This window comes from Streptomyces sp. NPDC048278 (assembly GCF_040652195.1).
Classification (GTDB): Bacteria; Actinomycetota; Actinomycetes; order Streptomycetales; family Streptomycetaceae; genus Streptomyces.
The window spans coordinates 55,742-150,781 of record NZ_JBEZLP010000026.1; the positions used below are offsets into that span (position 1 = coordinate 55,742).

Sequence of the window (95,040 nt, forward strand, 5' to 3'; positions counted from 1 at the left end):
ACGCGCACGCCGAGTTCTCGATCGGGGTGACCGTGGGCGGCGCCGAGGTGATCGCCTACCGGGGTGGTCGCATCCACACCGGCCCCGGTGCGATCGTCGTCCTGGCCCCCGGCGAGATACACACGGGCGGCCCGGCCACCCCGACCGAGGGCTACGCCTACCGCGCCCTGTACGCGGACCCGGCCCTGCTGGCGGACGGCACGCTGGACGCCGTACCGCATTTCCGGGACCCGGTCGTCGACGACCCGGAACTGACCGCGGCCATCCGCCAGGCCCACACCGACCTGGCCGCCTGCCCGGACCCGCTGGAGGCCGAGACCCGCCTGCCCTGGCTGCTGACGGCGCTGTCCCGGCGCCACTCCACGGCACGGCCGGTGCGGGACGAGGTCCCCGGAGCCCACGGCATATCCCTCCTCGTCCGGGACCGCCTCGCCGACGAGCTCACCGCCCCGCCGGCCTTGGCCGACCTCGCGGCCGACCTGGGCCTCTCCCGCTACCAGCTCCTGCGGGCCTTCCGTACGACGATGGGCGTCCCGCCGTACGCCTGGCTGGCCCAGTACCGGGTGGACCGCGCCCGCGGCCTCCTGGAGGCGGGCCTGCGCCCGGCCGAGGCGGCCACCCTGGTGGGCTTCGCCGACCAGGCCCACCTGACCCGCTGGTTCCGCAGAGTCATGGGCGTGACCCCGGCGGCCTACCGCAACAGCGTTCAAGACGCGGAACGGTACTGACAGCGAAGCTTGCCGCATGACTGCACGCGGCTGGTTCCTGTTCTCCCTCATGGGAGTGGTCTGGGGCATCCCCTATCTGATGATCAAGGTGGCGGTGGACGAGGTGTCCCCGTCCATGGTGGTGTTCGCGCGGTGCGCGGTGGGCGCCCTGCTCCTCCTCCCGCTGGCGATCCGCCAGGGCGGCCTGCCGGCTGTGCTCCGCGCCCACTGGCGGCCGATGCTGGCCTTCGCGTGCATAGAGATCATGGGCCCCTGGTTCACCCTCACGGACGCCGAACGCCACCTCTCCAGCTCCACGGCGGGTCTGCTGATAGCGGGCGTGCCGATCGTCGGCGTGGTGGCGGCACGCTGCTTCGGCGGCGAACGCGAACACCTGGGCGTACGCCGGATCGCCGGCCTCCTGATCGGCCTCGCCGGCGTCGGCGTCCTGACCGTCCCCCACCTGACCGGCGGCGACGCCCGCTCCCTCGGCGAGGTCCTGCTCACCGTCATCGGCTACGCGACGGCCCCCCTGATAGCGGCCCGCCGCCTGAAGGACATCCCCACCCTGCAACTGATAGCCCCGTGCCTGACCCTGGCGACCCTGGTCTACGCCCCTGCGGCAGCCGCGACCTGGCCCTCCTCCGTCCCCTCCACGAACGCCCTCCTCTCCCTCCTCGCCCTGGGCGTCCTCTGCACGGCGGTGGCCTTCGTCGCCTTCCTGGAACTGATCAAGGAGATCGGCCCGACCCGCTCCACGGTGATCACGTACGTCAACCCGGCGGTCGCGGTGGCGGCGGGCGCCCTCTTCCTGGGCGAGACCTTCACCCCGACCATCGCCGTCTCCTTCGCCCTGATCCTCACAGGCTCGGTGCTGGCGACGATCGCCTCGGGCGGCGGGGGCGCACGGAAGAGGCCGTCCCGCCCGGTAACATGGTCGACACGGCAGACGAGCCGGGCGGACGGCCGCGTGGAGTCCCCTTGACGGGGGCTTCCCGAGGAACGTCCGGGCTCCACAGGGCAGGGTGGTGGCTAACGGCCACCCGAGGCGACTCGCGGGACAGTGCCACAGAAAGCAAACCGCCGGGGATCTCGGTCCCCGGTAAGGGTGAAACGGTGGTGTAAGAGACCACCAGTGCCCAGGGCGACCTGGGCAGCTAGGTAAACCCCACCCGGAGCAAGGTCAAGAGGGGTCGCTGTAAAAGGCGGCCCTGCGGGGACGTTCGAGGGCTGCCCGCCCAAGCCCCCGGGTAGACCGCACGAGGCCGGTGGCAACACCGGCCCTAGATGGATGGCCGTCGCCCGGGGTTCCGTGAGGAACCCCGGGAACAGAACCCGGCGTACAGCCCGACTCGTCTGCTGCTCTGTGTTGTCGCAGGTCAGAGGGAATGTTGCCAGGCTAAATGAGCTCTTGGGGTCGAATCCGGGCCGTAAGTGTCGCCGTTCTTGCCCGCTAGTCATGGAGCGGAGTTGGGCATTTGGGATGTCCAATGCGATCTCACGTGGGTTTGAAGTGCCCTTAAGAGCTTTGGGTTCGCGGGCGGATGGCGGGCGTGGCTGTCACCGTTTTGGTGGTGTCCTGCTTCTTCGAAGAGCCACCTACACGAAGTATGCCTAGGCGGCAGACATGGATGCGTGTACGTTGTCAACGTGCCTTTTTATTGATAGGTCCATAGCACCCGTGTACGGTGACGGGCATGGCAGACCATCCCGCCCCGCCAGTCGGTGGACCGCTTGTCACCGGCTCCGAGATCGCCCGGCTCGCTGGTGTCACGCGTGCCGCAGTCTCCAACTGGAGGCGGCGGTACGAGGACTTCCCTGCGCCCGCAGGCGGCGGTGTGAACAGTCCGCTGTTCGATCTGGCCGCCGTGCAGGCGTGGCTGGACAAGCAGCGCAAGGGCCAGGACGTCTCGGAGGAGGTCCAGCTGTGGCAGGCCCTGCGGGCGGCCTACGGCGACGAGATGATCGGCGGGCTCGCCGATGTCGCGGAGCTGTTCGCCGGTGCCGAGGGCGAGGCTCCGAGAGCTCTGCCGACGGATGCCGTTCGACTGGCGCGGCAGCTCGGCGACAGTGGATCACCCGGTGACGTGGTGAGCACGCTTACCGAGCGCTTCACCGACTCGGTGCGCCGAGCCGGGTCCGACCAGGTCACCTCACCGCGCATCGTCCATGCGGTGCGGCACTTCGCCGCCGAGGTGCCCGCCGATGCGACCCTCTTCGATCCGGCGTGCGGTATCGGAACGCTCCTGTTGGCTGTCGCACCCGAGCTCGGGCCGACGCGCTGCGGTCAGGAGGCCGACGCCCGCAGTGCTCGATTCGCGCAACTGCGAGCCGATCTCAGGGGACGCACCAGCGTCGACATCCGCACTGGAGATTCCCTGCGCGACGACCACTGGCCGGACCTCAAAGCCGATCTGGTCGTCTGCGATCCGCCCGTCGGTGCCACCGACTGGGGACGTGAGGACCTGCTCCTCGACCCAAGGTGGGAGCTCGGCACGCCCTCGCGTGCCGAAGGCGAACTCGCCTGGCTGCAACACGCCTACGCGCACACCGCGCCGGGTGGCCGCGTCCTCATGGTCATGCCCGCCTCGGTCGCATATCGCAAGGCCGGCCGTCGTATCAGGTCCGAGCTCGTGCGGCGAGGCATCCTCACGGACATCATCGCCCTCCCACCGGGGAGCGCTGCGTCGCATGCACTCCCCGTACACCTCTGGCATCTGCGTCGTCCGCAATCCCCGGATGATGCCGTCGTACGCGTACGCATGGTCGACCTCACGGCGAACGATCCGGATGGTCCGCTGGAGCCAGGGCCTGACCAGACGGCGGACGTACCCCTGATCGAATTGCTCGACGACGCCGTGGATCTCACTCCCGGCCGTCACATCGAGGAGTCCCACCGCGACTACGCGACCGAGTATCGAGCTCTGCGGCGGGAGTTGGCCGAGCAGGTGCGGCTGCTGGCCGACCTGCTGCCGACCCTGATGGGGGGTGTCGGCCACAGTGCCTCGGAGGGGCCGTCCGTCAGTGTCGCCGACCTCGCGCGTGCCGGGCTGGTCGAGTACGGCGATCCGGAGCCGGTCTCGGTGAGCGATCAGCTCGACACCGATTATCTCCAGGGTTTTCTGCGCAACGCGGCGAACAACCGGCGGTCCACAAGCGCCAGCGGCACCTACCGGTTCGACGGGAAGGGCGCCCGCATCCCGCAGATGGACATCGCCGAACAGCGTCGATACGGGGCAGCGTTCCGCGCACTGCAGGAGTTCGAGGAGCGGGCGCGGCAGGTGGCGGAACTCAGCAAGCAGGCGTCCGCACTGGCACGGGACGGCCTAGGCAACGGGGCACTTGCGCCAGGAGACTGACGGGCAGCGGTGGTACGTCAGTTCGCCTGCGGAACGAATGGACTGGCTGATCCGCTCCACGACACCGCCAGCGCCTCCCGTGCCCGGGTGCATGCCACGAACAGCAGACACCGTTCCCGGAGCAGGTCCGAGTCGTGCTGGAGCGCGTCCACGGAGGCCGGCGTCACTTCGCGGGCGAAGGGAAGCGCGCTCGCCGTCGCTCCGAGGACGGCGACGCAGCGGAACTCCAGCCCCTTCATGGCGTGCATGGTGGCCAGCCGTACGCCGTCCGTATCCGGCCCCGGATTGTCCCTGACCCGGACCACCGGCACCCCGGCCGCGGCCAGTCTGTCGTGCGCCTTGTCGAGCAGCACGTTGAAACGTGCGCACACTCCGATCTCCGACGGCCGGATGCCCTGTGCGATCCAGCCCTCGACGCGTTCGACGAGCGCCACTGTCTCCGCCTGCTCAGAGGCGTACCCGTCCACGTGCGGTCTGCGGCCGTGCAGGAGCGACCGGTAACCCGCCAGGGTGTCGCTGCCCTCGCCGCCCAGGTCGTCGACCGACACCGGAGTGAGGATCCCCGTCGACCAGGCGAGGATCTCCTCCGTACTGCGGTAGTTGATGCGCAGGCGGTGCGTACGCCCGGCCACCGAGATGCCGAGCGAACCGAGCGAGACCTTCGAGTCGTAGATCCGCTGGTGCGGGTCGCCGGTGATGAACAGGTCGTCGCTGCCGGGTGCCACTGCACTACGCAGGACGCGCCACTGGGCCGGATGCAGGTCCTGCGCCTCGTCGACCACGACGTGGTCGTGCGTGGGTGAGGAGGCGGCCAGGAGCTCTGCCGCACGGACGCACACCTTGAGGTGGGTGGTGACCTTCTGGTCGCGCAGCATGGACTCGAACAACTCGACGGCCGGCCAGAGCTGTTCCCGTCTGGTCGGCGACAGTGCGCTGCCGCGACCGCGCCGGGAGGCCGCGCGGTAGTCGTCCAGGGTGCGCAGGTCCTGGGCGAGGACGACGTGGCGGTACTCCTGAGCCATGAACTGCTCCGTCCATGGCAGGCCGAGCTTCTTGACGGCCCGCTGCCACAACTGTCGCTCCTCCCGGTCGCCGATCGGGGACGGCGCCCGGCCGTCGAGACGGGTCACGATGCCGTGCGCGTAGGCGTTGACCGTGGTCACCTCGACGCGGGTGAGCAGCGACTCGTCGTCGTCCAGGAGGACGGACAGATTCTCCCGCAACGACGTGGCCAGGGCGTTGGTGAATGTGGTGAGGAGCACGCGGGCGTCGGGGGAGCGGGCGAGCAGGTGCTTGACCCTGTGCAGCGCCACGACCGTCTTGCCGGTCCCCGGGCCGCCGGTGACCTGCACCGGGCCGCCGTACGACACCCGGTAGGCGACGCGGCGCTGCGAGGGGTGCAGGAACACCCGCCAGGCCGCGAACGGCTTCTCCAGGATGTCGGCGAGTTCCTCCGGGCCGGTGACCAGGGTGATGCGGCTCGTGGTGTTGGCGATGACGACGGCCAGGCTCTCGTCGGGGTCGGGTCCCGCGTCGACGGGCCGCCGGACGGCGACCACGTCCCGGTACACCTCCTCGGGGGTGAACCCCTCGGCCAGGTACTGCAGCACCTCGCACTGGTCCTCCGGCAGCAGCGTCTCGAAGGCCCGCAGCTGCGCCTTGTCGACGATGGTCCGCACGGCCCTGAGTACCTGGTCGTCGATGCCGAGTTCGCGCAGCACCGTGTCCGAGTACTTCGCGAAGAGCAGCGAGCCGGCGGCCGCGGCAGCCTTCTCCAGGGCCGGAGTCAGCTGCTCGATCGCCGCTACGTTGCGGACCTCCAGCGCCCTTGTCGCGGAGTTGGTCGTGTACAGCCGCTTCGCGGCCCAGGTGTAGGCGTCGTCGTGCGGGACGACGTTGACAAGCAGGAAGACGTCACTGCCGTCGTCCGGGGCGAGGACGACTCCCCGCCAGAAGTCGTTGACGCGGATGGTCCGCATCCGTGGATCCCGCGCGTTCGCCACGGACTCCAGGTGCAGCCCCTTGTCCGCCTGTAGCTCGGGCACGGTGAGCTGCTGGAACTTCTGCATCGCCTTGCGTACACCGGCTTTGACCGGCCGTTCCAGGACGTCGTAGCTCTCCCAGAAACTGTTGGCGAACGCGAGCTGCGGCACGAGGCGCCCTCCCCACCCTGAACGGACACTCCGCAGTGGATCATACGCGGGGGGTGCTCACCAGCCGGGCGGCCACCTTCTCCACGTCCGAGAGCAGCCCGGAGGGTTCCTGGTCGAGGTCGAGGGCGTGCTGGTGGATGACGATGCCCGCGTGCCGCACCGTGTGGGCCGCGTGCGGCGCGTTGCCCTTGGCGTACACCAGGTGGCCTTCGCGCAGGCCCAGGGCGGTGCAGTACGCGAGCATCTGGTAGAGGTCGGCGTCCGGGAAACCGTCCCGCTTCTCGGTCTTGTACTTGGCGTCCACCACGGCGCACGGGGCGCCGCTCGGCCCGTAGAGCACGAAATCGGGCTTCATGCGGATCGCGGACGCCTCGTCGAGGTGATGCGGATCCTGGAGCCGCGCCGAGTGCCCGAGGCTACGACATGCCTCCCGCAGCGCCACGGTCACGAAGTCCTCGAAGAGCTTGTTCATGTCGAACAGGAACCCGTCGACGCGCAGTGCGCCGGGCGCGTGCTCGACGGAGTTGTTCTCCAGGACGGTACGGGCGAGATGCAGGGCGTGCTGGTAGCGCGAGTTGAGTCGACTCGGCTGCCAGACCGGTAGGGGCCGACCGCGCACGATCACGGTGACGTCGGCCAGGCGGGCTCGCTGGTGGAGCAGCCCGCGACGCACATCGTGGGGTACACCGGGCAGCCGTAGGAGGCGCTCGACGGCGGTGCGCAGCAGACGGTTCTCCGCGATGTCGATGGTGAACTCGTCGTACTCCACCTCCACCGGCAGCGTTGCGCCGAACCGCCGACGTATCTGCTCGGCTTCCCGGACGCGACCCCGGACGACCAGGGACGTCTCCTCGGTCGCCAGATATCCCTGGAGGAGTCCCTGCCGCAGAGCGCGGTCGATCTGCCGCTCCACGGTATGGGCGAGCGCGGGCAGCAGATCGCGGTGCCCGGCGATATCGACTTGCCCGTCTCGCCAGCTTCCCTTCGGGTCGAGGCTGTACCCGAGGAGGAAGAACAGGCGGGCGATGGCAACCTTGGGGGTGACGCGTACGGTGACCGGCTCGTCCTTCCCCGGCACCACAACCGCCACGGCGCCGACCTTGCTGCCGGCGCGCAGAGACCAACGTCCCGGGGCGTAGGGATCAGGAGCCGCGTCCACGACGTCCCCGGCTGCCAGCGCTCGTCCGACAGCATCCGGCAGCGGGATGCCCATGGCCGATGTGTGCTCGACGAGTTCGACGACTTGGGTCACCCCGACGACTCCCGCACGGCGGCGAGCCCGTACCGCTTCTCGACGTCCACGCCCTCCCCGTAGTGGTACTCCTCAAGCAGCGGCAAGATCTTGGTCCGCCACGTCCGCTCGAGTCCACCTTCCCGATAGACACCGCTCTTCATCAGGTAGGAGGGCCCGATGCGGAAGTCGGCATCGTCGATGCGCGAGTTGAGCGTGTCGAGCAGATCGGCAGGCTCGGTGTCGCGACCCTCGCGCGTGAGCCAGCGGCGCAGCAGCCCGCTCGTCGGCTCAGTGCGCGGGGACAGTTCGACGAAGGCGAAGCGGCGGCGCATCGCCGCGTCGACGAGGGCGATCGAACGGTCAGCGGTGTTCATGGTGCCGATCACGAAGAGGTTGGGCGGTAGCGCGAAGTCATCGCCGGAGTACGTCAGCCGGACCGACTTGTTGCGGTACTCCAGCAGGAAGTACAACTCGCCGAAGACCTTCGCCAGGTTGGCGCGGTTGATCTCGTCGATGATCAGGAAGTGCGGGATGTGCCGGTTGCCCTCGCGGGAGGCCAGATCGGCGAGTTCACGCAGCGGGCCGGCGGTGAGCCGGAAGGCGACCTCCCGGGTCTGCGGATCCTCCTGCGGCCGGAAACCCTCGAAGAAGTCCTCGTACGCGTAGGAGGGATGGAACTGCACGAGCTTGACCTGCTCGGGCCCGCCGCCGAGGAACTCGGCGAGCTTCAGGGCGAGATACGTCTTGCCGGTTCCGGGCGGGCCGTACAGCACCAACTGCCGTTCGTCCCACAGCAGATCACGTACCTCGCGCAGCCAGGCGGTGTTGTGCACGAGGAGTTCGTCGGCCAACTCGTCCGTAGGCTCGGGCAGCTCCAGCTCACGTCGGGCGGTGAGTGCGGGGATCTCCACGCTCGGGTCCCGATCGGCGGCTTCGGCCTCCTCGATCAGGTCCTCGTCGCTTATCCCCAGGCCGTCGATGAGATCCTTCACCGCGGTCAGATCGACGACGTCATGCTGCGCGGAGAGCTTCTGCTGGAGCGCCTCGGGCAGGTCCTCGTACGCGTGCCCGTCGTCCGCCCACTCCACCGGCCGGCGCAGGTCCGACCGGCCGTCCTCGGAAGCGAGCTGCTCGGCGTCCCCCGTGATCTTGCCGACGTACAGCCGACCGCCCGAGATCGTGCACATAGTGTCCCCGGGCCTCATCCGAGACAGGAACATGTGCAGCTCCTCGACCAGCTGCACCTTCTGGTTGTACGTCGCGGTGGAGGCGTAGTCCTCCTCGACGGCGGCACGCAGCCGGTCCTTGCTGATGCCCTGCTCGACACCTTGCCGGAGGTGACGTGCTCGCAGAGTCACCAGCCGCTCAGGCAGCCACAGACGCCGGACGAGGTCGAGGCCGGAGACATTGGAGCCGCGCACCAGCCAGGCACGGTTGGGTCCCCACCACACCTGGTCGAGGTAGTCGGAGAGAGGATGACCGTCGGCGGTCTTCCACTCCAGCCACCCGTTGGCACTGCGACCGACCAGGATCTCGGCGGCGGCCGACGGCGAGTTGCACTCGACGTCCTCGACGAGCTCCATCCAGCCGGGCCAGGTTTCCGACTCCACGAAGATGTCGTCCTCGATCAGCCGCTGCCTGAGGCGGAACGACGAAGGCATGCGGATAGGGAAGGAGGGCACCACCTCCGGCCGCCCCGGAGACCCGGCCAGGACGACGAACTTCTGGCTTCCGTTCGTCCCCTTTTCGGTCAGCAGCCGTCCCCGGGCCTCGGGGCCGCCGTTGGGCAGCTTCAGCCGGAATTCCGGGTACGGCGTGCCGTCGTCGGCCATGGTCACCAATTCCCCCACTCGCGCATACTGCGTTCACTCAGAACGATAGGGGGCGCCGCTGACAATGGGCGGCTCAGCAGGGCTCATACCTCCGCGAGATCTAAGTCAGCGTGTTGGTCAGGTGCGGACCTATGTACCCGATGTAGATCCCGTGTTCGGCGCGGGCGCCCTCGTGGTAGTGCAGTCGCGGTGCGACCGAGTTGCCGCCGCCGACCCGTACATGTGCGCCCATGAAGATCTTCCGCGCTGCATTAACGTGTTCGGGCACGGGGAACGTACGCTCTCTGCGCCAGCCGGAGTTGCTCTTCACCGACTTGGACTCGTCTCGCACGATCTTCCTCGGTGAGATCGTGCGGACTCCGCTCGGGGCGTCCGAGCACCACTGCTTGAAGTCGCGGTCGGCCTGCCCTGCGGCGGCTGCCTCGGCGAAGTCCAGAAGCGCCAGCACAGCGTCCCAGGTCATGCGAACCCACGAGGATCCGTATGCCTGGGCGTCAAGTTCCAGAGTCACCTTGCGTGAGCCGGTGAAGTGCAGGTGGGGCAGGCCGGCGATGCGGTCGAGAAGGTTCTCGAAGGACTCGGGGCAGTCGTCCGGCGCGGAGGCGGGGGTGTAGGCGGCCGCTGCGGCGCCGACGGCCACCAGGTGCCTCTGGAGGACCTGCACCTGTGCCCGGGCCTTGTGTAGTTCGCGGTACTGCTCGTCGTACTCGGCGATGAGCAGTGTCTCGTTGTCCTCCGCCTTTCGCAGCTCGTGTTTGAGGTCGCGGATTTCGTCCGCCCGTACGCGCTGCTCCCGCCCGGCCTCCTCCAGGATCTCCAACAGTGCCTGGTTCTCGTCGCGCAGCCGATCCAGCTCGGGTGCGTGGGAGCCGCCCCGGGTACGGGTTCGCATGACGGGCACGGAGTCGAGCTCGGCGGGCAGCGGGGTGCGGGCGGCCAACCGCTGGGGCAACTGGGCGAGGATCCGGCGGGCATGGGACGGCCGCTCGTTGATCATCCGGCGGGACATCACCCGGTGGCGCTGACCGTCTGCGGGCCACGCCGGATCGACGCCCGGAAGATAAGTGCGCACACCGCCGCCGTAGACCCGGTGGTACTCCAGCGCCCGGTTGAAGCCGGTCTCCGCTTCTGGGGAGAGAACGTAGAGAATGGCAAGTCCGGCCAGAGGGCGGACCAAGGGGTCCACCGTGTCCTCCAGCCAGGAGTCGAAGTCGATCCCGAACGGTGTGCTGGCCACGACGACTGGCAGGCGCCGCGTCTCGTCGCACAGCTCGTCGATGACGGCGTCGACGTCCGCGGCCTCGACGACCTGAGGCTGCGCGGTGACGTCGGCGAGACCGTCGCGTGCGTCCAGGACGTCCAGGAGGCTGCCCGCGAGCCGGGGCGTCTTGGCCGGCACGGGCAGCGATTCGGGGTCGTCCGGAAGGTGCTCGACGTCCAGCTGGACCCTGGTCGGGCTGTCGCCGCTCTGGCGGATCAGCAAGGTGGTCTGCCAGGTCCCGCCTGGCAGCGTCTCCCGCAGTCGCCAGCGTCCGTACGCCCCGGAGGTTCCGGTCGCCGAGTCGTGGTCGAGGGTGACCCCGCGGGCTATCTCGTTGCGTCCCTCGGCGAAGGCGGCGACGTCGTAGCTCTTCGGGGGCTCCTTGAGCCACAGGCGTAGCCGGTCGTCGACCTGTGCTCCGGTGGTGACGTAGTCGAGTCCGCTGGAGACGACCATGCGGTAGCGGCGGGTGTCCAAGGCAGGGTCCTCGCGTTCCGGGGTGTACTTGATCTGAGCTGTACGCGACGCGGCACGCGCCCTCAGGCGTCTGCCGCCGACGTGGCGGAAGCCGTGCCCGGCCTGCCGTGCAGGGCCGCGAGGAGCGCGGTGACCTCCAGCAGCCGGGTGTGGATCTCAGCGGGGGCCGGAGGCAGTTCGTACGTGCGGTAGTGGCATGCCGCGCTGAGCGCCGACCAGGTGGTGCGGCACCGGCGGGCGGTGTCGTGGCCCGCATACCACTCCAGGCACAGCATCCGGTGTTTGCCGATCCGCGTCATCGACGGAGTGACCCGCTGCCAGTAGGTGTCCAGGGCCTGGTCGAGCGCCATGCGGAGCAGGACCGCGGCGGCACGGGCACGCAGGCCCGGGGCCAGGGTGGTCACGGTGCCGGGTTCGGGAAGCAGGAGACGGCTCGCGGCGGCCACGAGGGTCTCCGGGGACGCGGTCATCGGGCGCCCCCGGTGCTCTGAGTCCCGGCGCTGCTCCGGATCGCCGTCGCGAGCGCCTTGGTCCGGCGGACGAGATCCTTACGGTCGTCTATGGTCGGCAGGGGCGTGTGGGCACCCGAGTTAAAGGCCTCGATGAGCGTCCAGCCTCCGGGGCAGATCCGCTCGACGGCCGCCCGGGCGTACTGCTGCTCGTCCACCAGCAGGGCGAGGGAAACATACGTCTTGGTGCGCTCAAGGGACTCCACGCGCTCCTCGACCGCCCGCAGCCCGAGCCCCTTCTCGTCGCGGAGCCTGCGCCGCGCGGTCTCCAGGCAGGCGGCTTCCACCGCCACCCTGCACATGGCGGGCAGCACGTGATCGGCCACGTCCTGCGGCAGGTTGGGGTCCAGGGAGACGGCCCGCGCCTCCGCGAGAGCCTGTTCCACCGGGTCGGTGAGCGTCTCCACGCCCACCACCGAGTCGGTCTGGCGGCTCACACGCAGGACGGTCGCACTGATGCCGAGGTAGGCGACGGCCTGCTGAAGCCGAGTGTCGTGGGTGAAGACGATCACCTGCCGGTCCCGGGCACACGCGTCGAGCACCCGGGCCAGCCCCTCGACCTTCTCGGGGTCCATGGACTGCACGGGGTCGTCGATGACAAGGAACCCGAACGGACTGTTCGCGTGCGTGGCACGCGGCAGGAAGAGCGAGAGCGCGAGCGAGTGCAGCTCGCCCTGGCTCATCACGCTGTAGGCGGGGGCGGACATGTCGTCCACGGAGACGTCGAGCTCGACCTTGCCGCGACCGGGAGTGCCAGCGAGGGTGACGGATCCAAGGGCGACGCTGCTGTGCTCGCACAGCTTCTGCCACACCTCCTGGGACCGCCGGGCGAACGGCCGCAGTCGCTCGTCACGCAGCTCGTCGATGATCGGCCGCAGCCAGGTCCGCGCCTTACGCGCGTGCTTGCGCCGCTCGCGAGCGGCCTCGGCCGCCTCCTCCGCGCCGAGCCACTCGGCGAGCCGTACGGCGAACGGCTGCCAGGCACCGTCATGCTCGGAGAGCCGCCGAGCGGCCTCCTCCCGCACCTGACGGCAGGCGTCGTCCAGGGCCGCTGCGGCACGCTCGACGCGGTCCGCCAGTTCTATGGGGTGGGCGATGTCCCGGCACTGGGCCCACTCCTGCCACACGGCCGTGAGCGGGGAGGCCGCGCCGCGCAGCCACACCGGAACCGGCTGTGCGAGATCGTGGACGGCCCGCACGGCGACCGCCACCTCCTGCCGAGCGGCCTCGGCACCGGCGGCCTCCGTCTGGAGCCGCTCCACCTCCGCCCGCGCCTGCTCGGCCCACGCCCGGTCCAGCCGGTCCTCAGCGCCGCAGACCGGGCAGTCCGTGCTCCGTGAACGTCGCTGGTGTTCGACCGCCGCCTCCAGCAGCCGGGCCAGGCGGCGGGCCTCCTCGGCACTGCCGTACCGGGTCTCCTCGGCGCCGGCGGCGGCCTCCCGAAGCCGGGCGACAGCCCCGCCGACCTCCGCCAGATCCGGCCCGGCGAGGCTCGCGTGCTGTCGCAACCGGGCCAGCTCGGCCTCGGCGGCCGGGGTACGGCTCTCCAACAGCGCACGTACCAGGTCGAGGTCGCGCTTGGCTCCCGACAACGCCTGGACGGCCTCGCGGGCCCTGGGGTCGTCGAGCGTGCCCAGTGCGTCGAGGAGCTGCGTGGTGAGCGCGTCCGCGCGCTTGATCGCCTGCTCGCACTCGCTCGCGGTGTCCTTGACCCGGCCGTCGAACTCGGCGAGCAGTTCGAGCCCGAGAAGCTTGAAGAAGGCGTCGTGCAGGCCGCCGAGCGTGCCGTTGATCATCGAACCGAGTTCGCTGTACGGCAGGAAGGGCCGGGCGAGGTCCAGCGCCTCGGCGTCGATGACCTCCTCCAACTTCCGCTCCGAGCCGTCCGACCCTTCGACCTTGGTGCGCGCCTCGTCGACCTTGAGACCGTGCCAGGTCCGCCGCAGGGTGACCGCCTCGCCCTGGTCGCCGACGGTCAGCTCAACGTTGACCTCGGGGGTGACGTCGGGACTGTGCAGGTTGCGCCAGCCCTTCTGCCAGTCGGTGGCCCGACGCTCGGCCCACCGGGAGTTGCGCCCCGTCAGCGCGGTCTCGGCGGCCTCGGCGAAGCTCGACTTGCCGGAGCCGTTGGGGCCCGCGACGACGACCAGGCCAGGCCCGGGCGGCAGTTCGAGCGTGGTCCGCGGCCCGATACCGCGCCAGCCGGCCGCGGTGATGGACCGGAGCTGCACGGGTCCGGCCCGCCCTCCACTGCTCCTGGCCGTCTCTTCGGGGACCAGCTCGTGCAGCAGCTCCTGCACCTGGGGTGCGAGGTCGGATTGACGCAGGCGGTCGAGGAGGAGATCGCGCACGGAGGCAGGCGGCTGATCGGTCATGGTCGGTTCCCGTTGTCGGGCGCGGCGGTAGGGGCCACGCGGACTACTGATGCGCCTTGTTGGCACTTCGAGCATGAAGATAGTTTGTTAGCACTGTCAACGTGTTTACAGATTTTCACGCACTCGAATTTGTGTACGCCTTACGGATGGCTGAGCTGGGTGGCCACTGGGCGGCGGATGACGTTTCCGGCAGGCCGGGCCAAGGCGGCGTGCGGTGGGGGAGGGCGACGGTCTTCCTCTGCCGATCGGGCGTGGCTCATGCCCTTGCGTTGATCCGGCCGTCGATCCGGCGCGGTCCGGGTACCGTCTACAACGCAGCCAACGCCCACCATCGAACCGGGAGCATGATCGTGACCGCACTGCACGCGCAGCCGCAGCCCGGTGAGCCGCTCATCCCCATGCCCGCCCTGACCCCCGACGCCCTGCGTGCCGCCGTCGAAGAGCTCACGCCGAGCCGTATGTCAGCATTCGTCCGTGATCTCGTCGACGCGACCACCAGCGCGCAGCGGGCCCAGTCCCTTGCTCCGCTGCGCACCTTCGTCCACACGTGGGGCGTGTTCGTCGCGATCCAGCGCTACCCCTCACGAGCCGCTCGCCTGCGCCACCTGGAAGACGTGGTGAGCGGAGGAGTAGAGGATCCGGCGAATGCCATCACCGAGATAAGGAAGATCCACGCAGAGGCGGAGGCCGAGGCCGGCCTGTGACCGACTGGAAATGGGACTACAACCCGAGCGAGGAGTACCTGACCGCCGGGCTCCCCGTCGGCGTTGTCGCAGAAGTGGAACGCATCGCCACCGAACTCGCCGCGCTGGGCCGCGATGCCGAGACGGCAGGAAGCAGACCCGAGGAAAAACCCGGCGGGCTGAGGAACTTCCCGATTTTCGGCGGACGCGGCTTCATCCAGTTCCTCGCCGTACCCGGGCACGAGTGCGTCTACGTCTGCAACATCGTCTGGAACGGGTGACGGTCGGTCACTGGCCAGGACTCGTCTTCGTCCGCAAGCTCGTTGATGAGTGGGACGAGGGGCGGGTGGACGGCAGCAGTTGCGTGAACATCCGCTGGGCGACGGGGAGCTGGGGCGTGGTTGCCCTCATGGGGACCACGGTGACGGGCGCGCGGGGGCGCGTTTGACGGTACGGGTGTCAGGCACTCAAGCCGGGCGTGAGTCAGTCCGGTAAGTCGAGGGCCTCCTGACCGGGCCCGGGGCTGCGCCGGGACATCCGCGGGGGCTTCGGTTCCTTGGCCGCGTACGCAGGCACGGGCAGGATGCCCTCGGCCCGGAGGTTGTCGGTCGTGATGAGCGGGCCGCTGCTCACGGCGTCCAAGATCTCGGCCTGCCGGGGCTCCAGTGCTACGAGAAGTCCGAGCGCATTGATGAGGTCCAGCAGGTCAACGGTCCACCAGGCAGGCCAGGTCGGAGGCAGAATATCGTTCAACGGGGTCTGCCACTCCACGTCCGGCTTGCGCTTGCGGAAGCCGAACCACTTGCGGATCACCTGCACCCCGCCGATCTGGTAGCCCCAGACTTCCGGCGCCACAGGGCGAATGGAGCCGGTGCCGACCGTGAGGGTTCGCGTCGTGGCGTCGTAGGAGATGCTGTCCGGCAGTTCGCCGTCCTCTCCGATCGCGACGACGCATTCTGGTTGCTCCGCCGGAGGCAGTCTCGGAGTCGGTCCTGGCGGGCCGTCGTGGTGGTGAGGGGCGAAACGCTGGCCGTACGTGTGGATCCACACCGTACGCCTGCCCACCTCCACCGCCTCCGCCCACAAGGCTGAGTCACGCGTCAGGGGGATACGGGCGCCGCGCTCGGCCAGGTTCGCGGCGAAGCGGCGGGTGTAGCCGCTGTGGCCGGCTATCCCCGCGATGTACGCGAAGAGGTCTTCGGCGGTGACCGCCACGCTGTGCGTCTTGGTGAGCAGCTGCAGCAGTCCGGGCGTCACGTTCGGTTCCGCCAGGTGAGGGTGGCGGTAGAGGGGCGCTACGCGGCCGCCTTCGGTGCCTTTGAAGTGATGAATGTCGGGCAGCAGCGCGGTGAAGCTCACCGCCGGGCCCGGGCGCCCCGACTCCGTGTGGAGTTCGGACAGGTAGATCTGACGCCGGTCGTCGTGGGCGAACCACAAGGCCGGCCGCGGCCGGTCGATCACTCTCCGGTCCGCGATGACGTACTGCCGGTCGAAGGTCATCCGCCCGTACCGGACGATGACCGGAACGGTCTCCTTCTCCGCTGCTAGCGTGTCCATCTCCTGCTGGCCGGGCAAGGGTGGTTCGGGCTTGTCCGGACGACGATCTCCGGTGCTCTTCATCAGCGCCGCCTTGGCCTCTGCCGGAGCCTGGACAAGCCTGCGCCAGCGCCTTTCGAGAACCTTCCGGCTGGGTGAGACGGGCCAACTCCGGTTGTTCTTGTTTCCGGAGCTCGTCCAGGGCAGCAAGGCGTCCACTGACGGCATGGCCGACCACTCGGAGTCGGACGTGACGTGAAAAGGCGCGGTCCATCCCGTGGGGCAGAGCTGCCAGGAGGTCCCGTTCCGGTTGCCCTCGACGCCGAGCCCTTCCAGCCAGTCGAACTTCTCCTCGCGCGTGCCCTCCGGGACGTCGAGTCGCCACACCCGCGCCGAGGTCCCCGGGTCCGGAGAACCCCGGCGGACAAAGACGGCGATGCAGATCTCCCGCTTCACGTCTTGGAAGACACGGGTGCGTGTGTCGGAGTAGGGCCCTTCTGGGGAGAGACCGATGACCCAACCCTCGTCGGCGGCCTCGCGCAGATAATGGCGCATTCCGGCCGCGCCCTCACTGTCGAGGTATCCGGAGTTGGTGATAAGGGCGACGATCCCGCTGGGTGCTTTCGGTGTGCCCGTGGCCGTGAGCTGGTCGAAGACCTTCCAGGTGGACCACGCCCAGAAGTAGACGTAGAGGTTGTCGAGTGCGTAGCCGACGCGTCCGTTGTCCTCGGGGTGGAAGCGGGCGAGGATCGGGCCCTGCTCGTTCGGGTTGCCCTCGGTGACCCAGCGTCCGACGCCCGACTGTCTCGCTCCCCGTAGATAGGGCGGATTGCCGATGACGACCATGACCCTCTCGTCCGCCTTGATCTTGTTCGCCATACGGCGGTGGCGGGCGATCGCCTCGTACATCAGGCCCAGGTGGTGTTCGACGGCTGGATCGTCGAGGGTGTCGGCCACGAGAAGCCTCGGCTGGTGACGCGTCACATCGGTTTCATGGGCCCGGAAGGCGTGGTGCACACGGAGTTCGGCCACTGCGTAGGGTCCGGTCTGTTTCTCCAACCCGACGAGCCGCTTCGAGAGTTCCTGCAGGAGCCCGGACTTGAGGTGGCTGCCGTACTTCAGCGCGAAGTTCTTGGCCACATGGTCGATGATGTTGATGAGGAAGGTCCCGGTACCCATAGCGGGGTCGACCACGGTGACGTCATCGCTTCCGTACCCGTCCTCCTGGCCGAGCCGCTGGCGCAGCACCTCGTCGGTGAACCCGACCATGAAGCGGACGACCTCGCCGGGTGTGTAGTACGTACCCGTCCGCTGTCGCAGTTCCGGGTCGTAGGCGCTCAGAAAGCCCTCGTACAGGTGGAGGTAGGCGTCTCCGGTCTCGTCCTTGAACATCTCGGGGTCGACGGCCGATATGACGTCGATCAGCGTGTCGATGATCCCTCGCAGATCGACGAGGGCCTCGTCCGTCAGGACCGCCAGTGCCTTGCCCATCAGGGAGTGCCGTTTGCCTAATCGGATCGCGACCTCGGGGAGGGAGAGTTTGGCCAGGTCGATGCGGTCGAGGCGGGCCAGCAGGACGGCGAACGTCAGCGTCTGGCTGTACTGATCCGCGAACTCCTCCGGACGGGCGTCGGGGAAGAGCAGGTCCTTCCAGTTCCCGGCCAGAATCGAGAACGCCGCGTCGGCCTCTCCATGTTCCTCGCGGGCGAGACGTTCGGTGACCTCGTCTCGCAACAGGTCGCAGATTTTCGCGATGCGCCTGACCAGTTCGTCGATGCTGCCGTGGGTGAGGGGCGCCGGCATGAAGAAGTGCGTGAGGGCACGCTCGAACCCGTCGTCCGCGACGACGGGTTGCCGACCACCGGACTCCAGATCTCCAACGAGGTGTCCGGTGGGGCCGACCTGCACGCCGAAGCGGTAGACCGCCCAGTCATGTCCGTCGGTGTACAGCACGTTGGGGAGGGCCTTGATCTTCTCCCACTGCTTCCGGTCGTGGCTCTTCACCGGCCACTTCTCAGGATCGACCCCCTTGCCCGGCTGCTTCAGCTCGACGTGCCCCAGGGTCCTGCCGCCGCAACTGATGGCGAAGTCAGGCCGAATCCTGAGCCTCTTGACGCGACTCTGACCGTGGACGATGAGTTTGAGGCGCTGCCGTGAGGCCATGCCGCGCAACAGGTGTTCCACTGGTGCGGTGAGGCTCTCTTCCTTGCTGCTGACCGCCCCGGCGGGCCCTTGTAGCTTGGCCCTGACCTCCTGGCCGAACCGGGCGACGAGGTCTGCGACCGATCCGGTGGTGCCTTTTCCCGCCCTGACGTCCCCTCGTGACATCGGCCCCCCAAGGCTGCACCCACGCAGGTGATCAGACCCATACAGAATGCCCATGACATGGCAAGCAGCAAACATCGATACATGTGGGCTGATTGGCGGCATGTAGCGAAACTCCAGCGTACGGAGACGTACCGGGGCGCGGAGCAGGAGCGTGGCCCGTACGGTGCGTCAGCGTACGAACACATTCGGTGGACGGTACGGGGATCCTTCCGTCACGCTGGGTGCTGTCGAGCACGGAGATGTAGCACGGTACGTACGCACCTGGAGGTGACCGCTGATGACCGGCGGCGGTGTGGTGGACGACGATGGCCTGACGGGTGCCGGGGAGGACCGGGAGCCCGATCCCTCGGATAGTCTGCGGACGTTCGGGGCGGTGGCCCAGGCGCTGCGCGAGCACGCGGGGTACAGCAGGGCCGAGTTCGCGGAGCTGGTGCGGTACTCCAAACACACGGTGGCTTCGGTGGAGTTGGGGCGGCGGCTGGCGGACGAGTCGTATGTGGAGCGGTCCGAGGAGCTGCTGGGGAACACGGGGGCGTTACGGAAGTCGTCGAAGTACGTGACGCGGGGGAGGGGGGATGTGGGGCTGGCGGCGTGGTTCCGGCAGTGGGCTCGGCTGGAGCGGGTGGCGGTGAGTCTGTACACGTACGAGTGCCGGTTGGTGCCGGGGTTGTTGCAGTCGGAGGGGTATGCGCGGGCCTTGTTCGAGAACCGGCTACCGCTGCTGACCGAGGAGCAGACGGAGGCCCAGGTCGAGGCGCGACTGGAGCGGCAGCGGATGCTGCTGGACCGGCCGACGGTGCCGTTTCACTTCATCGTGGAGGAGTCCGTCTTCCGACGCAGGCTCGGGGGTGGTGACGTGCTGCGGGGGCAGTTGGACCTCGTGCTGGAGCTGACGGCGCCGCCCAACGTGATGCTTCAAGTCATGCCGACCGAGGCCGAGTTCCATGCCTGCATGGACGGCTCGGTACGGCTGTTGGAGACGCCGGAAGGGCGACAGCTGGCGTACTCCGAAGGGCAGGAGAACGGCCGGCTGATCTCCGACCGTAAAGAGGTGCGCCTCCTCCAACAGCGCTATGACACACTGCGCTCGCAGGCCCTCAACCCCCAAGACTCGCGGGGCCTGTTGGAGCGACTGCGAGGAGAGCTATGAGCATGACGGAACTCGCCTGGTTCAAGTCCAGCTACAGCGGCAGCTCGGGTGACGACTGCATCGAGATCGCCGTCACCGAACAGGCCATACGCGTACGGGACTCCAAGGATGTGACGCGCCCACACTTCGCCGTCGGGCGTGCGGAGTGGTCACGGTTCGTGGGGTTCGCGGCGGAAGCCTGAACGGCTCACGGGGTGGCACTCGGGCCTGAAGCCCCGGTTGGCTACGGAGGATGCCGGCCGGGGCCGTGACGCGACTGTCAGGCGCGGGCCTGGACGATGAGCGTGCCGATGTGCCCGGCTTTCGGGGCATCCACCACCGTCGCCTCGGCGGACGTGAAACCGGCTCGGAGCAGGTGCCGCTCCCACACTGCGGGCTTGTAGCTGTACCGGTAGGTGAACATGGCCTTCCCCGCGAAGCCGCCCTTGTACATGCCCTGCGGCCCGTAGGCGCCCGGGATGGCCGGTGGCTGGGAGAACACGAAGACGCCGCCCGGGACGAGGTGCCTGCGGACGAGGGGGAAGAGGCGGGATGGGTCGGTGAACCAGGCCGCGCCGAAGATGGAGTACACGGCGTCGTACCGCCTCTCGTCGGCGGCGAGCCAGTCGAGGATCTCGCCCGACTCGATCCGCACCCCGAGCGGCGCCCACTTCTCGCCCGCGAGCGCCACCATGCGCGGCGACAGATCGACCCCGGTGGACTTGACGCCTTGTTGCGCGAGGTGGGCGAGAGCGCGGCCGGTGCCGCAGCCGATCTCCAGCACGGTCTCCGGGCTGCCGAGGAGCTCGGGTCCGGGACCGTGGCTGGCGTACTGGGTCCAGCAGAATGACGGCTCGGCGTCGCCCTTGAACGCGGACTCGGCGTAGGCGTCCCACAGTTCGGTCTCGGCGGCGATGTCGTGCGGTACGGGCACAGCTGTTCCTCTGGTCGTATCGGGATGCGGGAGCCCCCGCCCTCGGGGAACCGTGAGGACGGGGGCGACTGTAGCGGGGATCAGTGGCTGTCCGGAACCTTGTCGTCGCACGGCGAGCAGTCCGTGCCGTCGATGGCCCACAGCTCCTCGTCGATCGCCCAGCCCTGGGAGCGGAGGAAGTCACCGGTGCGCAGGCACAGGCCGTCGCGGCGACGCTCGATGAACGGGGCGTGGTGCTTGAACCGGCCGCTGTTGTAGAGGCGGCAGATACCCCACCAGACGGGTGTATCGAGGATGAGCTGGTGGACGCCGAGGTCGACGAGCTTGCCGACACCCAGGTGGACGTCGGGGTTCTCGATGGAGCCCATGACGTACATGACGGCGTTGCCGAGGATCCGTTCGGCCATGTCGCGGACCATGGTGTGGTCGCGCAGGAGCAGGGAGACCTCGCGGTCCCACAGACTCATGCCGGAGTCGAACACGTTGACGGTCAACTCGGTGATGTGCGGAGCTACCGCGTTGAGGAGCTCCTTAGGGTCCCGCGTGAGTGTCCTGATGGGCGGTTCGAGTGTGACGGTCATTGACCTGCCCTTCTGGGGGTGTCGTTGCCGTGCTGTGTGGTGCAACCCGCCCCGGTTGTTCGACCTGTCCAGGATCGGGGAGCCGGGGCGGGAGTTCAGGGGTGTCACGAGGCCGGGAGGGTCACCGCCCGCCGAGGTTCTCGCAGTGGTCGCACAGGGCGACCACGGAGCGAGCCAGCTTCATCGACACGGACATACGCACGGGGCTGTTGCCGCCGATCCCCAGCCGGAGCCGCATGCTTGCTTCACGCGCACCGGCCAGGGCGCACTCGCGCGGGATGTCCCCTTTCGGGAACCCGGCTGCGAGGCCCTGGACGGCGGGGATAAGTAGTTCGAGCTGGCCGCGCATGTCGATCCGGAGCGTCTCCAGGTCCTCGGGGCTGATGGGCTTCGCGTCGAAGGCGAGGATCCGGTCGGCGGTGGAGCGCATGGTGGCGATGTCCGGCGGGTCGTCGCGGTCTGCCGCAGCAGGTTTGCGGGCGGTACGGTTCGGCACGTCGACTCCTTCACAGTCGGCCATGCCCGGGGCTCTTCTCGAAGCCGCCGGATTCCATCGTCTGCCCCGACCGTAGGGAATTCTCCATTGACCTGGCCACGGAGTTGCACCGAATTACATGGCAGTTTGTGGGCGCTGGTCATGAGCGACATGTGCTCTTGACCGCGCGACACGTACACATGATGGTGGTGTAAATCGCTGCAACCGACCAGTGCGGGAGACCAGCCACCATGAACATTCAGTTCGTCGGGATCGACCCCGAGACAGACGAGGACGGATGCCCCACAGTCTGGGTGGACACCAGCACGGACGATCTGCTGATCCAGAGCTACCAGGCCGACGACGAGACGACCGCGACGTGCGACGCGCTGTCCCCGGCGAGGGCGCCGATCCCGTCCGGCGAGACCGTCATCAGGATCCCGGCCCGTATGATCCCGATCATCAGGAAGGCGTGCGATGAGCTCGATCCCGGAGTTCGCTGAACTCCTCGCCGACACCACGCAGTCGGCCGCCCATCTGGAGATGAGGGACGCCTACTTCACCAACCCCCGCTTCGAAGCCTGGCAGAACGGGCAGCGCGTCGACTGGGACGACCGGGGTTCCTGGTGGCGTCCCTACCACCAGAACATCGCGGACGCTGTCGCCCGAGGCGTGCACGTGCGGCGCGTCAGGATCGTGTCCGAGCCGGTCACCGACTACATCGCGTGGGAGCACTACCAGACCCGCGCCAACGTGGAAGCCGGCGAGGAGGTGCGCTGGCTCCCCCGGCACCACGCGTGGGACCTGCTCGTCCCGGGCACTGACCTCTGGATCTTCGACGAGCGGCTGATACGCATCCACCATTTCTCCGGCGACGGCGAATGGGTCAGCAAGGAACTCTGCGACGAGCGCAGCACGGTCTCCCAGCACGCGACCGCATACGAACGGCTCTGGGAACGGGCCACCCCCCACGACCAGTACGAGGTCAAGTAACCGTCCATGTCCGCCTTCCCCATGTCCAGCGTGCAGGATGCACGCGCAGCTCTCGCGGCCCGGCTGCGGGAGCTGCGTCTGGACGCAGGCATCACCGGCAAGGAACTCGCCCGGCTCGCGGGCTGGTCCGTCGCCAAGTCGTCGAGGATCGAGAACGCTGTCACCGCGCCGGCCGACGCCGACATCCGCGTCTGGTGTGCAGCCTGCGGCGCGCACGACCAGGCGGACGACCTCATCGCGGCCAACCGGCAAGCCGACTCCATGTACCTGCAGTGGAAACGGCTCCAGCGAACGGGCATGAAGCAGTTGGCGGAGACCTCGGCCAAGCTGTACGAGCGCACCCGCCACTTCCGCGTGTACGCCTCCCATGTCGTCCCCGGTTATCTGCAGACACCCGGCTACGCGACGGCGCTTATGCGCACGATCGCGGACTTCCGCGGTACCCCGGACGACGTGGCCGACGCGGTCGAGGTCCGCATGCGTCGCGCGCACGTCATCCACGAGGGAGACCATCGGTTCGCGACCCTGGTCGAGGAGAACGTCCTCCATCACCGGGTCGGCGATCAGGACGTGATGGCCGGCCAACTCGGCAACCTGCTGGCCGCGATGTCTCTGCCGTCCATGTCTCTCGGCATCATCCCGGCCGCCGCCACGCGGGAGCAGGTCATGTGGCCGCTGGAGCAGTTCACGGTGTTCGACGACTCGCGGATCCATGTGGAGTTGCTCGCCGCGAAGGTGACCGTCACGGCGCCGAGTGAACTCGACATGTACCTGCGGGCGTTCACCCGGCTCACGGAACTGGCCGTGTACGGGGCTGACGCGCGGGCCCTGATCGTGAAGGCCATCGACGCCTTGAGCTGACCCCTGCCGTGCAGAAGCCCCCAGACGGGCCGTCACGGTGGTGCTGGGGGCATGCGCTGACCGCCGACATCGACGAGTTGACCGCCGCCGGGACCTGATCGAGTCCCGCCGCCATGGTCCGCTACCCGAAGCACCCGGTGAACACAGGACATCCGTTGCCGCACTGAGCGGTCAGACCCCGGCTATCGTGATCGCTATGCCGTCCACGCACCTGCTGATCATCGGAGACCGCGCCGCCCTGAGCTGGGTTCTGACCGAACAGCGCATGGCTTTTCCGGCCGGTCGTTCCAAGGCGGCCCGTGCGCTGGAGGAGGGTGACGAGATCTTCCTCTACACCACACGGGGCTGCCTCGGTAACCCGACGCGTGACCTGGGACGTGTCATCGGCCGGGCCACGGTGGCCAGCTCCGTGCGGGTCCTGGAGGAGCCGGTCGTCTTCGGAGAGCGCTCCTTCACGGAGGGCTGCCGCCTGGCGGTGTCCGGCCTCGCCCGGTTCCGGGACGGACTGGTCCTGCGCGAGCTGGTGCCCAGGCTGTCGGTCTTCCCCGACCCCGCCACATGGAGCGTCCGCTTGCGGCGGGCGTCACTGACCCTGCCGTCGGGCGACGCCGATCTGGTACGTGCGGAACTGGGGCCGCTGTTGCGCCCCTACGCCGAGACGGCCGAGCAGTACCGTTGGCCGCCGGTGTCGACCTGAGCGGGGGACACGCGCCGTACGGGCGGACCGGCTCCTCAGGTCGGTCACGACACACCATGCCCGGACGAGGCTCGGGAGAGCCTGCCGGTCCCTTCGACAGGAGGATATCGGGCGGCGAGGTCATCCGCGGCACGGGGCGTCGCCCGTCCCGGTGGTCCTGCTGGTCGGGAGGGTGGCCCAGACGGTCTTGCTGGCCGGCGGATGCGGTTCGGTGCCCCAGCGGTCGGCCAGTGCGTCGACTATGAGCAGACCGCGGCCCGTCTCGCCGTCTGTCGCCGAGTCGGTTGGTACGACGGGGAGTTGTCCGCCCTTGGCGTCGGTGACCGTGATGCGGAGCAGGCCGGTCGTGGTGTCGAGGGTGAGCCGGAAGTCGCGGCCCTGGACGCGGCCGTGCAGGGCCGCGTTGGCCGCGAGTTCGGCGACGATCTGCTCGGCTCGATCGCTCACGTCGGGTGACAGGTCCCAGGCGCGGAGCTGGGTGGTGGCGAGGAGGTGGGCGAGGCAGGCTCCTCGGCGGGTGGAGGACAGGAGCTGGGCGAACGTGGCCACGGTGCCGGGCGGTTGGGGAAGAGTTGCGCTCATGGGGCCACCGTGGCGGGTGCGCGGGGGAGCGTTCCAAGAGTGACGCCCGTACGGTGCGTCACCGCACGGACACATTCTGTGGACGGTACGGGAGGTTTTCCGTCACGCTGGGTGCCGTCGGCCGTGGGGCGACGGACAGTGCGTGGTCCGTGTACGGAACGGGAGGTGGCCGCGTATGACGGGCGGCATCGACATCATGACCGACGGCGGCGGCGACGGGGAGATGGCTGGCGGTGAGCCGGATCGTGAGCCCGACCCCTCGGACAGTCTGCGGACCTGGGGTGCCGTCTAGCAGGCGCTGCGCGAGCACGCGGGCTACAGCAGGGCCGAGTTCGCGGACCTGGTGCGCTTCTCCAAGCACACCGTGGAGCCGGTGGAGCTGGGACGGAGGATGCCCGACGAGTCGTACGTGGTGCGGTCGGAGGAACTCCTCGGGAACACCGGCGCGTTGCGGAAGTCGTCGCAGTACGTGACGCGGGGGCGGGGGGATGTGGGGCTGGCGGCTTGGTTCCGGCAATGGGCTCGGCTGGAGCGGGTCGCGGTGAGTCTGTGTACGTATGAGTGCAGGCTGGTGCCGGGGTTGTTGCAGTCAGAGGGGTATGCGCGGGCGGTGTTCGAGGGCACCGTGCCGGTTGCACCGGACGACCAGCTGGAGGAGTTCATGGCCAGGCGCATGGAGCGGCAGCGGATGCTGTTTGAGCGGCCGACCATCCCGTTTAGCTTCATTGTCGAGGAGCACGTCTTCCGGCGCCGGTTCGGCGACGCGGACCAGATGAGGGAGATGTTCGATCGAGTGCTGGAGCTGAGCGCGCCGCGCAACGTGACGCTTCAGATCGTGCCGCTTGAGGCCGGGTTGCACGCGTGCCTGGACGGCCCGTTGCAGCGCTTGGAGACCCCGAAGGGGCAGCGGCTCGCGTACTCCGAAGGGCAGCAGAACGGCCGTCTGATCTCCGACCCGAAAGAGGTGAGCCTCCTCTACCAGCGCTATGACACACTGCGCTCGCAGGCCCTCAACTCCAAGGATTCCTGGGGCCCGTTAGAGCGACTCCGAGGAGAACTATGAGCGCGACGGAACTGGCCTGGTTCAAGTCCAGCTACAGCGGCAGCCAGGGTGATAGCTGCGTCGAAGTCGCCCTCACCGAACAGGCCATCTTCGTAGGGGACTCCAAGGACGTGACGCGTCCTCACTTCGCGGTCGGGCGTGCGGAGTGGTCGCGGTTCGTGGGGTTCGTGGCGGACGTCTGAACGAAGTCAGCGGTGCTTCCATAGACCGTAGAGTCGTTGGACATCAAGCTGCCACTGGGCGTGCAGCTCGTCCTGTGACACGGGCAGGTCCCGGCCGAGCGAATAGGCCACGTGCCGGTAAAGCGGGTGCAGTTCACCAATGTTCGTGGTTACCAGAGCGGAGAGAAGCGGCTCGCTCATAGGGGTGTCCGCGTCAGCAAGAACCAGAATCTCCCCCTGGTCGTCCGGGTGCAGGTGCGGAAGTTCGACGCCCGGACGGTGCCGGATGGCTGACCAGGTCGTGGTGGTGCCACCGTGTGCGGCGTCTTCCAGTGCGGCGCGTACAAGGGCCGCGAGTTCGGAGAGCTTCTCCCTGCTCGGCCGGGACTCGTGGTCCGTCTCGTGATCAGGGGCGCTCACTTCATTCCGCGACGCGGTCGGCTCGTCAAGTCCTTCCTCGCTGGCTCGGAGAGCCGCTTGAAGGTCCTCCGGCAACTTGCCGTGATACTTCCTCTTCAGTTCCTTCGCCCTGTTCAGGTCGCCACGAAGGGTGCCGGTGTCTGCGACACCGTCCTTCTGCGCAAGGTTGTGCAGCAAGGGACGAAGCTCTGCCAGGACATTCTCGTTTTCGCGGTCCCGGACCCATTCGCTCATGTCGCGCAAGTGGTTCCGGTACTTTGCCTGGTTCTCAGGCGTCAGCTTCGTACCGTAGACCCTTCCCGCCTCCTGCCAGACGCGCTTGGCTTCGGCGAGGTCGCCGGTCTGACGGGCTCTGTCGAATCTCCAGCGGAGCCCGGTCAGGGTGCCAATGGCAGCGACTTCGGAAACGTGAGATTGGAGTTCGGAGCCTGATCGTGCCTCAGGGGCGGATACGGCATCAGCTGGCGCGGTTCCGGCGGTCTTCCGCTGTCGCTCGGCGTCCGTGTACGCGTTGCGGATTCGGCCCACCTCCAGTTGCCTGGCCCAGTGGACCTCGCTCGGGAGGCCCGGTACCGGACGGCCGTGCCGCTGAAGGATCGACGCGAAGTATGGCAGTGGGTTGCCGTCCTCGGCGACGACGAGGGCCGCGTACATGAGGCCGCCATCCGTGAGTGGCTCATCCACATGGAACAGGAGGTTGGCGCACCGCTCGTCCGAGAGAAGCCGGAAGGCGAAGCCCGTCGCTTCCGACAGCTCGCGCCAGGTCACGTCGGTGGCGCCGTTCTTCGCGCGTGCCCTGAGGTGCTCACGCAGTGCGAGTACCAGCTGAAGAGTGGGAAGGCTCGCGGGTGAGATCGACTCCCGGCCAACCTGGGGTTTCTGAGGCTCCGGTACTTCCTTTGGGCATCCCGCGGACGCGGGCGGGGTCTCCGCCTCCGCTGCCTTCCGGCTCGGCGATGCCTCGGCCTGGCGCGCGCCGAAGAGCTGGTACGCACGCTCCAGCTCTTGCTGATGGATTCGATGAACCTCTTGTGTGGACATGCTTGGTGCCCAGCCCAGCTCGGTGAGCACATCGGCGAAGAAGGATGCTGGTCCGTCGCCGCCGGTAGTGAGCAGTGAGGACAGCACCGGTCTGTCCTGGGCAGGGGGGAAGTCCATTGCCACGAGCAGCTTGAGGCGGTGTTCCGGTGTGATCGACTGTGCGCCGTTCCCCATCGCCCGGACGAGCTTGGGCCAGGTGACTCGGCCACCGGACCGGGCGATGCACTCCAGGTTCTGCCGGAGGGAGGCGACGATCTCGGGGTCGCTGAGGCCTGGTCGTCGTACGTCGTGCGCCGGTGTGGGCCGTGAGGTCTGAGTGTGGCCGGTTGCCGTCGACTCGGGCAGCGCCGGCCTGAGTCCGTTCCAGGCGGCAGCCTCCCGGGCGTCGAGGCGTCGCGCCCGGCTCGCAAGAATGAGCCAGGCAGGGGCGTCTTCCGGGGCGCCGAGAGGGGTCAGCGTCACCCCGTTCCCGAGGAGGTACACCCTGGATGGATTAGGGGCCGGGGTGATCGAGGGAAGGACGATGCGGGCCCGGAGCACTGAAGCTCCCACGGGCTGAATGTCCGCGTCGTAGACCCGCCCGGTTGTTCCCGTTGGTGGGCGTACGTCGTTCCGCGGTATGGCCCCTGTGAAGGCCACGGTGTCATCGGCCAGTTGGAAGAAGACCTGGGCAGCTGTAGCAGCCGCCTCGGTCGAACGGCGCGGCATGATGCCCTTGAGTGTGTGCGCCAGGCTCGGCGTGACGATGCCTTCGCGCGTCATCGAGCACTCGGACAAGGCCGTCCACTCGATGGTGTCGCCGGGAAGCTGGGTACCGACGCGCACCTCACGCGTGGCACCGACGGTCCGGCACTCGATGCGAATTGCGTACCCGTGAGTCTTCACCCGGTCGTAGGCAAGCATGCTGTCCGGGCCGAACAACCACTCGACAGCTTCGGCTCCCTGGGTGAGGCCTTCTGCCTCCTGCTGCCACTGTCGGAGGCCCAGCCGTGCCAGCTGAACGCGTACGAACTGTCGCCCACCGGAAAGCTGGAAGTCCACGGTCCCGCCCGGCCTGTCCCCGACTGTCCGGTACGACGCCTTGGCCTTCCGGTGGTCCTGCTGGGCGAGCCATTGGGCCAGGGCTTGGCCGATGTAGAGGTGGTCGGCGCTAGACTCGCCGTTGGCGGTGCGGCGGCAGTGGACGGGCGGCCGGTGGGCGAAGTGGCACTTCTTCTCGGTGTACCGCTTGGGAGTGAGTTTCTTGCCGCAGCCTCCGAGGAGGGTTCCGCAGTAGAACTCGTCGCGCGAGCGGCCTCGCATGAAGGCGTCGAACTCGTCGTGGTCGTACGGGAGGAACACTGGTACATCGGAACCGGCACGTCCGATGACGGCTGTTTGGACTTTGCGGGTGTCTCCCCCGTCGGGGAACGATGTCATGACACGGCTCCGGGTGGGCGATGAGTCAGGGCTAACGGCAGGAAGCGGTACCGGCCATCGTCACGGCGGCGTGGTCTCCCGCCGGCCTCGCCTGGGAAACCGGAGAACGCCACTGGACTGGCGCATGTGGCTGACGGTCGGTGCTCTCTCAGCCTTCCGCGTCGCGCTTCTCCTCGTCCCCGAGCAGACGGCGCGCTCGCTCGGCGATCCCGCTGGAGAGCTTGCCCGTTACCGAGCTGGCCCGGTCGAGGGTCTCGTTGCCGAGGCTTATGGCGGCATCGACGCTTTTCGCTCCTGTCTCCAGCGCCTTATCCCTCGCTTCCCCGGCCGCGTCCACCCATCGTCTCGCCTCCGATGACTGACGACCGGACTCAATCCCGAGCCGTCCGTGGAAGTCATAGACACGGGTTGCGACATGGTTGCTCGACTGGACTGCAGCCGGCGACTTGGTCGGGTTCAGCAGCACCTTCGCGTTGGCCGTGCTGGCAGCCGCATTCAGCCGGGCCACCAGCCGCTCGGTGCTCCGCGAGATGAGATCCAGCCGGTTCTGTCGGGCGACCCGAAGCCCGAGACGATGCCGGTCCAACTCATCCGGAGCCGCGTCCAGCACTCGGTCGAGTTCGAGCACGGCGATCGCGTCCTGCAGTTGGAAGCAACGAGCCAGAACAGCGAGCCACTCCTGAGTCTTGGACTCGGCTTCCTTGGCCGTCGTGGCGAGATCGCCGATCTTGGTCTTGCGGTCCATCTTCTTCGCGAGTGCGTCGAGTTGGCACAGCGCGTACGCCTGGGTCTCTGCGATCGTCGCCGGCGCGGCCTGCACCTTCGACCACGTGACCTCGGAGACCCGGCCCACCTGCTCTCGGATGGTCATTGCCTCCTCGATGATCAGGTCCACTCCGATCATGCGGGCCAACGCAGCGTCCTTCTGTGCGCGGAGCACGTCGTCGACCTTTTCGTCGATCCTTGCGAGATAGTCGGTGATCTCGTCTATGGTCTGCTGCATCGCAAGCTGTGCCATGATCCCCGCGGCACCAGCCAGACGCGCCGGGTTGGTGAGGAACGAGCCGGCCCCCTTCTCCACCTGAAGCCATTTCTTGATTGAGCCAGGTTTCCCCACCATCGCATGGCTGATGCCTGGCGTCTTGCTTTCCATCAGCCCGAACTCCTTGACACGCTGCGCGGACTCCTTGGTCAGCTTCACCCAGGAAGCGGAGTTGGCGGCAATATCTGAACCTGTCTGCGCGACTGCAGCCCCCGTACCGAAGACGGACTTGAGCCTTTTCGGTTCACGGTCCTTTGATGACAGTCCCTGCGAGACGAGGAAACGTTCGACGTCTGTTGCGTTCCCGATGACCGCCAGTCCGTCACCGTAGCTGATCAGCTGAATCTCGTTGTCCATTGCCCGCTCCTGAAGTGGCTTCTCGCAGTCGAGGGTGGTCGGGATACGCGCGGCGACCGCTGGCGGTCAGGCGGGGTGACGGGGGCCGTGGCCCGGGGGCGGGGTGAGGGGGGAGGTGTAGTTCTCGCCCTCAACGAGCGGGTTCTCCAGGGTGAGGCCAGCGGCGGCCATGCGGTCGTATTCGGCGAGGATCAGTTCCTTGGTGCGGTACGTGCCGTACTTGGCCTCGTCCTTGCGGCGGACGATGGGGAAGGTATCGAGGATGTAGTCGACACCTTCGCGGGATACGCCGTAGAGGTGGAAGAAGAGGGCGTCGAGTTCGGCGCGGAGATGCCTGCGTCGGCTTTCGTTCCACCGGAACGGGGCGCCGGTATCATCGAACTCGGTTGCCAGGCCGTTCATATCGTTCGCGGTGTAGGCAAGTTCTAGGACGCGGGGAACGATGAACGTGGTGTGAGGGGCGAGCTGGGCAGGGGCGGGCACCGGGAGCTGGTAGGCGGTGAAGAACCTGAGGTGGGTACCCCCAACCTTCTGACGCGCGATGAAGTCCAGTGCGAAGGAAGAGAAACTGGCGATCAAGTTTGCCACGGAGCCGCGGGTTGGCAACATGACCAAAGTGCCGTCGGGTGTTGCGGCATAGGGAAAGGCGGAAGCGATCAATGTCCGTTCATCCGTGGCACGGCAGATGTCCCGCCAGCCGAGGAGGAAGTTATGCGACCACGCTTTTTCTGCGAGGCGCTTGCGTACACCCGGTACAGGGATGTCTTGACCGTTCTTGTCGAGTTTCCCAGAGGGCGTGTTCTCCTCCGCCACCCAGTACCGGGGCAGAACAGAGGTGCTGCTATTGTCCTTCTCGTCCAGCGATAGCGGCCGAGTGTCACCTTCGAACTCGTATGTCGCCCAGCGATGGTCGTAGTGATGGAGCATCTTCGCCTCGTAGAGCGGGAGCATCCGCATCCCATCCATGGTGAAGACGTTGCCCTCAGGCGCCCAGCCCGAGGCTTCCAGCTCGTCCCCGGGATGCATGATCGCCGAGTCGTGTCCCATGTCGTACATGCGCAAGAATGACAAACCCCAGGGATTTCCACCAGGCATCCCTTCTTTGCACAGCACAGGCAGCCGCCGGTACACCCGCAGAGTGATCTCGGCGTCCCGGCGAGATCTGAAGATCGGCAGCGTTCCAGTGTTCGGGTTGAGCAGGGTGATCTCTTCTGGCGTCAGCGTGAATGTTTTGTCCGCATCGTCCAGTTCAGTCGGGTCCTGGAGGAAGAAGGCGAATCGAGCCGCCGGTTCGCGCAGGGAACGGCCGACCATGGACAAGACGCTGAACTTCATCCGGGAGTCCACGGCAGGGAATAGGCCGCTGCGGTTCTCGAAGTCGTACAGCGCCGCAATCGCCCCACGCCGCACCAGATCCCCGGAGAAGTGCTGCGTCCGCGCATCCGTCGCGATCCCCGTCGGGACGATCACCCCCGCCCGTCCCTTCGGCCCGAGCAGTATGCGATCCGTCTCCGTGAAGACGGCGTATGTGTTGAGGTTCCCCTGCCCCGTCAGCGGAACCCGGCCTGACCGCCGCAGGAAGTGGCTCTCGGCGTAGACCTTCCGCTTGCCCGCCTCGAACTCCTTGTACAGGGGAAGCGTGTCCGGCGAGTCCTTGAGCGCCTCGATCATCTTCTTCCGTACGGCAGTCCTCGACGCTTCCGCGATCTCGGGCGCACGCTGCGCGAAGAACTCTTGTTCGCGGAAGTCAACGCTGTCCCACGGCGGGTTCCCCACGACACAGTCGAAGCCCCCCGCCCAACCGGTGTCCGGCGACACGCCACGGCCGTCCTCCGGCACGGAGAACACCTCGGGGAATTCCAAGTGCCAGTGGAAGAAGGAAAACTGCTTACGCAGCCGCTTGATCTCGGTCTTGGTCTCCTCAGCCACACCCTGACCGCTCGGATCCTCCAGTGCCTTGAACACCGCATACGTCACCGGCCGAGGCGCCTCCGGTGTCTTCAGCCACACGAACGCCGCACACCACGCGTCGGCGACACGCTTCGCACGCCGGTAGTCCGACGAGCCCGCCCACTCCTCGTACGCGTCCTCCTGCCGGCGTACGTCGGTCAGTTCCTCGGCTTGGGCCAACGTGATGGAGCGCAACCCGCTGGCGAACACGGTATTGGCGACGTTCACCGCCTCCCCGCCCAGGTCGAACAGACTGCCCTGCCCCACCCGCTCCTGCTGGTTGATCTTCTCCAGGGCCTTCGCATGCTTCTTGTCGTCGCCCTCGGTCGCGATGAAAGCCTCATCGGGGATGCCGTCGCGCAGCAGCTTGGGCGTGGCGCCAATCAAGCCGTTGCCGTGCTTCACATGAGCGTCCAGGAAGCTCAGCGGCTTGCCCGGCTCAAGTGCCTCCAGCCACAGGGACACCTTGGCCAGGTCCACGGCCATGGGGTTGAGGTCGACGCCGTAGATGCAGCGGGCGACGACCTCGTGCAGGGCGTGGCGCACCGCATCCAGCGTGGGCTCCGGGTTGCGTTCCCGGACGGCCGCGACCTGCTTGGCGATGCGGCGGGCCGCCGCCACGAGGAAGTGTCCGGAGCCGCAGGCCGGGTCGCAGACCGTCAGGGAGAGCAGCTCGTTGACGATGGCCTTGGCCGGATCGGCGGCTCCTGATCGCGCCGCTGCCTCCTCACCGCGCTGGACGGCATCCTTTATCACGGGGTTCAGCGTGGCGTTCAGCAAGCATTCGATGAGCGAGGACGGCGTGTAGTAACTACCCGTTGTCTTACGGGTGTTGCCCGCCATCTCGACGAGCGCGAACGTGCGCTCGGCCGCGCTGTACTTCGGCTCCAGCTCCAGCAGGGACTCGTAGACCGACCCCAGTTCCTCCGCGTCCAGGTGCCGGTAGTCCACCCCCCGCCAGCGGCCCGAGCTGCCGTCCCGGACCTGGGAGAGGTGCCGTACGGCCGTCAGCAGGGCCTCGTTGGAGAGCTTCAGGTCGCGCAGCGGGGCGTCCGCCTCCGTGTCGTTGAACAGACCGCCGAGGCCGGGCAGGCCCAGCTCGGGGCGGCCCTTCTCGTCGCCCAGTGCAGTGAGGACGATGCGCAGCGCCTCGTACAGGTCGCCGTGAGCCGTACCCCGCCGCTTCCTGGCGTGGGCGCGCAGCCTGGCCGAGGAGAAGTACGCCTCGTAACGCTCTCGCGCCTGCGGGTCCGCCTTCGGCGACAGCAACGCATCACGGTCCTCGGCGACGAAGACGAAGAGCAGGCGGTACACCATGCGCAACAGTGCGGCCTGCAGCGCCTTCGGGCGGACGTCCTTCCTCAGCGCCGTGTTCTCCGGGTGCCGCAGGAAGCCCGTGCCCAGTGCGGTGATCGCCTCCTGAACGCCCTTCCGGAGCTGGTCCAGGGCGCGCGTGCCCGAAGCGATGGCCTCTGTGCGCCATTTCTCCAGCCAGCAGGAGGACGGCGCCGCCCCCTTCGCCACCTCGAACCGCGAGGCGTGCAGCAGCCGGTAGAGCAGCACGAACTCGCTGAACAGCTCGCCGTCGAAGATCGCTTCGAGGTCGAACTCGACGTACGACGCCGTGGCGAGTGCGCTGGAGTCGCGCAGCAGGCGGACCTGGCGGCCGTTGGTCAGGACGCCCCACAGGTGGGCCTCGGTGCGGTTCAGGCACTCCTGGAGCATCGACTGGGGCGGGACCGTGCCGGCGCCGCCCGGTCGCTTGTCCAACTCGGCGTTCCATGCCGTCTGATGGATCAGGGCGTGGTGCCAGCGGTGGGAGACCGGGAACTTCTTCTCCGCGTCGGAGTCGGCGGTGATACCTGCCGTGCCGATGTGCGTCAGGCGGCCGAAGCCCAGTTCTCGCCAGAGTGGGGTCAGCCAGTCGTTCTCCGCGAGTCCCGTGGGGTCGCTCGCCGGTACGCCCGTCTCCCGGTCCTCCGGCAGGCGCTTGCGGACGTCGCGCCACAGCGGCTTCAGGTACTCCCAGCTCCGCTCGGCCTCGTCCCGTACCGAACGGGACGACGGCAGGCCGTAGTCGGCGGGCTTGGACCCCGGGACGTCCTTGCCCTCGGAGATCCGCACCAGCATGTCGGCCGGCAGCAGACCCCCGACCGTGTGGACGGCGGTGAACACCTGGTTGCGGGTGGTGGCGGACATCAGGCGGACACTCCAACCGAAACAGAAGCGGCGGCGGGCAGGTAGACGTAGGCGCCGAGGATGTCGGCGGGCTTCTGAGCGGTGACCGACAGACCCCGGACGATCTCGCCGGAGGCCGCCCGCACCCGGCGGTGGGCCGCGTCCAGTTCGGCGGCGAGTTCGTCGCCGTACGTCTCCAGATAGCCGTTGATATCGGGCAGTTGACCGAGAATTCGCGTCATCGTGCGTTCCCCGAAGTGCGGGTCGGTGTTCTCCGACGCCGTCGCCTCCAGCAGGGCGACCGCCTGCTCCGGCGTCAGCCACGCCCCGTTCTTCGGCGCGCCCTCGAAGGCCAGCAGCCGGGCGTCCTCCGCCACCAGCTGCCGTTCGCCGCTCCGGGACGGCAGGGTGAGGTGGAAGCGGTAGCGGACCAGGAGCAGTGTCGTCCTTGTGTTCACCGCGTCTGTGGTGATCACACCGCAGCGGCGGGCCGGGCGGGCCCCCTCCGCCTGGGTGTCCAGCGCGGCATTGAGCACATGAGACGCGAGCGCGCCCACCACCGGGTCCGTGCGGACCAGCGCCGCCTCCCCGCGAGCCACCGCCGGATCGCTGCGGAACGGGATCTCGCGGTCCTTCTCGACGACCTCCGCGCCCACCACCGGCGCCAGCGCGTCCCGCAGGCCCGCCGGGGTGCCGCCGACCTGGGCGGTGAAGTCCCCGGACTCGCGGCCACCGCCGTCGGCGCCCCGCAGCACCCCTCCCAGCGCACCCAGCGACTCCCGTACGAACGTCCGGATCTCGCCCGCCCCGCCCAGCGCCTCCCGGATCGACGCGACCTCACGGGCCACTTCCTCCGGGTGGATGGAACGCTGGGCGAACCGGGAGCGGGACTGCCGCTCGCGCTCCGCCGCCGAGTTCCAGTCGCTGTCCAGCTTCGCCGTGCTCACCTTGAACGCGTCCGCGCTGAACAGCGCGTCCTCGTTCTCCCGGCCCCGCATCAGCAGCCACTCCACGATCGCGTCCGTCACGCCCGTCGACAGCTCGTCGGGGACCGAGACCGAGATGCCGAGGTCCTTCTTGATCTGGCGGTGCTTCTTGATCAGCACCTCCAGGACCTTGCCGTCGATGCCGTTGTCGTCGCCGTAGAGGGTGATGACGCGGACCTCGTCGCGGCGCTGGCCGTAGCGGTCGACGCGGCCCTCGCGCTGGTCGTGGCGGGTGGGGTTCCAGGCCAGGTCGTAGTGGACGACGGCGTCGAAGTAGTGCTGGAGGTTGACGCCCTCCGAGAGGCAGTCCGTGGCGATCAGGACCCGGCGGGCCGCCGCGTCCTCGCCGGCCTCCGCCGCCAGCGCCTCGATCCGCTCGATACGCTGCTGCGGCGACAACTCGCCGGTGACCGCCTTGACGACCGTCTTCGCGCCCAGGGGGCCGCGCTTCTTCGTCTCCGGGTCGTTCGCGAGCTGCTCCGCCAGGTACTTGGCCGTCGGGATGTAGCGACAGAAGACGATCGGGTTGTAGCCGTCGGCCAGCAGCGCCTTGAGGTGCTTGATGAGCGCCTTCAGCTTGAGGTCCTTCTCCGGTCCCTTCAACTGCTCAGCCAGCTCCGCCAGTTCAGCGAGCTGCGACTTCACCGGCCCTTCGTCCGTCGTCTCCGCTCCCGGCGCGACGTCCATGCCCTCCATGGCGTCACTGTCGGCAGCGTCGCTGTTCAACGGGGCGCCCAGCTTGTCGGCCTCCTCCGCCGACGCCGCGATCGCCGCCGCCGAACGGGTGGTGAGGGTCTGTGCGGCAGCCGCCGGGGACGACACCAGTGAGCGCAGCAGCGCGATCGCCGACCACCAGGCGATACGGGCCTCTCGCTTGCCCTGCCCGCCCGCCTCCTCGACCCGCTCGCTCGCGTATGCGATCGCGTCGTCCAGGAGGGCCCGGTACTCGGGGGACAGCTTGTACGTCTCGTCCTTGAAGAAGCGGTCCGAGGGGAACGCGGTGCGCTCGGCGAGCGAGTCGTCCGCCAGTCCGTCCTCCTTCGTGAGGTACTGGCGTACATCCGCCCGCTTGCGGGCCACGAAGTGCTGGGCGAGCAGCTTCCTGCCCGACTCCGACTCCAGGTTCACCTGCGCCAGGTCCGGCTTGACCAGCCCGAGGAGGTTCCGGAACGCCGACTCCTTGCCGCTGTGCGGGGTCGCCGTCACCAGCAGCAGATGGCGCTCGGCGTCCTCCGCCACCCGGCGCAGCAGCTCGTAGCGGAGCTGGCTCTGGGCGCTCGCCGAGGTGTCGTCGGCCGCCACGCACGTGTGGGCCTCGTCGACGATCACCAGGTCGGGGCAGTGGCGTACGAAGTCGTCGCGGTGGCGGGTGGACTTGATGAAGTCCGTCGACACGATCACGTTCGGGTACCTGTCGAAGAGGGACTGGCCGAGGTCCAGGCCGCGCTCCAACCGTGACACCGTCGAGGACAGGACCAGCTCCGCGTCGATGCCGAACTTGCTGCGCAGTTCCTGCTGCCACTGCTCGGCCAGGGCCGGGGAGCAGAGCACGGCCAGGCCGCTCGCCTCCCCCTGCGCCAGCATCTCGCTCGCGATCAGGCCCGCCTCGATGGTCTTGCCGATACCGACGTCGTCCGAGATCAGCATGCGGACCGTCTTCTGGCGCAGAGCCATCAGCAGCGGTACGAGCTGGTACGCGCGCGGTTCCACCGCGATGCCCGCCAGCGAGCGGAACGGGCCCGCGCCCGAGCGGAAGCCGACCCGCAGGGCCGTACGCAGCAGGCCGGCCGCCCGCTGGTCGCCGAGGTCGGCGGGCTCGGGCGGGGCGAAGCGGGCCTCCTCGACGGGCTCGAACGGGAGCACCGCCGCGATGTCGTCGTCCGAGCCGCCGAGCGGGCGCAGGACGAGGAGGTCGGGCTCGCTCTCGGGGAGTACCACCCACTCGCGGCCACGGGCCTTCACCAAGGATCCGGCGGAGTACGTGAATGCCATAGCGATCTTCAAATCCTCTTGGTGGCGGTCAGCGGGCGGTCGTCGTCGGTCGTCAGTCGGTCATCGGCCGGTCAGTGGGCGGCCGGGGAGCCGAAGTAGCGGGTGTTGGCGGTGGCGATGGCGTCCCAGTCGGCGCCGTGCGGGAAGCGGACCACGTCCCAGGTGGCGTCGAACAGCCGCTCCTCGGCGTCGCCGTCGCGCAGCGCACTCGCCTCGGCGTCGGGGCCGTCGACGAACACCGCGACGTTGGCGCCCGGGAGCCGGTAGACGAAGTCCGGTGCCGCGTTCGCGTCCGTCAGGAAGACGTCCTTCTCGTCGGGGAGCCGCAGGCCGCGTGCCTTCACCCAGCCCAGGAAGTCGCCCTGTGCGGCCAGTTCGGTCAGTGCGGACGCCGACGCCTCGACCGGCGTGGGAGCAGCGGGGGATTCGGCCAGCAGCCGCCGGTACTGTTCCGACCGGGACTCACCCCGCGACTCCCGCTCCGCCGTCGCCGACGCCAGCCGCACCAGCAGCCCGGCTACCGTGTGCCGGTTGATCTGGGCGTGGTCGAGCTGGTTGCCGTACGTGAGGAGGCACTCGTAGCAGCCGAGCGCGCAGGCCCGTCCCGGGCGATGCTCCTCGCCGCCCTCGTCCTTGCCGTCCGCCGAGAAGTGGCAGATCTCCAGTGCGCGGCGGGCCGCCTTGGCGAGGGCGTCGTCCTCGGCCTGGAGACGGCGCAGCACGCCGGCGCCGCCCTCCGCCGCCTCCATGAAGAGGATGCGGCGCCTCGGGCCGTCGTCCGGCGGCAGCAGCTCGCTGGACAGTTCGGCGTCCTCCAGCTCGAAGGCGGCCTCGATGCCGCGCTCCAGCGCGTACATGAGCGTGAGCGCGATCGGCTCCGGCAGCGCCTCGTCGAGGGTGACGACGAGGATGTTGCGGCGGTCCTCCACGAACGGGATGACGCGCTTCTTGCGGCGCCGCTCGTTGCCGTCCTCGTCGACCGGCGGCAGCTCACTGAAGTCGCCGACCGCCTCGGCCGCGTCCTTGTCCTTCATCCAGCGGCCGTCGGCCAGGTCCAGCCAGTAGCCCGGCGGTTCGTCCGTACGGGCGCGTACCCGGCCGGTGTTGGTGATGCGGACCGTCGCGGAGTCGCCGTAGGTGATATCTGCCAACTGCCCACCCGCGTCCGCGATCGTCGCGTTGAGGCGGCCCTTGCGGATGCCGTGGTCGTGGAAGCGGTACGACGTCTCCAGCCGGAAGCCGGCCCGGCGCCGCTCCTCCTCGTCCGAGGAGATCCGCTCCCGGCGCGTGGTGTACACGGTGTGCAGGTGGAGAAGGCCGTACGTCGCCGCGCCCAGCGTCTCGTTGCAGAAACCGCAGCGGTCCTCGCGCTCCTTGGGCTCGTGGTGGTAGCCGCAGTTCGCGCAGCGGCGGGCCTCGCCGGTGGTCAGCTCGCCGGAGGAGTCCGGGGGCAGCTGGATGCGGGTGACCTGGTAGCGGGCGCCCTCGTGGTAGATCAGCGCGCCGGGGCCGAACTCGCGGATGGCGAGGAAGCGGGGGCGCTGGAGGTAGTCGCCGTCGCCGCGGCGGCGGCCGATCGTCGGGATGTACGCGGCCAACGGCAGGCGGGGGAAGCTGTAGCCGGGGAGGAAGCCCTCGGAGGCCAGGTAGCGGTAGGGGGTGAAGTCGGAGAGGACCGACTTGCTGTCGACGCTCTCGTTCATGAGGAGGTTCAGCTGGGTCTCGGCCTCGCGGCGGCGGGCGTTGGCGCGGATGCGGTCGCCCTCGGTGAGGCTGTAGTCCAGGCGGCGCTTGTTCTGGACGTACTGGTCGTCCAGGGCGGCCCGGAACAGGCTGCGCCAGCGGTCGAAGGCGCGGTCGAAGCGCTCGGCGACCGTGCGCACCTTGTCGTCGATCCAGTCGTCGTGCCACCACGTGGTGTCCACGAAGTCCTTGAACAGCGGGCCGAGGACACGCAGTGCCGCGTTCACCGTGCGCCGCTGAGCACCCTCGTCGTGCGCCGCGTCCCGGATGTCCGACAGCAGGTGCAGGGCCGGGTCCGGGCGGTCGCCGGTGTCCGGGTACGACACATCGAGCACCTCGGGCAGGGAACGGCCCAGGCGCAGGCCGGCCTCGGCGATCCAGATGCCCTGGAGGTGGGAGAGGACCAGGTCCTCGTTGGCCAGGTCCAGGCGGGGCGGGGCGACCGCGCCCGCCACCATGCGCCAGGGCTGGCGGAAGTAGTACTGGTCGTGGCTGTTGCCCGTCGCGCAGTACGTCGTCACCAGCGCGGGCTGGCCGCTGCGGCCCGCGCGGCCCGAACGCTGGGCGTAGTTGGCGGGTGTGGGCGGCACATTGCGCATCATCACCGCGTTGAGCTCGGAGATGTCGACGCCCAGCTCCATCGTGGGGGAGCAGTACAGGAGCTTCAACTCGGCCTTACGGAAGGCCTCTTCACGGGCCTCGCGGTCCTCCGGAGACACCTGGGCGGTGTGCTCGCGGGCGTACAGGCCCGACAGCGCGTCGGCCGTCTCCCGGTACAGCTTGAGGAAGAACGTGTTGATGCGCGGACCGTCGCCGCTCTGGTACGTGCGGGTCAGCGGGTCGTGCGCGCCCGACTCGCCCTTGCCGGCGCGCCAGACGAGCGACTGGGCGGCCACCCGGTAGCCGGGCGTGGCGGCGGACGACGTCCTGCGGTAGCGGCCAGCGCGCTGCGGGGCGGCCTCTACCTCCTTCACCAGGCCCGCCTTGGTCAGCACCTTCAGCAGCTCGGCGATGATCAGCTGCAGGTCGTCCTGGTCCAGGTCGAGGAAGGCACGGTCCGCGCGCCGCAGGTACTTGCCGAACTTGCCGCGCGCCGACAGGAACAGGCTCGAACGGTCCGTGCCGGGCCGGGAGGGGTACGGGAAGGCGGTGCCGACCTTGGGCTTGTCGGCGGAGGACAGCACCCACGGGTCGACCAGCCGCTCCTCGCTCGCGCGTTGGAGGGAGTCGAAGGTGTCGTCACGGAAGTACGACACGTCGATGGCCAGGGAGCGGCGCATCTCGTCCAGCAAGGCCTTCGTGACCTCGGCCCGCAGCGCCGGGTCGGCATCCCGCAGCGCCTGGTGCGTGCCCTCCCAGCGGTCCTGCTTGGCGGCGACCCACTCCAGGTCCTCGTAGTCGATCTCCAGCAGGCCGGTCTGCTCCAGGTTGGGCATGGTGATGCGCCAGCCGCGTTCGAGGTCGAGGTAGAGGCGGAATGCGACCACGTCCCGCAGCGTGCGGGCCGCGTTACGGGCCAGCGACGGCGGCAGGTCGGCCTCGCCGGTGTAGTCGACGGGGGAGACGGCGAGCGCGTTGGTCACCGCCGAGGCCAGCTCCTCGTGGTGCAGGCCGTCCTCGCCGGAGTCCAGCGCCGCCCGGTACAGCGCCCCGCGCAACTGGGTGATCTGCACGAAGTCGTTGAAGTGGCCCGCCTGGAGAGAGGCGTCCTGCCGGTTGTCGACGAAGGTGAGGAGCTTGCGTGCCTTCTTGTCGAGGGCCTCCTCCGGTACCGACTTCAGCGAGCGGACGATCGACGCCGAGACCAGCGAGGTCGCGGAGGAGCGGCCCTCCTGGTCCAGCGTGGCCAGTTTGGCGAAGTCCCGGCCGCGCGTCTGCTCGTACGCCACGCCGCAGTGCAGGCAGAACAGGAACGGCGAGGGCACGAACGCGGCCTTCAGCTCGCCCCGGCCTTCGCGGCCGAACGTGTCTACGGTGACGGCCTTCGGCACCCGGTCGCGGTACGTGCGCTTGACGACCTCCTGGCCCTTGTCGTCCAACTCCAGCCAGGATTCCGGCAGTCGGCGGTCGTCCACCGCGTACTGCACGTTGGACGGCCACTCCCGCTCGTGGTCGACGTAGAGGTAGCCGTCACCCTGCCGGCCGCCAGTCGCCGAGGTGTCGCGGCGGGCCTCGTAGCGGACCTCGCCGTCCTTCTCGGTGCGCCACACCGTCAGGTACTCCTGGCCGCACTCCCGACAGAAGGCCAGCGGCATCAGCGACTTGCCGCCGCTGCCCGGCTGTTCCAGCTGGTAGGAGCGGGTGAGGTGGCGGGCGGATTTGTCCTCCAGGGTGACGTAGACGGTGTCACCCTTGGAGAGGAACTGGTGCAGGCGGAACGCGAACAGCGGCCGTTCGTTGCGCGGGTTGAGTGCCTGCGAGCCGGCCTCCAGGGTGGCGCGGATCGCCTTCGTGCACAGCTCCTCGTCGACGCCCGACGTCTTGTGCAACTCGCGTGCCGCGACCTCGATCTGGGCCGGCGGCCGGCGTACGAGGCGGCCTGTGGCATCGTCCTCGACGAGGCCGAAGCGGCCCTCGATCCAGCGGGCCAGCGGGTCCTGCGCCAGGTCGTCGTAGGCGCGCGGGGCGGGAGACATGAGGCGCTCGGCCGGTACGGTGTCGGGCGCCTCGCCGGTCGCCCGGACCAGGGTCTCGCCGATGACGTGCTCGGGGCGGACCGTGGTGCCGAACAGCGTGCTCGCCACACCGGCGACCACCTGCCGCTGGTCCTCCAGCGTGCCCTCCGTCGACATGGTGGCCGACGTTCCGATGCACTGAAGGTTCTCCGCCTGGCAGGCTTCGCGGACCCGGCGGATCAGCAGCGCGACGTCGGCACCCTGGCGGCCGCGGTAGGTGTGCAGTTCGTCGAAGACGAGGAACTCAAGGCCCCGCGCCATCCGGATGAGGCTCGCCCGGTCGGCCGGGCGAGTCAGCATCAGCTCCAGCATCACGTAGTTGGTGAGCAGGATGTCCGGCGGGTTGTCCCGGATCTCCTTGCGCTTCTCGTCGTCCTCCTGGCCCGTGTAACGGGCGAAGGTGACCGGCTCGCGGCCGGCGCCGTAGCCGTCGCGCAGGTACTTCTCCAGCTCACGCAGCTGGCTGTTGGCGAGCGCGTTCATCGGATACACGATGATCGCCCGCACCCGCTTCGGAGCGTCCGGGCCCTCCTCGTCGCGCTCGTGCAGCACCTTGTTGACGATCGGGACGATGTAGGAGAGCGATTTGCCGGAGCCGGTGCCGGTCGTCAGGACGTACGACGCCCCGGAGGATGCGGCGTCGATGGCGTCGCGCTGGTGCCGGTGCAGGAGCAGCGGCCGGCCGTCGCAGACGGTGCCGCCCTCGGTCTTCTTTGCCTGGAAGATGCGGGCGCACTCGGGGTGCAGCACCTTCTGCTGGGCGAGCTCGACCACCGTGCCGCCGCCCTGGAAGAACGGGTTGAGCGACAGCCAGGGGTTCGGCCACTGCGACTTGTCGTCGAGGTCCTTCTCGACGTACGCCTTGATGCGCTCGTCGCGGATGACGGTGCCGCCCTCCGTGAAGGAGCGGTAGTCGCGGATCAGCGCCTGGTGGACACCGAAGACGTCCATGCCGGCGCCGGAGCTGGTCACCGGGACGGGCCGCTGCGGCGGGGCGGTCACCGGGGCAGGGGCGGCCGCGCGCAGGGGGAGCATCGGGTCCCGCTCGCTCCACGAGGGGACCAGGCTGGTGTCGTCTGACTGCACGGCGAGGGGGAGTAGGGCGTTCCGTACGGTCACGGCGTCGGCCGGGCGGTTCGCCGGGTCCTTGGCCAGCAGGCGGTCGACGAGACGGGCGAGCTCGGCGGGGACCTCGCTGCGGATCGCGCGGACCGGACTGGGCTCCTGGTGGACATGCCGCTCGGCGAGTTCGTACGCCGACTCGCTCGTGAACGGAGGGACGCCGACCAGCATCTCGTACAGCACGCAGCCCAGCGCGTACAGGTCGGCGGCCTGGGTCACCTGCTTGGCCTGGCACTGCTCCGGCGCCATGTAGCGGGCCGTGCCCACGCTGACGCCCGTGCTGGTCAGACGGGTCTGGTCCGGGTCGTCGACGATGCTGCCCATGCCGAAGTCGAGCACCTTGACCGTGCCGCCCCGCGTGAGCATGACGTTGGCGGGCTTCAGGTCCCGATGGACCACGCCCTTCGCGTGCGCGGCGGCGAGGCCGGCTGCGATCTGCGCGCCGATGGCGGCGACCCATGCGACGGGGAGCTGCGATTCCTCCTCGATGAGGTCGCGCAGCGACTCGCCGTCCAGGAACTCCATCGCCAGGTAGGGCAGATCGTCGCAGTCCGCGGCGAGGCCGCCCGCGACGAGCCTGGTGAGGTTGGGGTGCTCCAGCAGGCGCATGATGTCCACTTCGCGGGCGAAGCGTTCCACGGCTTTGGTGTCGCTACCGGTGTCGATCCGACTGCCGGTGCGGCGACGCAGGATCGTCTTCACGGCGACGGTGCGTTCGGGCGAGTCCTCGGGAGCGCAGAGGTCCTCGGCCCGGTGGACCTCCCCCATGTTGCCCCTGCCGATGACGCGTCCGATACGGAATCTGCCGTCGACGAGCTCGTGGCTCACTGCCGCTCCTTTGCCTACTGCTCGCGTTCTCGCGGCTTCGAACCGGAACGCGCCCCCTGATCTGCTGCCGCACGGCCCATGGTGTCAGAACGGACAGTGAGGCAGTCGTTACCGTACACGATTAGCCTCGTATGGGATAGGTGTTCAATCCGTTGACATCGTCAACGCGTCACCTCTAATCTCGCTGTGAAGCGAGCGGGGGTGGGTGGCGTGCAGGATCGAACCGTCGGAGAAGCGGCCGTGCCTGGCTTGAGAGCCGCGATGGGGGAGTTGCTGTCTCGCTTGAGGCGTGCCGCCGTGAAGGGTGTCGTGCCGGAGCCGGTCTTCGCGGAGAACGTGCGCACCCTGGGGCTCGGCCAGGCCGAGCGTGACCGGCTGCGGCATGAGTTGGCCCGGTTGGGGCTGCATGTCCAGGACGTGCGTGTACATGTAGATGCGGACTCTCCGGATGTGGAAAAGGTTGCATGGATTCGTGGGGAAACTGTGTTCCCCGGTGTCGATGTGGTGCACGCGCTGCTCCTGCGCTACGCGGACGCCGACGGCTATGTGACCTCTGAGGCGGTGGACGGCGTCGCCCGTCTGGCAGGACTCGGCACCCGGCAGACGGCTGCGCTGCGGGCCTGGGCAAAGCTGCGCGACACCGATGGCGACTCTGCGATGGACGGCCCTCATGCGGAGGAGACTCGGCCTAAAGGTGACGGGGGCGCGCAATTGGCCCCCGATGAGCCCGGGACCGGGGCGGAGAGTCGGGATGTCGCCGCCGCCGTGGTCGCGGCGCTGGCGGTACTGGAGGAGGACCGCTTCCGCAGAGGCCCAGGGGACCGTCTCCTCAAGGCAGAAGCGGAGGTCGGCCTCGCCGTGCTGCTACGTGGCGGCACGGCTCGCGTGGGCCAGGAGCCCGATGCCGAGGAACTGAGCAGCCTGCCGCCCGGTGACCTGAGGATCAGGGCCCGGAACTGCTTGGTCCTGCACAACCAGCGCCTTGTGCACTCGCTCATCCGCCCCTACCTGGAGCAGGGGCTGGATTACGAGGACCTGTTCCAGGTAGGGGTGCTCGGGCTCATGAGAGCGGCGCGCAAGTTCGACCCGGCGAAGGGCTACAAGTTCTCGACGTACGCGACCTGGTGGGTCCGCCAGCAGATCACGCGGGCCATCGCGGACGAGGGTGCGCTCATCCGGATTCCGGTCCACATGCACGAGCAGATGCGCAAGGTCTCGGCTGCGGAACGCGCTCTCGCCGCGCAGGGGCGGCCCGCGTCGGCCGTCGACGTGGCGGTGCAGTGCGACATGACCGTGCAGAGGGTGGAGGAGATACGGAAACTGAGTCGACGCACCGACTCGCTCGACCGCGTCATCGGTGACGGTGCCACTCTCGGAGACTTCGTCGGGGAAAGCCACGCCCTGCCGTCGGTGGAGCACAGTGTGGTGAACGCGCTCCTGATGGAAGACGTCATGGCCGTCATCGACACCTTCTCCGAGCGCGACGCCCGAGTCCTCGTCCGACGCCTGGGCCTCGATGGCGACGAGCCCTCGACACTCGACGAACTGGGGCGGGAGTTCGGCGTGACCCGGGAGCGCATCCGGCAGGTGGAGAGCAAGGCCCTCTCCGCATTCAGGGCGCGCCTGCGGATGGCCGGCATCAGCAGGTACGAGGGCGGGGACGCGCAGGAGGCCGTGGAGTACTGGAAGCAGGCCGGGTTGCCGAAACGGCGTGCTCATGGTGAGGCGATGCCGGAGGTCTTGGTGGACGGGCCGTCATCCCGGGCCGACGACGGGCCGCCGCAGGCCGATGAGCCGTCACACCGGAACGACGAGGAGGAGGCCGCGGCGGTGGAGGAGAGCGAGTGGAATGCGGGGAAGGACACGCTCGACGGCGTCATGGAACCCCCGTCTCCGGCTTCGGCCGCCCAGGTCGCCGAGCGAGAAGGGCCCGACGAAGCAGACGAGCCCGAGTCGCCTGAGTCGCCTGCGGAGCGCAGCCCGGCCGAGCCGGTGCAGCGCACCGCGGACTGGGAGAAGGCCGTGCGCCTGGGGGCGAGGTTCGAGGGCGGCATCGACTGGCTGGCCGAATACGCGCTGCTGGCGCTGGGACAGGCCCAGCTGACGGTGATCCTCGGCCCTCGGGCCACCGCGGACGTCGTACGCGCCGCGCAGGAACGCAGGATGCCGGACCGCCAGGTGCTCACGGCTCTGGAAGTCCTGCAGCGCGTCTTCGACACCTTGAGAAAGGCCCAGCTCCGGCCAGAGGACTTCTTCGAGCGGCCGTCGACGGCACTGGTCGAGCTGACCCCCAGGGCGTACCTCGCCAGAAAGCCACTGGTGAACTCGGAGTCCCGCCTTGCCCTGCGTGACGCGCTACGGGAATTCACTGTGGGCAACCTGACCTCACAGGCACCCGGGGAACGACGCCCCGCGTCCGATGCGCACCTGGGCGGCGCGTCCGCGGGGATCTCGGACGGTGAGGCCACGATGCCGGAGGGCGTGTCCGGCGATGCGCGACCGACCATCCCCGGGACAGGTGATGGGACGAGTCGGACCGAGACGATCCCCCTCCGTGGTGCACCCTCAGGTGAGAGCGGGGAGAGTCACCACCACGTGCCGGGACAGGATGAGGCGGTGGACGGCGAAGAAGGCCCTACCGCAGCGGACACAGAGCTGTCCTCTGAAGACCCGGATGAGAGAACACAGGCCTTCGCTGTTCAGGACGACGAGCAGGGGAGCGCTGACGACGGGCAACTCGTCGCCGGGCTTCGCCGTGAACACGAGGCTGAGCTGGAGCGTGTGCGGCTCGAACACCAGGAGTGCCTCGCCCAGGAGCGCCAGGCGCGGCAGGCCGCCGAGGCTCGTGTCGCTGCCGTGGTGGCGGACACCGAGCGGCAGCTCGACGCCCTTGAGGACGCGTTGCTGCGGCGTATGGACAGGACACTGGCTCGCCGCGAGCAGTTTCTGCGGAGCGAGGCCGAAACGCGGATCGCGCCGCTGAAACAGGAACAGCACACGGTGCGGCAGGGACTCACCCGTCGGGTGGAGCAGGCGGAGGAATCCGCGCAGGCCGCCGCGGAGGACGCGGATTTCCACCGGAAACGGGCGGGGGCGGTGGACCGCCGTCTGCGAGAGTACCGCGACGGAGCCGAGACGCGTATCTCCGACCTCGAGTCGAGACTCCGGCAGGCGAAAGTCGCACTCGCCGGGCGGGACCGAGCCGTCGAGGCTGCCCGTCGGCATGCGGAGACCGTCGAGCAGCAGGCCGCCCAGCGCATCGCCCAGCGCGAGCACAACGCCTGGGCCCGCATCACTGAGCTGGAGCAAGAGCTGGCCGCAGCGCAGTCAGCGGACAGCAACCACACCACTTTCCGGGACCGCTGGCGCCGGATCTGAAGCGCGCGCCGACCGCGTCTCCGTAACTCTCCCAAGGAACAGCATGGACCCCAGACAGGAACTGGTCGCCTACCTGCACAGACAGCTCGTCGGTCCGGCGGGAGGCGACGGCGAGACGCTCGACGCCCCACCGGATCGGCAATACCTGATGGGCACCCTGTATCCCCAGGACGCCGATCTGCAGCGCCAGTTGGACCTGGCCGCAGAGGAACAGGACGGTGTCGGTACGGAGAGGGTGGCCGAGGATGCCGCTCCCGCCGCCGACCCCGTTGCGGAGTCGAACTCGTGGCTGCCCTCCTCGCTCGGCCTCAGCTTCTACACCGACGCCGCCACCGTGGAGATCCGCTGCTCCGGTGCCCGCTACGAGACCCGCTCCGGTACGAGCGAACGGGGCCGGAGCTGGCAGCGCATCCCACTACCGGCGGAGACGCACACTCTCGGCCCCGACCGTGACCAGGTCACCGTCCTCGACGCGCGCGCAGAACTCCGAGTCAAGCGCCGCGCGTTCGGTACCGGACAACTGGTGACCGTGGCTCTGGTCAACGCGGCCCGGCACGGGCCGGCCCTCGGCAAAGCCGCCCAGTGGGACCGCATGCTGTTCCAAGTGGAGCTGGAGACACGGCCCGTCGACGGCAGAGTGCTCCAATACCCGAGCGTCCGCCTCGCTAGCCGCGACCTGGAGGAGCAGGAACTGCGCCTGCAGTACCAGCACGTACGCACCCACGCCGTCGGACACGGCTGCGCGGTCGAGGAACAGTACGACGATGCGGAGGGCCAGGTCACGGCGCTGCGTGCGGCAGTCATGCCGGAGGCCGAGGTCACCGGTGTACGGGCGGCGGGCCTCAGCGGCACTCCGGTGCTGAATCTCGTGCACCTCGCCGACCCCGACGTCCCTGTCGACCAGCTTCGGGAAGAACTGTGGGAGTTCGCCGCCGCCTACCGTGCTTGGTATGTGGGGCAACTGAACGCGGACATCCCCGAGTGGGGGCGAGCCGCCGCGGACCGCGTCCTGAGCCGTATCGCCGCCGTCGTCGCCCGCATCGAGTCAGGGGTGCGCACCCTGTGCGATCCGTCCCGGCCCGAACTGCTGCGTGCCTTCCGTACCGCCAACCATGTCATGGCCCTCCAGATGCGTCACTCCGCCCCGGATCTGGCGGGGACGCGACGGCCTCGCCGCGATGCCGTACCCCCGGCCCCGAAGCCGACTCCCGACGCCGCTTGGCGCCCCTTCCAGCTGGCGTTCTTCCTGCTGGCCTTGGACGGAGTGGCCGACCCCCGGCACCGGGACCGGGCCGTCACCGACCTCATCTGGTTCCCGACCGGCGGCGGCAAGACTGAGGCTTACCTGTTGCTCGCGGCCTTCACCATGACACTGCGCCGACGCGAACCCGACGGGGGCGGCACCGCGGTCCTCAGCCGCTACACACTCAGTCTGCTCACCACCCAGCAGTTCCAGCGCGCGGCCACCACCGTATGCGCCCTCGAAACCCTCCGCCGGGCAGACCCGGCCGGCTACGGCGAGGAGCCCTTCTCCATCGGCCTGTGGGTGGGCGAGACGACCACACCGAACACGTACGAAAAGGCCCGTGCGGCCTTCGACGACGTGCGCGCCGCCGCCCGGCCCGAGGACGTCTTCATCCTCGACCGCTGTCCCTGGTGCGGCACCCGCATCCTGCCCGCCCACAAGTCACCCGACATCGGCGACTACGGCGTGCGCGCCGGAGCGGACTCCTTCGCCTTCTTCTGCCCGCGCGAAGAATGCGTCTTCCACGATGAGTTGCCCGTCGCCGTGGTAGACGAGCACCTCTACGACCGGCCGCCCACGTTCGTCCTGGGCACCGTCGACAAGTTCGCCCGACTGGCATGGGAGCCCCGCGCGGGACGGCTGTTCGCGGCGGGCGGTACGCAGTTGCCACCGTCCCTCGTCATCCAGGACGAACTGCACCTGCTTACCGGCCCCCTCGGCACCACGGTCGGCCTGTACGAGGCCGCAGTACTGGGGTTGTGCACCAGGCCCGACGGCATCGGACCCAAGATCGTGGCGTCGACGGCCACCATCCGCCGTTCGGGCGAACAGATCCGCGCCCTCTACGGCGGTGGCGTCCAGCTCTTCCCGCCCGCCGGGCTCGACGCCCGCCACTCGTACTTCGCGGAACCGGACACCTCCCGGCCCGGCCGCCGCTACATCGGCGTCATGGCCCAGGGACACACGGCAGGCCGCGCCGCAGTCGCCGTGGCCGCCGCCATGCTGCAGGGCGCGTGGGAACTGCCCGAGGAACACCGGGACGCCTACTGGACACTTGTCGCCTACCACCACAGCCTGCGTGAACTCGGCCGGACCGTCACCGCAGCGGCCGACGACATTCCCGCCCAGCTCGCCGGGCTTGAATCCGGTGGCGGAACAAGGCAGTTGACGGATCACCAGGTGCAGGAGCTGACCAGCAACCTGCCGCGTGCGGAACAACCCGTCCTGCTCGACCGGCTGGAAAGGCCGTGGGGGCACCCGGAGTCGGTGTCCTTCCTGCCCTGCACCAACATGTTGTCCGTCGGCGTCGACGTGAAGCGACTGGCACTGATGCTCATGCAGGGGCAGCCCAAGACGACGGCCGAGTACATCCAGGCCACCAGCCGTGTCGGCCGCCACGCCGTGCCCGGCCTCGTCGTCACGTTCTTCAACGCCACCCGGCCGCGGGACCGTTCGCACTACGAGACCTTCGACGTGTACCACCGCTCCCTGTACCGGCACGTCGAACCGACCAGCGTCACCCCCTGGTCCGTACCCTCGCGCCGGCGCGCCCTGCACGCCGCATTCGTCATCCTCGTCCGGCACCGCCTCGGTCTCGCCGCGGAGAACCAGGCGGGGGCGATACTGCACCGCCTGCCCGAAGCGGAGACCCTCGTGGAGGAACTGGCAGCGCACGCCGAGGCCTGCGAACCCACCGCGGGTGACGCCGTACGCAAGGAACTTTCGGACCTCCTCGCCGACTGGGAGGAAGCCGCGCGCGCAGCACGCAAGGACGGCCGGGAGCTGTTCTACCGCAATCAGGGCAAGGGCCAGTCCAACCTCATCAAGAGCTTCGAGCAGAGATACGGCCTGTGGGAGACGCCCAACTCGATGCGCAACGTCGACCGGGAGTGCCAGGTGATGGTGAAGGGAGCCGACCTGTGAGCCGCACACTGCGGGTACGCCAGTCCCAGACGGTGGTGCCCTTCGGGGTCGGAGCCGTCTTCGACATCCAGGGTGAGTCGTTCGTCGCCACCGGCATCGGCGACTGGCCGAGCCGGGGCAGGCAACAGGTCGACTCGCCCCGGCTGGCCTCCCGGCTCGGAGTGACCGGCTTCTACGCCGCTCCGGCGACGGCCAACGACCGGTTCGACACGCCGGACGCACCCGGGGCGCCGTACATCCGTTTCCCGTCCTGGCTCTTCTGCGGTGCCTGCCGTCGCATGACCAGGTGGCGTATCGCGGACGAGAAGCCCGGCCGTCCGCCGCGCTGCCCGTCCTGCTCGCCGGGGCGGGCGTTGGCGCCCATGCGATTCGTGCAGATCTGCCCGGCCGGACACCTCAGCGACGTCGACTGGTGGTTCTGGGCCCATTCCCGGCAGGACGCGGGCGAGCGCCGGCAATGCGGCGACCGCGACAAGCTGCGCTTCCTGGTCTCCGAACGCGCCTCCGGCCTCGAAGCGCTCTCCGTGGTTTGCGCCGCCAAAGACTGCGGAGCGGCTAGGGACCTGCTCGACATCCTCGGCACGCACGGCATGCGCTGCTCGGGACGCAACCCCTGGCAGCGGGCGAGCGAGGCCGTAGAGTGCGTGAAGCCGGTGCAGGTGGTGCAGCGCACCGCGGGAAACCTGTACTACCCGATCGTTCACTCTGCGCTCGACATCCCCGAGAGCGACGCACCGACCGTCACCGACGACGCGCTCGCCGCACGAGTGCGTGGACACGATCTGTGGGTGTCGCTGTGCAGGGGCGCCACCTCACCGCGGGCCGAGGTCTTCCGCTCGATGATTCAGGAGGACACCGGCGCCGACGACCAACTCCTCGACACCCTCCTAGCCGAGGAGACGGGCAGGCCGGTCGCAGCGACCTCCACCGGGACCAGTACTCCTGAACGACCCGATCTGAGCCGGGAGGAATGGGCAGCCTTCACCTCTCCCACACCGCCGGCCACCCGCGACTTCGCGCTGCGCGAGACCACGCTCGGCCTCGCCGGCGAGACCGCCGACCCCTGGGCGGGCCTCGGCCGACGGTTCGGCCGAATCGTCCTCGCCGACCGGCTGCGCGAGGTACGCGCCCTGTCGGGCTTCACCCGGGTGTCCCCGGACGCCACCCTCGTCCCCGCCGACACCGCTCGGCGCCTGAGGTGGCTGCCCGCCGTCGAAGTCTTCGGAGAGGGCATCTTCCTCACTCTGAACAAGAGCGAACTCGCCACCTGGGAAACGGACACCGGAGTCCGACACCGGGTCTCCGGCATGCGAGCCGACCTCGACCGCTCCTTCCAGAAGGACCGTCTGGAGAGCCTGACCGGACCGGAGCTGTCACCGCGATTCGTGCTCCTGCACACCCTCGCGCACCTGCTGATCCGTCAGCTCTCCTACGAATCCGGATACACCACGGCGAGTCTGCGTGAACGCATCTACGCACGCCCTGAGCAGGATCAGTACGGCATCCTCGTCTACACGGCCGCAGGAGACGCGGAGGGAACCCTCGGCGGTCTCGTCCGGCAAGGTGAGCCGCCCCGGCTCGCCGAGACCCTGCTCCGGATGACGGAGGCCGCAGCCTGGTGCTCGGCCGACCCCCTCTGCGCCGAGCACACCGGCCAGGGCTTCGGCAACCTCAACCGCGCGGCCTGCCACGCCTGTGCGCTGCTCCCCGAAACCAGCTGCGAGACCGGAAACGCTCTTCTCGACCGTGCCCTCGTCATCGGCGGTGAACTGGTGCCCGGCTACCTGGAGTCCATCGTCACCGCGGCCCGCGCCGCGGCCGCCGACGCCGTGGAGGAGATGTGACCATCACCTATCTCGGCCTCACCGAGGAACAGCGCTCCTGCCTCGACGATCTGCCCTTCGACGGCAATCACCTCATCAGCGGTCCGCCGGGAAGCGGCAAGAGCCTCCTGGCGGCCCAGCGAGCCGTGATGCTCGCCCTGACGGGAACATCGGTGGTCTTGCTGACCTACTCCAACCTGCTGCACCAGTCACTGGCCGGAGCCGTCCACACCCTGGGACCCGCGGACCGCAGCGTGCGGGTGAGGACCGTGCACGCCTGGCTCACCGAGTGGTACGGCAGCAAGCCGCCCGCCGGTCCGGACGGCTGGTTCGACTGGCCCGCCCTGTACGAGCGGGCCGCGGCGATCGACCCTCCGCCCGGACTCACCCTGGTCGTGGACGAAGGCCAGGACCTGCCGCCGGAGTTCTACCGTCTCTGCCGACTGTTGGGGGCCCGCACGACGGTGTACGCGGACGAGTGCCAGCGTCTGACCGACACCAACTCCACACTCGCCGAGATCGCCGAGCGCCTGGGCCGCTGTGTGCGCCACGAACTCGACGGCAACCACCGCAACACCCGGCAGATCGCCTCCTTCGCGGCCCACTTCCACACGGGAGCCGGCCTGCCCCCGATCCCCGAACGGGACGGCCCGCCTCCGCGGCTGCACCGCCTCCCGCAGCGTGGTGCCGCGGACCTGGTGATGCTGCTGGCCAAGCAGCATCCGCAGCACACGATCGGCGTGATAGCCCACTCCAAGCACACTCAGTTCTCATTGCTCGGCACCCTGCAGAACAAGGCGCCCCGACTCAAACCGCAGCTCTACACCTCCGATGCCTGGAAGGGCGGCCGCTACCACCGCCTGGATCTCGGCCGTCCCGGTGTCGTCCTGGTCCATCGGAGAAGTGCCAAGGGCCTCGGCTTCGACACCGTCATCATCCCCGACACGCACACTGACGCCGCGACTGATCCCACCTCGGCCGGGCTGCGCATGGAGTACTACGTCATGGCCACACGAGCCCGACACGAATTGCATCTCGCTTACGAAGGCGCATCCGAGCCGCCGCTGTTGGCGCAGGTAGGGCCAAGCGAGTTGCTACGTGGCTGACACGGCCAGGAACGGCACGGCGTCCGGAAGCATCCCGGTCGGGGCCAGCGCGAGCAGGCCCGAGCCTCCACCAGAGCCGTTTCACTACTGTGAAGAGATCACGCGTCTGGACGCCTCCGTGAGGCAGCTGGCTGGTAGGAGATTTCTTTCTCTGCCCGTCCTTAGGCCCGGCGGGTAACCCTTGGCGCGCACCAGCTGTCGAGGGCCAGCGCGACAATATCGCCGTGCGGTATGTCACGGTCGGCGTTGTAGCGGCGGACGCGTCGGTGGAGCACGTCGGGAACGGTGTAGTTGAACTGTCTCTGTTTGGTGTGGTGGTTGCCGATGAATTCCATCGTGTCGCGGTGGAGATAGAAGAGGTCGTCGGCGGGCCGGGACTGAGCTTCGAGTGCGCCATCGCACGCAGCCGTCGGACATGATGCGAGAGATCGGGAAGAGCCCTGACCTGTTCGACACCGCCCGTCCTCGGCCAATTCGGAGCCAAACGGAGGGCGATTTGCCTCTGACTGCCTCCGATCGCCTGCGCAACCCGACTCAGCAGGTCACAGCCGATCCAGCCCGCGGAAGCGCAGGTCAGAAAGGTGCTCCAGGAATACCCGGCGTACAGCCCGACTCGTCTGCCGCTCCTTGTTTCCGCAGCCGTGTCGATCGCCGGTCGGGCGGCAGGCCGTGCCTGACGAACATCTCCGGTACGGCCGTGGACCCGCCGGCCCGGAGAGGCGTCGATCAGCAGCGCGTCGCCGGGGGTCGGCGGGAGGTTGGGGCCGAACGTGGCGGTCGCTCGGCCCGGGTCCTCACCTCACCCCACCGTCGGACTCGGCGACACCGTGCTGTTGGCCCGTGGAGTGAGGACGACCTGTGGCTGGCCCGCGACCGCGGGTGGCGGGGTCAGGGACTGGGCCGGGAGGCCGGGTGAGGCGGTTTCCTGGGCGAGGGCTTGAACGAAGTCGACCAGGCCGGTCTTCTCGACGGCCGTGATGTGGTCGAGGACGGTGTCGTTGGCCTGGTCGGCCAGCGCGCGGACCACCGAGTTCCTCGTGGTGGTGCGGACGCTCGCGATCGTGGTGAGGAACTGGCCGTTCGTCGCGCGCACGGTGGTGGCCAGGTCCGTGTCGAACTGCTTGCCCGTTTCCGCGCCGAGCCGGGTCTCGAAGCTCTGCTGTTGCGGCGACGGCTGGTTGGGCAGCGTGATGCCCAGCTGGTCGGCGACCTTGCGGCAGGCGGCGTCCAAGGCGGCGTCCCCGTCGACCAGTTGCTCCCCGGCGTTCCTGACCGCCTTCGTCGTCCCCTTCTTCGAAGCCCGCTGCCCGACGGGGTACTCCCACAGTCCGGCCGCGCGCACTTCGACCACGAAGTCCCGGTCGGCCTCCGTCAGCGGTCCGGTCGCCGGGGTGGCGACGACCCGTTCGGGTGCGCTGCTGACCTTCTGGACTCCGAGCATGGCGGGGTAGAGGAGGGAGCCGAGGGTCATGCCGAGCGCACCACCCACGAAGAGAGTTCCCGCCGCCTTCCGTGAAACGAGCACCGTGTCTCCTGATCCGGTTCTTCGGATCCCGCACGGACTGACATACGGATGCGGGGGCCCCGTAGAACCTTTTGGGCTCGTCATGGGTTTGCAAAGCGTCGGTGGCCGACGGTGTGAAGAAGGGCCGTTCGGCCCTATCGGCAGGGCCAGGTAGGGACTGTCGGCCCCTGTCGGGGCCGGGTGCCTCGCGGTCGATCATGTAGCGACGACCGGGAAGGGCCAGGTCCATTCCCGCACTTCTGGTCTTTTCCGGCTCGTCGACGACAGTCACCGGCTGATGGGGCCGGAGGGCGCCGTTCGGTCATTCGCGCAGGTCATGCGCGGGTCACGCGCAGGTCGCCGGGGACGGCGGCGAGGAGATCCGGGGGCGAATCCGGCCGACGGAAGCCACGGTTCCGCGTACGGGCCCGGGCCGTGCGGTCCCTGTGCTTGTATGCATGGAGAGTCGCGGGCAAGGCAAGGAGTACTCCATGGGCGGCGAAGAGGTCTTACGGACACCGCACGACAGCGGAGCCCTGGACGGGCAGTCGGCGGGGCCCATGGTGCCGAGGCTGGCGCTGGGCGCGCGGTTACGGCGGCTGCGCGAGGAGCGGGGCATCTCCCGCGAGGCCGCGGGGGAGTCCATCCGGGCCTCCCGGTCCAAGATCAGTCGGCTGGAGGCCGGCCGTCATGCGTTCAAACTGCGTGACGTGGCCGATCTGCTCACGCTCTACGGAGTCACGGACGACGCCGAACGTGCCACTCTGCTCGCGCTCGCGGAACAGGCGAACGCGCCCGCCTGGTGGCAGTACTTCAACGACGTGGTGCCCGCCTGGATGCAGCCCTTCCTCGGAGCCGAGCAGGCGGCGAGCGTCATCCGGTGCTTCGAGGTCCAACGCGTTCCCACCCTGCTGCAGACCCCCGACTACGCGCGTGCCGCCGTCCGGCTCGCCCACTCGGACGCCTCCGCGGAGGAGACCGAACGGCGGGTGCTGCTGCGGATGACCCGCCAGCGGATCCTGCACCGGCACCCGGCGGCCCAGCTCTGGGCGGTGATCGACGAGGCGGCGCTGCGGCGCCCGGTGGGGGGTCGCGCGACGATGCGCGCCCAGCTCCGGCATCTCGTCGAGATGTGCCGGCTTCCGCAGGTCACCCTGCAGATCATGCCGTTCGCGACCGGCGGCCACGCCGCGGAGTCCGGGCCGGTCACCATCCTGCGGCTGCCCGGCGGGCAGTTGCCCGACGTGGTCTGCCTCGAACGGCTCGGCACGGCCCTGTATCCCGACCGGCCGGCCGACGTCGAGTGCTACTGGGATGTCATGAACCGCCTGGTGGTCGAGGCAGAATCACCGGACGAGACTCCGACGATCCTGCATCGCGTCCTCCAGGAGACCTGAAGCCCTTGAGCCCTGATCAGTGCTTCAGGGCGACACCGCCGTACTGGTGCACCTCCTCGGGCAGTTCCCAGGCACCGGCGTCGGGCCGCCAGCGTGAGCACGACGCCACGCCCGGCTCCAGCAGTTCCAGGCCGTCGAAGAAGCGCGCGATCTGCTCGGGGCTGCGCAGGATGTACGGGAGTGAACCGCCCTCGTTGTACTGCCGGATGGCCTCGACGTACTCCTTGCTCGTGTCCGTGCTGTCGTACTGCACGAGGTAGCTGCCGGGAGGCAGTGCGTCCACGAGCTGACGTACGATCTCGCGCGCCTGGTCGAGGTCCGCGATGTGGCCGAGGATGCCCATCAGCATCAGGGCGACGGGCTGGTCGAAGTCCAGCGTCTTCCTGGCCTCCCGGACGATCGTGCTCGGATCGCGCAGGTCGGCGTCGACGTAGTTGGTGACGCCCTCCGGCGTGCTGGTGAGCAGCGCACGGGCGTGTGCCAGGACCAACGGGTCGTTGTCGACGTAGACGATGCGGCACTCGGGGGCCACCCGCTGGGCGATCTCGTGGGTGTTGTCCACGTTGGGCAGTCCGGTGCCGATGTCGAGGAACTGGCGGACGCCCTCGTCGGCGGCCAGGTGGCGGACGGCGCGGGCGAGGAAGTACCGGGCGGCACGGGCGCCCGTCTCGATGCCGGGGAAGGTCGCGCGGAACGCGTCGCCGGCCACCCGGTCGACCTCGTAGTTGTCCTTGCCTCCCAGCCAGTAGTTCCAGATCCGGGCCGACTGCGGCACGGAGGTGTCGATCTTGGAGAGTGCCTCCTGCTCGGAGTTGTCTGCCTCGTGCGCCATGGAAGCTCCTGTGTCTGCGTGTGGTGAAGAGGACCGAACCGTCGAACTCCGGTCGTGGCTGCCCACGCTATTGCCCGACGCCCCGACTCAGGAGCATCACTGGCTCCAACTGCCGCTGTTCAGACGTCCGTTGGCTTGATTTCCTTGCGCAGGGGGCGCGGCCGAGCCGTACCGGGTCGGGGTGCCGGTCTCCACGGGCCAGTCCAGCACGGTGAGTTCGGGCCACTGCTGCTGCCACCGTGCCGTCTTGGTCTCGTAGACCGAGCGCGGGGCAAGCACCGGGTTCGGCCGGACGACGAGGTTGAACACGTCCGAGAGGCCGTGCGGCGCGTACACGCGCCACCGGCCGTCGGGCTCCAGCCGTACCCCCAGACAGCACGTCGTCGCGGCGAAGCTGTCGATCGCCGCCTCGGTGGAGTCGTACGGCGGACATGCCACGCCGAACTTCTCCTCGTACCAGAGGTGGACCCGCGCCTCGTTCCGGATCTCTACCTCCGCCGGGAGGCCGGAGAACACCTCCCGGCCGGTCTGGATCACGGCGTCCTCCGCTTCCCAGGACAGCCGGCCGGCATCGAAGTAGAAGACGTCGTAGTCCTTGATGCCGGCGGCCGGCGGTCTGCCCGTGACCACGTTCCACACGGTCTGGAACAGGCATCCCGCCGTCACGTACCAACCGGGCAGGTCCAGCGTCGCAGTCCGCGCCAGCACCTCCGTCAGCACGTCGTTCCGTGACAGCACCGCACGCAGGGATTCGAGTTGCTCGTCGAGAGGGAGTCGGCTGATCACCCTCCCTGCGTACCACAACTCGCCCTGAGCCAGGGCGAGTCCGCCTCTCGCGGGGCCGCGCCCCGGTCAGTCGCCGGGGACGGCCAGGTCGCCCTCGACGTACTGGGCACGGCCGAAGCCGAACGACCAGTCCTGGGGGCCGTTCTCGATGATGCCGACGAAGACGTCCGCGCCGCCGATGCCCAGGGGTTCCAGCTGCTTGGCGACGGCCCGGAAGACCTGTTGCTTCACCTCGGTGGTGCGGCCCGACTGGGTGAAGACCTGGATCATCACGAGTCGGTCGGTCCGCTCGAATCCCAGGCCGGCGTCGAGGGCGATGACGTGGTCCGCGTCGTGCTCGGTGATGACCTGGAAACGGTCCCGCTCGGGGATCTCCAGAACGTCCACGAGCGCCCGGTGTGCCGCATCGGCGATCGCCCGGATCTCCTCGGGGCGGCGTCCGCGGATGAGATCGATTCGTACGAAGGGCATGGCTTTCGTTCCTAACTTGCTTACGGTGTCTCTGGTGTCTCTGGTGTCTCTGGTGTCGTCCGGTGCATTCGGTGGGGTGCACCGGGGAGTGGACGGTGGGGGATCAGGAGGCCAGTGGCACCCATGTGCCATGGGGCGCGACCCGCAGCAGGGCGGACAGGCCGGCCTCGTGGAAGGCCAGTTCGGTCTCGGGCCGTCCTTCGGAGAAGTGGGCCCAGCCGTCGTAGTGGGCCGGGACGACGGTGTGCGCGCCCAGGACGGCTGCCGCCGCGGCGGCTCCGCGGGCGGTCAGGGACAGGGGACGCCCCTCGAACTTCGCCGGGACGCGGGCCGCGCCGGCGTGCAGGACGGCCACGTCGATGGCCTGGATCCGTCGGGAGATCTCGGCGATCGTGCGCAGGGAGGCGTTGTCGCCGCTGATGTACACGGTGGGAAGGCCCTGCCCGGACAGCACGAACCCGGTGACCTCGCAGTTGACGTTGCCGTCGGCATCGCGCTCGGCGTCCTCGGGACCGTGGACGGCGGGCACCGCGAGCACCGTTAGATCGCCCCCGCCGTCCGGGCGGGGCAGGAGGTGACCGGTCCACGGGGAGAGTCCGACGGCCGGTGCGCCGAGGCGCTGGGCCGCCACGGGGCCGGTGAGGACCAGCGGCGCGGTCTTCGCGAACGCCCGGCCGCGCTCGTCGAGATTGTCGGGATGGGCTTCGTGGCTGACCAGAACCAGGTCCACCGGTCCCACGCCGTCCTCGTCGACGGCCGGACCGGCCGTCTTGGTGAGGTAGCCCTGCGGGCCGGCCGGGTCGAAGGTCGGGTCGCTGACGACGCGCAGTCCGCCGATGTCGATGACGGCCGTCGGCCCGCCCAGGACGGTGATCGCGCAGTCCTGCCGGGACAGTGCTGTCGTCATCGCGGACCTCGCAGAATGATCCTGATCGTTTCGCTCACACCGTCGACGCTAATGATGACCCGGTGCGGCGTGAAATGCCTGTCGTGGTGCATCCATGTGCGGCAGGCATGGATCAGGCATGGGTACTGCTCACCGACCGGCCTGTCCATGGCCTGCCGGTGCGGGCGTCACTTCGGTGCAGTCACTTCGCCGCCGTCTCCACGGCGGCCTCCAGGAACCGGCGGACCAGTGTTCGCTGGGCGTCGGGCAGATGGACAAGGGTGACCGGGCTCGGCGGTGCGTCGGTGAGGGGCACGAAGCGTACGGCCGGGTGCTGGGTACGGCGCCGTGCGACCTCGGGGACGATGCCGATGCCGCGGTTGGCGGCCACGGACTCCAGCCACTCGTCGTAGTTCGACGTCTCGATGATCCGGTCCGGGCGCCGGCCCACCGGCCAGGACCAGGGGCCGGTCGTGCCGCTGACCATGTTGACGACCAGGGTCCAGTGCCGGACGTCCGCCCAGTCCAGATGGTCGAAGCGCGTCAGGTCGGAGTGCTCGGAGCAGACGGCGATGCGCGGTTCGTCGAACAGGTGCAGGGTCCGCGCCCCCCTCGGTACGTCGAAAATGGGCGCCTCGACGTCGCCCCGGACCACGGCGATGTCGAGCGTGTGCTGACGCAGCGCCTGAAGGGGATCGTCGATCCGGGTCAGGGCGACCGTTGCTCCGGTGCTCTCCTCGAAGCGGCCGACGGTCTGCTGCGCCCAGGGATCGGGCAGCAGCCAGCTGAAGCCGAGCCGCAGGGTCACGCGGTGACTCGCGGCAGCGAGCGCCTGGTCCAGCGCCGCGAGGACCCGCTCGACGTGGACGAGGAACTCGGCGCCGGTGTCGGTCAGTTCGACGTGCCGGGAGGAGCGGTCGAGCAGGCGGACACTCAGGGTGCCCTCCAGCTGCGCGATCGTACGGCTCAGCGCCGGCTGGGTGATCAGCAGTTCCTCGGCGGCCCGGGAGAACGAGCGGTGGCGGGCCACGGACGCGAAGGCCCGCAGGTGACGGAGTTCGACGTCCACGCTCATCGCGTCCCTTTCCGCGATCCATGCCTGCCGTGCATAGCGGCAGCTTAACCGGCATTTCACAGGCTCACGCGGGCTGTCTAGCGTGAGGTACGGGCATCGAACGTCAGAGTGACGTAAGGGCATCGAACGTCAGCGTGACGTACGGGCATCGAACGTCAGAAGGAGTCGCCGTGCACCAGCTGCTTTCGGACGTCGGAGTCGGTCTCCCGGTCCTCGCCGCGCCCATGGCCGGCGGCCCGAGCACGCCCGCGCTCGTCACGGCGGCTGCCCGGGCGGGCGGCCTCGGTTTCCTGGCCGGCGGTTACCGGACCGCCCAGGCCCTGGCCGGACAGATCCACGCCACGCGTGGCGAAGGGGTTGCGTTCGGCGTCAACCTGTTCGTCCCCGACCCGGTGCGGGTGTCCGGCGAGGCATACCGGCGTTACCTCCGCGAGGTGCAGGCGGAGGCCGACCCCTACGGGCTGACGCTGCCCGGCGAGCCGGTCGAGGACGACGACCACTGGACGGACAAGATCGACCTGCTGACCTCCTCTCCCGTTCCCTGGGTGTCCTTCACCTTCGGCATCCCGGACCGCGCGGTCGTCGGTGCCCTGCGCCGGGCCGGAAGCACCGTCCTGCAGTCCGTCACCTCGGCCGACGAAGCGCTCCGGGCAGCCGCATCCGGCGTCGACGCGCTGATCGTGCAGGCGTCGGCCGCCGGCGGTCACTCCGCCACGCTCACGCCGGCGCAGCCGCCCACGCCCGTTCCGCTGCCCCGCCTGATCGCCCAGGTCCGCCGCGCAGTCGCCCTTCCCCTCATCGCCACCGGTGGGATCGCCACCGCCACCGACGTCCGCGCGGCGCTGGACGCCGGGGCGGTGGCCGCCATGGTCGGTACGGTGCTGCTGCGTACGAAGGAGAGCGGGGCGTCCGCACCGCACCAGGCGGCCCTCGTCGATCCGGCCTTCGACACCACCGTCGTCACCCGTGCCTTCACCGGCCGGCCCGCACGCGCCCTGCGCAACCACTTCACCGACCGCTACGACCCCCTCGCCCCGGTCGGCTATCCCGCCCTGCACCACCTCACGGCTCCGCTCCGCAAGGCCGCCACCGCGGCCGGTGACACCCGCCTGATCCACCTGTGGGCCGGAACCGGCCACCGCCTGGCGAAGGACGAGTCCGCCGCGGACACCTTCGCGCGACTCGCCGGTCAGGCGTGACCACGTGGGTGACACGTGGGTGAGAGGCGGAGGACGCGGGGCACGACGATGGAGGCAGGAGCGGAGGGCGGGGACGGTGCCGACAGTCGCGATACCGGTCCGTGGCAGGCTGCGCCCGGTGTACGCCGAGAACCCGGACTCTCTGATCGCGATCGGGCACGTGGTGGCTCTTGAGTTCGCCACCGTCGCGGCGGCGAACAACTACTGGCGCTGACCTGTCGCCGGCTCCGGCACCCGCCTCGGCCGCATTTCCTCGGCCTTGTCTCGGCCTCCCTCGGCCCGTCTCAGCTTCCCTCGGCCCGTCTCGGCCTCCCTCGGCCCGTCTCGGCCTCCCTCGGCCCGTCTCGGCTTCCCTCGGCCTGCTTCGGCCTCCCTGGGCTTCTCTCCGCGTGGTCAGGAGCGCCAGTAGCCGTTCGCCGCCGCGATCGTCTGGAATTCCAGCGCCACCACCTGGGCCGAGTGGATGAGGCTTTCCGGGGTCGTGGCGTAGTTGGGGCGGCCTCCCTTGAGGATGTCCAGGTCGGGCTGGATGTTGTGGACGGTGTGGCGGGCGAGGGTCAGGGCCAGGGCGCGGCCCTCCTCTGGCGTGTCGGTGAGGAGGGAGTTGCCGGGGACCAGGACCATGCCTTCGTCAGGTACGCGTGTCATGGCGGCAGTGTCGGCGGGACGAGTGCGGTGTCTTTCGTGCGACACGTGTTCTTGAGCTGTAGGAGTGAGATGCGGTGGGTGTGATGCGAGGCGGTGGCCATGCCCTGGCGGACGATGGTCTGCTCCCGGAATCGGTGCTGAAGGACATCGTCGACACGCTGGTGCGCCTGGTGGAGTTCACGGGCGCGCTGGTCATTTTCATCGGCGCGCTCTGGGCGTTCCTGCAGCTCGTGAGAGGTGCGGCGCGGTGGGGACGGTCGTCCAGGGCGGGCGTGCTGGATCCGGGGTGGGAGTTCAATCGGATCCGGCTCTCCCTGGGACGGTTCCTCGCGCTGGGGCTCGAGTTCCAGTTGGCCGGGGACATCCTGCGCACGGCCATTGCGCCGACGTTCACGGAGATCGGGCAGCTGGCCTCGATCGCGGCCATCCGTACCGCGCTCAACTACTTCCTGGGCAAAGAGATCGAGAAGGAGCGCAAGGAGGTCGAGCCGATGCCGGGGGAGGGCCCGGCATCGGGCCGGGCGGCCCCCTCGTGACGGCGGTACTGCACCAGGCGGCCCTGCTGGTGACGCTGTTCGGGTTGCTCTCCGCCTTCTGCGCGGGCCTGCGCCTGCGCCGCGTCCGGCCCACGATCGCGCTGCTGACGGACTTCCTGCTGGCGGCGGGGCTGATCCGGCTCGCCGCCGAGCCGACGTGGATGTCGCTGGCCATCGCCGCAGCCACCGCCGCCGTCAGGATGCTGGTCAACGCGGGGTTGCGATCGTCACCCGGATCGTCGCCCGGATCGCCGGCGTGATCGCGGCCCAGGACACGGCCGGCACCCCGCACGCCTACGGAGAAGCCGTGACCGACACCTTCCCCTGCCTCGCACCGGCCTTCTGACCGATCGCGCCTCACCCCCCGGTCATCCGTCCCCGCGTCCTCGACCGGCGATCCGGGTGGACGCGTGAACTGGCCCACTGTGCAACGGAGTTCGCTCGTAGGATGGCCCGCGACCGATTCCCCCGGCCGAAGGACGTACCCGCCCCATGAGCGACCCCGTGACGACGCCCGACCCGGCCGAGGAGCAGCAGATCGACACCTCGGTGCCGCACTCGGCCCGTATCTGGAACTACTGGCTCGGCGGCAAGGACAACTACCCCGCCGACGAGGCGGCCGGTGACGCGTACACCGAGGTGTTCCCCGGGATCGTCACCATCGCCCGCTCCAGCCGGGCCTTTCTGCGTCGGAACATCGCGTATCTCGTCTCCGAGGCGGGTATCCGGCAGTTCCTCGACGTCGGTACCGGGCTGCCGACCGCGCAGAACACCCACGAGGTCGCCCAGCGGCTCGCTCCCGAGGCGCGGATCGTCTACGTCGACAACGACCCGATGGTGCTCGCCCACGCCCGTGCGCTGCTCACCTCCACCGAGGAGGGCGCGACCGCGTACATCGACGCCGACGTGGCGGACCCGGAGCGGATTCTCGAAATCGCCGCCGGGACGCTGGACTTCACTCGACCCACGGCGCTCATCCTCAGCAACATCCTGGGGCACGTCGCCGACTACGAGCAGGCCCGTGCCATCGCCGGCCGGCTGATGGCAGCCCTGCCCCCGGGCAGTTACCTCTCCGTCAACGACGGGTCGCGCGGTGTCGACCCCGTCTTCGAGCGGGCCCAGGACGCCTACAACAGCAGCGGCGCCGTTCCGTACAACCTGCGCTCCGTCGGTGAGATCACCGCGTTCTTCGACGGTCTGGAGCTTGTCGAACCCGGTGTCGTCTCGGTGACCGAGTGGCGGCCGGAGCCCGGTCCGGGCGCTCCGGAGGTCGTCGCCGAGCACGGCGGGCTCGCGCGCAAGCCCTGACGCCGGAAAGGTGCCACGTCCACGCGCATGTGCCTCTTCTAGATCGCCTCGCCTCGCCTCGCCTCGCCTCCCCGCACCCCCCTGCCTAGCATGGGAAGGACGCCGCTGACCCCGGCGGTGTGTACCCCGTCCCGGCAAAGGGTGAGAGCCGTGGCTACCTCACACGACGAGCAGAAGCGGACGTGGCCGGCGGATCCGGACACCGATCCGGGGACGGGTGGGGAGCGGGTGGGGCCCAGGCCCGACGGGGAGCCGTTCTTCCATCCGTATCACCATCCTGCTGCCGGCTGGGGCGCCGCCAAGAGCGTGAGCAAGTTCCTGGTGCGGGAGCGGGCGCTGGTGGACGGGCCGCGGGCGATCATGAAGATGAACCACGAGGGGGAGGGGTTCGACTGCCCGGGGTGTGCCTGGCCCGACGACACCAAGGGGCTGCGGCTCGATCTCTGTGAGAACGGGGTCAAGCACGTCACCTGGGAGATGACCCGGAAGCGGGTCGGGCGGGAGTTCTTCGCCGCGCACTCCGTGGCCGAGCTGGCCGGGTGGAGCGACTTCGCGCTGGAGGACCAGGGGCGGCTGACCGAGCCCATGGTGTACGACGCGGAGTCCGACCACTACGTGCCGATCAGCTGGCGGGACGCGTTCGACCTGGTCGGAGGCGTGCTGCGGGGGCTCGACCATCCGAATCAGGCGTCCTTCTACACCTCCGGGCGGCTCGGGAACGAGGCCACCTTCCTGTATCAGCTCATGGCTCGCGAGTTCGGGACGAACAACCTTCCGGACTGCTCCAACATGTGTCACGAGGCCAGCGGGCGGGCGCTCACCGCCTCCCTCGGTACCGGGAAGGGGACCGTCGACCTCCAGGACTGGGACGCCACCGACGCGCTCTTCATCATGGGCGTGAACGCCGCGTCCAACGCCCCCCGGATGCTCACCGCCCTCGCCGACGCCTACCGGCGCGGTGCCCAGATCGTGCACGTCAACCCGCTGATCGAGGCGGCCTCGCGGCGGACGATCATCCCGCACGACTTCGTGGACATGGCGGCCTGCCACTCGACCCGCACCGGCACCCTCGACCTCCAGGTGCGCGTCGGGGGCGACATGGCGCTGCTGCGGGGGATCGCCAAGGCCGTCCTCGACCAGGCCACGGCCGATCCCAAGGCACTCGACCAGGAGTTCGTCGACCGGTACACGAGCGGGTTCGAGGACTACCGGAAGGCGTGCGAGGCCACGTCCTGGGAGGAGATCGAGCGGCAGTCCGGGGTCAGCCGCGCCGACATCCTGCACGCGGCCCGGATCTACCGGGACGCCGACCGCAGCATCATCAGCTGGTGCCTGGGGGTCAGCCAGCACGAGCACGGGGTCGACACCGTACGGGAGATCGTCAACGTGCTGCTGCTCCGCGGCAACCTCGGGCGGGAGGGGGCCGGGCCCTCGCCCGTGCGCGGGCACAGCAACGTGCAGGGCAACCGCACGTGCGGCATCGACCACCGGCCGACCGGCCAGTTCCTGGACCGGCTCGCCGCGGTGTGCGAGATCGACCCGCCCCGGGAGCACGGACTCGACACCGTCGGCACCATCCACGCCATGCTCCGCGGCGACGTCAAGGTGTTCGTGGGCATGGGCGGCAACTTCGCCCTCGCCGCGCCCGACACCCGGGCCACCTACGAGGCCCTGCGGACGTGCGAACTCACCGTCCAGGTCAGCACCAAGCTCAACCGCAGCCACCTGGTCCACGGCCGGCAGGCGCTGATCCTGCCCTGCCTCGGCCGTACCGAGAAGGACCACCAGCGGTGCGGGATCCAGAGCACCTCGGTCGAGGACTCCATGAGCATGGTGCACCTGTCCGTGGGGATGAAGAAGCCGGCCTCCGCACACCTGCTCTCCGAGCCCGCCGTCATCGCCGGGATCGCCCGCGCGGCGCTTCCCGACAGCACCACGCCCTGGGCCTGGTACGTCGAGGACTACGACCGTGTCCGCGACACCATGGCCCAGGTCCTCGACGGCTTCGAGGACTTCAACCGGCGGGTGCGGCTGCCACTGGGGTTCCGGATCCGGCAGCCCGCCCGGGAACTGGTCTTCCGCACGGCCTCCGGGCTCGCCGAGTTCTCCTCGGCGCCGCTGCCCGACGTCGTACCCGCGCCGGGAACCCTGGCGCTCGGCACCATGCGGTCGCACGACCAGTGGAACACCACCATCTACTCCGACAACGACCGCTACCGGGGGATCAAGAACCTCCGCACCCTCGTCTTCATGAACGCGGCCGACATGCGGGAGCGCGGCATCGACGAGTTCGATCCGGTGGACATCGAGAGCACGGCCAAGGACGGCAGCACCCGTGAGCTGAAGGGGTACCTCGCCGTCCCGTACGACCTGCCCCGCGGCTGCGCGGCCGGGTACATGCCCGAGATGAACGTGCTGATCGCCCTCTGCGACTACAGCGAACAGAGCGACCAGCCGCTGATGAAGCACATCCGGGTGACGATCGGACCGGCGGCTGCCGCTGCCGCGTCCTGAAGCACCCCGCGCCGGTCAGGAGGCTTTCGGACCGCGCAGCCCGCTCGGCCGCCACGGTCGTCGATGTCATCGCACGCGCCACCGCCGCCGGTTGAGGCACCGGCGGCCCGAGTCGCGCCCGTGGGACGTCTCGTGTGCGTACGCTGTTCACCGCGCGGAGCACATCGGCGTCCCCGCGCGGAGCACATCGACGAGAGGCCCGACCGTATGTCCGAGTCACCCGGGACCGAGCTGGCGTCCGAGTACAGCGCGCGGATCGCGCGGGACCTCGAAGTCAACGCCGAGGAACAGGACCGCCTCGCCACCGAGATCGCCGCCCTGGAAGAGCAGTTGCGCGCGGTACGGGAGAACAGGGTGGTCCTGGAGCGGCTCCAGCAGGCGCTCACCCCGCAGGCCACCGCCGCCTCCGCTCCCGTCTCCGTCCCCGCACCCGGAACGGCCGACGCGGACGCGGACGCCGTCGTGCCGCACCAGCGGACCGAGCCCGCGCCGAACCGCCGTTCCCTCCCGCGGCAGGGCGCCGCGGAGCCGAAGCCGAGCCTGGTCGACGCCGTGCACGCCTACCTCGCCCAGCAGCGGGAGCCGCGGTCCGCGACCGACGTCGCCGAGGCGATCAGGGCCGGCCAGCCCGGCCGCACCATCAAGACGACCGTGATCCGCACAACGCTGGAGAACCTGGTCGCCAGAAACCGGGCCCGACGCACCAAGCAGGGCCGGGCGGTCTTCTACACCCTGTCCTCGGCGGAAGCCTCCGAGGCCCCCGAAGCCCCCGAGACCGAGACCTGACACCCCTCCCGGTCCGCCGGCACATATGTCTGCCGGGACATATGTCTGCCGCCCACGGACATGACGGGGCCACCTCATGTGCGGACGGGGTCCCCAGGCGGTTGTGTACGCGCGTCCTCGCCCTCCTCACGGACGACGACCGGAGTCCGGTGGTGTGGCATCGGCGGGAGCCGAAGACGCCCGCCCCAGCGAGCGTTCCCTCACCCCCGCCAGGTGCTGTCCGAACACCCCCGCCGCGTCCGGGGTCAGCGTGCGCAGGGCCACCAACGCTGTGATCACGACGTCGCACAGTTCGCCCTGCACGTCCTCCCAGGTGTGGGTGACGCCCTTGCGGGGGTTCTGGCCGGTCGCTCCGATCACCGCCTGGGCGACCTCGCCGACCTCCTCCGTGAGCTTGAGCATGCGCAGCACGAGGCCGGTGTCGCCGCCGTGCCTCCGGTGGGTGTCCAGCCAGGTCCAGAGGTCCTCGATGGAGGCCCACAGGTCCGGGGCCTCCGGGGCGTCCGGGGTGGCCGGGGCGTCCGGGGTGCGCCGGGCCTTCGTGGGCGGTGTCGTGTGCTGTTCCGTCATGGCGGAGAGCCTGCCCCGCCCGTCCCCGCCGCCAATCCCGGCCACCCGTCCCCGCGACCGTCCCCGCCGTCACTCCTCGAACAGCGCCTCCTGCTCCCCCTCCTTCGCCCGGCGCACCCGCCGGTTCCGGGCGCCGATCACCACTGACGTCACCGCCGCCGTCACGCCCAGTGCCGCCGGGACCATCCAGCCCCGGTCGAAGACGTGCCCGAGTGCGTGGTCCAGGGAGAGCCGGCCGGGGCCGGCGACGGCGAGGCCCGCGGCGGCCAGGCCCAGGGTCGCCGCGTACTCGTAGCCGCCCTCCGCGGCGAAGAAGCCGTTCGGCCGGTGCAGCGCGGTCGCGCCCGCCATCGCCCCGGCCGCCGCGGCCCCCGCCGCCGGGGTCGCGAGGCCCAGCGCCAGCAGCGTTCCGCCGCCCGCCTCCGCGAGCCCCGCCGCCAGCGCGCTCTGCTTCCCGGGCGCGTACCCGGCCGACTCCATGAACTGCCCCGTGCCCTCGATGCCGCCCCCGCCGAACCAGCCGAACAGCTTCTGCGTGCCGTGCGCGGCCAGCACCCCGCCGGTGCCCAGCCGGAGCAGCAGCAGGCCCACGTCACGTCGGTCGTAACAGGTCACGGGAGCTCCCATCGGCGGCATGCGGATCACGGGCCTCCACCGTCGCACCCAGCACGCCCGGTCGGCCCGTCCGCGCGCCCGTTCGGGTGGCGGGCGGGTGGCGGGCCGCCGGGACCGATGTGACGCTGACTGGCATGACGATCAAGACAGCCAAGCTCAGCGACCCGGCCGTCCGGGCCTTCGTCACCGCCGTCAACGCCAGCGACCGCGAACGCCTCGTGGAACTCCTCACCCCGGACGCGACCATGGCGGACGACGGCTCCGACCGGAACCTCGACGACTGGATCGACCGGGAGATCTTCTCCTCCAACGGTCACATCGACGTCGACAACGAGTCCAACGGCGGCCGTTCCCTGCTCGCCCACTACCGCAACGACACCTGGGGCGAGATGGTCACCCGCTGGGACTTCACGATCGACGACGACGGCCGCATCTCCCGCTTCGAGACCGGGCAGGCGTAGCAGGAGAAACAGACCGCGAAACGGCTTGTCCTCGGGTGCGCTCCAACTCCTACCGTCTGGGGCATGGAAACCGACAGCACCACCAGGACCCTGGGCCGTTCCGGCATCCGGGTCAGCGGGCTCGGCTTCGGCTGCTGGGCCATCGGCGGCGAGTGGCAGGACGCCACCGGGCAGCCGCTCGGCTGGGGAAGGGTCGACGACGAGGAGTCCGTACGGGCGGTCCACCGGGCCCTCGACCTCGGCGTCACCTTCTTCGACACCGCCGACACCTACGGCGCGGGACACAGCGAGCGGCTCCTCGGCCGCGCCCTCGGCAGGCGCCGGGACGAGGTCGTCGTGGCCACCAAGTGGGGCAACGTCTTCGACGAGGAGAGCCGGACGCTCACCGGGCAGGACGACTCCCCGGCCCATGTGCGCCGCGCCCTCACCGCCTCCCTGCGCCGCCTCGGCACCGACCACGTGGACCTCTACCAGCTGCACCTGTCCGACGCCGACCCGGCCCGGGCCGCCGAACTCCGGGACGTCTGCGAGGAGTTGGTGGGGGAGGGGCTGATCCGGGCCTACGGCTGGAGCACCGACGACCCCACCCGCGCCGCCGTCTTCGCCGAGGGACCGCACTGCGCGACCGTCCAGCACACCCTGAACGTGCTCCAGGACGCACCGCAACTCCTCGAACTGGCGGAGAAGTTGGACCTCGCCGCCATCAACCGCAGCCCGCTCGCCATGGGGTTGCTCGGCGGGCGGCGGGCCGGGGCAGCGGCCGGCGACATCCGCAGCAGGCCCCCGGCCTGGCTGCCCGGGTTCGGGGACGGCGACGGGGCCGACCCCGCGTGGGTCGAGCGGATCGAGGCCCTGCGCGAGATCCTCACCAGCGACGGGCGGACCCTCGCCCAGGGCGCCCTCGGCTGGATCTGGGCCCGCAGCCCGCGCACGGTCCCGATCCCCGGCTTCCGGTCGGTCGCCCAGGCCGAGCAGAACGCCGGCGCGATCGCGAAGGGGCCGCTCACCGCCGGGCAGCTGGCCGAGATCGACCGGCTCCTCGGGCGGTGAGCGGCCCCGCGCCGCTCACTGACCCCGGTCAGTAGCCCTGGCCGCCGCCGTACTGCTGCTGCACGTACGGCTGCTGGTCGTGGCCCTGGGGCTGCGGGGCGCCGAACGCCGCCTGCTGCCCGCCGTACGCCGCCGCCTGCTGCTGTCCGTGTCCGGCCGCCCCCTGCTGTGCGAACCGCTGCCCGCCGCCCTGCTCGGTGAGGGTGATCTGGCCGGCCTTGATGGTGGCCAGGCGCGGGGCGCGGCGGGCGATGGAGGAGTCGTGGGTGACCATGATGAAGGTCAGCCCGTACTCGTGCCACAGGCCTTCGAGGAGGGCCATGATGTCGTCCCGGGTGCCCTCGTCGAGGTTGCCGGTCGGCTCGTCGGCGAGCAGCACCTTCGGCTTCTTCACCAGCGCGCGGGCGATCGCGACGCGCTGCTGCTGGCCGCCGGACAGTTCGGAGGGGGCGTGGCGCAGGCGGTCGCCGAGACCGACCGAGGCCAGGGCCTCGGCGGCCCGCTCCCGGCGCTCGGCCGGCTTGACGCCGAGCGGGACGAGGGCCGTCTCGACGTTCTCCTGCGCGGTGAGCGTCGGGATCAGGTTGAACGACTGGAAGATGATCCCGATCTTCTCCGCGCGCAGCCGGGTGAGCTTGGTCTCGCCGACCTTGGCGAGGTCGATGTCGTCCAGCAGGACGCTGCCCTCGGTCGGGCGGTCCAGGCCGCCGATCATCTGGAGCAGGGTCGACTTGCCGCCGCCGGTCGGGCCCTGGATGACGAGCTGGTCGCCGTCCTCGATGGTCAGGTCGATGCCGCGCAGCGCCTCGACCGTCTCCTTGCCCCGCGTGTAGCGCTTGGTGACTCCGGTGAGTCTGTACATGGGGTTCTCCACTGGGTGCTTCGCCGCGACGGGCGTGAGGGCGTAGGGGCGTAAGGGGTGGGGCGCCGCGTCCCGGGGGGAGTGGAGGCGGCGCCCCGGCTCGGGGGCGAGGGCTACGAGACGCTGCGCAGGGCGTCCGCCGGGCGCATCCGGGAGGCACGCCAGCCGCCCATCGCGCCCGCGATCAGACCGCCGGTGACCGCGAGGCCGACCGCCAGGGCGATGGTGGTCAGGGAGACCGGCGCGGACAGCGCGATCTCCATGGTGTTCTGGGAGGCCTGCTGGCCGGGACCGCCGCCGCCCGGGCCGCCGCCCATGCCACCGCCGCCGCTGGAGCTGCCCAGCTGGGCGGTGAGCTTCGGGCTGATCGCGGTGACCGCGTAGGCCGCGCCGACGCCGAGGGCGATGCCGAGGGCGCCGCCGATCAGGCCGTTCACGATGGACTCGCCGACCACCTGGCGGGTGACGTTGCGGGACGGCCAGCCGAGCGCCTTCAGGGTGCCGAACTCACGGACGCGCCGGGAGACGGCGGAGGAGGTCAGCAGGGCCGCCACCAGGAAGGCCGCCGCGAGGACCGCGATCGACAGCCACTTGCCGACGCTGGTCGCGAGGCTGGAGGCGGTGGAGAGGGAACCGGAGACGGTGGACGCCAGGTCGGCGGAGGTGGTGACCGTCGTACCGGAGATGTTGGCGGTGATCTCCTTCTTCACGGTGGAGATCTGCTTGGAGTCGGTCGCCTTGACGTAGATCGTGGTGACCTGGTTCTTGGCGTCGCCGATGGTCTGCGCGACCTTCAGCGGCACGAAGACGTCGGTGTCGGACTCGCTGCTGTCCGGGGTCGCGATCCCGATGACGGTGAACTTGGTGCCGGAGATCTTGAAGGTCGAGCCGACCTTGTACTTCTTCTCCTTGGCGTACGACTTGCTGACCAGGGCGACCTTGGCGCTGGTCTGCGCGGAGGTGAAGGTCTTGCCCGAGGTGACCTTCATGGTGGACAGCGGGCCGAGGCCCTGGTGGGCCACGTCGACGCCGGCCACGGAGTAGCTGTTGACGTTGAAGTTGGCGCCGCCGCCCTGGACCTGCGGCGCACCGCCCGAGCTGCTGCTGCTTCCGCCGCCCGGCTGCCCCTGGCCGCCGCTGTTGCTGCTGCTGCCGCTGGTGGTGGAGGACTTCGCCTTGCCCTGGGTGAAGGACCCGTCGACCTTGGTGACGTTGAGGGAGAGCGCTCCGACCGCGCTCTCCACGCCCTTCTGGCCGGCGACCTTGGTCACCAGGGACGACTTCAGGGCCTGACCGCCCTGTGTCTGCACCCGGTCCGAACTCTGCGTGGAGCTGCTGCTGGACTTGGCGTCGAACTTGAAGTTCGGGCCGCCGGAGCTGCCCGAGGTCGGGGCCGTACGGGCCTTGGTGACCGTCATGTCGGTCCCGAGGCCGTACAGCGACTTGAGGACCTTGTCCTGCGCCTGGGTCATGCCGGCCGACACCGAGTTGACCGTGATGACGAGGGCGATTCCGAGCGCCAGACCCAGTGCGATGACCAGGGCCGCCTTCTTTCTGCGGCCCAGCTCGCGCTTGAGATAGATGCCAAACATCCCGTTCCTCGAAGGTTCTTGGCGCCCGCTGTGGGCGCTGGCTCAAGTTAGGGAGAAACCTTTGAGCCGCCCTGGGTAAAAGATGTGTCAGAGCTGAGAAACCGGGATGTCTTAGCAAACTTTCATAAGACAGCAAATTCATATGCCGGACAGGGGGTCCTCCTGGCAAAGCCCTGTTGGATGCGGTGTACGGTCCCGGGATGCGCGATTCCTCTCGGCTGACCCGGCGTGCCGCCCTCGGACTGACGACCGCCGCCCTCCCCCTGTCCGCGGCGGCCCCCGCCACCGCGGCCACCGCCGCCACCGTCATCGGCGGCGAGCGGCTGGCCCGGGGAGGCGTACAGGTACGGGGGGCCACCGGCCTGCCGAAGAAGATCACCGCCCGCGCCTGGCTGCTCGCCGACTGCGACAGCGGTCGGATCCTCGCCTCGTACAACGCGCACCGGCGGCTGGCACCGGCCTCCACCCTGAAGATGCTGTTCGCGGACACCGTGCTGAAGAAGTTCGAGCGGACCGAGCGCTACAAGGTCAAGGACTCCGACATCTCCGACGTCCCGTCCGGCTCCAGCCTGGTCGGCATCAAGCCCGGCCTCACCTACACCGTCGAGCAGCTGTGGCAGGGCGTCTTCCTGCGCTCCGGCAACGACGCCGTGCACGTCCTCTCCCACATGAACGGCGGGATCGCGAAGACCGTCGCCGAGATGCAGGCCAGGGCGGCCGACCTGCAGGCCCTCGACACCCATGTGGTCAGCCCCGACGGCTTCGACCACCCGGGCCAGCTGTCGTCGGCGTACGACCTGACCCTCTTCGCCCGGCACGGGCTGAAGGACGACGACTTCCGCGGCTACTGCGGGACGCGGACCGCCGACTTCCCGGCGGGCGGCAAGAAGACCTTCCAGATCCAGAACACCGACCGCCTGCTCACCGGCGCCTGGGGCCTGGACGTCTACAAGGGCCTGTTCGGCGTCAAGAACGGCTACACCAGTCACGCCGGCAACACCTTCACCGGCGGTGCCACCCGTGACGGCCGCACCCTGCTGGTCACCGTGATGCACCCGGACCCCGGCACCAACGCCGTGTACGAGCAGACCGCCGCGCTGCTCGACTGGGGCTTCGGGAAGGGGAGTTCGGCGGACTCCGTGGGCACGCTGGTCGATCCGCTGAGCGAGGGCGGGGCGAGCGCGAGTCCGTCGGCGTCGAAGGGCAAGGGGGCCGCGGGGGCGGCCGGGACCGGGGCGGCGGGCGGTTCGGGCTCCTCGGGGCCGTCGCCGTGGCGGATCGCGGAGGGCGGGGCGGTGACCTTCGCGCTGCTGGGCGCGGGGGCGTGGGCCCTGCGTCGGCGTCGGCGGGCGGCTGGTGCGGCAGCAGGTGCGGGGGCCGGTTCCGAGGCCGGCGCCGGTTCCGGAAGCGGTTCCGGAGTCGCGGCCGGTCCCGACTCGGGTGCCGCACCGGCCGACCCGGGCGGCACGGCCGCGGGCTGACGTCACGCGGCAGCCGCCCCACCCACCGGTGCGTACCCGCGGTCCCTCGCGGGCCCACCCCCACCCCGGTCCGGTGGAACGGCTGCCGCCTCCCCCCTCGGTGTGGTCGGCGGAATGCCAGAGCCTCAACTGTGAAGTTCTGGTGGAGGAGAGTTGAGCATAGGCCCGTTACCGGCCGCGATACCGCGGACGTCGACATTCCGCTTGTGCAGGTTGTGGATTGTCCGACTGAACGGCGGTTCAGCCCCGGCCCACGTACGGCATCGCCGTCGCCAGCACCGTCGCGAACTGCACGTTCGCCGCCAGCGGCAGCTCGGCCATGTGCCGCACGGTCCGTGCCACGTCCGCCACGTCCATCACCGGTTCCGGGGCGATCTCCCCGTTCGCCTGCAGTGCGCCGGTCTCCATCCGGGCCGTCATGTCCGTCGCCGCGTTGCCGATGTCGATCTGCCCGACCGCGATGCCGTACGGCCGCCCGTCCAGGGACAGGGACTTGGTCAGCCCCGTCAGCGCGTGCTTGGTCGCCGTATAGGCGGCGGAGTGCGGGCGGGGCGTGTGCGCCGAGACGGAGCCGTTGTTGATGATCCGCCCGCCCTGCGGCTCCTGCTCCTTCATCTGCCGGAACGCCGCCTGCGCGCACAGGAACGCCCCGTTGAGGTTCGTGTCCACCACGTGCCGCCACGCCTCGTAGGGCAGGTCCTCCACGGCGACCCCGCCCGGGCCGAACGTCCCCGCGTTGTTGAACAGCAGGTCCACCCGCCCGAACCGGTCCACGGCCGCGGCGAACAGCGCGGTCACGTCGTCGGGTTGGGAGACGTCGGTCCGTACGGCGACGGAAGCGCCCTCGGGCGCCAGGGCCGCCGTCTCCTCCAGCCGTCCGGCGCGCCGTCCTGCCAGCGCCACCGACCAGCCGGTGCGCAGCAGTTCCACGGTCACCGCCCGGCCGACGCCGGAGCCGGCTCCGGTGACCACCGCGATCTTCGATTGCCTGTCATCCATGGGGTCGCAGCGTAGGCGCTCCGCTGGGAGGGCCGCGTCATCCAGGCCGTCGGGTTGTCTGCGGCTGGGTGGGGGCTGGTCGCGCAGTTCCCCGCGCCCCTTACGGGGCGCCTCGGTGCGGGGCGTGTTCAGAGTGGGGTGTGTTCGGAGTGGGGCGCTTTTACGCCTCGCCCGGGTAGCGGACGCCGATCTGGTCCCTGAGGGTGTCCAGGGTGCGCATGACGGCGAGGGTGCCGTCGAGGGGGACGAGGGGGGATTCCTTCTCGCCGGCGCGCAGGGCGCGCATGACCTCGCGGGCCTCGTGGCGGAGGGTGTTGCGGGGGCCGTCGGCCGGGTCCATGGCGAACTCCTCCGGGTCGCGGCCGTCGCGGTGCAGGACGAAGCGCTCGGGGTGGAAGAAGCCGTCCGGGATGTCGATCCGGCCCTGTGAACCGGTGATCGAGGCGCTGGTGCCGGTGCCGCCGACGATGGAGCAGTGCACCATGGCGAGAGCGCCGCTCTCCCAGGAGAGCAGTGCACCCGTCTGGAGATCGACGCCCTCGTCCGAGAGCACCGCTCGCGCCGACATCCCGTCCGGCTCGCCGAGCAGCAGGTGCGCGAACGACACCGGGTACACGCCCAGGTCCAGCAGCGCGCCCCCGCCCAGCGCCGGGTCCCGCAGCCGGTGGGCCGGCGGGAACGGGCCCTCCAGGCCGAAGTCCGCCTGCACGGTCCGCACCTCGCCGACCGCCCCGTCCGCGACCAGCGCCGTCAGCCGTCGCACCAGCGGGTTGCAGTACGTCCACATCGCCTCCATCAGGAAGCGGTCGTGCTCCTTCGCCAGCGCGACGAGTTCCCCGGCCTCGCGCCCGTTGACCGTGAACGCCTTCTCGCACAGCACGTTCCGCCCCGCCTCCAGGCACAGCCCGGCGGCGGCCCGGTGCGCCGAGTGCGGAGTGGCGACGTACACGACATCGATGTCCTCGTCCCGGGCCAGCGACTCCCAGTCGCCGTACGCCCGGCCGATCCCGAACCGCTCGGCGAACGCCTCGGCAGACTCCGCCGACCGCGAGGCCACCGCCGCGATCTCCGCGTCCGGCAGATCCACCAGGTCCGCCGCGAACGCGGCTGCGATCCCGCCCGTCGCCAGGATCCCCCACCGCACGCTCTGCTCACCCATCCCGGCCGCCCACCCTCGCTCACGTGTTTCCCGGCAGTCTGTACGAGCTGAGAGCATATGCGGGGGCCGTCGGGATCCGGCAACAGCCGACCGGACCGCGAGACCAACGAAGACGGGGGACACATGCCCGAGCAGCCGGCGCCGCCGACACCGGACGCCCAGGACACCACGAACGCCCACAGCGCCCACAGCGCCCACAACGCCCACAGCGCCCACAGCGCCCGGGGCGCCCACAGCGCCCGGGACACCGCCGTACCCGCCGTACCCGCACCGCGCGGCCCCGTCGGCCGTCAGGGCCCCACCGCCGCCTCCCGCCGCGCCGGCCTCCTCCTCGTGCTGGTCCTCGGCGGGCTCACCGCGACGCCCCCGCTGGCCATGGACATGTACCTCCCGTCCCTGCCGGAGGTCACCCGCTCCCTCGGCGCCCCCGCCGCGACCGTCCAGCTCACCCTCACCGCCTGCCTCGCCGGGATGGCCCTCGGCCAGCTGGTCGTCGGCCCGATGAGCGACCGGTGGGGGCGCCGCCGCCCGCTGCTGGCAGGACTCGCCGTCTACGTCGTCGCCACCGCCCTGTGCGCCGTCGCACCGGACGTGGAGACGCTGGTCGCCTTCCGCCTCGCCCAGGGCCTCGCGGGCGCGGCCGGCATCGTCATCGCGCGGGCCGTCGTACGCGACCTCTACGACGGGGTCGCCATGGCCCGCTTCTTCTCCACCCTGATGCTGGTCTCCGGGGTCGCCCCGATCGTCGCCCCGCTCATCGGCGGGCAGATCCTGCGGGTGACGGACTGGCGGGGCGTCTTCGTCGTCCTCACGGTCGTCGGGGCGCTGCTCGCCGCGCTGGTGTGGGTGCGGCTCCCGGAGACCCTGCCGCCGGCCGACCGGCACGCCGGGGGAGCGGCCTCCGCCGTCCGCGCCATGCGCGCCCTCCTCGCCGACCTGCCCTTCACCGGCTACATGCTCGCGGGCGGCTTCGCCTTCGCGGCCCTGTTCGCCTACATCGCCGCGTCCCCGTTCGTCATCCAGGAGATCTACGGCGCCTCCCCACAGACCTTCTCCCTCCTCTTCGGCCTCAACTCGGTCGGGCTGGTGATCGCCGGGCAGGTCAACGGGAAGGTGCTGGTCGGCCGGGTCAGCCTGGACAAGGTGCTGGGCGCGGGCCTGGTCGTCACCGTGCTCGCCGCGACCGCCCTGCTGCTGATGTCGACCGGGGCCCTCGGCCCGGTCGGGCTCGCCCCGGTCGCCGCCGCCCTCTTCGTCCTGATGTCCGCGATGGGCCTCACCCTCCCGAACGCCCAGTCCCTCGCCCTGCTGCGCACCCGGAGCGCCGCCGGGTCCGCGTCGGCACTGCTCGGGACCTCCTCGTTCCTCGTCGGGGCGGTCGCCTCGCCGCTGGTCGGGATCGCCGGGGAGAGAACCGCCGTGCCCATGGCAATCGTCCAACTGGCGGGGGCACTGGTGGCACTGGCCTGCTTCGTGGGAATGTGCCGTCCCTGGGCAGCACGTGGGAACACCCGTGCGAGGACGGAGGGAGCAGGGAGCTGAGCGCACCGAGACTGCGCGTCGAGACACCCGAACGGGCCGGGCTCGACCCCGCGGAACTCAGGCACCTCGTCCGCGAAGTGCACGACCTCACCACCGGCGCGCGGCCCTGGGCGGCAGGCGCCGTGGTGGTCGCCGGACGCGGCCCCGTGATCGCCGTACAGGTGGCGTCCGGCTGGGCCGTGCGCTGGTCCGCGTACGATCCCGAGACCGACGCCGGTGTCGAGCTGCTGCGCGCCGCGCGGGTCCCGGCGACCGTCGACACCCCCTTCGACGTCGCCTCCCTCACCAAACTGTTCACCGCGGTCGCCGCCGTGCAGCAGCTGGAGCGCGGCACCCTCGGCATCGACGCCCGTGTCGGCGCCTACCTCCCCGACTTCCACGGGGTCGCCGCGCACCGCGTCACCGTCCGCCAGCTCCTCACCCACACCTCGGGACTGCGCCCCGAACTCCCGCTCTACGACTGCCCCGACGACACCGCCCGCCTCGACCTGCTCCGCGCGGAGGCCCCGACCAGCGCCCCCGGCGCCTACCGCTACTCCGACCTCAACCTGCTCCTCCTCCAGCACGTCCTGGAGCGGATCACCGGCCGCCCCCTCGACGTCCTGGTCCGCGACGGCATCACCCGGCCGCTCGGCATGACCGCCACCGACTTCGGACCCTGCCCCGGGGCGGCGGCCACCGAGGACCAGCGGCGGCCCTGGGCCAAGGCGGACCGGGGGATGCTGCGGGGCGTCGTGCACGACGAGAACGCCTGGGCGCTGGGCGGGGTGGCCGGGCACGCCGGCCTCTTCTCCACCGGCCGGGACCTGGCGATCTTCTGCCGGGCCCTGCTCGCGGGCGGCGCGTACGGCCCGGCGCGCATCCTCGGCCCCGACTTCGTGGACCTGCTGCTGGCTCCGCCAGGACTGGGCTTCCTGGTGGACCAGCCGTGGTTCATGGGCGAACTGGCGGGACAGGGAGCCGCGGGCCACACCGGGTTCACCGGGACCAGCCTGGTCCTGGACCGGGCGACGGACACTTTCCTCGTCCTGCTGGCCAACACCGTGCACCCGCGCCGCCGCCCCGGCGACAGCGCACCCCGGGCCGCCGCGGCGACCCGCCTCGCCCGGGCTGTCCATACAATCGCCGGGTGAACCACCCCACCCAGCCCGTCCCACCGGCCGACCGGCTCCGCGCCACGCTCTCCGACCTGCTCGACGGCCTGCCCCCGAAGCAGGCCGCCTCGGCCGTCGAGCGGCTGATCGCCACCTACCGCGGGGCCACCCCGACCGACGCGCCGATCCTGCGGGACCGGGCGGACGTGGTGGCGTACGCGGCGTACCGGATGCCGGCGACCTTCGAGGCGGTACGGTCCGCGCTCGCGGCGTTCGCCGACGCGGTGCCGGAGGGGTGGGCGCCGGGCAGCCATGTGGACGTCGGCGGCGGGACGGGCGCCGCGACCTGGGCGGTGACCGACACCTGGGAGGGCGTCCGGCCGGTGACGGTCCTCGACTGGGCCGAGCCGGCGCTGGCCCTCGGCCGGGAGATCGCCGCCGCGAACCCGGCCCTGCGGGACGCCAAGTGGCAGCGCTCTCGGATCGGAGCGGCGCTCACCATCGAGAGCACTGATCTCGTCACGGTGTCGTACGTCCTCAACGAGCTCGACGAGGCCGGCCGCGCCGCCCTCGTCGACGCCGCCGTGGCCGCCGCGCAGGCCGTCGTCATCGTCGAGGCCGGCACCCCCGCCGGCTACGCCCGGATCATCGAGGCCCGCGACCGCCTCACCGCCGACGGCCTCCACGTCGCCGCCCCCTGCCCGCACAGCGCCGCCTGCCCGATCGTCCCCGGCACGGACTGGTGCCACTTCTCCGCCCGGGTCAGCCGCTCCTCCCTGCACCGCCAGGTCAAGGGCGGCTCGCTGCCCTACGAGGACGAGAAGTTCAGCTACGTGGCCGCCACCCGCTTCCCGCCCGCCCCGGCACCGGCCCGGGTGGTCCGCCGCCCCCAGATCCGCAAGGGCCAGGTCCTGCTCGACCTCTGCGAGACCGACGAACAACTACGCCGCACCACGGTCACCAAGCGCCACGGCGACCTGTACAAGGCGGCCCGCGACGCAGACTGGGGCGACCCGTGGCCGCCCGGGTGACCCAGGTCTCGTACCCCCCGCTTCACGCCCAGACGGGACCATAAGGCATCCTGTCCGGACCACAGCGAGGCGAGGCGATAGATGAGCGCGACGTTCGGCGGCCCGAGCGGCCGGCAGGGCAGACTCTCCCAGTGGCTCCGGGGTCGCCGCCCGAAGCAGGCGGTCACCGCCGAGGACCCGGGCCGCGCGGCCCTGCTGCTCGCCGCCGCCGAGGCGGGCCTTCCGCTGGCCCCCGCCGCCCACCCCGCCCCCGGCTACGGCTGCTCCTGCGACCGCGTCGGCTGCCCCACCCCGGCCCGGCACCCGGTGTCGTTCGCGTGGCAGACCCAGTCCACCACCGACCGCGCCCAGATCGAGCGCTGGGCCCGGCACCAGCCGCAGGCCAACTTCATCACCGCGACCGGTATGACCCACGACGTCCTGGACGTGCCCCTGGAGGCCGGGCAGGAGGCGCTGGAGCGGCTGCTCGCGAGCGGTGTCGAGGTCGGCCCGGTCGCCGGGAGCGACGACGGCCGCCTCCTCTTCTTCACCCTCACCCGCGGCACCCCCGAGGACGAGGACGAGTGGTGGCCCTGCGAGCTGGACTGCCGTCCCGAGACCATGGACGAGCACCCGGGGCTGCGCTGGCACTGCCGGGGCTCCTACGTCCTCGTTCCGCCCGCCCGGCTGCCCGGCGGCGACGGTGACCGGCGGGTGCGGTGGGTACGCGGGCCCGAGCATGCGCTGCCCGATCCGCTGAGCCTGCTGGAGATCCTCACGGACGCGTGCGCGCGGTACGCGGGTGAGGAGGCCGACCAGGTGGGGGCGGGCTGGCCGCTGCGGCACTGAGCGCTCCGCGGGTTGTGCCGGGTCCGGTCGTCGGTCGGGTGCGGCGGGGTGGGGGCTGGGCGCGCAGTTCCCCGCGCCCCTTCGGGGCGCGGGACCTGATGTTAGGAACCCTGTGCCGAGGTCAGGCCCTGGATGCGGCCGAGGATGGAGATCTTGCCGGTGCCCGGTGGGTCCAGGGCGATCTGGTTGGAGACGAACTGCATCGTCAGGGACTGCTTGATCTCGCCCTTGGTGAGGGCCTTGACGCTGAGGTTCGGTGTGGGCACGGAGGTGCCCGTGGCCGCCGTCTCCTTGGCGTAGTAGCGGGTGGTGAAGAACACCGCCGCCCCGCCGTCGGCGGTGCGCAGCGCGAGCGGCGCGTAGTCGCCGGCGGTGAGCGGCTCGTCGATGTACTGGGTGGCCAGGCCCGGCTTGGTGGACTTCTTGCGGTCGGCGCGCCAGCCGCTGGTGTGCACGCCGTCCGCGAAGACGGTGCCGCCGCTCTTCAGGTACGTGGCGTAGTCCCGGCTCAGGTCGCCGGGAGAGACGGCGAGCCGGGCGCTGTTCGCCGGTACGTCCTCGGCCCAGCCGTCCTTGTCGGTGGTGAACTTCGGTACGTCGTCGGGCGCGACCAGCGTCAGGTAGGCCACCTGGAACGGCTGGGAGAGGCCGTTGCGGGTGAAGACCAGCAGCCAGCGTTCGTCGCCGCCCTTGTTGCCGTGCGCGTCGGCGACGAACCAGCGCGGCCAGCCGGCCTTCTTCGGGATGGTGTACGTGACGTCGTCGAACTCCAGCGCCGAGTGGGCGGAGTTGCCGGCCGGGCTGTTGACGTGCCCGGCCTTCAGGCGCGCGGAGTCGATGTCGGCGAGGGCGCCGGTCGTGTAGTCCGCGTCCAGGGAGCCGTCGTAGGCCTTGTCGGCCTTGTTGTAGGCGTCCGTGAACTGCCGGAGCGCCTTGGCGGCCTCGGCGCGGGTGGTGCTGGGGAGTACCTCGCGCTCCCCGTGCACCACCACGCAACCGCTCGCCGTCAGCGACATGGCGGCCAGCGTGACCGCTATGAGCGCGTTCCGATCACGCCTGCGGAGCCTGCGGAGCCGTAGAGGGCCGCGACCCCTGGTCGTCAGGTGCGTCATCAGGTGCCTTCACCTTCCCCTTCCCGGAGCCGAACCCTACCGGGGCGAAGAAGAACGCGAGTGTCGGGACCAGGTACAGCAGCCACACCGTGACCTGGAGCACGGTCGGGTCCGGCTGGAAGTTGAACACGCCCTTGAGGAGGGTGCCGTACCAGCTGTCCGGCGGAACGGTGCCGCTGATGTCGAAGGCCTGGTTGGTCAACCCCGGGATCCAGTCGGCCTCCTGGAGGTCGTGGAAGCCGTACGCCAGCACGCCCGCCGCGACCACGACCAGCATGCCGCCGGTCCAGGTGAAGAACTTGGCGAGGTTGATCCGCAGCGCGCCCCGGTAGAACAGCCAGCCGAGGAGGACCGCGGTGGCCAGGCCCAGCGCCACGCCGACCAGCGGGCGCGGGGTGCCGTCGCTCGCCGCGTGCACCGACGCCCACACGAACAGGGCGGTCTCCAGGCCCTCGCGGCCCACGGCGAGGAAGGCGGTGGCGACCAGCGCACCCGTGCCCATCGCGAGGGCCGCGTCCAGCTTGCCGTGCAGCTCCGACTTCAGGTGCCGGGCGGTGCGCCGCATCCAGAACACCATCCACGTCACCAGGCCGACGGCGACGATGGACAGGGACCCGCCGAGCGCCTCCTGCGCCTGGAACGTCAGCTCCTGGGAACCGAATTCGAGCGCGCACCCGAAGCCCATGGCGATCAGCACCGCCACTGCGATGCCGGCCCAGATCGGCTTCAGGGCGTCCGTGCGCCCGGTCTTGACCAGGTAGGCGATGAGGATGCAGACGACGAGGGAGGCCTCAAGGCCTTCCCGCAGCCCGATCAGGTAGTTGGAGAACATGGCTCACGCCCCTTCGGAGAACAGCGTCCGGCCCCACCAGTCGTCCTTGTCGCGGACGCCGGGCGGGACCGCGAAGACCGCCGAACCCACGTGCTGGATGTACTCGTTGAGCGCGTCGGACGCGGACAGCCTGCGCTGCAGCGGGATGAATCCCTCGCGCACGTCACGCATGTAGGCCAGGAAGAACAGCCCTGCGTCGAGCCGCCCGAGACCGTCGGTGCCGTCCGTGAACGAGTAGCCCCGGCGCAGGATGGTGATCCCGCCGTTGGAGTCGGGGTGCGCGAGGCGCACGTGGGCGTCGGGCTTCATGGCCTTCAGGAACGGCTCGTCGTGTTCCTTGGCTTTGCCGACCGGGGCGCCCTCGCCCTTGTCCCGCCCGAACACGTCCTCCTGTTCCTGGAGCGAAGTCCGGTCCCAGGTCTCGATGTTCATGCGGATGCGCCGGGCGACGAGGTACGACCCACCGGTCATCCAGTCGGATCCGTCCCCGTCGGCCGCCCACACGAACTTCTTCAGCCGGTCGGTCTCGGTCCCCGCGATGTTGCGGGTGCCGTCCTTGAACCCCATGAGGTTGCGGGGGGTCTGGGCGTCCGGGGTCGTGGACGAGGTCTTCCCGAAGCCGAGTTGGGACCAGCGGACGGCGACCTTGCCGAAGCCGATCCGGGCGAGGTTGCGGATGGCGTGCACGGCGACCTGCGGATCGTCGGCACAGGCCTGGACGCAGAGGTCGCCGCCGGTGCGGGACGCGTCGAGGTTGTCCCCGGGGAACTTCGGCAGGTCGACGAGTGCGGCGGGCCGCTGGTGGTCAAGCCCGAACCGCTCGAAGAAGGACGGCCCGAAGCCGATCGTCAGCGTCAACCGGGACGGTTCGAGCCCGAGGGCCTCGCCGGTGTCGTCCGGTGGCGCCTCGGCGAGCCCGCCGTACGCGCCCTCGCCGACGGCCCTGCCCGCGGTCATCCGCCGGGCCGCGGCCGTCCAGTCCTTGAGCAACTGCACGAACTCGGCCCGGTCGTCGGTCTTCACGTCGAACGCGGCGAAGTGCAGCCGGTCCTGGACGGGGGTGGCGATGCCGGCCTGGTGGGCGCCGTGGAACGCGACGGCCGTGGTGGTGGGTTCGGCGTCGCCGCCGCCGGACTCGGCAGCGGCCACCGCGCCGCCGGCCACGGCGGCGCCGAGCGCGAGCCCGGCCCCGCCCCAGCCGATGACCGCCCGACGCGACGGATTCGCTGTGTCACTCATGTCCCGCCCCTACTTGACCACGGTCGCGGCGAGCTTGGACAGCGGCTCCGCGAGGGCGTTGACCGCGTCGGACAGCTCCTTCTGCTGGGCCTTGGTGACCTTGTCGTACGACACGAAGCCGTCCGAGGTGGCGGTCGTGCGGTACTTGTCGAGCAGCGTGTCCAGCGCGGCGAACTGCTTGTCCAGTTCCGTGGTGAGCGCCGCGTCGTTCTTCTGCGCGACCGGCTTGAGCAGTTCGTACGCCTTCTGCGCGCCCTCGACGTTGGCCTTGAAGTCGCTGAGGTCGGTGTGCGAGTAGCGGTCCTCCTCGCCGGTGACCTTGCCGGTGGCGACCTCGTCGAGGAGCTCCTTGGCGCCGTTGGCCATGGAGGTCGGGGTGATCTCGGCCTTGCCGACCCGCTTCTGCCAGTCCTTCAGGTCCGTGACCAGCTGGGCGGCGAGGGTCTTCTGCTCGGCGCCGATCTTCTTGTCCTGCCACAGCGCCTTCTCCAGCGCGTGCCAGCCGGTCCACTTCTGGCCCTCCTCCAGGCCGTCGGCACGGGTGTCGGTCTTCGGGTCGATGTCACCGAAGGACTCGGCGATCGGCTCCGTGCGCTCCCAGCCGACGCGGGAGGGCGCGTAGGCCTTCTTGGCGGCTTCGAGGTCGCCGGCCTGGATGGCGTCGGCGAACGTCTGCACCTTCGGGATCGTCGCGTCGGCCTGCTCCTGGGCGTACTCGCGGTAGTCGGCGACGGCCTTGTCGAGCGTCGGGTTGCGCTTGGCGACGGTGCCGGAGCCGGTGACGGTCAGCTTCTGCCGCACGCCGTGCCCCTTCATCCCCGGCCGGCAGGCTATTTCGTACGATCCCGCCTTCACCTCGGCGGTGAGCGTGTACTTCGTCCCCGGCCCGATGTTCTCCTTCTCGGAGACGATCCGGTCGTCCGGGAAGAGGATCTCGACCTCGGTGGCCTTCGATCCCGTGTTCTCGATGGCGAGCGTGACGTGTCCCGCCGGGACCGACTTGGTCGACGTCTCGCACTTGGCGTCGGCGGCGGTGACCTTGATCGCGTCGTCGCCCTTGGCGTCGCTCTTCGCCGTGCAGGCCGAGAGGGCGGTCAGGGCGGCCACGGTGGCGGCGGCGGTGACGGTGAGTCGGACGGCACGCATGCAGGCTCCAAGCGGGGATGGTGTGGTGAGGCTGGCCTAACTTACCTGAGGCTTACCTCACTCATACCCGGGCGGGTGGTGATTGACCAGGCACAGAAAGATCACAGACACGGCTTGATATCGACGGCTCAAAACGAACGCCAAGAGATCGCAAAGGGATGGTCAAGTGAGGCGTTTCGGTCCGACGACGGCAACTCCCGTCCGCGGATGGGGAAACACGTCCACCGGCTGGTCGTAGACCTCCGACAGCAACCGCTCCTCGAAAACCTCGGCGGGCGGGCCGTCGGCGGCGACACGACCGGCGCACAGGATCGCGACGCGGTGCGCGTACGCGGCGGCGAGGGAGAGGTCGTGCAGCACCACGACCACCGCGTCACCGGCGTGCGCCCTGTCCCGGCAGAGCCGCAGCACCAACTCCTGGTGCTTGAGGTCGAGGGCGGCGGTCGGCTCGTCGAGCAGCAGCAGGGGTGCGCGTTGCGCCAGCACCCGGGCGAGCGCGACCCGTGCCTGCTCGCCGCCGCTGAGCGCGGAGAACGCCCGCCCGGCGAAAGGGGTCACCTCGGTGGCCGCCATCGCCTCGGCGACGATCCCGTCGTCCTCGCCGGGATCGACTCCCGCGTACGGCGCCCGCCCCATTCGCACGACGTCCTCGACCGAGAACGGAAACGACACCCCGGCCGCCTGCGGCAGAACGGCCCGCCGCAGCGCCAACTCCCCGGCCGACCACGCCGACACCTCCTGCCCGAAGACCCGCACCACCCCGCGCCCGACCGCCACATCCCCCGCGAGAGCGGCCAACAGCGTCGACTTCCCGGCCCCGTTGGGCCCGACAAGCACCAGCACCTCCCCGGCCCGAGCGACGACATCGACCCCACCAAGCACCCACCCTCCACCGAGCCCCACATGCACCCCCTCAGCCTCGGCAACGACTTCCCCGACACCCGGTACACGAGGCGGAGCAGAACGAGATCGCAGGAGTCTCATACGCGGCGTTCTCCCATCAATGCGCTGAAGCCGATCCGCCACCACGATTGCGGCATCCGGCCAGAGGGTTCGGGCTGTGCGCCCCGCCAGGGACGCGGGGAACTGCGCGACCGCCCACGACGTCGCCGCGCCCGGCGCCGCCGATATGCGCCGTGGTGGTGTGGCGCCGTTGCGGCGGAAGAGAGTGAGCGGCGGTGCGAATGTGGCGAGGGGACCGACGGTGGCGTCCGGCCAGGGGGTTCGGGCGGCAGCGCCCCGTCAGGGGCGCGGGAAACTGCGCGATCGGCCACGACGTCGCCGCGCCCGGCGATGAACCGGCACCGTGACGGCGCGACCTGCGCGGGGGGCTCGGCACCGCCGGTGTGCGCCGTGGGGGTGTGGCGCCGTTGCGGCGGAAGAGAGTGAGCGGGGGTGCGAATCTGGCGTTCGGTCAGGGGGTTCGGGCTGCGTCGAAGGGTGCGGCGGCAGTGCCCCGTCAGGGGCGCGGGGAACTGCGCGAGTGGCCACGATGGTGCCGCGGTCGGCGGTCGGCCGGCACTGGTGACGGCGAGGGGTTTGGGTGGCGTGGTTATGTCCAGCCTCCTTGTCGGCGTCGGGTTCTGCGGAGGAGCCAGAAGAAGAACGGGCTGCCGAGCAGGGCGGTGAGGACGCCGAGGGGGAGTTCCGCCGGGGCGGCCAGCGTGCGGGCGGCGAGGTCGGCGGAGAGCAGGGTCGCCGCTCCGAGGAGTGCGCTGCCCGGGATGAGGAACCGGTGCCCCGGCCCCGCCGCCATCCGCAGGACGTGCGGCACGACCAGGCCCACGAAGCCGATGATCCCCGACACGCTCACCGCCGCCGCCGTGAGCAGGGCGATGACCAGGACCAGCGTGAGCCGCAGGCGTTCGACGTCGACACCCAGATGGCGGGCCTGGCGTTCGCCGAGGGAGAGGAGGTCGAGACGGCGGGCGTGGAACGGGGCCAGGGCGAGCCCCAGCGCAGCGCACGGCAGGACCGCGAGCACCTTCGGCCAGGTCGCCTGGGACAGGCTGCCCAGCTGCCAGAACGTGATCTGGTTGACGGCCGCCGTGTCCGCGAAGAAGAGGAACAGCCCGATCAGCGCCCCCGCGAACGCGTTCACCGCGATGCCGGTCAGGATCAGCGTCACCACTTCCGTACGGCCGCCGGACCGCGACACCACGTACACCAGCAGCGCCGTCACCAGCCCCGCCGCGAACGCGAAGACCGACACCGTCCAGGTGCCGAGGAAGTCGAGCCCGAGGGCGATCACGGCGACCGCCCCCACCGCCGCCCCGGAGGAGACGCCGATGACCCCCGGCTCGGCGAGCGGATTGCCGAACACGCCCTGCATCAACGCCCCCGCGCACCCCAGCGACGCCCCGACGAGCAGCGCCAGCTCGATCCGCGGGAAGCGGACGTCCCAGAGGACGGACTCGGGCACCCGGCCGAGGGCCGTACCGCCGAGCCCGGCGCGGTGCAGGGCCGAACCGAGCACGTCCCCGGTGGGAACGGGATACGCGCCGAGCCCCGCCGCCACCGGCACCAGCATGGCCAGCGCCGCCACCAGCCCCAGCGTCAGCAGCCACGCGGCACCCGGCCTCCGCATCCGCGCCCGCTTCCGCCCGCCTCCGTCCCCGCTCACCTCGCGTCAGCCCCGTACAGCTGCCCCACCACGGACTTCAGCACCCGGTCCGTGCGCGGCCCGTAGCCGAGCAGCACCCCGTCCTCCACCGACACCACCCGCCGGTCCATCCCGGCCGGCGTCTGCGCGACCCCCGGGATCTTCACGAGTCCGTCGATGCCGCCCACCGACTCGAGTCCCCCGGTCATGACGAGAATCGCGTCCGGCGCCGCCTTCACGAGCGCCTCGGCGGTGATGGCGGTGAAGTCCTTCGTCAGCCCGGACTCGACCCCGGCGTCCACGGCCCCGGCGGCCTCCAGCAGCGAGGTGGCCCCGGACCCCTTCCCGCCGATCAGGTACACGGAGGCCGAGCCGCGCAGGTAGAGGAAAGCGACCCGCGGCTTCGTCCGCTCGTGCGGAACTCCCTTGCGTACGGCGGCGATACGGCCCTCCGTCCGCCGCGTCAGCTTCTTCCCCGCCGCCGGGACGCCCAGCGCGCCGGCCACCGCGGCGATGCGCGGGCCGACGTCGTCGAGCCCCTGGGCGGGCCGGACCAGCAGCACGGGGACACCGGCCTCGCGGATCTGGTCCATCGCCTCCTCGGGCCCGGTGGTCGTCTCGGCGAGCACCAGGTCCGGCTTGAGGGAGAGCACACCCTCCGCGGAGACGTCGTGGTTGCGGGTGACCACGGGCAGCTTCGCCGCCTGCCGGAACGTCGCGGTGATGTCCCGGGCGACGACCCGGTCGCCCAGCCCGAGCGTGAACACGATCTCGCTGAGGCTGCCGGAGAGCGGCACGATCCGCCGGGCCTGGCGGACCGTCACCTTCCGGCCGTCGGCGGACGCGACGGTGACCGGGAGCTCCGGCGACGGCGTGCCGGAGAGCGGCTCGACCCGGTCGGCGTCGGTGGCCGGCGGCTTCGCCGCCGTGGCCGGCGGTGAGCCCCCGCAGGCGGTCGCCGTGAGGGCGAGGGCGAGCAACGGGACCAGGGCTCCCGTCAGTCGGGTGCGCAAGCGTCGCACGGTCGTCCGTCCGTTTCTCTCGGGTCGCCGGTGGCCGTGGTGACGGCCTGGCGTGAAGCTTAGGTTAGCCTTACCTTACTTTGCTACCGGCCGTCGTCTCCGGAGGACCTCCCATGCCCGCACGCCTTCGTGCCCTGGTCACCGTGGTGTGCGCGGTGGTTCTCGGGGCCCTGCTCCCGACGGCCACCGCCCACGCCACGAGCCGTACCGTGCAGGGCGGCCGACTCGACTGGGGGGTGAGGTCGTCCTTCCAGAGCTACGTCACCGGCCCGATCGCGAAGGGGAGTTACTCCCTGACGGGCGGTGCGGCGACCGTGGGCAGCAGCCGGTTCCGCTTCCCCTCGGCGACCGGCACCTACGACGGCGACACCGGCGCGTTCACCGCGTCCTTCGCCGGCGGGGTGCACTTCGTCGGCCACCGGGACACCGACGGCGGCTATCAGCTGGACCTCACCCTCAGCCGCCCCACCGTCCGCATCTCCGGCTCGGCCGGCACGCTCTACCTGGACGTCACCGGCAAGGCGAAGGGCACCGGGACGGTCACGACGTCCACGCAGGTGCCCTTCGCCTCCCTCGCCCTCGGCGGCGTCGGCATGAAGGGCGCCGGCACCGCGGTCGTCCTGAACGACGTGCCCGCCACCCTCACCGCCCAGGGCGCGAAGTCCTTCGCCGGCTACTACACGGCCGGCACCGCCCTGGACCCGGTGAGCCTGGCGGCGGACGTCGAGCCCGCGACGACCCCGACTCCGACCCCCGCCCCGAGCAGGTCGGCCACCGGCAAGGCCACTTCGAAGGCCGCGCCGAAGACCGGCGCCCTCGCGGACGGCGCCGTCGACTGGGGTGTGCGCCGTACCTTCCGCGAGTACGTCACCGGTGACATCGCCCGCGGCCGGTGGACGCTGACCGGCGGAGCCGAGGACGGCGGCGCCCTCTTCCGCTTCCCGAAGGGCGAAGGGACGTACCGGAACGGCGCGTTGACGGCGAGCTTCGCGGGCGCCGTCCGCTTCACCGGCGACCACGGGCTCGACCTGACGCTGAGCGCGGTCCGGGCCACCGTCGAGGACGGCAGCGGCACCCTCTACGCCGACGTCGACGGCGGCGCCTTCACCGGCGACAAGGTCCCCCTGGTCACCTTCGCCGCCGAGGACTTCACCGTGCGGAAGGGGCTCGCCGAGATCACCGAGGCCCCGGCGAAGCTCACCGCCCGCGGCGCCGAGGCCTTCGCCGGGATGTACCGGGCCGGCACCGCCATGGACCCGGTCTCCCTCGCCGTCGCCACCACCGCCGACGCCACCCTGCCCGCCCTGCCCGACCTGGGCAGCGCCGCCGGCGCCCCGGAGCCGTCGTCACCGACCCCGGCCCCGGACACCGCCCCGGCGCGGCCGGCGGCGAGCGACACCGCCGCCTCCGACGGCGACGGCACCCCCGTCCTGCCCCGCGCCCTCGCCGCGGGTGCCCTGCTGACCGCCGCCGCACTTCTCGCGACCGCCGTCCGCAGGCGCCGTACCCGCCCGGCGGCCGGCCCCGCCGCCCCCGCCGACGAGGACTGACCCCCCCCACAACCACCGATACACCCACAAGGAGCCCCATGCCTGCCAGCACGACCAGAAAGCTCGCCCTCGCCGCCGCCGTCGCGGTCACCCTGGGCGCCGGTGCGCTCACCGCCGCCACCACCGCGACGGCCGCCGAAGTCCCGCTCAGCGGCTACGAGTTGACCTGGGGCATCAAGCAGTCGTACCGCACCTACGTCACCACCTACGCGGCCGGCACCTTCACCGCGGCGGGCGGCGCGACCCAGGCCGAAGGCAACGGCGCCTTCACCTTCCCGCAGGGCACCGGCAGTTACGACTCCGACGCGCACACCGTGGGCCTCGCCTTCCAGGGCAGCCTCCGCATCGTCTCCCAGCTGCACGGCTTCGATCTCACGCTGTCCGACGTGAAGTTCGACAGCGGGGCCGCCGAGATCACCGCGGACGTGACGAAGGACGGCACCACCACGGACGACGTCCCGCTCGCGACGGTCACCGTCACCCGCGAGATGACGGATATGACGACCACCCTCACCCGCCAGGCAGCCGACGTCTTCGGCAGCGCGGGCTACGAGGGCGCGGCCGGCGACCCGCTCACGGTCGCCCAGAGGACGACCGGGTCGCAGTCCCCGTCGCCCTCCGGCTCGACGTCACAGAGCGCGAGCCCGTCCGCGCCCCCGACCTCGCCGTCCGCCTCGTCCACGACCAGCCCCTCCACCTCCTCTTCTGCCTCCACCTCGCCCTCTGCCTCTGCCTCTCCCTCCGCCTCCGCCTCCGCCTCCGCCTCGGACGAGACCCCCGCCGAAGGCGACATAGCCGACGGCACCCTCACCTGGGGCGTGAAGGAGTCCTTCCGTACCTACGTCGTCGGCAGCGTGGCGCAAGGGAAGATCACCGTCTCCGGCGGCGCGACCCAGGCCGCGGGCAACGGCGCCTTCACCTTCGGCGACGCCACCGGCGACTACGACACCGACGCCGGCACCCTCGCCGCCGCCTTCGAGGGCGCCGTCACCTTCAAGGGCCACGAGAGCAACGGCACGTACGGCCTCGACCTCACCCTCGGCAACCTCCGCGCCACCCTCGACGACGGCAAGGGCGAACTCACCGCCGACGTGACGAGCCTCGGCACCACGACGAAGAACGTCGAGCTGGCCGACCTGAAGGCCGCGTCCACCGCCCTGACTCCCACGGACGACGTCATCACCCTGGACGACGTCACCGCCACCCTCACCGAGGCCGGCGCGAAGGCGTTCAGCGGCTACTACCCCGCGGGCACCGCACTCGACCCGCTCGGCCTCTCCGTCGCCCTGACCGACGACGCGCAGCTCCCCTCCGGCGACGACGGGTCGACCGGCACCCCGACCGCCACCGCCTCGGACACCGCCGATGCGGCGAGCGGCGGTGCCGTCGCCTCCACGACGGGCGGCACGGGCGACACGGGTGCCCTGGCCGCCACCGGCTCGGCCTTCCCGGCCACCGCCGTCGGCACGGCCGCCGCCGTCACCGTGGCCGCGGGCGCGGGTGTCGTGTACGCGATGCGCAGGCGCCGTACCGAGGGGTGACGCCGCGGGTGCTTCAATGCCGCTGTGACTGATTACGACGTGCTGCGTGTCTTCTGCGCGGCGAACGGCGGCTACGGCAACGAGCTGGGGGTCGTCCGGGACGGCTCCGTGCTGCCCGACCGGGAGGACCGGCAGGCACTGGCGGCCAAGCTCGGGTTCAGCGAGACCGTGTTCGTGGACGACCCCGAGCGCGGGGTCGTCGACATCTACACCCCCACCCTGCGCCTGCCGTTCGCCGGGCACCCCTGCGTCGGCACGGCCTGGTTGCTGGACGTGCCCGAACTGGTCACCCCAGCCGGGGTGGTCGGCGCCCGGCTGGACGGGGAGTTCAGCTGGATCGAGGCGCTCCCGGAGTGGGCCCCGCCGCGCACCCTGCGCCGGTACGCCACCGCCGCCGAGGTCGACGCCCTGCCGGTGCCGCCGCCGGGGGAGTGGCTGTACGCCTGGGCGTGGGAGGACGAGTCGGCCGGGCGGGTCCGTGCCCGCGCCTTCCCCGGCCGCGGCGACGGCATCGACGAGGACGAGGCGACCGGGGCCGCCGCCCTGCTGCTGACCGCGGAGCTGGGCCGGGCCCTGAACATCACCCAGGGCCGGGGTTCGCAGATCCTGACCGCGCCGCAGCCGTACGGCTGGGTCGAGATCGGCGGGCGGGTCCTGCTGGAGGGCGAGGAGAAGCAGCCGCGGCCCGGCTGGTGATCAGCCGGTGACCGACTTGTCCGCGCGCCCGCGCCGCAGGTAGTACCAGGTCATGTTGGACGACAGACCCGTCAGCAGCACCCAGACCACGCCGATCGGCCAGCTGCCCTGGACGAAGGAGACGACGGCGGCGACGACCGCGAGGACGCAGACGGTCAGGGCGTACAGGGCGAGGCGGGGCATAGGGGTCGCTTTCTCATGACGAGGGGGGACACTGCCGGCAGCCACCAGTGTCCCCCATCCGCTCAGACGTCCGTGACCCGGAGCCCGGCGTGTGCCTTGTAGCGGCGGTTGACCGAGATCAGGTTCGCGACCAGGGACTCCACCTGGTGGGCGTTGCGCAGCCGCCCCGCGAAGACGCCGCGCATCCCGGGGATCCGCCCGGCCAGCGCCTGCACGATCTCGACGTCGGCCCGCACCTCGCCGAGCACCATCACGTCGGTGTCGATCTCCGCGATCTCCGGGTCCTGGAGCAGCACCGCGGAGAGGTGGTGGAAGGCGGCCGTGACCCGCGAGTCCGGCAGCAGCGCCGCGGCCTGCTCAGTCGCGCTGCCCTCCTCCGGCTTGAGCGCGTAGGCGCCCTTCTTGTCGAAGCCGAGCGGGTTGACGCAGTCCACGACGATCTTCCCGGCCAGCTCCTCGCGCAGCGACTCCAGCGTCTTGCCGTGCCCGTCCCACGGCACGGCGACGATCACGAGGTCGCTGCGGCGCGCGCACTCGGCGTTGTCGGCGCCCTCGACACCGTGCCCGAGCTCGTCGGCGGCGGCCTGCGCCCGCTCGGCGGCCCGCGAACCGATGATCACCTTCTGGCCGGCCCGGGCCAGCCGGTAGGCGAGGCCCTTGCCCTGCGGGCCGGTGCCGCCGAGCACACCCACGACCAGACCGGAGACGTCGGGCAGGTCCCAGGGATCCTTGGCGGGGGCGGGAGCCTTGTCGGCCGCCGGCTGCTGTGCACTGTCGGTAGAGGTCATGGGCCGACTCTACGTCCGGGCCGACGGCCGCACCCGGTCAGGTGAGACGGTTCACGGGCACCCGGCGGAACGTGATCGTCGTGTACGCGCTGAAGTCGCCCGTCTCGTACAGCAGCCCGACGGTGGCCGCGTCGATCCGGGCCAGGTCGGAGTAGGCGGCGGGCAGTCCGTCGACCGGGTACGCCGGCCGCCAGGTGATCCCGCCGTCGGCAGAGGCACGGATCGTCATCAGGGCGCGGGTCGCCGGATCGCCCGGCCCGGAGTACAGCAGCACGTCGGGATCGCGGAGTTGGAGCACGCTCGCCTGGCAGACCGGGGCGGTGAGCCCGGCCTGCGGCCGGAAGGGCTTCACGAGGGTGCGCCCGCCGTCCGCGGAGTGGGCGTCGGCCCTGTTCCCGGGCGACGGGGAATCGTTGCGCGTGTTGAAGTAGACGCGCCCGTCGGGCAGTTCGGCGGCGGTGGTCTCGTTGACGTTGATATAGCCGTCGGTGTTCTCGTCGAGGTAGCCGAGGTACCAGGTCGCCCCGTGGTCGTCGCTGAGCAGGCAGTGCCCGCTGTTGTACTTCCCCTCGGTGCCGGTGTCCGTCCCGGTGGGCGGCAGGGTGTGGTTGGCGGCCACGACGACCCGTCCCGAACGCAACTGGATCGCGTGCCCGGGCGTGGTGGCGTACCACCGCCACCCGGTCATCTTCACGGACTTGGTGATCTCGGCCGGCGCGGACCAGGTCACCCCGTCGTCGTCGCTGTGCTGCACCCACACCCGCCGCCCGTCGGCATCGGACACCTGCCCGCGCAGGATGGCGTCCTCGGTGGCGGAGGCGGCGCTGCGGACGTGCACGAGCAGGATGCGACCGGTGTCGAGGACGACGGGCGCCGGGTTCCCGGCGAGGTCGGTCCCGTTGCTCGCGGCGACCCGGAGCGGCCCCCAGGTACGGCCGCCGTCGCTCGACCTCTTCACCACGATGTCGATGTGCCCGTAGTCGGCCGCGGAGTTGACTCTCCCCTCGCAGAAGGCGAGCACGGTGCCCGCCCGGGAGACCACCACCGCCGGGATCCGGAAACTGGCGTAGCCCTCTTTGCCCGCGCGAAAGGGAATGCTTGCTTCTACGTCACTCATGGGCCGCCTCCTCCCCGGGCCGGGCGAATTCGGGGTGAACTCCATGTCACGAGTGTCCGATTGCGGCAGTATGCGGAGGCATGGACGCCGTACGGGTCGCGTTGTTGCGCGAAGTGCTCGCCGGGACCGAGTGGTTGACCGCGACCCGGAGATTCGCGGGCGCGCTGCGGGGGTCGGTGGTGACCCACGGGGGCGGGCTGCTCCTGCTCGGCACGCCGGAGTACGAGCCGTGGCACCTCGCCGCGCACCTCGTCGACGAGGCGGCGTGGTCGGGTACGCCGGAACTGGCACCGACCCTCGTACGGCACGACGCCCGCCCCACCGACCCCGCGCACCTCGCGGTCGGCCCCGGCCGCATCGAGGCGGCCCGCCGGGGCGAGACGCTGCTCGTGGTGGCGCCGGGCGACGCCGAACCCCTCCTGGAACGGGTCCACACGGCCCGCCGCGCCGGGGTGACGGTCCTGACCCTCGCCACCACCGACGACGCGCTCACCGCCATGGCCCACGAGACCCTCACCGTCCCCGAGGCCGCGGAACTGGACCTGGACACGGTCCAGCACCTGGTCAGCGCGGCAGCCGGCGAGAACGGCCCCTCCCCACGGGGACGCCGCCGCTTCCGCGACCGCCTCACCCGCCTGGCAGAGACGGTGACGGCCCCGCCCCCAACCCCCTGGTGAGCCCTCGACCGCGGGCCCGCGGTGGCCGCTCGCGCAGTTCCCCGCGCCCCTGACGGGGCGCCCCTGTGAGACCTCGGCTGCGGGCGCGTAGTGGTTGCTCGCGCAGTTCCCCGCGCCCCTGAAGGGGCGCTGCACCGACGCGCCCTGAAG

Annotated in this window: 73 protein-coding genes, 1 other RNA gene and 3 pseudogenes (1 of these 77 running past the window's edge); 38 read left to right on the forward strand and 39 right to left on the reverse strand. The window is 70.2% G+C overall.

The features are described from left to right. The 4 genes and pseudogenes from AB0D74_RS34975 to AB0D74_RS34990 all read left to right on the forward strand — a co-directional run. Nucleotides 1–728, forward strand: partial view of an AraC family transcriptional regulator gene (locus tag AB0D74_RS34975; RefSeq protein ID WP_362596034.1) — the 3' portion only. It extends 40 nt beyond the left edge of the window; only the last 728 of its 768 coding nucleotides appear in the window; its start codon lies off the left edge, out of view; its stop codon occupies nucleotides 726–728. 79 nt (nucleotides 729–807) lie between these two features. After that, a pseudogene (locus AB0D74_RS34980) lies at nucleotides 808–1,527 on the forward strand (DMT family transporter); the annotation flags it as partial. A gap of 130 nt (nucleotides 1,528–1,657) precedes the next feature. Continuing rightward, an RNA gene (gene rnpB / locus AB0D74_RS34985) (RNase P RNA component class A) lies at nucleotides 1,658–2,066 on the forward strand. 338 nt (nucleotides 2,067–2,404) lie between these two features. Then, nucleotides 2,405–4,066: an N-6 DNA methylase gene (locus AB0D74_RS34990; protein WP_362595890.1), complete on the forward strand. Its 1,662-nt coding sequence runs from the start codon at nucleotides 2,405–2,407 to the stop codon at nucleotides 4,064–4,066. A gap of 17 nt (nucleotides 4,067–4,083) precedes the next feature. Here AB0D74_RS34990 and AB0D74_RS34995 read toward each other — a convergent pair whose 3' ends face one another. The 6 genes from AB0D74_RS34995 to AB0D74_RS35020 form a co-directional block, all read right to left on the reverse strand. Then, nucleotides 4,084–6,219, reverse strand: a complete 2,136-nt coding sequence (locus AB0D74_RS34995) for a UvrD-helicase domain-containing protein (RefSeq protein ID WP_362595892.1) — start codon at nucleotides 6,217–6,219, stop codon at nucleotides 4,084–4,086. Nucleotides 6,220–6,259: 40 nt separating this feature from the next. Further along, nucleotides 6,260–7,471 (reverse strand): restriction endonuclease, encoded by a 1,212-nt coding sequence (locus tag AB0D74_RS35000; protein WP_362595894.1) that lies wholly within the window; start codon nucleotides 7,469–7,471, stop codon nucleotides 6,260–6,262. After that, nucleotides 7,468–9,285 (reverse strand): DUF4357 domain-containing protein, encoded by a 1,818-nt coding sequence (locus AB0D74_RS35005; RefSeq protein WP_362596036.1) that lies wholly within the window; start codon nucleotides 9,283–9,285, stop codon nucleotides 7,468–7,470. The genes AB0D74_RS35000 and AB0D74_RS35005 overlap by 4 nt, the downstream gene beginning before the upstream one ends. 100 nt (nucleotides 9,286–9,385) lie before the next feature. Continuing rightward, a complete protein-coding gene (locus AB0D74_RS35010) occupies nucleotides 9,386–11,023 on the reverse strand; it encodes a hypothetical protein (protein ID WP_362595896.1) in 1,638 nt (545 codons plus the stop codon). A 62-nt stretch (nucleotides 11,024–11,085) separates the two neighbouring features. Further along, nucleotides 11,086–11,493, reverse strand: a complete 408-nt coding sequence (locus tag AB0D74_RS35015; protein ID WP_362595898.1) for a hypothetical protein — start codon at nucleotides 11,491–11,493, stop codon at nucleotides 11,086–11,088. Further along, nucleotides 11,490–13,907 carry an AAA family ATPase gene (locus AB0D74_RS35020; protein ID WP_362595900.1) on the reverse strand — a complete coding sequence of 806 codons (2,418 nt, stop codon included), beginning with the start codon at nucleotides 13,905–13,907 and terminating at the stop codon, nucleotides 11,490–11,492. The genes AB0D74_RS35015 and AB0D74_RS35020 overlap by 4 nt, the downstream gene beginning before the upstream one ends. Nucleotides 13,908–14,257: 350 nt before the next feature. On the opposite strand from AB0D74_RS35020, the gene AB0D74_RS35025 reads away from it, so the two are divergent. Continuing rightward, nucleotides 14,258–14,611, forward strand: coding sequence for a DUF6247 family protein (locus AB0D74_RS35025; RefSeq protein ID WP_362595902.1), 354 nt, complete (start codon nucleotides 14,258–14,260; stop codon nucleotides 14,609–14,611). Next, nucleotides 14,608–14,871 (forward strand): hypothetical protein, encoded by a 264-nt coding sequence (locus AB0D74_RS35030; RefSeq protein WP_362595904.1) that lies wholly within the window; start codon nucleotides 14,608–14,610, stop codon nucleotides 14,869–14,871. Before AB0D74_RS35025 ends, AB0D74_RS35030 begins: the two co-directional genes overlap by 4 nt. 202 nt (nucleotides 14,872–15,073) lie before the next feature. On the opposite strand, the gene AB0D74_RS35035 is transcribed toward AB0D74_RS35030, so the two are convergent. Next, entirely contained in the window at nucleotides 15,074–18,454 is a 3,381-nt protein-coding gene (locus AB0D74_RS35035; protein WP_362595906.1) for a type ISP restriction/modification enzyme, read from the reverse strand. 277 nt (nucleotides 18,455–18,731) lie between these two features. Here AB0D74_RS35035 and AB0D74_RS35040 point away from each other — a divergent pair, with 277 nt between their 5' ends. Together AB0D74_RS35040 and AB0D74_RS35045 are read left to right on the forward strand one after the other, a co-directional pair. Further along, complete coding sequence (locus AB0D74_RS35040; RefSeq protein ID WP_362595908.1) at nucleotides 18,732–19,604, forward strand: helix-turn-helix transcriptional regulator; 873 nt, start codon at nucleotides 18,732–18,734, stop codon at nucleotides 19,602–19,604. Then, nucleotides 19,601–19,786, forward strand: a complete 186-nt coding sequence (locus AB0D74_RS35045) for a DUF397 domain-containing protein (protein ID WP_362595910.1) — start codon at nucleotides 19,601–19,603, stop codon at nucleotides 19,784–19,786. The genes AB0D74_RS35040 and AB0D74_RS35045 overlap by 4 nt, the downstream gene beginning before the upstream one ends. A 77-nt stretch (nucleotides 19,787–19,863) precedes the next feature. Here the strand turns inward: AB0D74_RS35045 and AB0D74_RS35050 are convergent, their stop codons facing one another. The 3 genes from AB0D74_RS35050 to AB0D74_RS35060 form a co-directional block, all read right to left on the reverse strand. Then, complete coding sequence (locus AB0D74_RS35050; protein ID WP_362595912.1) at nucleotides 19,864–20,517, reverse strand: class I SAM-dependent methyltransferase; 654 nt, start codon at nucleotides 20,515–20,517, stop codon at nucleotides 19,864–19,866. A gap of 80 nt (nucleotides 20,518–20,597) precedes the next feature. After that, nucleotides 20,598–21,098 carry a hypothetical protein gene (locus tag AB0D74_RS35055; protein ID WP_362595914.1) on the reverse strand — a complete coding sequence of 167 codons (501 nt, stop codon included), beginning with the start codon at nucleotides 21,096–21,098 and terminating at the stop codon, nucleotides 20,598–20,600. A 121-nt stretch (nucleotides 21,099–21,219) separates the two neighbouring features. Beyond that, a complete protein-coding gene (locus tag AB0D74_RS35060; RefSeq protein WP_362595916.1) occupies nucleotides 21,220–21,594 on the reverse strand; it encodes a DUF6415 family natural product biosynthesis protein in 375 nt (124 codons plus the stop codon). 230 nt (nucleotides 21,595–21,824) lie between these two features. Between AB0D74_RS35060 and AB0D74_RS35065 the strand changes: the two genes are divergently transcribed. From AB0D74_RS35065 to AB0D74_RS35080, 4 genes are all read left to right on the forward strand, one after another. Then, a complete protein-coding gene (locus tag AB0D74_RS35065) occupies nucleotides 21,825–22,076 on the forward strand; it encodes a hypothetical protein (protein ID WP_210922521.1) in 252 nt (83 codons plus the stop codon). Then, complete coding sequence (locus AB0D74_RS35070) at nucleotides 22,051–22,566, forward strand: DUF6879 family protein (RefSeq protein ID WP_362595919.1); 516 nt, start codon at nucleotides 22,051–22,053, stop codon at nucleotides 22,564–22,566. Before AB0D74_RS35065 ends, AB0D74_RS35070 begins: the two co-directional genes overlap by 26 nt. A 6-nt stretch (nucleotides 22,567–22,572) precedes the next feature. Then, nucleotides 22,573–23,427 (forward strand): helix-turn-helix transcriptional regulator, encoded by an 855-nt coding sequence (locus tag AB0D74_RS35075; protein WP_362595921.1) that lies wholly within the window; start codon nucleotides 22,573–22,575, stop codon nucleotides 23,425–23,427. A gap of 196 nt (nucleotides 23,428–23,623) precedes the next feature. Further along, on the forward strand, nucleotides 23,624–24,124 hold the full coding sequence (locus tag AB0D74_RS35080; protein ID WP_362595923.1) for a hypothetical protein: 501 nt from the start codon (nucleotides 23,624–23,626) through the stop codon (nucleotides 24,122–24,124). Between the two features lie 120 nt (nucleotides 24,125–24,244). Here the strand turns inward: AB0D74_RS35080 and AB0D74_RS35085 are convergent, their stop codons facing one another. After that, nucleotides 24,245–24,706 carry an ATP-binding protein gene (locus AB0D74_RS35085; RefSeq protein WP_362595925.1) on the reverse strand — a complete coding sequence of 154 codons (462 nt, stop codon included), beginning with the start codon at nucleotides 24,704–24,706 and terminating at the stop codon, nucleotides 24,245–24,247. 196 nt (nucleotides 24,707–24,902) lie between these two features. Here AB0D74_RS35085 and AB0D74_RS35090 point away from each other — a divergent pair. Both AB0D74_RS35090 and AB0D74_RS35095 read left to right on the forward strand, forming a co-directional pair. Beyond that, nucleotides 24,903–25,769, forward strand: a pseudogene (locus AB0D74_RS35090) (helix-turn-helix transcriptional regulator). Beyond that, a complete protein-coding gene (locus AB0D74_RS35095; protein WP_362595927.1) occupies nucleotides 25,766–25,951 on the forward strand; it encodes a DUF397 domain-containing protein in 186 nt (61 codons plus the stop codon). The pseudogene AB0D74_RS35090 and the gene AB0D74_RS35095 overlap by 4 nt, the downstream one beginning before the upstream one ends. 6 nt (nucleotides 25,952–25,957) lie before the next feature. Here AB0D74_RS35095 and AB0D74_RS35100 read toward each other — a convergent pair whose 3' ends face one another. From AB0D74_RS35100 to AB0D74_RS35120, 5 genes are all read right to left on the reverse strand, one after another. After that, a complete protein-coding gene (locus tag AB0D74_RS35100; RefSeq protein WP_362595929.1) occupies nucleotides 25,958–28,810 on the reverse strand; it encodes a competence protein CoiA family protein in 2,853 nt (950 codons plus the stop codon). A 148-nt stretch (nucleotides 28,811–28,958) separates the two neighbouring features. Further along, the gene (locus AB0D74_RS35105) at nucleotides 28,959–30,209 is read right to left on the reverse strand and encodes a hypothetical protein (RefSeq protein WP_362595931.1); all 1,251 of its coding nucleotides are present in this window, start codon (nucleotides 30,207–30,209) and stop codon (nucleotides 28,959–28,961) included. A 66-nt stretch (nucleotides 30,210–30,275) separates the two neighbouring features. After that, nucleotides 30,276–34,358 (reverse strand): DNA methyltransferase, encoded by a 4,083-nt coding sequence (locus AB0D74_RS35110; RefSeq protein ID WP_362595933.1) that lies wholly within the window; start codon nucleotides 34,356–34,358, stop codon nucleotides 30,276–30,278. After that, nucleotides 34,358–37,315, reverse strand: coding sequence for a helicase-related protein (locus AB0D74_RS35115; protein WP_362595935.1), 2,958 nt, complete (start codon nucleotides 37,313–37,315; stop codon nucleotides 34,358–34,360). Before AB0D74_RS35115 ends, AB0D74_RS35110 begins: the two co-directional genes overlap by 1 nt. 71 nt (nucleotides 37,316–37,386) lie before the next feature. Continuing rightward, complete coding sequence (locus tag AB0D74_RS35120) at nucleotides 37,387–43,683, reverse strand: protein kinase (RefSeq protein ID WP_362595937.1); 6,297 nt, start codon at nucleotides 43,681–43,683, stop codon at nucleotides 37,387–37,389. A gap of 309 nt (nucleotides 43,684–43,992) precedes the next feature. Here AB0D74_RS35120 and AB0D74_RS35125 point away from each other — a divergent pair, with 309 nt between their 5' ends. The 5 genes from AB0D74_RS35125 (at nucleotide 43,993) to AB0D74_RS35145 (ending at nucleotide 53,578) form a co-directional block, all read left to right on the forward strand. Then, the gene (locus AB0D74_RS35125; protein WP_362595939.1) at nucleotides 43,993–47,061 is read left to right on the forward strand and encodes a sigma-70 family RNA polymerase sigma factor; all 3,069 of its coding nucleotides are present in this window, start codon (nucleotides 43,993–43,995) and stop codon (nucleotides 47,059–47,061) included. 43 nt (nucleotides 47,062–47,104) lie between these two features. Then, the gene (locus AB0D74_RS35130; RefSeq protein ID WP_362595941.1) at nucleotides 47,105–50,230 is read left to right on the forward strand and encodes a helicase-related protein; all 3,126 of its coding nucleotides are present in this window, start codon (nucleotides 47,105–47,107) and stop codon (nucleotides 50,228–50,230) included. Next, entirely contained in the window at nucleotides 50,227–52,074 is a 1,848-nt protein-coding gene (locus tag AB0D74_RS35135; RefSeq protein WP_362595943.1) for a DUF1998 domain-containing protein, read from the forward strand. The genes AB0D74_RS35130 and AB0D74_RS35135 overlap by 4 nt, the downstream gene beginning before the upstream one ends. Continuing rightward, complete coding sequence (locus tag AB0D74_RS35140) at nucleotides 52,071–53,159, forward strand: DNA helicase (protein WP_362595945.1); 1,089 nt, start codon at nucleotides 52,071–52,073, stop codon at nucleotides 53,157–53,159. The genes AB0D74_RS35135 and AB0D74_RS35140 overlap by 4 nt, the downstream gene beginning before the upstream one ends. Before the next feature lie 224 nt (nucleotides 53,160–53,383). Continuing rightward, nucleotides 53,384–53,578, forward strand: a complete 195-nt coding sequence (locus AB0D74_RS35145) for a hypothetical protein (RefSeq protein ID WP_362595947.1) — start codon at nucleotides 53,384–53,386, stop codon at nucleotides 53,576–53,578. Nucleotides 53,579–53,958: 380 nt separating this feature from the next. Here AB0D74_RS35145 and AB0D74_RS35150 read toward each other — a convergent pair whose 3' ends face one another. Next, complete coding sequence (locus AB0D74_RS35150; protein ID WP_362595949.1) at nucleotides 53,959–54,684, reverse strand: DUF4142 domain-containing protein; 726 nt, start codon at nucleotides 54,682–54,684, stop codon at nucleotides 53,959–53,961. A 470-nt stretch (nucleotides 54,685–55,154) separates the two neighbouring features. Here AB0D74_RS35150 and AB0D74_RS35155 point away from each other — a divergent pair, with 470 nt between their 5' ends. After that, entirely contained in the window at nucleotides 55,155–56,060 is a 906-nt protein-coding gene (locus AB0D74_RS35155; protein ID WP_362595951.1) for a helix-turn-helix transcriptional regulator, read from the forward strand. Between the two features lie 16 nt (nucleotides 56,061–56,076). Here AB0D74_RS35155 and AB0D74_RS35160 read toward each other — a convergent pair whose 3' ends face one another. From AB0D74_RS35160 to AB0D74_RS35180, 5 genes are all read right to left on the reverse strand, one after another. Continuing rightward, nucleotides 56,077–56,892, reverse strand: coding sequence for an SAM-dependent methyltransferase (locus tag AB0D74_RS35160; protein ID WP_362595953.1), 816 nt, complete (start codon nucleotides 56,890–56,892; stop codon nucleotides 56,077–56,079). 96 nt (nucleotides 56,893–56,988) lie between these two features. After that, nucleotides 56,989–57,678 carry a nucleotidyltransferase family protein gene (locus AB0D74_RS35165; protein WP_362595955.1) on the reverse strand — a complete coding sequence of 230 codons (690 nt, stop codon included), beginning with the start codon at nucleotides 57,676–57,678 and terminating at the stop codon, nucleotides 56,989–56,991. A 66-nt stretch (nucleotides 57,679–57,744) separates the two neighbouring features. Next, a complete protein-coding gene (locus AB0D74_RS35170; RefSeq protein WP_362595957.1) occupies nucleotides 57,745–58,149 on the reverse strand; it encodes a tautomerase family protein in 405 nt (134 codons plus the stop codon). Between the two features lie 103 nt (nucleotides 58,150–58,252). After that, nucleotides 58,253–59,056 (reverse strand): MBL fold metallo-hydrolase, encoded by an 804-nt coding sequence (locus tag AB0D74_RS35175; protein ID WP_362595959.1) that lies wholly within the window; start codon nucleotides 59,054–59,056, stop codon nucleotides 58,253–58,255. A gap of 181 nt (nucleotides 59,057–59,237) precedes the next feature. Next, nucleotides 59,238–60,110 carry a LysR family transcriptional regulator gene (locus tag AB0D74_RS35180; RefSeq protein WP_362595961.1) on the reverse strand — a complete coding sequence of 291 codons (873 nt, stop codon included), beginning with the start codon at nucleotides 60,108–60,110 and terminating at the stop codon, nucleotides 59,238–59,240. A gap of 170 nt (nucleotides 60,111–60,280) precedes the next feature. Here AB0D74_RS35180 and AB0D74_RS35185 point away from each other — a divergent pair, with 170 nt between their 5' ends. Continuing rightward, a complete protein-coding gene (locus AB0D74_RS35185; RefSeq protein ID WP_362595963.1) occupies nucleotides 60,281–61,309 on the forward strand; it encodes a nitronate monooxygenase in 1,029 nt (342 codons plus the stop codon). A 76-nt stretch (nucleotides 61,310–61,385) separates the two neighbouring features. Further along, the gene (locus AB0D74_RS35190) at nucleotides 61,386–61,523 is read left to right on the forward strand and encodes a hexameric tyrosine-coordinated heme protein (RefSeq protein WP_362595965.1); all 138 of its coding nucleotides are present in this window, start codon (nucleotides 61,386–61,388) and stop codon (nucleotides 61,521–61,523) included. A gap of 179 nt (nucleotides 61,524–61,702) precedes the next feature. On the opposite strand, the gene AB0D74_RS35195 is transcribed toward AB0D74_RS35190, so the two are convergent. Continuing rightward, the gene (locus tag AB0D74_RS35195; protein ID WP_362595967.1) at nucleotides 61,703–61,957 is read right to left on the reverse strand and encodes a hexameric tyrosine-coordinated heme protein; all 255 of its coding nucleotides are present in this window, start codon (nucleotides 61,955–61,957) and stop codon (nucleotides 61,703–61,705) included. 83 nt (nucleotides 61,958–62,040) lie between these two features. On the opposite strand from AB0D74_RS35195, the gene AB0D74_RS35200 reads away from it, so the two are divergent. The 5 genes from AB0D74_RS35200 (at nucleotide 62,041) to AB0D74_RS35220 (ending at nucleotide 67,101) form a co-directional block, all read left to right on the forward strand. Next, nucleotides 62,041–62,493, forward strand: coding sequence for a DUF1622 domain-containing protein (locus AB0D74_RS35200; protein WP_362596038.1), 453 nt, complete (start codon nucleotides 62,041–62,043; stop codon nucleotides 62,491–62,493). Continuing rightward, entirely contained in the window at nucleotides 62,490–62,753 is a 264-nt protein-coding gene (locus tag AB0D74_RS35205; protein ID WP_362595969.1) for a hypothetical protein, read from the forward strand. Before AB0D74_RS35200 ends, AB0D74_RS35205 begins: the two co-directional genes overlap by 4 nt. Nucleotides 62,754–62,985: 232 nt before the next feature. Beyond that, nucleotides 62,986–63,801: an SAM-dependent methyltransferase gene (locus AB0D74_RS35210; RefSeq protein WP_362595971.1), complete on the forward strand. Its 816-nt coding sequence runs from the start codon at nucleotides 62,986–62,988 to the stop codon at nucleotides 63,799–63,801. A 228-nt stretch (nucleotides 63,802–64,029) separates the two neighbouring features. Further along, entirely contained in the window at nucleotides 64,030–66,315 is a 2,286-nt protein-coding gene (locus AB0D74_RS35215) for an FdhF/YdeP family oxidoreductase (RefSeq protein ID WP_362596040.1), read from the forward strand. A gap of 207 nt (nucleotides 66,316–66,522) precedes the next feature. Continuing rightward, entirely contained in the window at nucleotides 66,523–67,101 is a 579-nt protein-coding gene (locus AB0D74_RS35220) for a hypothetical protein (RefSeq protein ID WP_362595973.1), read from the forward strand. 126 nt (nucleotides 67,102–67,227) lie between these two features. On the opposite strand, the gene AB0D74_RS35225 is transcribed toward AB0D74_RS35220, so the two are convergent. Together AB0D74_RS35225 and AB0D74_RS35230 are read right to left on the reverse strand one after the other, a co-directional pair. Continuing rightward, entirely contained in the window at nucleotides 67,228–67,671 is a 444-nt protein-coding gene (locus tag AB0D74_RS35225; RefSeq protein WP_362595975.1) for a MazG-like family protein, read from the reverse strand. Between the two features lie 69 nt (nucleotides 67,672–67,740). After that, nucleotides 67,741–68,286 carry a DoxX family membrane protein gene (locus AB0D74_RS35230; protein WP_362595977.1) on the reverse strand — a complete coding sequence of 182 codons (546 nt, stop codon included), beginning with the start codon at nucleotides 68,284–68,286 and terminating at the stop codon, nucleotides 67,741–67,743. 134 nt (nucleotides 68,287–68,420) lie between these two features. On the opposite strand from AB0D74_RS35230, the gene AB0D74_RS35235 reads away from it, so the two are divergent. After that, nucleotides 68,421–68,747: a nuclear transport factor 2 family protein gene (locus tag AB0D74_RS35235; RefSeq protein WP_362595979.1), complete on the forward strand. Its 327-nt coding sequence runs from the start codon at nucleotides 68,421–68,423 to the stop codon at nucleotides 68,745–68,747. A 63-nt stretch (nucleotides 68,748–68,810) separates the two neighbouring features. Further along, nucleotides 68,811–69,797: an aldo/keto reductase gene (locus tag AB0D74_RS35240; RefSeq protein WP_362595981.1), complete on the forward strand. Its 987-nt coding sequence runs from the start codon at nucleotides 68,811–68,813 to the stop codon at nucleotides 69,795–69,797. Between the two features lie 181 nt (nucleotides 69,798–69,978). Here AB0D74_RS35240 and AB0D74_RS35245 read toward each other — a convergent pair. Together AB0D74_RS35245 and AB0D74_RS35250 are read right to left on the reverse strand one after the other, a co-directional pair. Further along, nucleotides 69,979–70,659, reverse strand: a pseudogene (locus tag AB0D74_RS35245) (ABC transporter ATP-binding protein); the annotation flags it as partial. Nucleotides 70,660–70,772: 113 nt separating this feature from the next. Next, on the reverse strand, nucleotides 70,773–72,251 hold the full coding sequence (locus AB0D74_RS35250) for an ABC transporter permease (protein WP_362595983.1): 1,479 nt from the start codon (nucleotides 72,249–72,251) through the stop codon (nucleotides 70,773–70,775). 200 nt (nucleotides 72,252–72,451) lie between these two features. Here AB0D74_RS35250 and AB0D74_RS35255 point away from each other — a divergent pair, with 200 nt between their 5' ends. Continuing rightward, nucleotides 72,452–73,732: a serine hydrolase gene (locus tag AB0D74_RS35255; RefSeq protein WP_362595985.1), complete on the forward strand. Its 1,281-nt coding sequence runs from the start codon at nucleotides 72,452–72,454 to the stop codon at nucleotides 73,730–73,732. 240 nt (nucleotides 73,733–73,972) lie between these two features. On the opposite strand, the gene AB0D74_RS35260 is transcribed toward AB0D74_RS35255, so the two are convergent. After that, nucleotides 73,973–74,731, reverse strand: coding sequence for an SDR family oxidoreductase (locus tag AB0D74_RS35260; RefSeq protein ID WP_362595987.1), 759 nt, complete (start codon nucleotides 74,729–74,731; stop codon nucleotides 73,973–73,975). Nucleotides 74,732–74,891: 160 nt separating this feature from the next. Further along, on the reverse strand, nucleotides 74,892–75,890 hold the full coding sequence (locus AB0D74_RS35265) for a Gfo/Idh/MocA family oxidoreductase (RefSeq protein ID WP_362595989.1): 999 nt from the start codon (nucleotides 75,888–75,890) through the stop codon (nucleotides 74,892–74,894). A 123-nt stretch (nucleotides 75,891–76,013) separates the two neighbouring features. Between AB0D74_RS35265 and AB0D74_RS35270 the strand changes: the two genes are divergently transcribed. The 4 genes from AB0D74_RS35270 to AB0D74_RS35285 all read left to right on the forward strand — a co-directional run bounded on the left by AB0D74_RS35270 (nucleotide 76,014) and on the right by AB0D74_RS35285 (nucleotide 80,385). Then, nucleotides 76,014–77,432 (forward strand): multidrug effflux MFS transporter, encoded by a 1,419-nt coding sequence (locus AB0D74_RS35270; RefSeq protein ID WP_362595991.1) that lies wholly within the window; start codon nucleotides 76,014–76,016, stop codon nucleotides 77,430–77,432. Beyond that, a complete protein-coding gene (locus tag AB0D74_RS35275) occupies nucleotides 77,372–78,565 on the forward strand; it encodes a serine hydrolase domain-containing protein (RefSeq protein ID WP_362595993.1) in 1,194 nt (397 codons plus the stop codon). The genes AB0D74_RS35270 and AB0D74_RS35275 overlap by 61 nt, the downstream gene beginning before the upstream one ends. Then, entirely contained in the window at nucleotides 78,562–79,557 is a 996-nt protein-coding gene (locus tag AB0D74_RS35280; RefSeq protein ID WP_362595995.1) for a small ribosomal subunit Rsm22 family protein, read from the forward strand. Before AB0D74_RS35275 ends, AB0D74_RS35280 begins: the two co-directional genes overlap by 4 nt. Nucleotides 79,558–79,638: 81 nt before the next feature. Further along, on the forward strand, nucleotides 79,639–80,385 hold the full coding sequence (locus AB0D74_RS35285; RefSeq protein ID WP_362595997.1) for a bifunctional DNA primase/polymerase: 747 nt from the start codon (nucleotides 79,639–79,641) through the stop codon (nucleotides 80,383–80,385). A 101-nt stretch (nucleotides 80,386–80,486) separates the two neighbouring features. Here AB0D74_RS35285 and AB0D74_RS35290 read toward each other — a convergent pair whose 3' ends face one another. The 7 genes from AB0D74_RS35290 to AB0D74_RS35320 all read right to left on the reverse strand — a co-directional run bounded on the left by AB0D74_RS35290 (nucleotide 80,487) and on the right by AB0D74_RS35320 (nucleotide 88,329). Next, a complete protein-coding gene (locus AB0D74_RS35290) occupies nucleotides 80,487–81,401 on the reverse strand; it encodes a hypothetical protein (RefSeq protein ID WP_362595999.1) in 915 nt (304 codons plus the stop codon). Nucleotides 81,402–81,435: 34 nt separating this feature from the next. Then, nucleotides 81,436–82,329: an iron uptake transporter permease EfeU gene (gene efeU / locus AB0D74_RS35295; RefSeq protein ID WP_362596001.1), complete on the reverse strand. Its 894-nt coding sequence runs from the start codon at nucleotides 82,327–82,329 to the stop codon at nucleotides 81,436–81,438. A 3-nt stretch (nucleotides 82,330–82,332) separates the two neighbouring features. Continuing rightward, nucleotides 82,333–83,568: an iron uptake transporter deferrochelatase/peroxidase subunit gene (efeB, locus tag AB0D74_RS35300; RefSeq protein ID WP_362596003.1), complete on the reverse strand. Its 1,236-nt coding sequence runs from the start codon at nucleotides 83,566–83,568 to the stop codon at nucleotides 82,333–82,335. Nucleotides 83,569–83,577: 9 nt separating this feature from the next. Then, a complete protein-coding gene (efeO, locus tag AB0D74_RS35305; protein ID WP_362596005.1) occupies nucleotides 83,578–84,714 on the reverse strand; it encodes an iron uptake system protein EfeO in 1,137 nt (378 codons plus the stop codon). Nucleotides 84,715–84,876: 162 nt separating this feature from the next. After that, nucleotides 84,877–85,698: a heme ABC transporter ATP-binding protein gene (locus tag AB0D74_RS35310; RefSeq protein WP_362596007.1), complete on the reverse strand. Its 822-nt coding sequence runs from the start codon at nucleotides 85,696–85,698 to the stop codon at nucleotides 84,877–84,879. 568 nt (nucleotides 85,699–86,266) lie between these two features. Continuing rightward, nucleotides 86,267–87,301 carry an iron ABC transporter permease gene (locus AB0D74_RS35315; protein ID WP_362596009.1) on the reverse strand — a complete coding sequence of 345 codons (1,035 nt, stop codon included), beginning with the start codon at nucleotides 87,299–87,301 and terminating at the stop codon, nucleotides 86,267–86,269. Between the two features lie 32 nt (nucleotides 87,302–87,333). Further along, the gene (locus AB0D74_RS35320; RefSeq protein ID WP_362596011.1) at nucleotides 87,334–88,329 is read right to left on the reverse strand and encodes an ABC transporter substrate-binding protein; all 996 of its coding nucleotides are present in this window, start codon (nucleotides 88,327–88,329) and stop codon (nucleotides 87,334–87,336) included. Between the two features lie 122 nt (nucleotides 88,330–88,451). Between AB0D74_RS35320 and AB0D74_RS35325 the strand changes: the two genes are divergently transcribed. Genes AB0D74_RS35325 through AB0D74_RS35335 form a run of 3 tightly spaced genes read left to right on the forward strand, consistent with a single transcriptional unit; the run spans nucleotide 88,452 to nucleotide 92,125 of the window. Beyond that, nucleotides 88,452–89,888 carry an HtaA domain-containing protein gene (locus AB0D74_RS35325; RefSeq protein WP_362596013.1) on the forward strand — a complete coding sequence of 479 codons (1,437 nt, stop codon included), beginning with the start codon at nucleotides 88,452–88,454 and terminating at the stop codon, nucleotides 89,886–89,888. Between the two features lie 38 nt (nucleotides 89,889–89,926). After that, nucleotides 89,927–91,429 (forward strand): HtaA domain-containing protein, encoded by a 1,503-nt coding sequence (locus AB0D74_RS35330; RefSeq protein ID WP_362596015.1) that lies wholly within the window; start codon nucleotides 89,927–89,929, stop codon nucleotides 91,427–91,429. A gap of 24 nt (nucleotides 91,430–91,453) precedes the next feature. Further along, a complete protein-coding gene (locus AB0D74_RS35335; RefSeq protein ID WP_362596017.1) occupies nucleotides 91,454–92,125 on the forward strand; it encodes a PhzF family phenazine biosynthesis protein in 672 nt (223 codons plus the stop codon). On the opposite strand, the gene AB0D74_RS35340 is transcribed toward AB0D74_RS35335, so the two are convergent. From AB0D74_RS35340 to AB0D74_RS35350, 3 genes are all read right to left on the reverse strand, one after another. After that, a complete protein-coding gene (locus AB0D74_RS35340) occupies nucleotides 92,126–92,308 on the reverse strand; it encodes a hypothetical protein (protein WP_362596019.1) in 183 nt (60 codons plus the stop codon). Between the two features lie 62 nt (nucleotides 92,309–92,370). Further along, complete coding sequence (gene npdG / locus AB0D74_RS35345) at nucleotides 92,371–93,096, reverse strand: NADPH-dependent F420 reductase (RefSeq protein WP_362596021.1); 726 nt, start codon at nucleotides 93,094–93,096, stop codon at nucleotides 92,371–92,373. 37 nt (nucleotides 93,097–93,133) lie between these two features. Next, a complete protein-coding gene (locus AB0D74_RS35350) occupies nucleotides 93,134–94,213 on the reverse strand; it encodes a sialidase family protein (protein ID WP_362596023.1) in 1,080 nt (359 codons plus the stop codon). A gap of 80 nt (nucleotides 94,214–94,293) precedes the next feature. Between AB0D74_RS35350 and AB0D74_RS35355 the strand changes: the two genes are divergently transcribed. Continuing rightward, complete coding sequence (locus AB0D74_RS35355; RefSeq protein WP_362596025.1) at nucleotides 94,294–94,890, forward strand: hypothetical protein; 597 nt, start codon at nucleotides 94,294–94,296, stop codon at nucleotides 94,888–94,890. Nucleotides 94,891–95,040 lie beyond the last annotated feature (150 nt).

Coding starts and splice junctions, on each gene's coding strand:
- AB0D74_RS34990 (WP_362595890.1), top strand. CDS start 2,405: ATGGCAGACCATCCCGCCCCGCCAGTCGGTGGACCGCTTGTCACCGGC.
- AB0D74_RS35005 (WP_362596036.1), bottom strand. CDS start 9,285: ATGGCCGACGACGGCACGCCGTACCCGGAATTCCGGCTGAAGCTGCCC.
- AB0D74_RS35015 (WP_362595898.1), bottom strand. CDS start 11,493: ATGACCGCGTCCCCGGAGACCCTCGTGGCCGCCGCGAGCCGTCTCCTG.
- AB0D74_RS35020 (WP_362595900.1), bottom strand. CDS start 13,907: ATGACCGATCAGCCGCCTGCCTCCGTGCGCGATCTCCTCCTCGACCGC.
- AB0D74_RS35035 (WP_362595906.1), bottom strand. CDS start 18,454: ATGTCACGAGGGGACGTCAGGGCGGGAAAAGGCACCACCGGATCGGTC.
- AB0D74_RS35040 (WP_362595908.1), top strand. CDS start 18,732: ATGACCGGCGGCGGTGTGGTGGACGACGATGGCCTGACGGGTGCCGGG.
- AB0D74_RS35045 (WP_362595910.1), top strand. CDS start 19,601: ATGAGCATGACGGAACTCGCCTGGTTCAAGTCCAGCTACAGCGGCAGC.
- AB0D74_RS35055 (WP_362595914.1), bottom strand. CDS start 21,098: ATGACCGTCACACTCGAACCGCCCATCAGGACACTCACGCGGGACCCT.
- AB0D74_RS35065 (WP_210922521.1), top strand. CDS start 21,825: ATGAACATTCAGTTCGTCGGGATCGACCCCGAGACAGACGAGGACGGA.
- AB0D74_RS35070 (WP_362595919.1), top strand. CDS start 22,051: ATGAGCTCGATCCCGGAGTTCGCTGAACTCCTCGCCGACACCACGCAG.
- AB0D74_RS35075 (WP_362595921.1), top strand. CDS start 22,573: ATGTCCGCCTTCCCCATGTCCAGCGTGCAGGATGCACGCGCAGCTCTC.
- AB0D74_RS35080 (WP_362595923.1), top strand. CDS start 23,624: ATGCCGTCCACGCACCTGCTGATCATCGGAGACCGCGCCGCCCTGAGC.
- AB0D74_RS35085 (WP_362595925.1), bottom strand. CDS start 24,706: ATGAGCGCAACTCTTCCCCAACCGCCCGGCACCGTGGCCACGTTCGCC.
- AB0D74_RS35095 (WP_362595927.1), top strand. CDS start 25,766: ATGAGCGCGACGGAACTGGCCTGGTTCAAGTCCAGCTACAGCGGCAGC.
- AB0D74_RS35100 (WP_362595929.1), bottom strand. CDS start 28,810: ATGACATCGTTCCCCGACGGGGGAGACACCCGCAAAGTCCAAACAGCC.
- AB0D74_RS35105 (WP_362595931.1), bottom strand. CDS start 30,209: ATGGACAACGAGATTCAGCTGATCAGCTACGGTGACGGACTGGCGGTC.
- AB0D74_RS35110 (WP_362595933.1), bottom strand. CDS start 34,358: ATGTCCGCCACCACCCGCAACCAGGTGTTCACCGCCGTCCACACGGTC.
- AB0D74_RS35115 (WP_362595935.1), bottom strand. CDS start 37,315: ATGGCATTCACGTACTCCGCCGGATCCTTGGTGAAGGCCCGTGGCCGC.
- AB0D74_RS35130 (WP_362595941.1), top strand. CDS start 47,105: ATGGACCCCAGACAGGAACTGGTCGCCTACCTGCACAGACAGCTCGTC.
- AB0D74_RS35155 (WP_362595951.1), top strand. CDS start 55,155: ATGGGCGGCGAAGAGGTCTTACGGACACCGCACGACAGCGGAGCCCTG.
- AB0D74_RS35160 (WP_362595953.1), bottom strand. CDS start 56,892: ATGGCGCACGAGGCAGACAACTCCGAGCAGGAGGCACTCTCCAAGATC.
- AB0D74_RS35170 (WP_362595957.1), bottom strand. CDS start 58,149: ATGCCCTTCGTACGAATCGATCTCATCCGCGGACGCCGCCCCGAGGAG.
- AB0D74_RS35175 (WP_362595959.1), bottom strand. CDS start 59,056: ATGACGACAGCACTGTCCCGGCAGGACTGCGCGATCACCGTCCTGGGC.
- AB0D74_RS35180 (WP_362595961.1), bottom strand. CDS start 60,110: ATGAGCGTGGACGTCGAACTCCGTCACCTGCGGGCCTTCGCGTCCGTG.
- AB0D74_RS35195 (WP_362595967.1), bottom strand. CDS start 61,957: ATGACACGCGTACCTGACGAAGGCATGGTCCTGGTCCCCGGCAACTCC.
- AB0D74_RS35200 (WP_362596038.1), top strand. CDS start 62,041: ATGCGAGGCGGTGGCCATGCCCTGGCGGACGATGGTCTGCTCCCGGAA.
- AB0D74_RS35210 (WP_362595971.1), top strand. CDS start 62,986: ATGAGCGACCCCGTGACGACGCCCGACCCGGCCGAGGAGCAGCAGATC.
- AB0D74_RS35220 (WP_362595973.1), top strand. CDS start 66,523: ATGTCCGAGTCACCCGGGACCGAGCTGGCGTCCGAGTACAGCGCGCGG.
- AB0D74_RS35225 (WP_362595975.1), bottom strand. CDS start 67,671: ATGACGGAACAGCACACGACACCGCCCACGAAGGCCCGGCGCACCCCG.
- AB0D74_RS35235 (WP_362595979.1), top strand. CDS start 68,421: ATGACGATCAAGACAGCCAAGCTCAGCGACCCGGCCGTCCGGGCCTTC.
- AB0D74_RS35240 (WP_362595981.1), top strand. CDS start 68,811: ATGGAAACCGACAGCACCACCAGGACCCTGGGCCGTTCCGGCATCCGG.
- AB0D74_RS35250 (WP_362595983.1), bottom strand. CDS start 72,251: ATGTTTGGCATCTATCTCAAGCGCGAGCTGGGCCGCAGAAAGAAGGCG.
- AB0D74_RS35255 (WP_362595985.1), top strand. CDS start 72,452: ATGCGCGATTCCTCTCGGCTGACCCGGCGTGCCGCCCTCGGACTGACG.
- AB0D74_RS35260 (WP_362595987.1), bottom strand. CDS start 74,731: ATGGATGACAGGCAATCGAAGATCGCGGTGGTCACCGGAGCCGGCTCC.
- AB0D74_RS35265 (WP_362595989.1), bottom strand. CDS start 75,890: ATGGGTGAGCAGAGCGTGCGGTGGGGGATCCTGGCGACGGGCGGGATC.
- AB0D74_RS35270 (WP_362595991.1), top strand. CDS start 76,014: ATGCCCGAGCAGCCGGCGCCGCCGACACCGGACGCCCAGGACACCACG.
- AB0D74_RS35285 (WP_362595997.1), top strand. CDS start 79,639: ATGAGCGCGACGTTCGGCGGCCCGAGCGGCCGGCAGGGCAGACTCTCC.
- AB0D74_RS35290 (WP_362595999.1), bottom strand. CDS start 81,401: ATGTCGCTGACGGCGAGCGGTTGCGTGGTGGTGCACGGGGAGCGCGAG.
- efeU (WP_362596001.1), bottom strand. CDS start 82,329: ATGTTCTCCAACTACCTGATCGGGCTGCGGGAAGGCCTTGAGGCCTCC.
- efeB (WP_362596003.1), bottom strand. CDS start 83,568: ATGAGTGACACAGCGAATCCGTCGCGTCGGGCGGTCATCGGCTGGGGC.
- efeO (WP_362596005.1), bottom strand. CDS start 84,714: ATGCGTGCCGTCCGACTCACCGTCACCGCCGCCGCCACCGTGGCCGCC.
- AB0D74_RS35310 (WP_362596007.1), bottom strand. CDS start 85,698: ATGAGACTCCTGCGATCTCGTTCTGCTCCGCCTCGTGTACCGGGTGTC.
- AB0D74_RS35315 (WP_362596009.1), bottom strand. CDS start 87,301: ATGCGGAGGCCGGGTGCCGCGTGGCTGCTGACGCTGGGGCTGGTGGCG.
- AB0D74_RS35325 (WP_362596013.1), top strand. CDS start 88,452: ATGCCCGCACGCCTTCGTGCCCTGGTCACCGTGGTGTGCGCGGTGGTT.
- AB0D74_RS35330 (WP_362596015.1), top strand. CDS start 89,927: ATGCCTGCCAGCACGACCAGAAAGCTCGCCCTCGCCGCCGCCGTCGCG.
- AB0D74_RS35340 (WP_362596019.1), bottom strand. CDS start 92,308: ATGCCCCGCCTCGCCCTGTACGCCCTGACCGTCTGCGTCCTCGCGGTC.
- npdG (WP_362596021.1), bottom strand. CDS start 93,096: ATGACCTCTACCGACAGTGCACAGCAGCCGGCGGCCGACAAGGCTCCC.
- AB0D74_RS35350 (WP_362596023.1), bottom strand. CDS start 94,213: ATGAGTGACGTAGAAGCAAGCATTCCCTTTCGCGCGGGCAAAGAGGGC.
- AB0D74_RS35355 (WP_362596025.1), top strand. CDS start 94,294: ATGGACGCCGTACGGGTCGCGTTGTTGCGCGAAGTGCTCGCCGGGACC.